Origin of the sequence: Algoriphagus sp. TR-M9, assembly GCF_027594545.1 — a bacterium.
Lineage (GTDB): Bacteria > Bacteroidota > Bacteroidia > Cytophagales > Cyclobacteriaceae > Algoriphagus > Algoriphagus halophytocola.
This window is the reverse complement of the sequence record NZ_CP115160.1, coordinates 3179529-3294871: the sequence shown is the minus strand read 5'-3', so window position 1 is coordinate 3294871 and position 115343 is coordinate 3179529. Positions and strand designations below refer to the sequence as shown.

Genomic DNA, 115343 nt, shown 5'->3' with positions numbered 1-115343 from the left:
TCGATGACATTGATGGTAGTCACATATTCACATCCTACGTTGTCTGAAACGGTCAATTCATACAGGCCGGCTTCGGTAGGTGTATAGGTGGAGTCTGTAGATATTAGAGTACTATCCAGTCTCCATTCATAATTATCATAGACTCCCGGACTGATGGTTTGGGTCACACCTTCTATTGCACAGATGGTGATTTCTTCGGGAACTACAGGTGCTTCTATTGTGGATTTGATCACCACTCCACTGGCCCTGCCAATTTCACAGGTAGCACTGTACAGTCTAACCTGATAAGTGCCCTCTTGGTCTACCTGTATGATTGGCATTCCATCAAAGGCAGGAATTCGAGTCGCAGTAGTGCCTACCACATTAAACCATGCAATTTCATCCACATCAGTCATAGCTGCATCTATGGTGATTGTGGTACTGGTCTGATCCACACAGAAAGGGACCACATCTAGAGCCACTTGGATATTTTGGGAAATGGTGACAGCTGTAAATGCCTTTTTGTCCACCGGACAAAGTCCACCGGCTATAGGCTGTACTTCTAGTGTGTAATCTCCATCACTACTTGGTACAAATGTCTGTCTCCTACCTACTATAATTCCCTGATCATCCTTCCAAAGGAAATTGACCTCAGCAGGACTGATGTTATTCAATATCGCTTCATATACCACGCCGACTTGGCAGTCAATGATAGGAGGTGACACATCAAAATCGATAGAAGTGGTGATGTTGGCATTTAAGCTGATTTCCCGAGGGCAATTTACTCCTGATGGATCTTCCCCAAGTATGGTATATGTTCCGGATTGGGAAATGGTGTAAGCTCCATTTGCATCTGGAGAAACCAGGTTTCCAGCCTGATCGCTGAGCGTGTAAACCAGATTTTCAGGAGAGGCGGGAGTAAAAGTATAGCTTCCACATGCCGTGAAATCAGTAGGGACTGAATAAGTCACTTGATTTTTTTGTTCGATGGTATACAGATCTGGATCAGGAATAGGACAACCTGCCGGATCCAGAATTTCTACCGAGTAGTCACCATGAGGTACCGGAATGACTAGTTGTGTTTCACCCGTGAAGGTGTTCGTGAAAACTGCTCCATCTCCTTGGCGAACTAAGTTGTAACTGCCGTCAACAGGAGGGGTGATGAAATCTATGGTAATAGAACCAGGGGCTACACCTGTTGCGGAGCAAGTTTCATCTGCGGTGCTTACAGTATATTCAAATCCTGCCGGCGGATTGCTGTTTTCTACCGTTACACTTCCAGTATAAAAACAGCCCGTGCTGCTCTCTGCTTCAATGGAATAAACTCCAGGTAGTAAGCCTGTGACAGCAACACTATTTCCAGGCAATACATTGGTAAAAACATCCCCGGTTTCCAATACCATTAAGGTCTCAGCCATGCCTTGCATGGTCACCTCAAAAGAGCCATCCGCGGTGTTACAGTCCGTGGCAGGCGTAGTCTGAGCGGCTGCGAACAGAGGCAGTTCATTGACCAGGAGTTCTGCCGTTTTTTCAATAGTACAGGCAGGTAAGATGGGGTCTTCAGCTAGAAAGTAAATATCATATTCTCCAGGGCCAGGTAGGGTATTGACCCAAAGTTCCAATTCGAAAAACTCGCCCAAGGATACCCGGTTTCCATCTTCATTGAGCTCATAGAACCACTCCCCTGAAATAGGAGTGTCTGGCGCAAAGTTTACAGCGACCTCTTCGTAACATACCTCCTCTGCATCCTGATTCAGTTCAAACTGAAAGGCAGGCCCTACAAAAACCTCTTTGGTGGATGGGCAGGTCTGGTAAAGCAGCGCTTCATCATCAGATAATCCATCCGGAAGTCTATAGCTGACAGTGACTGAATAAATACTCTCTTCATCTACTGTGATTTCATTTGAATTTTCGTCTCCGAAAACCTGCCCGGCAGCATTGATCCATTCAAAGTCATATAAGCCCTCAGCCGGATCGTAGCCCTCTATGGCAGTAAGCGTCACAGGGCTTCCTGCGCAAAGTGTGGCATCGTCCGCTAAAGTCAGAACAGGTGGTTCATCTACTTGGATTTCTGTACTTTCTCTGAAATATTCAGGGTCTCCGCAACGATCCACACGTAATTCGATCAAATAGGTACCTGCTGCATCAAAAGGTTGATCTAAATTCTGAAACTCTTCACCCGGACCTCCATAATCGTTGCGGATTACCGTGCCATCATCCTGATTGGTAATGGTCCAGAAGTAGCTGTCAATATCCGGTTCGCCACCACCTTCGAGCATAGCACCACCGCCTTCCACCGGGTCTAGGCATATTCTTTCAGGAGCTGCCAGGCTAGGTTCTGGGATTGAGCTTCCGGAGTTTTGTACAAAGGAAGGAAGCCCCAAATTGGAGGTGCCCGGCATTGGCTCTACTCCATCTAAAGTAAAGGAGCTTTCAGAATTACAGCCTGATCCCACATTGATTTGACCAATTCTATTGTCGCCCACAACGGCTGCATAAACTTGTCCATTTGGGCCTATTTGTAATGCACCTAGATCCAGTCCCTGGGTGTCGCTGATTTGATTTTGTGTAGAGATAATACAAGCTTCGATTGCGGATCGGTCTGTAGCACCATCAAAGCAAGTAGGGCAGACCGCAGCATCTGGGTCATCGTTGTCATTGGCTTTGATGATGTACTCTTCAATTCCAGTGCCTCCATTGCGGTAGGAGACCATGATTCTTTCTCCATCTTCGGAAAATTCCATTCCATATACTTCACCGTCACAGCCAAGATCTATCCGGGCATATTCGGTCATTTCTCCAGTGTCAGAGTCAAAATCAAATATTTCCAATTTGTTGCAGCCCCCTTCGGAGATGGTGACTGCCAACTGGTCTCCATCAGAATTGAATTTCATCGCACCCACTCCGGAGTTAAACCCGTGGTTGCTGCCTACAGAGCTGAAAACTGGAGCTCCTATCCCTTGCCCTGATACCGGATAGGCACGGAAGGTGTTATTCCCCAGTTCATGATACATCACCCAAGTAGTATCGCCGGCATCTAGCGCAGCGCTATGTTCAGTAGATGGGCTGAATAGGAAATTGTCTTTAGTGACCACATTACCCACCCCTGTTTCGTTTTCAGACTTGATATCTACCAGCGAATATTTGGCTTCATTTTGACCATTAGCCGAGGTTTGGTTGGTGAAGAGGTAAAAGAGCGTTTCCTCTTGGGGTACAGGCACCGCTATGACCCCCTGGCTACTGCCATTTTCGCCACCTATGTCTTCCCCGTTCTGCATCAGGTCTCCGTTCAAGTCCCAGACTGATTGCCCATCGGTAAAGAATAGTACTTCTCCGTCTTGACTGGAAATAGTAGTAGTGCCGGCAGGAATGTCCTGTGGATGTGGGGTTTCTATAGGTCTGGGAGTCGGAGCGTCCGGGTCGTCCGGGTCAGGGTTAAAGTCTAATCCAGCACCATCACCAAAATACCAGATGTTATTGGTCTGGTCTTCTACATCCCACATTTTGACGCGGATTTCTGCATAAGCATAGCAGGAGGATCCGGGCTCACGTACCAGCACCCAATACAATCCGGGCTTACATACTTCATTTTCTTCCTTACCAATCCAGCCTTGATCCCTCTTGTTTGACCAGAAATACTCATATTCCGTGTCCCCACCTTGTCCACCTTGACCTCCACCTTGTCCGCCTTGCCCACCTCCTATACCAGGTGCACCGCCTTCACCATCTCCACCTTGGTTTTGGGCAGTGAGTAAGGGCTCTAGGTCTATGCAGCTTTCGCATAAAGTAGTGTCTCCAGGGGAGAAATTTGCCTCTAGGTTGTTTTCAGTGAGGGTGATATTATGATTTACTGATTGTGTAGTCCCGTCTGCAAAAGTCACATCCAGTGTCACATTTACACTCTGACCAGAAGTAGCATCTGCAGGGATCAAAAAGTGTTCTTGTTCATAATCTGCAGGCAATTCATTTCCTAGGGAATCTGTTAGCGGTGGATCAAAATTCCACGTAAAACTTACCGGTCTGTAGTTTTCAGGTGTGATTTGGCTGGTCAGTTGCACGGGATTGTTGGCGCAGGGCTCTAGGGGGTCCCAAGTGAAATCTACTGTTGGCGCTATATCTGCATTGGGAGCAAAGGTCGGAAAAACAGTCCCGCAAAAATCCGTCCCTGCAAATGGATCCTCTTCTATTTCCAGCAAAGTCAAATCAGCCTCACTTGGATTTTCAACTTTCCCCATAAGCTGTGGACCTCCATCGACTTCTTCATAGAGGTAGTAGAGGCTACCATCTGGACCTATTTTGATGTCATGGATAGCGTGTAGTTCTGTAGGTGGAGTTCCTGGTAAACTAATGGGTACTTCTTCAGGAGTAGCCGCGAGGTCACTGGACGGTACCCGGAAAAGCTCATTTCCCACCGAGTAGTAAATGTAATTTCCGTCTGGGGAAAACTCAGCTCCTCCATAATCTCCTGATCCGGGAATGGTGGTGATAGGAGTAGCATTGGAAAAAGTCCCGGTACTGGTATCGAAATCCATTACCGTAATCAGCTCACTGCTATCTTCTGGCAGTAGTATTAGCTTTCCTTGCTCTTCGTCAAAAATGATGCGCTCCGGCGTAAAAGGTAGGCTTTGCGTAGCGGTAGTGGTGAAATCTCCTTCTGCGTCTTCTAATCTTCTGGAGATTAGATTTCCATTGTCAAAACTGATGAGGTAGGAAGGAGAAGCTGGGGTTTTTACTACTAAGAGTGCTCCTGAGGCATTGCCTATGCTATTATTTTTTGATGTAATTTCTCCAAGAGGCCGTTCGTTTCCTGTAGCCTGTCCGGCGGCATTCATATCCACTACAGCATACTGAAGATCTCCGCCTAGTGAAGTGTAGAAAATGTAAAACAGCTTATTGCCATTGGGGTCATATTCCAAAAATCCAGTAGCCACTTCTTGAGTACCGTCTATATTTCCGTTCAGACCTGGAGCTGAACCTTGTATCTGCTGCTGGCTGAAATCATAAACTAACTCTCCATTGGTAACAAACAAGGTCTGACCTGTAATGGGGTCTATGGCAAGTGCAGTGTTGTTGGAAGAAAAAACAATGGAACCTGGAATGGTCTGGACTGTAGGGTTTTCCCCTTTTCCAAAGGAGAGGTAATTATTGTCTGTGTTGCCTCCGCAATATCCGAAAATCCATTCATTGTCATTGAATCCTTGCGCATAGCTGCTGAGATTAGGTACAAAAATTGTAACTAGGAGGGTAATCGCAAAAATGTAGGGTAACCTTATGGAATTAGGGTTGCTTTTCATAATTTTCGAACTGCTTCTAAAACAACATACGTGTTGTAACGTTGAAGAAGCCTACTGGATATTCAAATTAACGAACAAATACTTGTTACGGTCTCAGGTTTACTTGGTTTTTATTAGTGTGGTTGGATTATTTCTGGGGACTAAAGCTTTCGCCCAAGATCCGCAATATAGCCAATATTATGCGGCACCCCTTTATCTGAATCCTGCTTTTGCCGGCTCTGAACTCACAGGGCGGATTGGGTTCAATTATAGAAACCAATGGCCGAGTATTGATGCACAGTTTACTACATTTTCTGCTTTTTATGATACCTATTTGCCAGATTATAACTCCGGCGTAGGGCTAATGGTTATGCAAGATACCCAGGGTGCTGCAAAATTGAGATCAACTACCATTTCTGGGATCTATTCCTACGAATTGAAAATCAGTGATAAAGCTTTTTTTAGGCCTGGGTTTCAGGCGAGTTATATTCGAAGAGAAATCGGCTTTTACGAAAATCTGATTTTTGCCAATCAAATTAATCCAAACGACCCTTTTGGACCTACTTTGCCAAGCACGGATATCCCGGGGCTGGGTGAACCTGTGAATATGCTTTCGCTCACGCTAGGCGGATTGTTCTTTACAGAGGATTTCTGGGTAGGATTTTCGGCTCATCATGTAAACCAGCCCAATCAGTCCTTCATCGATGGGGACAGTCCTTTGCCCGCCAAATATTCGGTGCATGCGGGCTATAGAATCCCACTTGGTGAAGGTAGCTTGAGAGGTGATTTCACCCATATGCGTAAGCAGCGATATTTTACACCTACTGTCAATTACAAAAGACAGGGGCAGTTTGAGCAGTTGGATGTGGGAGCCTATTTCTATGTGGAACCTATCGTTTTTGGGGTCTGGTACAGGGGCTTGCCTTATAAACCTGTGGAGGAGCAGAGCAACCGGGATGCCGTGGTGATGATGGTGGGATTGAACCTGCTGAATGGCCTGAACGTGGGCTATAGCTTTGATTATACGGTTTCCCAGCTTGGAATTCAATCTGGAGGAGCCCATGAATTGAGTCTTTCCTGGACCTTGCCGAATAATCATCAAGGAGAACCCAGGAGAAGAGATACGCTGCTTCCTTGTCCGAAATTCTAATCTAAAAGAGCATATTTTAATACTTGTTTAGATCCAATCTGTAAGGATAAAAAAAGCTGAAATGATCACTCACTTCAGCTTTTTTGATTTTTAAGAAATATGTATATCCGCCTTTATGCCAGTAAAAAGTCTAAAACTAAATAGCATATGTTAACCTTTAGAATCAAGGCCACTTCGGTTTTCGGTCATTGGTCTTCTGACCAGGTTAGCTAAGGATCGAAGCGGACTGGCATCATGGAGGATAACCATCTTAAGAAATGAGTCTTTATATCGTATAAAACTCTTCCCAACCTCTTCTAGGTGCTTCACCGGTGAGTAGTTGATTGGCTAGCGGATTGTTGGTGATTCGATGGGTTTCCCTGTCAAATTCCAGCTTGGTGTTCAACTGCTGCGCCAAAACGCCTAAGCAGAACACCTGGCTCAGCGGTCCTGCCACATCAAAGCTGGATCTGGTTTTTTCTTCACCCTTGCAGGCTTTCAGGAAGTTGGCGAAGTGATTGGAAGGACTTTCTGGGACATCTGGAAGCTTGCTTGCCATGTCCTTGGCTTTTTCCTCTCCTATGATGGAAAGTGTGCTTCCGTGCGAACCACCTTTGAACGTCAGGTCTTTTCCATAAATGATTTTGCCGGGGTTTAATTTAGCGGGCTGTATTTGCCCGTTGCTGGCGGCAGGGATATCCGCATTCAGTTCGGAAGTGCCATAATCTGCAGGTACAGGCGGGATATTGTCTACTCCGTCATACCATGTCAGGGTCAGGGCAGGCATGTCGCCTCGCTCTGGAAATTTGAAAGCCAGCGTGGAAGACATGGGGAAAAAGAAATTATTATGTCCCTTCAGCATTACCGGATCTACTTCGTAAGGAAGTCCCAGCTCTAGAAACTCATGTGCGGTGTCCATGGTATGTGCTCCCCAGTCTCCTAAGGCTCCCATGCCAAAGTCATACCAGCATCTCCATTGGCCGTTGATGAAATCTTTGTTATAGTCGTGGGCGCTTCTGGTGGTCAGCCATGTGTTCCAGTCCAAGGTAGAAGGGATAGCTTCAGCTTTGGGGAAACTTTGCATATTCACGTCCCAGCCATGCCATCTTCTGGGACTGTTCATGTGTGCAGTGACAGCGGTTACATCTTTGATGATACCGGCCTCTTTCCATGCTTTGAACTGGAAGTAATTTCCCTCGGAATGCCCCTGATTACCCATCTGGGTGACTACATTATGTCTTTTGGCGGAGTCCATCATGAGCGCCACCTCATTGAAGGTTCTAGCCATGGGTTTTTCGGTATAGACATGCTTTCCTTCAGACATGGCCAGCATGGTAATAGGAAAATGCGAGAAGTCCGGGGTACCTACAGTGATGGCTTCGAATCCATTTCCAAATTCGTCAAACATCTTTCTGAAATCCTGAAACCTTTTGGCATTGGGAAATTTATTCATGATGTCTGTAGTGTGGGGTGCTCCCATGTCCACATCACAAAGGGCTACAATATTGCAAAGCCCTGTATTGTGCAGCGCATTGATAATTTGAGCACCACGGTTACCAATGCCACAGCAGGCTAGGTTCACTTTGTCACTTGGGGCTATATGGCCTAGGGGTTTCCCGAAAACAGAGGAAGGCAGAAAGCTAATTCCTGCAGCTCCCAGCGCACTGGTTTTAATAAAATTTCTTCGCTTCTGATTCATATGGGGTTGAGTTTTGGATTTATTGTTGAATTGGAGGCAAAAAGTACTAAAATCTTTGCTTAATATCGTTTAGAATGGATTTTCGGGAGTGGAAAACTAACGGAATGGATTTCGGGCTAAGGATTTCATTTCTCGTTTTTACTCTTGATCGGAATTTTGCTTAACTTCCAGATAACCCACATACTAACCTGATGGATGACCTTTCAGCTTACGCGGCTCCCATTTCGGGGCTTTTTGATCAGCCCAAAACCAAGGAGGATTGGGAAAAGTATAAGCTTACTAATGAGCAAATAGAATTTTTTAATGAAAATGGCTACCTGTCTGGAATCAAGCTTTTGGAAGATGAACAAGTAGAGACTTTGAAGAATGCTCTGAGGGAAGTCGCTGATCCTGATCACCCGAAGCACCATCTTTTTCATGAGTTTCATAGCAATGAATCAGCCGATCCTAATAAAGTGCTTTTTCATTCATTAGGCCATTGGAGAATCCACAAGGCTTTTCATGATGTGATCTGGAACCCTGCTTTTTTGATGGCCGCCAGCCAACTGCTCGGAGATCAATCCGTCCGGTTTTGGCATGACCAGCTTTTCTGCAAGCCAGCAAAACACGGGGGAAATGTGGCATGGCACCAAGATTACTCTTACTGGACCCGAACTGTGAAAATGCAGCACCTGACCTGTTGGTGTGGGCTGGATGATGCCACCGAAGAAAATGGCTGCTTGCATTATATCCCTGGTTCCCATCATTGGGGTTTATTAGATAAACCTGCATTGGCGGGTGAGATGGATGGCTTAAAAACCATGCTGAATGAAGAACAGCTGGCGGCATTTCAGCCGGTAGCAGTTACCCTGAAAGCCGGATATGCCACATTCCATCATCCGTTGTTGGTACATGGCAGCTTTGCGAATTCCTCTGATAAATCCAGAAGAGCTTTTGTCCTGAATGTTTTTGCCGATGGGACAGTTTCGGATAGCAATGAACCGCTATTGGATGGTGTACCTGTGATTCCCAAAGGGGAAAAGATGGGAGGTAGATTTTTCCCTTTGATCTATGAGGCCCATTAAAGGGTATTTTGCTTTACAATTCTTCGCCGCAACCACTAGATATTTCTGCCCTCCAAACGAAATCTAATGCAAACTCCGGGTTAAAAAAATAGATTGGAATAATTGCCTGATAAGCTTGTAAGGCTATCTTAGGGCTTTTGTACAAATCACAATTCTCTTCAGCCATGAAAATCTGTCTTTCTGCCATTATTTTATTCATCAGTTTTGCTACAGGATTTGCTCAGAATGGCAAAACTTTCTTACAGTTTGATGGGAAAGAGGGGCCAGGCAAGGGGAAGCATGTGGTCTTGATCTCCGGTGACGATGAGTATCGTTCTGAGGAATCCATGCCTATGATGGCAAAAATTCTTTCGGAAAAATATGGGTTCAAAACCACCGTACTGTTTCCTATCCATCCAGAAACAGGTGATGTGGTACCAAATTACCAAAACAACATACCGGGATTGGAGCAGCTGGCCGATGCTGATCTCATGATCATGCTGATTCGGTTTAGAGACCTTCCACTGGATCAAATGAAGCATTTAGAGGATTATTTCAAAGCTGGAAAACCTTTCATCGCACTCCGGACATCCACTCATCCATTCGCTGTCAAGGATGAAAATTCGCCTTATTTTAAGTGGAACTGGAATAGTAAAATTGCCGGTTGGGAAGGTGGCTTCGGTCAGCAGATCGTAGGAGAGACCTGGGTAGCCCACCATGGCATTCATAAATCTGAAGGTACCAGAGCACTAGTAGATGGAGTAGATCGGGATGCAGATCATCCTATTCTCAGAGGTGTGGACGATATCTGGGCGCCGACTGATGTGTATTCTATTAAAAATCTTCCTTCCTCGGCAAACGTCCTCCTGTATGGTCAATCTACTGCCGGAATGACCGCTGAAGCGCCGTTAATGTATGATAAGTCCATTATGCCTATTGCCTGGACCAAGGAATACGCTTTAGATGGCGGAAAGACCGGGATGGTTTTTGGCAGTACTTTAGGCTCTTCACTGGATTTTCTATCAGAGGATATGAGAAGACTGGTTTTGAATGCCTCCTTCTGGCTTTTGGATATGCCTGAGGTAATTACCCCAGAGCTTTCCGTGGATATTGTAGGGACTTATGAACCGACAATGTTTGGTTTTGATAGTTTTCGAAAAGGAATGAGAGTGGGAGATTTCAAATAGACCATAGATATTAGACCAATAGATTCGATCAAGCTATGGACCATGGTCTATCGACTAACAACTTGACATATGAACAAAATAGGATTTAACGTGCTGGCCTGGTCAGCAGAAATGTCGGAGAATTTATTGCCGGTTTTGGACCGATTGAAGAGGATCGGTTATGATGGAGCAGAATTTTTTATAGGAGGTTCGCCTGAAGAATCCTTTAAAATGATAGGGAAACACTGTGCAGATATAGGACTAGAAGTGACAGCTGTAACCGTGATGGGCCCGGAGCAAAATCCAATTTCTCCAGATTCGAAAATCCGAAAAGCAGCCTCAGACCAGCTCAAGTGGGTCATTGATCGGTCTCATGATCTGAATGCACAAGTGCTTTGTGGTCCTTTTCATTCAGGCTTCACGGTTTTTGCTTCGCGGGAACCTATAGAAGATGAATACAATTGGTCGGCTGAATATCTGAGCGGTGTGGCCGATTACGCGAAGGGTGCAGGGGTGTTATTGACTCCTGAGGCGCTGAATAGATTTGAATGCTATCTCTGTAATACAATGGAGCAACTTTCCTATTTGCTAAAAAAGGTGGATCACCCGAATGTGCAGGCCATGTTTGATACCCATCATGCAAATATCGAGGAAAAGAAATTGGGGGAAGCCATTCAGTACATCGCACCTCAATTAGGTCATTTCCATATTTCTGAAAATGACCGAGGTACTCCAGGTTCAGGTCATGTAGACTTTGACGAGGTGTTCAAATCTCTAGCCGAAGTGAAGTACAAAGGCTGGCTGACTATAGAAGGGTTTACCAGAAATGATCCCGCTTTCGCAAATTCCATCGGTGTGTGGAGAAACTTTTCCGAACCATGGGAAATGGCAGAAAAAGGATTTGAGCTGATCAAGGGCATGGGAGAGAAGTACGGGCTGTAGTTATACCCGTTCCTATTTACCTAAGAAATTTCAATGCAGCTTGGGCGGCATGATAGCCACACATTCCATGAACTCCGCCACCTGGAGGAGATGAAGAGCTGCAGATAAAAAAGGATGTATTCGGTATTCGATAAGGATCAAAAAGGTTAACTGGCCTGGTAAAGAGTTGACGGATATCTTGAATACCACCATTGATATCTCCTCCTATATAGTTAGGATTATAAGTTTGCATATCCGAGGCATTCATCTTATTTCTGGACAGAATTAAGTCCTTAAAGCCAGGGGCAAACCGCTCAATTTGGTTCTCGATCTGAAGGGTCATATCTCTGGTCGAACCGTTTGGAACATGGCAATAGCACCACACGGTATGTTTACCTTCAGGTGCCCTAGTTTTGTCAAAAAGACTTTGTTGTGTCAAAAGCACAAAAGGCTTTTCGGGGTGCTTGCCTTCAAATACCTGGTTTTCAGCTTCTGCTATTTCTTCAAAAGTCCCACCAATATGAACAGTGGCTGCATTATTACAGTTTTCATCCTTCCATGGGATAGGACCGTCAAGAGCCAGATCAAGCTTAAAAACCCCTGGGCCATATCGGTAATCTTTTAATTTATCAGCATAGGATTTTGGGATTTCGTTTTCGGCAATTGACAAGATTTGTTGAGGAGTAATGTCAAAAAGGATTGTCTTGGCTTCTGATAGCTGGTCAACTGAAGTAATCAATTTGCCAGTTTCTATTTCCCCGCCTAAAAAGGCAAAATGATCAGCTAAAGCATTGGCGAGTGATTGGGATCCGCCTTCAGGCAAAGGCCAGCCTACTGCATGACCTGCTGCACCTAAAACCAATGCAATAGCTGAAGTAGCGACATTGTCTAATGGCTGTATGGAGTGAGCTGCAAGGCCTGCAAAAAGCGCCCGACTCCTATCCCCATCAAATTTTGAGTTGACAAGAGAGGTGGCAGACCGAATGGCATTTAATCCGAATTTCGCAACTTTTATTGGGCTTTTGGGAAAGGGATTAAATGGCCCAAGCAAATCTGGCAGCAGGTCATTAAAATCTCTAACGATTGGATTTAAGAGTTTTAGATAAGCAGCTTTATCTATCCCAAGTTCATTGGCCGTTTTATGGATGTCCAAGTCCATGATGATGGCAGGTTCGTTATCTAAAGGATGTGCCACAGGAAATGGAGGGGTAATCCATTTAAGCCCATATTTTTCTAAAGGAAGACTTGCGAAAAATGGGGATGCCATAGCCATCGGGTGAATAGCAGAACATACGTCATGTTTGTATCCCGGAAGGGTCAAAAACTTAGTTCTAGCCCCGCCGCCCACGGTGTCTCCAGCCTCAATAATTTTAACCTTTTTACCTTTTTGAGCTAGAGCGATACCGGCAGCAAGTCCATTGGGGCCTGATCCAACAATTATTGCATCGTATTGCTTATGTTTATCTACAGCTTTCAAATGTTCTGAAAATCAATTTTTATCCGTTCCTTTTTTACCGTAATTATGCCTTATGATTGCATAAACATACCAGATCAAAATTATGAGCATAATTATCAAACTGGTCATGTATGGATTGAATCCTATATTATTGCTGATATCATATATGGTTAACTGTATGTTATAGAAGTACCATAATACAAAGTATAGGAAAAAGCTACCTATTGAAATAAATAGAAATTTGAAGGAAGTCCATTTTATAGTAGTCTTATTATTGTATTTGAGAGCATAAGGCAGGAATAATAAGTAGATTGGGAAGTTTTCTGTGAACTTGATATTTAGCATCAATAAATTCATGATATGAAATATGATTGCAATGATAATATACCATGAAAATAATCTTTTGTTCCAGAGTAAAAGGATAAAACCTAATTCAAATAAAACACCTAAATAATCGAGGGATTCCCAGATCAATTTAGATTGAATGTTTAAAAAGAAAGGCGCAAGAAGGTCTTGACGGTCCCGCATGAAATAATTACTGATAAAATGATATTTCACGGCTTGAGTATCAAATGATAACCAGTCGCCCATTAATTTTGGTAAGCCAGCGGTGAACATACCAAATGCCAATATACTTGCTAATAAAAAAATGGGCCAGCCAGCTACTGCTGGGGTGCTTTTTCGTATTGATTTGTCAATTGAATATTCGGAGCCCCAGCCAGCTATTCCCATGAGTAGGGGGATCCAGATTGTGATCATCCAGGCATGGTCTATTTTGCCAAATGAAAACTTGATGGTAAACAGAAAAATGTAAGTAATTGTCAATGCGATGGAGCAAAATCTAGTGAACAGTCCGAAGAGCACACAGAAATGAAGGATGATCAGCAAAGATGAAAAGAAAATAATGATATAGCCTGGAGGAAATCCGTTTAAAAACTGACCAAAGCTGAGTAATGGTGGCTGAAAGATCAAATCAGGATATTGCGATAAAAATCTAAAGTCTGGGATTCCTAAAACAAAAATGATAAAAATGCTAAATACAATCCGGTAAGCTCCCATAGCTTTGGGATCCATTCGGTATTCATCGAATATTAAATGATCAAAATAATAAAGTATTTTATTCATTAGATTGTAATTCTATAGTATAATAATTGATCAATGATCTATCATCTCCGTATTCATCAGTACTCAGGTTATAACTGGATTGAACTTCTAGAATGGAAAGCTTTGAGATTTTATTATCAGGGAAATTTTTTCTGAGGTTTTTTGAGAGCCACTCTTCAAACTCTATTTTAAGTGGTGTGCGTTCTTGTGAACTTCGGTAGTTACTGGCTATTAATTCGAGTGTGGGTTTTTTGTAGCTTAAATCTGGTATAAATTGATCTAATGAGTACTGAATACTATCCTGGTTTTGATCAGTGTGAAGATAAATTTCATATTGATTGATATTTTTGATGCCTACTGTTTGTCCGGTATCCCCGAAGCTTGGAAAACGAATTGACGGGTAGGGTTCAGTTTTAAATCGGTGTATGAGCAAGACCTGAAAAAAAAGACCTGCCCAAAAAAGTATTACTATAGTCCGAACTGCTGCTTTTGACATTCTCTTTTGATTAGAGGTTTATATAATGTGCTAGTTTCAAGGTCTTTATTTGTTCCTTTTCAATATTCCACCACTTGGGTAATAAAGAAAAACCAGCTGTATCAGTCATTTTTGATGAAAGGGGTGATTTTACCATTTGAAGTAAAGCACTTAGCTTCTAAAATGAAATATAAATCTAGGGTATAAAAATCTGAAATTCTACTAAATCCTTCAAAGTATGCGACCCAAAACTAAACTGCAACGAAAGGATGTTCATCTGATTTCTTAGGCTCCCATTCGCATCCTAGTTTTTAAGAGCCCAGGCAGGGAGGACTTCCCTTCGCTATCAGCCAGTTTCCAAAGGTAAAAAATGACGACAGGAGATTAGGTCAAAAAATCAATCACTTTTTACCTAGCATCTCGGCCAGTTGTATCGCACAGCCCCAGGCCACGGTATATCCGGCGCCGCCATGGCCGTAATTATGAAAAACGTTGGTGTACAGGTTGTCAAATTCAAATCTAACTTCCTTCCTCCTAGGTCTTAATCCAACGATTTCCTCCAGAATGCTTGGGGTTTCCGAGACTCCCGCTTGTTTCAATCTCTTCAAAATCAACTTAGTGTCTGCAGGGTCTATCTTTTCATTCCAGTCGTTTTCATAATCTGTACCTCCGATAATGCAATCTTCGGTTCGCGTGATCACATAGCCTAATGCTCCTTTATTCAGTGTATTGGCAAAGGAGGTCAATGGTAGTTTTTCGCAACGAAGGATTTGCCCCCTCATGGGGTGTAGTAACTTGTCTTGGCAGAGTTCCTTTGCACCTAAGCCTGTACAGTTGATCACATACTCGTCCAAAAGGGCCATTTCGGCAAGTGAATGGATTTCTTGATGCTGAAGGATGCCTCCATTACCCAAAAATTGCTGACATAAATACGGAAGATATTTTGGAGGTTCGGCTAACGGAACCATAGAAATGAAAGCTCTTTCCATTCCTGTAGGGAGTTCAGAGTGTAATGCTTCACGTACTTTTCCTTCGGGCAAGTGCTGGGTCCATTCTGTATTGATTTCAGAATTATAGGCTGTGATAAATGGGATAAAGGAAACACCATTATTTGCCTGCTGATCAATTTCATATCTTTTATATGATAAACTGGCCCAGGTGTTGGTTTTCTCTTTGGGTAGAATCTCAAAAGGAAACCAAATGGCTCCTACCTTATGGGAAACTGTGTGGTCAAAGTTTTCTTTTGTTATAATTCTAACCTGAAATCCGGCCTCTTGCAATAAAATGGCAGTTGTCAATCCTATAATTCCCGAACCTACGACTGTCACCTTTTTCATGTTCAATGGAGCCAATTTGCAGGTTTACTTTTTGGTAGCGGTGAAGGTTCCGTTAGGTTGAATCAGATGCATTTTCAGACCTTCTTCCTGCTCTTCGAATTTCACTTTGAATCCGGAAAGTCCCTTGATGGCGAATTCATTTTCCCCTGTAGGAATCAGCGTGTATTCAGGTTGGCCAGGTACTAAAAGTCTTACCTGTCCTTCCTCCAAGGAAATTTTCAGTTCCGTACCGGATAGATCGTACAAGCCCACGAGGCTGTTTAGTTTTTCTTCAGATACAGCGATCTCCTCTGGGCTTCTAGTGAAAGAAATAGCATCTAGAGTAGGTTCAAGTTTGATTTTTAAGGCAGAAATATCTCCCATGTCATTGGTCTGAAAATTGAAATTCAAGGCCAAGCCTGACTCCGGGTCCACCTTGCCATCTTTGACCGGATGGGGTTTGAAAATATCGTAGTGCGTATGCGCCAGGTGCATTTTTTCCCTTGGGAATTGAGCCCAAAGAGAGTCGTTTTCTAGCTGTACCTTGAAAGTACCATATCCCGGATGCTGGTATTTTCCCGTGTATTCCGCCAGGCTATGAGAAGGCTGCGTATTGGCAACGGTATTTGCTTTCTCCTCTGCTTCAGATTTTTCGTTTTGCTCCTTGGCTTTTGCCAGTTTCTCTAAATAGTAAGCTTCCCAATCTGTTTTCTCCAACTCCAGTAACTCATCAGAAATGGCGTTTCTAGCCAATGAAGGAAGAGAAGAGCCATCCTGATTGGTCAGTACTACGATGCCAAGGCTGTCTGTAGGGAAAAAGGATACGTTTGCAGAAAACCCATCGATATTTCCGCCATGTTCTAGACGATAATGACCTTTGTAGGAGGATAAGAACCAGGCAAATCCGTAGCTGTTCAGGTGCTGGTCAGGAAATTGTTTGTCTCCAATTCCCCCACCTACAAGCATCAATGGGTTGATGGCTTTTTCTACATAAGCCTCCGGGAGAACTTGTGTATCATTAAACTTGCCTTTGTTCAGCCAAACTTTTACCCAGTTGGCCATTTCTATGGCGCTACTATTGATACTTCCCGCCGGACTGATCGCTGCGATATTGTAATATGGGGTCACTTCATTGGTTTCAAAATTTTCCAACACATAGCCTTTTGAAATATTTTCGTGGGTTTGCATCTCCGCTATGCTGGTGTTGGAAGTAGCCATTTTCAAAGGCAGAAAGAACCTCGTTTTGATGTTGTCTTCCCAGCTTTTACCTGTTAGCTTTTCAGTAATCAGCCCTTGAGCGAGATACATGAAGTTGTTATAGTACCATTGCTCCCGGATACCAGTGAAGGGTTCATGATACTTGACTCTAGCCAGTAAACTGTCCTTGTCCTCCGTGGGGAAAAGATACCAGGAAAGATCGTGCCTAGGCAATCCAGTACGGTGGCTGATCATATCCAGAATTGTGACTTGATTATTCAAATCATCATTGTAAAACTCCAGCTCAGGAAGATATTTCTTTGGGCTATCAGTGAATTTCAAGCCTTTTTCGTCCTCCATGATTCCAAGCAAGGCAACAGTAAAGGCTTTGGAGGAAGAGCCAATAGCAAACAGAGTTTTTTCATCTGCTGGGGTTTCATTCTCAAAATCCCTATACCCAAATCCTTTAGAATAGACTACTTCATTCCCTTGGACTATGGCTACAGAAAATCCAACTGTTTGGGTAGCTTTTTGCAGTGCTCTGAGTCTTTCATCGAGTTGTTTTTCATTTATTTTGACCTGGGAGAAAGCCAAAGTATGGAGCAGCAAGAAAAGTAGGGTGAGTAGTCTTATCTTCATGTTTCGGTGGTTAATTAGTTTGAATATATTAAACTGAGCGATAAATAAATACTTTTGATGCGAATTCTATTAGGTAATACCTGGGGGTGGTTTTGGGTCTGCCGAAATCAATTAGTATAAAGTGCATAGCCTCCGGGAAAAACTATGGGAAGCTGTGTGGATTATAGCTGAATTGCCAAGTAAATGCGAATTAGGAAAGCTCAAATTATTGACTCAGAAGTAATTGCTACCCTGTTGATGCAGGCTACCGGGGATGTGATTTATAAATTTATCGGGGATCAAGATTTTGATAAAGCCAAGCGCTTTTTACTTCATTTTGTGGCCGCAGAATACAATCAATATTCATTTCAGAATTGCTATGTTTTGGTTCAGGGGGCAAGGGTTTTGGCCGCTGCCCTGGTCTATGACGGAGCCTGTTTAAATGAATTGAGAAAACCTGTACTGGATTACATTCACTGTCATTTTGATGCAGAATTGGAGGTGGAGGAAGAAACGCAAGCCGGTGAAATATACTTGGATTCGCTAGCGGTAGATCCAGCGCATCAAGGGAAGGGGCTAGGGTCAGAATTGTTGAGGTTTTTAATCGATGAGTTCGTACATAAGGGTGGAAAAAAATTAGGCTTATTAGTAGATCAAACAAATCCAGATGCAAAGAGGCTTTATCTGAGATTGGGTTTTCGGGTGGTAGAGGAAAAAATGCTTCTTGGAATTACTCTGGATCACCTTCAGCTGGGGTAGGTGTTTTAGGTATTTGTGGTACAACCTGAAATATGCATTCCTAATTCTACGCCACAGCCTTAAGGTTGGCAAAGAGGAATCTCCTGGAAAAATCAGCTATTATATTGCTGTTTTCAACCCTGCCTACCGATCCGGCAGGTTTACCATCACATAGGTATGGGATACCTCAGTTTTCAGACAGCCTGATTTTCTTGCAATTAATGCCTTTGCCGATAAGTCGGGAAAACCCAATGCATAATCATGATTCAACTTTTAAGAAGAGAAGTTTTGTTCTCGAAGTCAGTTATTCAAAGCTCATTTCATACCAAAAAGTCATGAAATTGAGTTCGGGCAAATTTGGCTCAAAATACTTACAAAGCAAGCCCATTATTTGAAGGAAGGAGTTGGCTTTGGCAGAAGAATCAGGTATCAATTGATTCCATTACTAGTAATCACTATTGGGATTTCAGAATAATTTTCTCGGGTAAAATACTTGACTACCTTTTGCTGGGGATTCACCAGAAGTGTGGTCGGCATATTTTTGATATGTAACATGTCAAAGAAATTCCTGCAATTGGCTACCAATTTTTCCTTTTTGGATAGGAGTTTTAACGTTTTGATGATTTCTTGCTCATTATCAAGAGAAAAATGTATAGCTGTATATGCGATTTCGGATGGGATATTTTCCAAGCTTTTCAGGTACATCCCATAATCATTCATGTCCATCATTTTGGTGAAAAAACCAAACCTAATAATGATCCATTGTCCTTTTAGATGCGCTATGCTTACTTCTTCGTCATCGACGCTATTGACTATTAAATCGGGAAAAACCTCTCCCACTTGAGGCTTATTCGCAGCTTGATCTGGGCTGAAGTTTGGGGATTCGGGATGATATAAAAATTTTTCTACTACTCCTCGATTGTTGTAAATCCTTTCCAGTTTGATTTCCGGGTTTTCTGCTATCATTTCACTGAATTCCTCAGAGGAAATAGGGTTACCAGTACTGGCATTATATAGTCTTCCGGTTAATTTTTCCTTATGAACAGCTGCAATTTTATGGGTGACAGTGTCTGCATTACTTTGACAAAATGAGCTCAATGGGACTATCAAAAGAAGCAAAAAACATAGGGTAGCTATGGCTTTTTTCATCTTGGAATATTAGGTGTCTGTAGGCTACTAATGTAAGCTTTTCTACTTTATTTGCTACTGGTAAACCTCAAGTTTCGATCTGTGTTTCAAACTCCGCTGGTCCTTGAGATCGCAATTACTGCTCCTCCTGCTTCATTTCTAATTCCTGATGTTTTCGTATTTATCCAGTGCCTTTGAGAGCGTTTTATAGACTTTCTTTGCTTCTGCGTTTAGCTCATCTGGAGCCAAGGGGCTTTCCTCCATCCAGTCTTCTTTGACGTGGTAAAATTCCCCCGTGGAGTACAGCTTGTACTCCTTGCTTCGAGCAAATTCCTTAAGACTTTCCAAATCTCCATTTCGTGTAAACCAACTGTAGATCCAGTCTCTAGGGCTGCCTTTTTTGCCCATTAACTGGGGGTAGAAACTTACTCCATCTATCGGGGTTTCCTTGGGTATTTTCACTTTCGCCAGATCCATTAGGGTGGGCAGAAAATCACTGAAATCTATCAAATCTTCATTTTCCAGACCTGGGAGGATTTTTCCCTTCCACTGGATGAGTAATGGCACATGGATTCCATTGTCGGTGGTGAATTTTTTCCCTCCGGGGTATGCCCTGCCTCGAAAACTGGAGACAACAGGTTGATCGGTTCCGTTGTCGCCGGTGAATATGATGATGGTCTCCTCGCTTAAACCTAGCTCGTCTACTTTGGCGATGATCTTCCCGATGGTTTTGTCCATATAATTCACCATATCTCCAAAGTACCGGGCATCGCCCTTATAAGTAGGCGATCCCGGGCTGCTAGGATCCCAGTCTTCGGAGTCTGGAGTCGGCACAAAAGGGCAATGGGTGATGATCATGGGATAGTAGGCAAAGAAAGGCTGCTCTTGATTCCTTTCTATAAAATCAATCAAAAAGTCGCTCGTCACATCAGTAGAAAACTGACCTTCGTCAAAATGCCGCGGCACCCCATTGATTTCCAAAATAGGATTGGAGTAGCGGGTGTCATTCCCTTCTTCATCTGTAGCTCCGAGCATGTGCTGCCAAAGACAGGATTCCTCAAACCCAAAGTGCTGGGGAGCATCTTTTTCCTTGCCCAGTTGCCACTTGCCGGCTATTGCGGTTTTGTAGCCAGCCTCCTGCAGTAAATTGGCAAAAGTGGTCTGGCTTCGGTCCAGTTGCCCAAAGACAGTGTAATTTCGCACATTGTACTGCCCGGTCATGATTTGCACTCGGGACGGAGTACAAAGTGGCTGCGCAAAACAGTTTTCGAACTTTGCCCCATCCGCTGCCATAGCATCTAGATACGGGGTCTGGTACGAATCGCTGCCGTATGTACCTATAGTTTCCACACCCAGATCATCAGCCATGATCAAGATGATATTCGGAGGTCTATCCTGAGCCAATAAGGAAGAGGAAAGGAGGAGAACGCCTAAAATGCTTGGGATAAACCGTGATAAAAGCCTGAAACTAGTCATTGTTTATGCTTGGGTTGAGGGTCATACTAGGAAGAATTATGAAGGCTAGGTGTGCTAACCTACCAACTTTATTGTTTTAAAGTAGATGTACTTACGCTTTTCTGCCAGTATTGGGACCAAGGCAATATTGGGTTCGGAGAATTTTTATAGGAGAATCCCCACGGCTTTCACTCCGCATTCTACTTTTCCAAAGGGTGAATTTTCAGCAATTCCGCCGGCTGGTAGAAGCCCTCGTGGTCTTTGATTTCTTCACGTATCTTTTTTACCAGGTCAGGAGAAATGGCCGAGGCCTGATTTCCAAATGAGTTTCTCACATAAGTAAGCACTGCGGCAACTTCGGAGTCATCTAGCATGCCTTCGAATGGAGTCATGGGTACCTGTCCAGGGTAATCTTTTCCAAGCACTGTGATGGGGCCCATCACGCCTTTCAGTACGATTTTGATCAATCGCTCTTCATCTCCGGTAACCCATGGGGTGCCTGCTAAAGGCGGGAATCCAGATGCTGTGAGCCCTTTGCCATTTGGCTGATGGCAGGTTTCACAATAGCCCTCTCTGGCATAGATTTCCTTGCCCAGTACAAATAGCTCACGATCTGAGCCAGTGAGTGATGACTTGATATCTTCTTCCTTTTTTTCTTCTACTGAGAGTCCATTGAGGTGGGCTACAGCTGTTTCATATACTGGAGCTAGCCAAGTATCCATTTCGGTACCTTCTGCTGCTTTCAATACTTGATTGCCTTCTACTTGAGGGAGCCAGGATGCCGCTACTATGGCTTCCATCCGTACTCTTCCGTTTTCGTCCTGAGCAGCGGCTGTGAGTAACTCAGTCTGATTGCTCACCTGGTGTCCGGTGTACCGAAGCACCCGGACTGCCGCCGCTCTGGCACGGTAGTCATCGGCTTTTAGCAATTGCTCCAGCAAGTTTTGATTTACTTTATTGATACCCCAGGTTACCCAAAGTGCTTCCAGCAAATGATGTTCATACGCTGGGTCATTTTTATCCAATGATTCGGCCCATTGGCTGGTAGCGTCATAAACTTCCTGCTGGTCCCGACCCCGGAGTTCCCTACGGGTCCTGTAGCGGGTTCTGTATTCTGGGAGTTTTAGGTTTTCCAAAAGCTGTGGGATGCTGGCCCCATCTATTTTGGCAGGTGTGACCAATGGTCTCGATGGGTAAGTGATCCTGTAAATCCTTCCATGCTGATGGTCCCGAAGTGGGTCACGGGCATTGTGCTGCATGTGCCCGATGAGGATATTGTGCCAGTCGACTAGGTACAACGATCCATCGGGAGCGAATTCCATATCCACCGGGCGGAAATTTCTGTCTGTGGAGGAAACCAGATCCTGTCTCCACTTAGTCGAATATCCCGTTCCCTCATCTATCATTTGATGCTGTTTGGTTCCGAGGAAGCCTATGGTGTTATTGATGATCATATCGCCTTGAACCTCGTCTGGGAAGTGTCTGGATGAGATGAACTCCAGGCCTGAGGTGGGTCTGACCATGTGCGCCTGCTCCAGGATATTTGGACCTTTGAAATTCGCATTACCATATCTAGGCAAGACCGAACCAGGTTCCATCCAGTCCACATTTGGGCCGGAAGTTTCGGCAAAGAAGTTTTGGCCCCACTCATCAAAGGCTATGCCCCATGGGTTTGGGATGCTGACCTGGGAAACCCGCTCCAGCTTATGTCTGCTGGGGGTATACCTGTAAAATCCCCCGTTGGTTGCTCTTACAGGGCCATAAGAGGTTTCCACATTGGTATGTAAGAATACACCCTCACCCATGTAGATAGAGCCGGATTCATCTGTGGTGAAGGCAGAAATGGCATGATGGGTGTCGTGGTCGTCAAATCCACTCAAGAGTATTTCTTGTCTGTCATATTTATCGTCCTTATCATCATCATAAAGGATAACCAAGTTATTTCCTTGGGATACATATACCCCTTCAGCTGCCAGTTCAAATCCAATAGGAAGGTGTAGGTCATCGGCAAAGACTGTTTCTTTATCGGCTTTGCCGTCATTGTCCGTGTCTTCGTATATCAATAATTTATCAGCAGGGCGGGAGTCTCCAGGTTTGTAGTGAGGGTAGCTCGGCATCACTGCCACCCATAGTTTTCCTTTATTGTCAAAAGAAAGCTGTACCGGATTGGCCAGGTTTGGCCAGTCTTCTTCAGAAGCAAAAAGTTCAATGTTATAGCCTGGAGCTACTTTTATTTTAGCCAAAGCGTCTTCACCATAGAGGTATTCCAAACTCCCATTCTTGTCAGGGTTATAATTGGTTTTTACTTCCGGAAGCTTTTTGGTTTTTGCGTCAGCAGCAGCAAGGTCCATTTTTTCACCACGATTGGCCATCCAGATCGCTGTATCGCGAATCGCAGTCATTTCCCGGATTTTTTCCAGTTCGAAGGGATAGTTGTCCGGGCCGAATGGGTCATACCTTCTCCCGAAAACGTGTACTCCATTGGGTATTTTATAGTCATTTCTCCAAAACCAGTTTTTCTCCTGAACGGCTTGATGTATAAGTTCCCGGTTTGCCTCTTCAGCTATATTTTGCGCTCCGAAAATCGCATCGGCAAGGAATGTGGCAAATTTCTGATAGCCTGCCTGGTTCAATTGTGAACCATCTATAGTCAGGTCTTCCTCAGCTTCCAGGTACCATTGCTTGCTGGGGGTAAACGCATCCACAAACATCACCTCGTTTTTTTCGGCGATCTCCTGCATAGCTACGGTATAGAGGTTAAGGTTTTCATTTTCTGTTTTGCCGTCAGGCACATCTATTTTGCCAGAGAGGTCCTCAAAAGCAATTGGGGAGACTATGACCAGCTGAGGAGATATAGTGTCGTGGTAGTTTTGACGTAGTGTATGTTTGATAAATGCATCCAGTTCTGCTTTGAAGTTTTCCAGGCCATCCACTCCCTGGAAGGATTCGCTGTAGCCAAAAAATGAAATAAGAATGTCTATTTGATGCCTTTTCAGCCATTCGTCGGGCTTTTCCAGATGGCCTATGCTATTGGAAGGCGTGGCGTATTCATCCTGGAAATCTGCCGCTCCAGGGAATGCCCAGGGGTCATTGGTTCCGGATCTAGGTCTGAATCCTGGGGTGTCTGCAGGATCTGAAAAGTTTCGGATGTACAAATTTTTTTCTGGGTTTCGTAGGTGCAGTTCTGTCTCGAAGCTGCCGTAGTCCATCATTCGCGAGCCTAAATTGTTGCCTATTAGCCCGATCCTGCTATTGGGTTCCAGTTGGATGGGGTCTTTTTGGGCGCATTGAAAAAATAGCAAGGCCAGGGCTAGGGCTAAGAAAGAGTGAAACTTGAGGTGTTTTAGCATTTCGAGGTTGATTTTGAGAAGCTAATAATAGCGATTAAGCTTGAAATAGTCAATTTGCCCTAGAATGAATATTGTACTAAATGGTGTCGAAAGGTAGGATATTTGTTTAGTTTATATAATTAGGTATATAATCGGTATTTGCATCAAACATCTTAATGGTTATATATAATTAATTGTAGTTATCTATCCTGTGCTGTGCTGTTTATATAAACGTATTATAAATTTATTTAAAACGCTAGGATTCAGGATGGTGCAGGATGGGGGTTGTGTGTAAGAAATGTTAATTGGAAGAGATTTTAAATCAATAACAATAAACCCACCTCTATGCTAAACTATTATGAAAAATTGATAAGAGCCTGTAGAAAAGGCTTCTTATTAGTGATGTTTATGGTGTCTGTGAGTGCTTATTCGCAGACAGTAAGTATGACTGGAACCGTAGTCTCAGAAGGCGACGAAGAACCTGTTCCGGGCGCATTGGTTTCTGTTAAAGGAACCCAAAAGGGAACCGTCACCGATATTGACGGTAAGTTTGCTATCCAGGCTTCAGTAGGAGAAACCTTAGTGGTTAGTTTTATAGGATTTACAACTCAGGAAGTTGTAGTTTCTGCTGACGCTACGGATATTTTGGTCACTCTAGGATATGAAACTTCAGACCTATCCGAAGTAGTAGTGGTAGGATATGGTAGCCAAGTAAAGCGGGAAGTAACTGGAGCCGTACAATCAGTAGATGAAGCAGAGCTAAAAGATATGCCTGTTTCGTCAGTTGCTCAAAAATTACAGGGGCGAATGGCAGGCGTACAGATCAATCAAACTACCGGTAAGCCAGGTCAGGGTATGAATGTGCGGATAAGAGGGCAGCTTTCTGTGTCTGGAGGTAGTCAGCCGCTTTATGTGGTTGATGGTTTTCCAATCACGGGTGACATTAATCAGATCAATCCAGACGAGATTCAGGAAATTTCGGTATTGAAGGATGCTGCCTCCACTTCGCTTTATGGTTCACGTGCTGCCAATGGTGTGGTATTGATCACTACCAAGAAAGGGAAGGTGGGGCAGACCAATGTCAATCTCAACGTATATACCGGTTTTCAAACTGTTCCTGAGAACGGGAGACTGGAAATGATGGATGCGGTGGAGTTTGCAACCTTTAAGAAGGAATATTATGAGGCAGCAGGACAGGAAGTCCCGAGCATTTTTCAGAATCCTTCCCAATATAAAGGGCAGACCAATGACTGGTATGACGCCATGCTTCGAAATGCCCCCATTTCTTCTTACAACCTTACGGTGACATCCAATAAGGAGAAGGTCAATACTGCTATAATTGCAGGTGTTTTCGATCAAGAAGGAGTGGTAGTGGGGTCAGATTATACCCGATATTCCTTGAGGATGAATACCGACTATCAGCTTTCTGATAAGGTAAATATTGGGGTAAATGTAGCTCCTAATTATGTGGTAGATAATACACCGCGTACGGACGGAACCAGGGGTACGGGTATTCTTTTCAATGCGCTACATACCTGGCCAATAATGCCTATTTATGATGAGAATGGGGAGTTGACTTCTTTTAACCAACTTCCTGCAAGTACAGGTAATATCTATGCTTATCCAAACTGGGTGAGGGCCGCTGAAGAAATCACTAATCAAACCAAAGAAATGAATGTGCTTTCTAATGCTTATGTGGAATGGAAGCCCATCCAAGGGTTATCACTCAAATCTACCTTCAATGCAGAGGTCAATAATTCCAAATACTTTTGGTTTAATCCTTCTACGGCTACAGCCAATATAAATGTGACCTTACCTACAGTTGCAGTTTCCATTCGGGATCATTACTCAAGTTTGTCCTGGCTAAATGAAAATATCGCAACTTATGCAACCAGTATTGGTGATCATAATTTTGAGATTTTAGGCGGTTTTTCTAATCAGAAATTCAGAGCCGAAAGTACCAGAATCCAGGCTGATACTTACGCGGATGACCGTATTCCTACCATTCAAGGCGCTATTAATATCAATCGCGGAGGTACTAATTCGGGCGTAGGCGAATGGTCATTGACTTCTCTTTTTTCCAGATTAACTTATAACTACAAAGGAAAATATCTCCTGACCGCTTCTGTGAGAGGCGATGGTTCATCTAGGTTTGGTGAAGACAACCGATGGGGGGTCTTTCCATCCGCATCTGCGGGATGGGTGATGTCTGACGAAGGTTTTTTGAATACCAGCTCAACCATCTCTTTTGCTAAGCTGAGGGGTAGCTTTGGTGTGACGGGTAACAATAACATTGGTAACTATACCTCTTATGCTTTGGTCAATAATACAATCAATGCAGTGTTTGGAGACAATGTGGCTCCAGGGGCAGCAGTGACTTCCTTAAACAATACCAATTTGGGATGGGAAACTACCGCACAGCTAGATCTCGGACTGGAATTGGGATTATGGGATGACAGAGTGTTATTCACTTATGATTATTACACCAAAAATACCACCAACTTACTTTACGCAGTACAAATCCCTCAGGAATCTGGATTTACGAACTACAATGATAATATCGGTGAAATCAAGTTCTGGGGACATGAATTCTCAGTGAACACCGTGAATACTACAGGTTCTTTCAGGTGGACTACCAATGCAAACTTATCAGTCAATAGAAATGAGGTGCTGGAATTGGCCGATGGAATTGATAGAGTTTACGGTAGCTATCATATCACTCAGGTAGGGCAGCCTTTTGGGCAGTTTTATGGACTGAAGAAAATCGGAAACTACATGAATGAGGAGGATCTGGCAAGCTCGCCGATTATACCGGGAAGATCCACTGTAGGTAGCATTAAGGTAGAAGATATTAACGGTGATGGGGTAATCACTTACGGAGGAGATAATGATGATCGGACTATCATCGGTAATCCGTTTCCGGATTTTACCTGGGGATTGATTAACAATTTCAATTATAGAGGCTTTGATGCCAGCATAGTATTGAATGGTTCACAAGGGAACCAACTATACATGCGACACCTGTACTCCACAGCAAATCTGGATGGAGTATTTAATATGGTAGAGAAGGTCTCCCGACGATTCAAGTCTCCGGAAGATCCGGGTGATGGGATTTTTGGTACTTCTACAGGGGGAGGAAATGTGACCGGGGTAGAGCGTGATTGGAATAATAGCAATTTCGTTTGGGACGCTTCTTTCTTGACAGTAAGGAATATCACAATTGGATATACTTTCACTAAGCTTCCTAAAACTATCAAGTCTTTGAGACTATATGCTTCAGGTCAAAACATGTGGATTTTCACAAAGTACTGGGGAGGATCTAATCCCGAAGTAAGTATGCAGAATGATGGTAACGGAGATGGTGGAAACCTGAGTCCCGGAGTGGATCTCGCAGCCTATCCAGTACCACGTACGATTACTTTCGGAGTCAATGTCAACTTTTGATTCAGTATGAAAAGGTTTATCTATTCACATCAAACTGTCTAAAACAATGAAAAAATATATAGTTTTATTATTAACAGCAACCCTGGGATTATCTAGCTGCGAGGACTTCCTCACGGTAGTTCCAGAGACTCAATTAAGTTCAGCAACCTTCTTCAAAACAGAAACGGACTTTGAGCAGGCGGTCAATGCGGCCTATGTCCCGCTTCGTAGTATTGTAAATACTTTTGCCTGGAGATTGTCAGAAATGCATTCAGACAACACTTACTATGGTAGAAATGTGCTTTTTGGAGCAGTGGATCCACAGGAGGATTTGGCAGATTTTGCTGTTCCTACCGCAAATGGCGTCACTGCCAATAATAATGTACTACAGCAATACCGCCTGGACTATCAGATCATAGCCAGAGCCAATCAAGTATTAGCACTGATAGATGAAGCAGAGATCAGTCAAGAGGTAAGAGACAATGTCAAAGGACAGGCTTTGTTTCTAAGAGCTTATGCTTATTTCGAATTGGTGAGGTACTTTGGAAGCGTGCCTTTGCATCTAACTCCTGTGGCTACAAGAGAAGCATCAGCGCTACCACTCAGTTCTGAGGACGAAATCTACACTTCTATCATCAATGACCTAGTGGCTGCGGTGCCCATTTTGCCTCCAAAATCCCAGCAGGAGCCAGGACGAGTTACTTCCGGTGCAGCGCGAACCTTACTGGCCAATGTATATATCAATAGAAAGCAATGGTCGGATGCAGAGGCTATTTTGACTCCTGTGGTAACTAGCGGGGAGTACATGCTGATGCCTACTTACGATATGGCTTTCTCTGAAAATGCCTCCAATAAAAACAATGCGGAATCAGTCTTTGAAGTGCAGTTTCTGGAAGGTGCAGCAGGCTTGAACGGTAATTTTATTTACCTCATGCTGCCTAGGCCCTTGCTTGCTGAGGAGCTGGTGGAAATTACTGGTACGATTAACCCACAACCTATAGATGGGGAAGGGAATAACATCCCTACACCGGATATAATTGCTGCTTATGAAGAAGGAGATGAACGGGAAGAAGCGTCCATCGGGTATGTCTTTTTGTCTAATAGTTTTCGTGATGACAAAACTTATCCTTACATAAAGAAATATGCGAAAAAGCACTCTCAGCACAATAACACTGGGACTAATTTTCCGATTTATAGGTACTCAGAAGTACTTCTATTCATGGCGGAGATTCTGAATGAGCAGGGCAAAGATGGTGAAGCCAGAAACTACATCAATCAAGTAAGAGAACGAGCAGGCCTAGGACCTGTCACCAGTAGTGGAGATGAACTGGCTGATGCGATATTTAGAGAAAGAAGAGTGGAGCTGGCTTTTGAAAATAAGCGCTGGTTTGATATTCAGAGAAAGGACTTGATCGAAGAAATTATCATTCCTTATGGTGAAAGGATTGTCGCCAATCCCTTGGATTACTACTACCCACCATTGGAAGGTGCCGTTCCTAGACCAAATGTATTTACCAACCTGGACAAGTTCTATGGACTTCCGGCGGCCGAGTCTGACCTGAGTCCATACTTCTAGCCGCAAATGCAAAACCCCAACACCGATTTTGGAAATATCATGAGGTGTTGGGGATTGCTATTTGTCAATGCCATGAAATTGTAAAACCTGCATTTGCACTCACAATATTTCATGAACGGTTTTATTATAGTTGAATTATTCCGCAACTTATCATTCTAAAAATTGCAATCTATTTACTAACAATACCCCTATGCGCCTAATACATTCATTACGTAACTTATCCCTCTGCTTGGCAGCGCTGATCCTGACTTTGGCCTGCTCCACAGAGGAGAAAAGTGAATACAAAAGAGAGTTAACCGGAAACCCCAAGCTGGATAAACTCAAATTACCAGATGGCTTTGTGGCCGAGCACATTTACAGCCCGGGAGAACATGAGGATGGTTCCTGGGTAGCCATGACCTTTGACGATAAGGATAGGCTGATCACCGCAGATCAGTATGGATTTTTATACAGACTGGAAGTACCTCCTGTAGGTTCTGAGTCCCTGACCCCCAAAGTGGAGCGATTGATTATTGGGGATGTGGCCGAACCTCAGGTAGGCATGGGGTATGCGCAGGGGCTGCTGTATGCATTCAACAGTATCTATGTCATGGTGAATCACCATGGCAATGAGACTTTCGCTGAAAGCACCGGCCTCTACAGAATTCAAGACAATGATGGAGATGACCAATATGAGTCAGTCACTAAAATTAAGGGTTTTACAGGTCAGCCTGGCGAGCACGGGCCGCATAGCATCAAGCTCTCTCCTGATGGACAGTCACTCTACATCGTAGCTGGAAATCATACCGATGTGCCGGAAATGGATGCTTACAGACTTCCCAAAGTTTGGGATGAAGACAATCTTTTCCCGGAAATCAAAGATCCTAGAGGTCATGCCAATAGCAGAATGGCGCCAGGAGGATGGGTAGCTAAAATAGACCCTGAAGGCACAGAATGGGAACTGATCTCGGCTGGCTATAGAAATCCTTTTGATATTGCCTTCAATGAAGTTGGTGATTTGTTTACCTACGATTCTGATATGGAGTGGGACTTTGGAATGCCTTGGTACCGTCCAACTAGAATCTGTCATGTGACTTCGGGTAGTGAATATGGCTGGAGAACAGGAAACCATAAATGGTCACCTAACTACCCCGATAACCTTCCTGCTATTTTGAATATCGGGCAGGGCTCTCCTACTAATGTCATGTTTGGGACCGGGGCTAACTTCCCCGAGAAATACAGGAAATCCCTGTATGCTTTTGACTGGAGCTTCGGGATCATCTATTCCATGACTTTGACCCCAAATGGAGCTACTTATGATGCTAAAGCGGAAGAGTTTATTTCCGGCTCACCGCTACCCTTGACGGATGGAGTGATAGGCCCAGATGGAGCCATGTATTTCATGACTGGCGGTAGAAGGTTGGAATCTGATGTTTACCGTGTCTATTATGAGGGAGAAGTGGACCTTTCGGATAAGAACGCGCTTCAGCTCGCTGATTTGCCAGCCGAAGCCAAACTTAGAAGAGACCTGGAGGCTTTACATACTGAGGATGCACCAGCTGAAGGACTTGATCTAGCTTGGGAAAACCTAAGTCATACCGATCACTTTGTTCAGTATGCAGCTAGGATTGCTGTAGAGCATCAGCCCATTGATTCTTGGCAATCCAAAGCTTTGACGGAAGCAGATCCTGTAAAGAAGACTCAGGCTATGATAGCACTGGCAAGACATGCAGGAAATGGGCAGGGATCGGCTATGCTTCAGGCTTTAATGGAAATAGATTACAGTGGATTGGATGAGACCGGGAAGCAAAACCTTTTACGGGCATTTGAATTAATCATTGCCAGACAAGGCGAACCAAGTGGTGCACTTAAGAATGATCTGGTAGCCTATTTGGATGAAAACTATCCGGCAAACAACAATAACCTAGATCGTGCATTGGCAGTATTGCTTGTGCATCTGGAGGCTCCGAATGCCGTTGAGAAAACTTTGGCTTTGCTGAAATCTTCCAAAGATGATCCAAACTACCAAAAAACCTTCTCTGCTTCTTCTGATTTGATCATGAGAAATCCGCAGTACGGCTTGGACATTGCCAATATGCTGGCCAATGTGCCACCTGCTCAGCAAACCTATCTGGCTACAGTGCTAGGTGGAGCAGAATCCGGGTGGACACCTGAAATGCATGAGGAATACTTCACCTGGATTCAAAATGCATTCAAATACAAAGGCGGTCGGAGCTATGTAGGCTTTATCGATAGAGCCAGAAAAATGGCACTTGAGCATGTTGCAGAAAGCGATTTTGAAAAATACAACGAACTCTCTGGAGCGGCCATGTTGACTGGAAATGGAAATGACCTGGTAAATACAGATGTGCAGCCAGAAGGTCCTGGGCGAAGGTGGACAATGGAAGAGGCAGAACCTCTAATGACAGATTTAAGCGGAAGGGACTTGGCTAAAGGCAAAGCGATGTTTGCCGCAGTTCAATGCCAGTCTTGTCACACTATCCAAGGTGAAGGAGGAATAATCGGGCCCGACCTCACTCAGCTAGGTACTAGATTTTCTCCAAAGGATATCCTGGAGGCCACTATCAATCCTAGTGATGTGATCTCTGAGCAGTATGTGGCTAGTGTGATTGAACTGAAGGATGGAAGCTCCGTGATGGGAAGAATCATAGATGAGGATGAGAATAGCTATTCGGTATCCCAAAATCCATTCTCTCCGGATGTGCTTCGCAAAGTAGATAAGGACAATGTAGTACTGGTGAAAGATTCCAAGGTATCCGTAATGATGCCTGGACTGATCAACAGACTCAATGAGGAGGAATTGAAAGACCTGATGGCCTATCTGGTGTCTGGTGGAAACCCGAACCATGAGGTGTATCAAACTACAAACCAAGCAGAGGAATGAGAAAGCTATTGAAATCTAAACTGTTCAAAATAGAAGTGTTGGGTATAGCTGCTATGCTGATGGTTGGCTTAGTCAATAGTCAGCAGCGAGCAGATGGTTCTTTGCCTGAATTAGAACCTTTCCAGGGAAATCAAGCTGGTTTTAAAGCTATTTTTGATGGGAAAACCTTAAATGGCTGGGAAGGAGATCCTGTCTATTGGTCTGTGAAAGACGGAGCAATCACAGGTGAAATCACACCTGAGACCTTGCTGAAAGCCAATACTTTCCTGATTTGGCAAGGGGGACAGCCAGGGGACTTTGAGCTGAAAGCTGAGTTTAAGATCTCAGAAAGTGGAAACTCAGGGATTAATTATCGAAGTGAACTGGTAGAGGACGTACCACATGCACTTAAAGGCTACCAAGCTGATATTGACGGGAAGAATAATTATACAGGACAAAACTACGAAGAGCGCAAGCGGGCTACCTTGGCCTATAGGGGTCAGGAAACCAAAATCACGCCTCAGCCAGATGGGGTGGGGGTACGAGAATTTGTTGAGCGAAATGCCTGGAAAGGTCTGAATGTAGAAAAGGAAATCGGTGACCGTGCTGAACTTGGTGCCCTGATCAAACCAGGAGCATGGAACAGTATCCATATCGTAGCCAAAGGGAATGTACTCAAGCATTATGTGAATGGACAACTGATGTCAGAAGTTCACGATGAAGATCCTAAAAACAGAATGGATGCAGGCTACCTGGGGGTGCAAGTACACGTAGGTCCTCCGATGAAAGTGCAGTATAAAAATGTGATGTTGAAGCAGTAGGTAGAATGTAATTTTCTTAAATGGCCCTTGTCGAAAGATTTGGGCTATTTTTTTGTATAACTCCACATCTTTTGTCTCGTCATTGCGAGGAGGCACGACGAAGCAATCCGTCATACAAAACAGATTGCTTCGTTGTTCGTTCCTCACTCCTCGCAATGACGTAGCCTTGCCCTCCAAAAATCTCTTCTCATTTTTTTATTAATGGCATCTTTCTCACCTATAAGTTCCATAACTTATTCACCAGCTTTTAGATCCTACCCATATAGGGCAGGACAGTGTCTGAAGGCCTTTTTTTTAGATTACAATCTAGTCTTACAACCCAAGAATGAACCTATCCGATCCATCCAATTGGAAACATAAATTATCCAATTTCCGCCAACTCGGGGGAATAGAAACTTCCATCCTTGACAACGGCGCAGGTCGTGGCACTCGCATCGCTTGGATTAACACCGGAGCGGGTCTTCGATATAAAGTTGTATTAGACAGAGGGATGGATATTCTGGATGCATTTCACAATGAGCATAGTTTGTCCTGGATAAGCAACGCTGGGCATATTGCCTCCCAACCTTTTTCCAACCAAGGAATAGATTGGTTGCGCACCTTCGGTGGAGGTCTTTTGACTACCTGTGGTATTTCTTCTATGGGGCCTCCCAATGAGGATGAAACTGGAAGTCGAGGTTTGCATGGGAATTACAGCAATACTCCTGCAGAATTGCTTTCCATCAAACAACCTGATATTTATTCCGGAGATCTGAGTTTTGAAATCGTGGGTGTCATTCGTGAGACGACGACTTTCGGACCAAGTTTGGAGCTAAAGAGAACTATTTCTGGCACCATCGGATCTGCTGAAATCAACATCAAAGACGAGGTTGTCAATCGCGGAAATTCCCCTGCGCCTCATATGGTACTTTATCATATCAATTGCGGTTGGCCACTGATCAACCAGGACACCAGAATAGTGTGGCGAGGAGAAGTGCAAAAAAGAGATTCAGATCATTTGCTTTCTGACTTTAATAAGGAACACAACTTCACAAAATGTTCGGCTCCCCTTGATGAGCATGCAGCTTTCGGTGAGGATGTAGCTTTTATTGATCCAGGAACCGATGAAAATGACCAGGTCACTTGTGGTTTTATGAATGATGGGTTGGAGTTAGGGCTTAGTATTTCATTTTCCAAAAAGCAACTGCCCTGGCTGATCAACTGGCAGCATTGGGGGAAAAATGAATATGTGACCGCTCTTGAACCCGCTACTAATCCTCCAATCGGCCAAGCAGCTGCAAGGAAAGATGGTACTTTGATTATGCTGAAACCTGGAGAAAGTACGACCTATGAAATTAAGCTAGAAGTACTAAAAGGAGCTAAAGTGAAGGAATTTAAAATTTAAAATGATAACAATTAAAAATTGATCTGGATTTAAGAGTTTTCTAATACTTCAATCATTCAATTTTCCAATCAATATCAAATCTCAAATTAATAAACCCATGAGTTTAGCCAAAAAAGCCCTGGAACAGGGAGAAGGAATTTTAAGATTAACCCCGACTTGGGTGCCTCGCTCATTCTGTGTGCCGGGACGAAGAATCAAATTGCATCCAGACGATTACTATAGTTTAGGCGGTAATCGAGGTGGAATCGACGAGCGCTGGTTTTCTTCCACCACTCCTGCGGAGAACGGCCCGCTGACCAGTAAGAATGAAGGTCTAAGCCATGTCGCTTTTGAAAGTGGCGGCAAGACCGAGTTGTTCCTTTTGAAGGATGCAATTGATGAATTGGGAGGAGAGATCATCGGTGGCCGACTTTGGGACAAATACAAGTCCTGGCCTATGTATTCCAAGTTTTTTGATAACATGGGACCCTTGCCGCATCACATCCACCCTAGTGATGAATTTGGTAAATTGACAGGTCAAAACGGAAAGCCTGAGGCCTATTATTTTCCTCCTCAAGTCAATAATCATGGAGGTGATTTTCCATACACTTTCTTTGGAATCGCACCAGGAACATCCAAAGAAACTATTTTGGAATGTCTGAAGAATTTCAATAAAGGGGACAATAAAATCACCAATTATTCTCAGGCATTTAAGCTTCAGCCCGGTACGGGTTGGAATGTGCCTCCGGGTATGCTTCATGCTCCGGGCAGTTTGTGTACCTATGAGCCACAAAAGGCTTCGGATATTTTTGCCATGTACCAGTCACTGGTGAACGAGGCGATTATTCCGGATGAGCTGCTTTGGAATGCTACGCCAAAAGACCGCTGGGGCGACTATGACTTGCTGGTAGAAATGATTGATTGGGAGCTGAACGTAAATCCAAACATTATGGACAACCATTACATGGAGCCAATTCCAGTAGAAAATAGAACAGAAATGAATGCCAAAGGTTATGACGACAAATGGATTTGCTATCGTTCCCATGACTACAGTGCCAAAGAGTTGACAATTTTCCCTGGTCAAACGGTAACTATCACTGATGCTGCGGCATACGGCATGATCATGATGCAGGGCTATGGCAAAATGAATGATTGGGACATAGAAACACCTGCTTTGATCCGTTTTGGACAGCTGACACATGATGAGTATTTTGTCTCTGAGAAAGCTGCGCAAGCAGGTGTGAAAATCACCAATCACTCCAAAACTGATCCTATCGTAATGCTGAAACACTTTGGACCGGATAATCCGGATTTGGAAGTGAAGGAATGAATTCGGATTTACGATTTACGATCTTCAATCTAGTGTTAACTTTCAAGATAAAATGTAAGTGCTTGGCGGTTTCAATCAAAGAAAATAATGTAGAATGATGAATTTTGAATAATGAAGTTAGATCACCTGTACTTCAATCTTTTAACTAACTAAAAACCCACTTAACAATGAGTCAAAATAATTTCCCAAAACTACATAATGCTACCTGGCCGGGGATCGTCGGGAAAGGGGCAGATTCTGAACCTGTAATTCCATTTGATTCCCTGCTGGCAATGACCGCAGCGGCGGAAGTTGATGGGGTGAAATTTGATGGAGTAGATCTAGGCTTGCTGGAGCCGCATTTCAAACTAGATGATCCAGACGAAACGAAAATACTAGCAGAGAAACTTCAAAAACATAACCTGGTAGCCGGTTCCTTAGTAGCGCCGATATGGGCGGGATCTGCGATGGGAACAGCCGATCAGCGCAAGACTTTTGTTGAAATGGTGCGCAAAGCCTGTGAATTTGGTAAAGAGCTTAGAAACCATGGCGTACGCCCTTACGGTGTGATCAGGATAGATTCGGCAGCTGGAGTAGAAGACTGGGCAAAAGACCCAAAAGGAAACACCAAAATCATTGCAGAAACTTTTCGTGAGGCATGTGATGTGGCGGCAGGGTATGGAGAAAAGTTAGCAACAGAAGGAGAGATTTGCTGGGGAGCGATGCACAGCTGGAAATACATGGTGGAGCTTCTGGAAATGGTGGATAAGCCAAATATTGGTTTCCAGGCGGACATGTCTCATACCTTCCTGTACACCATGGGATACAATGCACCGGAGCATAGAATTCTGGCGCCAGATGCAGACCTAAAAGACAGAGAAGCCGTGAAAGCAGCCTTGAAAACAGTGACCGATGCACTTCGACCATGGACGATTGACTTTCACGTCGCACAAAATGATGGTTCGGTTTTCGGTTCAGGATCTCACGATAAGACCGGAAGACACTGCCAGGCTACTGATCCAAATGGCGTGTTGGATATCGCACATGATGCCGGATACTGGCTGCGCGATGAGAATGGTGAGTTGACCAAAGCTTTCCAGCACATTTGCTGGGATGGATGCATGTTCCCAAATTCAGTCATGAATGACCAGCAAACCTGGAATGACATTCTTGCAGCGCTGGTGAAGGTGAGGAATGCACATGGATGGATGGGATGATCGTCACTGCGAGCGTAGGAACGAGCGAAGCAGTCTGTTAGTTGAGATTGCTTCGCCCTTTTTGGGCTCGCAATGACGCCAGTAATCAATCTTTCAATTTTAAAATTTCCAATTATGAGTAATAAAAAGCAAATAAGAATAGGTCTCATCGGTACCGGACTGATGGGCCGAATCCATACTAACGGTTATAAAAGACTGTCAGACTTTTTTCCAGAATACGAATACGTTCCAGTGCTTCAAGCTTGCTGCTCCAGGCGAAAGGAAAAAGCGCAGGCTTTTGCGGATCAATGGGGGTACAAATCTGTCGAAACTGACTGGAGAGAGCTCCTGAAGCGGGATGATATCGATGCAGTAGATATCTGTACGCCAAATGATACGCATGCGGAAATTGCAATCGCAGCCGCTGAAGCCGGAAAAATGATTCTCTGCGAAAAGCCATTGGCAAGAACGGTGGAAGAAGCCAAAGGAATGGTGGAAGCGGTAGAAAAGGCAGGAGTAAAAAATACGGTTTGGTACAATTACCGTAGGGTGCCTGCGGTGACTTTGGCCAAGAAAATCGTAGCCTCAGGTAAGCTGGGTAAGATTTTCCATTACCGCGCTAATTTCCTTCAGGACTGGACGATCAGCCCTGATTTGCCTCAGGGAGGAGATGCCCTTTGGAGATTGGATGCTGATGCTGCGGGATCTGGGGTGACTGGTGATTTGCTGGCGCACTGTGTAGATACGGCCATGTGGATCAACGGTGGCATCAAGGATGTCTCTGCCATGACGGAGACTTTCATCAAAGAGCGGGTGCATCAGGGCACAGGTGAAAAGAAGGAAGTGACTATAGATGATGCCTGTGTGTTCCATTGCCATTTTGATAACGGTTCTCTGGGCTTATTCGAGGCGACTCGCTATGCCAGAGGACACAAGGCACTTTATACATTTGAGATCAATGGTGAGCATGCCTCCATCCGTTGGGATCTGCATGATTTGACCAGGCTGGAATATTTTGACCATGATGATGAAGGTGAGGTGCGTGGCTGGAGATCTATCCATGTGACAGATGGAGACCATCCTTATATGGACCGCTGGTGGATTCCCGGGACTTCCATTGGTTACGAACATTCATTCATACACCAAGTGGCAGATTTCTTCCATAGCTTAGAAACCGGAGAAGCTTGTCATCCAACCTTCCGCGATGCATTTGAGACGCAGAAAGTTTGTGAAGCAGTTCTGGATTCTGCCAAGTCCAGAGCCTGGAAGGATACGGGAGTGGATTGGATAGAGAAAGTCTGAAAAGCTGAAGTGTAAAATCATAAGTATAAAAGAATCCAGGTCGCAAGGCTTGGATTTTTTTCTGAAAGCCTTTTTTGTGAACCACAATGGACACAGAGTGTGACACAGAGGGCACTGACTTTTTTTTAATAAGTCAGGTTTTACATTAAAACAATTGGTCGGCAGTTAGGAGATTTTTCTACCACAAAGTAACCAAGGTAGCAAAGTGGAAAGTCTTCATGTTTCCTCAACCTAACTTAATCCTCATGCAGTAACTTTGTGGACTTTTGTTCCTTTATGGTAAAAATGTGTGGAGACACTCATTTGGGCGAGAAAAAGTTTGAAAGGCTGAAGTATAGAATCAGAAGTCTAAAAAACCCAAGTCGAGAGGCTTGGATTTTTTGATTAACTCTGGGCTAAGAAATATTTGTCTCTAAAAGGGATGGATACCGACCATCTTCTTGGTTGAATCTATGGTTTCTTTCTGGTAGATTAACAACTCATAAAACACATCCTTCATGAAAATCCTAGGGTTTCTAATTCCTTTGGCAGCAATTTTCTTTTTCTCCTGTCAACCATCTAATCAAACTGAATCAGCCGAATCAACATCAACGCTAGATGCAATTGAGGAAGGTGTCAAAATGATACCTGTCAAAACTCCGAGCGGAGAATTTCAGGTTTTTACACAGCGAGTAGGAGACAATCCTTCCATCAAAGTTTTGCTCCTACATGGCGGTCCAGGGATGACCCATCAGCAATATGCCAACTTCAAGGATTACCTTCCTCAGGAAGGAATTGAGTTTATCTGGTATGATCAGTTGGGATCAGCTCATTCGGATCAGCCTAGCGATTCTACGCTCTGGACGATTGAGCGTTTTGTCAGTGAGGTGGAGCAAGTGCGAGTTGCTCTGGGTCTGAATAAGGATAATTTTTACCTCTACGGACAGTCATGGGGAGGAATGCTAGGAATTGAATATGCGCTGGCTCATCAGGAAAATCTCAAAGGATTGATTATTTCCAATATGATGGCAAGCCTGGATGACTATGAAAAATACGCCAAGGAAGTGCTAGGTCCGCAAATGCCAAGCGAGGTTTTTGAGGAATTGATGGAAATCGAGAAGAATAATGACTTCGAAAATCCACGGTACATGGAATTGCTTGGTGAGCATCATTATCCCTATCATGTACTCAGGAAGCCTGCTGATGAATGGCCAGCTGAAATAAACAAAATGATGGGAGAAGTGAATCCAGAGGTTTATGTTTATATGCAGGGCTATAGTGAATTCGGGATCACCCCAGGTGCCTCACTTGCAGGTTGGGATAGAAAGTCGGATTTACAAAAAATCACGGTTCCCACTTTAGTCATTGCGGGCACACATGATACCATGGATCCTGCACATTTGGAGTGGATGTCCGAGCAGTTACCAAATGGTCAATTTTTACTTTGTCCCAATGGGAGTCACCTCAGCCAATACGATGACCCTGAGCATTTCTTTCCTGGTTTGATTTCTTTTTTGAAGGAAGTGGATAAAAAGTAGCAAACATTTCCCCGAAACCGGAACGGTTTTTTACCACAGAGTTTCAAAATTATCATTTAGGAATAGTATGGCTTTGGTAAAATACTGCCTAAACTATAATTGAGGTGGTTTTTTGGTAGTCGTCTGTATTTAGTGCTATCTACAGGCTGATCGGCAATGCCTTTGTACTAAACTAGGAGAGCCTAGCCATAGGTGATCATTTGAACTACTAAACCAACTATACCATGAACTCAATTAACGAAAACCAAGAAGAACACAATCGCGAAGATCTGATGGGGTCAGAAGCTGTGGAGAAAATCAGGGGACTGATCGATAAATCCGGTTCTTGTTTCTTTGTGACTTCTACCAGCCTAAATAACTCCCATAAATCCAGGCCTATGTCTGTTCAGAAAACAGATGATGCCGGAAATATTTGGTTTCTGAGTGCCAAGGACAGCATGAAAAACATGGAGATCGCTGCTGATACGGATGTTACCCTCTATTTTCAAGGCTCATCTTACTCCGACTTTTTGGAGCTTAATGGACATGCGGTGATCAGCGATGACCGAGCCAAAATCGAAGAACTTTGGGACCCTACCGTCAAGGCTTGGTTTACTGAAGGAAAAGATGATCCTAGAATCTCGGTAATTCAATTTATTCCTGACAGTGGGTATTACTGGGACAATAAGCATGGAAATGCAGTGGCTGGGATCAAGGTATTGATCAGCGCTATTTCAGGAAAAACCATGGATGATTCCATTGAAGGAACTTTGAAAGTGTAGTTGGGGCACTTTGAAGTTCTGAGGTGATCCGGATTATGGATCACCTTTTTTTTAATTTTTCCTATTGAAATAGTAGTTGACTCCCAAGCCTAGCTCCCCAAGGCTGGCTTTAAATTGATCAGAGTCGTAATATGGGTTTTGCTGAGAATTTTTCTCGTAGGATATTTGACCAAAACCTCCTTCAATTCCCCAGTTTTTATGAGGGATAAAAGTTAATGCAGGACTTATACTTATGATAAGTTGACTTGTTTTCGTGTCTGAATCCTCATTCTTGATTCTGCTTCCAGCACCTGCTTTACCGTTTAAGCTAAGCAGGAATTTATCAGAAAGTGGAAAATATTTACGTACAAGTAAGCCATAAATCTGAGAAACAGATTTTTCTGTTTCAAAAAGATTGGTAATTACATTGATCGTTGGATTCTTTTGAGAATAGACTTGTCCCAATACATTTACCGAAACTGTAGGAGAAACAAATACCCCAATAGTGGGACTTAAGGACAGGTAGCTGGAAGCGGGGTAGTCTCCGTCAGTAATATTTTGAGTTTGTGAGGAATATGACATGCTCCCGCCTACTACTACAGTTCCTTTGGAGAATTGGGCCGAAGCGGTGTAAGGTATCAGGAAGAGGATTAAGCCTAAATATTTCATTGGATGAGTAAGGTAGTTGAATTGCGCGCAAATATAGGGATTTATTTGGCTCATCCACACCAAGTCCCCCTAGCGATTTTTATTGTCCACTTTTACCTCCTGAGTGAACTATCAGATCTTAAAGAAGACCTTCTTTTTATAAAGGAAATAGCATAAATACCACATCGCAGTCCAAGTCAGTAGGGCAGTAATGATCTGAATGAAATGCGCTCCAATGCCAATAGGGCTGAGCACCCCAGCACTGAAAATCTCCACAAAACCGAAGAGCCAGCGATGTCCGAGAATTTCTGCAAAGAGATAGATGAAAATGGAATTCATCCCGACGACGATTATCGGAAAAACCCAGGACTGACTTTTGCGCACATCCACTAACCAATAGAAAAACGCAAGCGCTAAAATCGCCCAGCCACCGGATGCAAAGGTGAATGAGCTAGTGGCAATGCGCTTGACGATCGGGGTGATTCCCGACAGATCTAAACCATATCCAATAGCTAAAGCAAGTATTCCGGCTAGGATTAAGGTTTTGATTTTGGCAGAATCAGCTTTGGTAGAAAGCAGCAAATTTCCGCAAATGGCTCCCCAAATGGTGTGCGCAGCCGTTGGGATACAATTAATCGCTACCCAGCCTCCATTATTGATCTGACCCATCAGGATCTGATCCATGTAATTCCCGAAGTTCGTTCCATGCTCATAAGGTACCTCCGGATTATAAAGTCTGTAGATGATTTCAGTCAAGGCAAGTAAACCTAGCGAGACGCCTAACTGTACCTTCCAGGATTGTCTGATCAAAAGGAAAGTCACCAGAATGGTAAAGGAAAGTTGGGTTAAAACATTCCACAGTTCAAAGACTAACTTTCCGGAGTACACACAGTGAAGGCCCGTTCCAAACAGGAATAGTAGCAGACATCGCTTTAAGATATGTTGTGTTACCTTCTTTCGATCTCCCGAGTTTGCCATTCTTTTGTTCAGGGAGAATGGCATAGCCACACCCACTATGAACATGAAAAAGGGTTGGATCAAATCCCAAAACCTCAAGCCATGCCAGGGGTGGTGGGTAAATTGGGTGAAAAAAGCATGCGCTGCACTGCCTTCTCCGCTGGCTTCTAAAAATGCTTCATAAATCCAGGCTGCTTCGGCCACCAAAAGACACATGGTCAGTCCCCGGTACACATCCAGGGAAACTAGTCGGTTTGGTATGGGATTCGGGTTTGTCATTTTATTCCTCCAAATGCCCCGAAGCACATGTTTTTATGTAGAATTTCTACCTTGCTGAAGCCGACTTTTTTCATCAAGTCCAATTGATAATTCATCGATCTAGGGGAGTCCTCCTTTGCTACGTAAGCCAGAACTTTCTCACGATATTCTTTTCCTCCAATCCCTTCCAGGTAATCTCCATAACGCTCCCAGGTATAGGCATTGAGCAAATCGGTGTCCTGCGTGATCAGGTCAGATATCATCAGACATCCTCCCGGTTTCAGTAGGGAATAGAGCTTCGCAAAAGTGCTTTCCCAGTCCTCATCATCTCTCAAATGATGCAAAACCGCCCCTGCCAAAATAATATCAAAAGACGCTGTAGGAAGTAACACTTCCCGAATGTCACTTTGAAAAATGGAAACATTTCCGCTAGTCTCGGCAGAAACACGTTCCATTGCTTTTTCCAGCATTTTGCCGCTGAGATCTACTAAAGCGCAGTCCAGATTCGGGACTTTGCGCAGCATCATCAGGGAATAGTTTCCGGCTCCGCAACCTATATCTAGAATGGACTTCGCATGGGGTACAATTCTTTTAGCTGCTTCTGTGATCAGCTCCAAGGAGATTTTGGCATCTATGGTGGCCACCTGTCCGGTGTCTAGATTTGAAAAACGCTCCACGTCTTTGTCAAACCGTTCCCGGATTTCTGCTGTACTCGATTTGTTCATTAGGTTTGGGTTATTGTAAAAATGGGCAAAAATTACCTGTGCTGATCTACTAAGATCATGTTTCCGTCAGGGTCTTTTAGCATAAAACTAGCTGGCCCTTCTGAGTCTTTATCAGCCGGGTTTATGATTTCTAAGTTTTGGGATTGCAGGTGTTGCTGGATTTTTCGGATGTCATCGAACTGTGGGGTCTCTTGGGCGTTCTCGTCCCATCCAGGGTTAAAGGTCAGGATATTTCCCTCAAACATTCCCTGGAATAGCCCGATCAATGAATTCTCATTTTTCATAATTAGATACTTGCTTTCCATCGCTCCACCAAATACTTCAAAGCCCAATGCCTCATAGAAAGCTTTTGATTCTTCCAGGTTTTGGACGTTTAGACTGACTGAAAATGCTCCAAGTTTCATGTTTTCTACTGGTTTAAGTTCTAGTTGAGATGTATCCTCGGGGATAAAAAAAGAATGTACAAAAAAGCCCAGACTAAAGGAAGCTGAAAGGGCAATGGCGAGGAAGTAAAGCCTGTTCATATGGAAAATATTATTTGATAAACTTCAACAGACTGACCATGGTGCCCAGATGCAGTGCTTCATGATAGTTGTTAAAAGTGATGGCCTCTGCCGCACTGGAGAGATGGAATCCCTTGGAAGTCGTATAGGGGGTGTAATGGTCCAGTTTTCCAGATCCAAAGTCGGCTTTAGTTTCTGCTATGGTTTTGATCAATAGTTCTTTGAAAAGCTCCACAGTTTCTTCAGGTTCCGGGATTTCTGGTTTGGTTCCGGGCTTGTATTTTTGAAAGAGATCATCTGAAATCTTCAAAGGAACATGTGCCAATCCATATACCAAGCGCTGTTGGACTGCGATGACATGTCCTATGTTCCAGAGTAGGTTGTTGTTGAAGCCTTTGGGAACTTTGTTGAGCTCCTCCAGTGAGTTGTGAATGAGAAATTTCAGGTAAATGTTGCGGTTATTTTCCCAGATGTGAAAGTCGTTATTCATGGTTTTATCAGCTTTTTAGGGTGATTAAGGGCGAGTTGAGGAGTATTTTCTTAATATACTGAGATTACGAAAGATTGCCTGAGGAATCCCTGAAAAACACGCTTGTGCTTTTTTGAAAGCTTTCCTTTGATGCAGTTTTAGAACGGATACCCGATGGCAAAATTGAAAATCAGATTGTCTCGACGCCAGGTTTTGCTGCCTATATCAAAGTTGTTTGCCCAGCGCTCACCTTCCTCCAAATAGGGATACCTGAGCGGTGTGGCAAAGTCAAAGCGGATTACAAAGAATTGTATGTCCACCCGCAGTCCTATACCGGTCCCTATGGCGAGCTCCTTGTACCAGTTTTTGGTGAATTTTCCTCCTGGCAATGCCTCGTTTTCATTCATCAGCCAGATGTTTCCCGCATCCATAAATAATGCGCCTTTCAGAAATGAAACAATGGGAAATCTGTATTCGATATTCCCTTCAAACCTGATGTCACCTGATTGGTCAAAGAATGAACTGTTATCGAACCCTTCTGGTCTGTAGGTACCCGGTCCTATGGAGCGGATCCGGAATGCCCGCACGCTATTGGGACCACCGGAAAAATACTGCTTTACATAAGGGAGTGACACTGAATTGCCAAATGGAAAACCGGCGCCCATGTAGAGCCGGGTGGCTATGGTGTGCTGCTCATTGGGCCGAAAATAATACCTGAAATCCAAGTCTGCCTTGGCGTACTGCGCGTACTCCAGCCCGAGAAATTCCCCATTGTCTGACCCGGAAATCGAATTGATCAAGTTAAGGGTGTTTCCTGCCAGGTCTATGGTGGTACCGGCGAATATCGCGTGCTTTCTGTATTTGTCCTGGAGCTTATTGTAGTGAAAGGTGTAGTTAATTCCCGCTATGAAATTTTGCTCAAAGCTTCGTCTCAGAAAGGGATTGGCGTCCAGAATCTCTTCAAATTCAGGAGAGGTTCGAGTCAGGTTCACCACATTCAGGCTGATCGGATTTATCTCATGATAGACGAAGGGATTGGGGTTCCAGAAGTAACCATAGTTTGCCGAAAATGAATTGAGCCTGTATAGTCCACCTCTGCTGAGGTATTCCAGGCCGAGTCCTATTTTGGTTTTAGGCACTGCGTAGCTGAATTTTTCCCGGATTGGAACAAAGAAAATCACTCTAGGGAAAATCAAATCCCCATTCAGACCTACCTCGAAAGACTCCAGACCGGAACGATCACCTCCGGCTACTTGAAACTCATAACCAAACCTAGTGGTAAGGTTGAAGGTTTCCCCTCCTTGAAAAAGATTCCTGTTTCTATAGGTCAAATTCAATGCAGGCCCGGCAAAGTTATTTGATTTGGAAACCCCTAGAAGCTCTGCCCGCACTGATCGCTTAGTCATAGGGGATAGGTAAATATCGGTTTTCAAATGCCCCTGAGTCCCGCTGCTATCCTGCTCTTCATAGCGAACGTTCACAAACTTGTAAGTCCCAATGGAACTGAGGCGATTGCTGGTCAGTCGAGACTTCTGCGGACTGTAGAGTTGGTCTTTCTCTAAAAGAATATATTCATTCAGTAGGGTAGGGCGGAATACCTCATTTCCCTGAATGAAATTCTTTTCGGCGATTACTGTAGTATCTAGTTTTTCTCCATCTTCATTGATGGAGTAATTGGGATAAACATTGATTTCATCGATTTGATAGGGGATGATTCCATTTGCAGGTACATTTTGTTTCAGTCTCAGGTAGAGGTTGAATTTCCGCAGGGAATCAGATAGGTTGGTGTCTGCTTCGAAAATCAAGAAGTCATTGTTGAAATTGAAATATCCTTTTTCCTTCAGCGCGGAATCGAGTCTATTCCGCTCTTGGTTAAGTGTATTCAAATCAAACCTACTGTTTTCTTTAATCAGTGTCTCTTCTAGCAAGCCGGCGATTTCATGCTCGATCTGCAATGAATCTCTTTCTAGTTTAAACTCAGATAGGGTATAGGGTTCACCAAATTCTGCCACATATTGGACTTTGGCGGACTGGTCACTGCGAATCACCTCGGAGCTGGATGTGCTGTAGAAAAAGCCTCTGTTCTCCAGTCTGTTGATGAGCAATTCTTCGGTTCTGCCCGGGTCGACTTGACTGAAATAGACAGGTTCCTGCCCGATTTTCTTGTTCAAAAAACGATTGATAAAGCCCGGGTTTTCTTGGGTGCCTTTATAATGAGCCCAAAGGCCTAGATACATGCCGAGAATCTTGCTGTTTGGCGCAGGTCTGAGCAGTCCTTCCAGTTCTTCTTCTATTGCTTCTAGATCCTCCACCTCAGCCTCAGTTTTCAATTCCAGGTCTGCTCCGGTATAGAGAAATTCATCTTCAGGAATGTACTTCTTAACGCTGCAGCTTACAGCAACAGAAAGCACAAAAGCTATAAAAATGGTATGTAGCTTAATCTTCATTTTCTTCCTGATTTTTAGTTGCCTTTGCTTTTCTTCTCTCTTCTTTTTCCTGTTTCTTCTGCTCTTTTTTACTTTCCTTACTTTCTTTTAGCTCATCTATGGGGTTGCTTTGATCTGAGGTGTCTGCTGGCTTCCACAGGTTTCTGAAGTAATTGAATTCCCGATTGAAGATTAATCCTCCGCCAGTGACAATCAGTTGACCGTCGATGATACTTTCGAACTGGTTTTTACGGAAGGCACGAATTCTCCACCTTCCGTCCTCGGTGAGCATGTATTCAAAACTGATGTTTGCCAAGATGGAGTTTGCGGTATTCTGCTCACTTGCCGGGGCGCCCTCCAGGTCCACTTGACTACCGACCTGCACCACCAGTCTGTCATTGAAGAGTCGCTGCTGGGCGTTGATGTTCAGTTCGGTTCTGTTTTGAGGGCCGTCTCCCTGGTAGCCCTGATAGCTGTCCACATCAAATCCCACAGATAGCCCGGTATCACCGAAAAGTTTACTGGAAAGTGCGTTTAATTGATCGGAAAGAATCTGGCTCACACTGTTTCTAGCTATGGCTTCAGCACCTCCGGATGCACCGTCACTTCCTGTGGATGGGAAAAAACGATTTAGGACCAACAGGGAGAAAACCTGCTTGTTGAGTTCGTCCTGTTGTTCATTGATCTGCATCACTCTAGAGTACACATTGCCCCCAAAGGCTCCTCTTTCATTTTCCGGCATGTCCAGGGTAAATGAGATTTCAGGGCGAAGTAGCTCCCCATCTACATTGAGATAGACGATGAAATCAAGTTTTTGATTGTATTGGGCTCTTGATTCATCGCTGGTGCCTGAGAGCTGTGAAGACATCAACTCCGCCGGAGAAGCATCTACTCGATAGACTGCCTGAAGATCCATAGTGGCATCCATGGGGTCACCGTTCCAGGTGATTCTGCCTCCATTTGCGAGCTCAAATCTCCTGCTTACGAGATTGTAAAGTGACATTTCGTAATGCCCATCATTTACCTCATAGGAACCACTCAGCGTGATCCTACCATTAGGGTCTATATCTAAGGAAAGATTAGAATCACCGGAAATGGCCAAATTGTCTCCAGAGGCTTCATCTATTACAATCGTAAATACCGCTCCGGGATCTGTGCTCAGAATAGCTGAAATGTCATATCCAGAAAAAACGTCCGTAGTTTCCTCTAATTGTCGGGTCAATATATCGTCCGGATTAGCTTTATTAACAAAGACCACCACCCCTTGTCGCTCTACCAAGTCAGCCTGAGATTCCGGGATGATCACAGTGAGGTCAGTATTTTCTTTGACGTTGAGTTTGGCATTTACTATAGGAAGGGTAAGGTCTCCCTGGATACTGACATCTGCATCTATGGTGCCTCTGCCGTAAAACAAATCGGCATCCTCATCGGTGGAATTGATCACCATGAAGTTATCCGCAGTCATTTGCAGGTCAAAAGAAGGATTGATATAGCTTTCCGTGAAAACAGTACCATCTACTATAAATGTATTTCCTTCTTCGTCCCGTACCGTGAAATCGTCCAGGTATATACCGGCGTTATCCAAGGCTATCTCTTCGCTGGAAAGTAGGTATTTGGTGCTGAGCTGAGCTGGGATAAAGGATGCTTCCTGGAACTTGAGCGTGCCTTTGTATTGCGGGTCATTTGTGGTTCCTTTGGCATTGATCGTCCCAGATAGATAACCGCTGGCATCCCGGATTTGATCCCCGGATAAAGCTCCGATTTTATCCATTTCGAATCGGTTTAGCTCTATTTGCAGGTCGAATTCGCCGCCAGTATCCTTGGCTACATAACTGCCATCCAGATCCAGTTCCACTCCGTCATCTCTTAGCTGTAGCTTTAGAATATAATCCCCTAGGTTTTTTGCGGTAGCTTCCAAACTCAAATTACCCAGCGGTACTGCCAAGACTTTCAGGCTGTCCACTTTCAGATCACCCATAATACCTGTGGCGCCGAATGGGTTCTCGACCACTAGCCTTCCGTCCATTCTACCTCCGGCTACCACCTCCTCAGGGTTGAGTAAACTGGTAAAAGTAGAAAGCCGAAAGTTTTCGAAAAGCATGGCAATGTTTTCATCGGTGAAGCCTTCTACATTATTTGCAAATGAAATTTCCTGATTGCCATTGCCAAAGGTGAAATCTTTGAATTCCAGACTTTCTCCAGAATATTTCACGAAGTTATTTTCTGGAATGGTCCACTGCTGTCCTTTTAAAATCAGGTCTATGGAAGAGACATGATAGCTGAGTGTATCTCCATCCAGACCTATGTCAGAGGACAGGTGGTAGTTTCTCTCTGCTCCTTCGTAAGAATGAAAATCAAAGTAAAGTCTTGAATCTGCCAGTTGCCCGGTCAAGAAAGTCTCGTCCATATTCACTGGCCCTGATGTCAATTGCGCAAATCCAAAATAGAGTCTAAAAATGTTCTCATTGGAGCGGATCCTTAATCCCAGACTATCCACTTCTGTACCGGCATAGTTCACATAAGGAAATTCTATAGTAGCCGTGAGCGAATCGATCTCCTGGAAATAGTCTGCTTGAATTTTGGCACTGTCAAACTGTTCAAGACCTTGGAGCAAAACCTCGCTGAGCAAAGGATCGCTGGATACCTTTAGGTCCATATTCATGACAATATCTCCATCTCCGATTTGTGATGCAGAATCCAGTTTATCCAGGTAATGACTGAAATGAGCAGTCAACGCTGCTGTGAGATCGCTTGGATTGGTATTGGTCCGGACAAATCCATTGATCACCTTGCTGGCAATGTCCAGACTGGTAGAATCCTCACGTACACTGGCCTCAGCAGTGATATTTCCCAATGGGTAATTTTTGCCATCATACAGGATGGTCCCTTCATGAAGTAAAGTCTTAAGATCAAATTCTGTGAAGTTGCCCTCAAAATCTGCATCCAATTTTAACCTGGCGCGAGAGCTGTTTGCCGTGAGGCCGAGGGCATAAAAATCCGCTCCTTCCAAATCAAGATTGAGATTGATGATAGAGTTGATTGAATCCAGGTCTAGTTGGGCCAGCATTTTGAAATCCAGAAATTCAGAGTCCAAACCTGCCTCTAAATCTCCCGCTCCATCTACCAGTTTACCTTTCAGCTTCAAACCTGAATAATCAGATCCATACAGGCGAAGTCGCTCAAAAGTGGAGGAGAGTTCTGCGTTCAGGTTATTCAGATCCGAGCCAGAACCTTTAGCGATGATTTCAAAAGTTAAAGTATCGAGTTCAGGTTGCTTGAGAAGGTTGCCAAGCTGAAGTTGGTTGACTTTTAGATCTGCGTCGAAGGCTAGTTGTCCATCGTTTTGGTAGGTGCCAGCTAACAGGATATTACCCATATCGGTCTGTAAATCCAGGTCAGCGAGGAGTTCATCCAGCATTCCACTAGCATTTGCTTGCAGGTCTATTTGTTCAGGAAACTTTACCCCGTAATCCTCTTCTTTTGCGAATTTCAGTAGGGTTTCTCGATTAGTGAGCAAGTTGATTTCCGGAAAGTTAAAAGAAAGTAGGTCAACGTCCATCGGGTTTTTTACCATTCCATTTGCAGAGAAATCACTTTCACCCCAATGGAGGTTTAAACTTGGAATATCAATGTCTTTCAAATCTCCGCGGGCAATCAGATCCAGCAAAATAGGATCCTTGGCCAGTTCTCTGATCAACGTGTCCTGTGCTAATGTGGGATCGAAGAAGTAGCTGTCACGCACATCTAATTTGGATTCATGGACTTCCAAGTCAAACTTCAGGCTTTCGTAATCATCTATCAGTGCTTGAATAGAAGGGTATTCTAATTGGATTTCGGCAACCAGCGTACTTCTGTTAGTGGCGAGTAGTAAGTTGTCCAACTCAGCGGAGTCATTGCCTGCTTCCAGCTCAAATTGAAATTCTTTCAACGCAAATCCGCTGCCTTCCTGGAAATTGAATTCCTGCAGACTTGCTCCCACTTCTTCATCTTTCAGAAACAAATCTTCAGCATCAAATCTCAGGTTGGAGATAACAAATGCTTCAGGATTAAAGCTGCCTTTTTGCACAGCTACATCTGCTGATTTGTATTCGATGTTTGTGGAGTCTATATCAATTTTCTCAGCTTCAACGATCCAATCTGGCCAGGCGAATGGAGCTGATTCGGATGTGCTTTCTGAACTTTCAACTGGAGTATCTGTGGAAAAGTCATGGAAAAGAATCGAAGATTTATTCAAGGCAATAGTGGTAAGCTCAATGCTCTGTGTCCGCAGGTCTGCTTTTCGAAGTTCAACCAATAAATTCCCAATCTGAACCTCCGCTTTCTGTTGATCAGGTTCACTGACATAGTCCGCAGATACATTGCTGAGCGTAAGTTCATCCACGTTCACGATGGGCATTGGAGTCTCTTCTGTAGATTCTTCAGCAGGAGGAAAGGGCTTGGTTTGATGGTATTTGATTTTAGTGTTCTTCAGAGCTACCTCTTTGATGTCAAATTCATATTCCTCCAAATCCAATCCCGGAATAGTGAGGTCCAATTCACCCAGTAAAATGGACGCGTCTATCCCCATGACTTCATCCAAATAAGTGATGTCAAAATCGCGAAGTGAGATGGGAGAAAGTTTGATTGTCATAGGATCGGAAGCGGTAGTATCTGCTGCTACAGTTTGTGTAGAATCCGCAGCTTGGGAAGCGAATGCCTCAATCAAAAAGTCAAAGTTGAATTGCTCAGTTTCTGCGCTTCTGCTCACGCGGGCTACCAAGCCTTCCCAATCTAGCTTGGTGACAGAGATATTTCCAGTGGTCAGTAGTGGGCCAAAAGCCACTCCCGCTTCCAGGTTTTTTGAGTAAACCAAGGTGTCTCCTTTGGTGTCTTCCAGGTATAATTCTTCCAGATAAATATTTCCCGAAAAAGTGATGAAAAGGCGCTCTATGGATACTTCAGTGCCTGTTTTGTCAGAAACGTAGGAGGTCGCTTTGTCCACAATTATCCCCTGACCCCAAGGGCTGCGGATAAATAGAATCAAGGCACCTACGATTACCAAAATTACGGCTATCGTAATACCCAGAATCTTCAAAAATTTACCGAAAAAGCGTTTAATGGGATTGAGCGTTTAAATAATATAAGTAAATGTACTTTTCACTAAGGTAATTATGTGGCAATAAATAAGCCAGATTACCTATTTCTACATTTACTTTCAATCCAATTAAACTATACTTTGTTGAGTTTCCAGAGGCCTTGAACGCTTATCAATTGCCATTTTTGTAGGTACGCATGTATTCAGCCATTTCTTCAGGAGTCATTTTCCTTTCCGAACCTGGAGTGAGTTCGATTGCCTCCTGGATAGCTTTATCAGCGCGATCTATGAATTCCTTTGGCTTTCCTTCTTCTTTTATCAAGTCAAATGCATCGTATAAATCACCTGTGGCGGTGTAGGCACCATAGCGAAGCTGGTTGCCTTCGATAGAAATAATTTGGTACAACTGGGTGTTGGAGGCCGCGCGATCCATCCACTTGTCAAAAGTCAGGTTGTACATTTTAGGCCCACTGACGGAAACCACATATACTGGGCCCTGTGCCTCAGGGTCTTGATTAGCTACCCCAGAAGGAAGGTTTCTTCCTCGGCCATAGGAATGGTCGTGGCCCTGAAGTACGAGGTCAACTTTGTACTTATCAAAAATCGGTTTGAATGCCTCACGGAACTCCTTGTTGTCACGGCCTGTGCCTGAGGAATAAATCGGATGGTGAAACGTGATGATGGTCCATTTCTGTGTGTTTTCAGCAAGGACTTTTTCCAGCCAGACTTTTTGAGTTTCCATGGAAACCTCATTTTGTACGATTTCCTGAGAGTTCAGAGAGATCACTCTCAAATCCGAATAGTCTAGGTAATAAACGGACTCTGAAAACTCACTAGGGCCATTTTCTGGCAGTGTGAATTGCTTTTTCCAATGATAATCCAAAACCAAGGTGCCGTCTTCTTCACTGTCATATTCATGGTTGCCTGGGGTGCTGATACTTGGGATCATGCCGTTGATAAAAGAACCGGCATGGTTCCATTCGCCCCACTCAGAGTCCGATTGCGTTCTGTTGATCAGGTCTCCTGCATGAAGCATGAAAGCTGCTTTTGGCAAATTTGAATAGGCCTGACGGATGATTCTAGACCATTGGGATTTTAGGTTGTTTTGCGCATCTCCGAAGTAAACAAAGGAGAAAGGAGTGCCTTTTTCCGGTGCGGTGGTGAATTGAAACCATTCCGACCAAGTACCTTCATTACCAACTCTATAGGCATAAGTGGTCGCGGGTTCTAAATTTCGAAATGTCACTGAGTGGTAATTTGCCTGCACGCTGTCCACATCCAGCCACTCAGTATCCGCGTCAAAAGTCTCCACGCTATCCAAATAAATAGGTGTGTTCGGTGCCAGGATAAATTGGGCTTTCGAGCTTTTTACCTCAGCAGCTGTTCTCCAGGTCACGGATTGAGTGGTCATGGGGTCATCAGACCAGGTCAAAATAATCCTGTCAGGGAATTCTGTAGGGAGAAATTTCTGGGCGAAAAGAGGAAAGGATGAGACTACTAAAAATAGAAATGTAAATATGAACTTAGGTGCAGTATTCATTAAGCCAGGGTTTTAATAAAATAAGATTGTAAAGAAGGGAATAAATGTGAGGTTCTAGCGATTAGATGCATTAAGTAATTTTTAAATCTGATTTAATTGTAAGTCACCATTTATATCCCTCTCAGACAAAAGACACCTTCAATAAGCAAGTATTGAGGTGTCTCTTAAATCTGTAGGTTTAAGATGGACTAGTTGGTATAAGTCATGTTTTCCCGGATGACAAAGGAGTTATTGTCAGGATCTCTGAAGAAAAAAAAGCGATCTACATATCCTTGATCTGAAGTATTGGATACTATAATTTGACCATCCTGTGAATCAATTTTGATTTTTTCCTTCTGGAAAATCTTAAGGGCAGTCTCAATATCCTCCACGATAAAACTTGGTACTGTGCCATTTTGAGGAGCCGGGTCAAAAGGCTGGCTAATGTCCTTATAAAGCCCAAGTGTCACTATATTTTGACCTCCTTTTGATAGATTTAGTTGCACATAGGATTCGTTGCCGAAATTCCCTCCAGCATTGATTCTGTACCTTTCATCTTCAGTGAATCCCAGAAGGTTTACATAGAAATCCTTGGATTTTTCCATGTTGCTTACCGAAATCTTTGTCACTAGGGAGTTTGCTTTGAAAAACGCCTTTTCCATAAAAGGATTTCCTTCTTTAGGAACTTCCTCATTGGCTACGAACTCAAAGCTGGGGCCGGCTACATACCCTGGGCAATTTGGATATGGGGATGCTAGTAATTTGCCTGCATAAAGTCTGAGCGAAAACATCAGGCCCATTGCATCATCCATTTTTTCAGGTTGACCATTGAAGGCTAAATGCAAACAGTTCAATAAACTGGTGTAAGTAAAGTTGAACAATTTGCTGTATTGATAGGCGAGGGAATTGACAGGGAAATCAGCCATTTTGGGATTGGCTTTCATATTTGGAACAGACGTAGGATCAAATGCCACTGGAGATCCAGAGTAGGAGTATCCTCCTGAGCTATCACGGACCAGGGATTTTCCTTTGACTATTTCCTGAAACCGATAGTAATGCGCTGGCTCTTCAACAGCGGAGTCGTCTGGATTTACAAAAGGATCTGTGCCTGTGCCTTCGCCTTGATCCACTATGATGGTTATGGAGTTCAGCGCATCATCCAATCCTTTGATCGGATATAGTAGCTTTTCAGGGAAAAACTTCGGGTAAATAAGTTGTTTGTCTGGGGCACCAGTAAAGATGGTTTGACCTGATTTCTCGGCTTCTTTTTCAAAAAAGATGAGTTTCTCACTTATTTTATGATAAAACTGCCCAATGGTCATTGAGCCTTCTGCTCCGCTCAATGCATTGATATGAATAGGTTTTTCAGGTTCTTCTATGGACATGAAGACATTGCTGACCAACTCAACGGAGAATTTTTCCAAAGGAACAATTAGACCTGTATCTACACCTCCGGGAAGTGGACCAGGATACTTAGGGATGAATTCCGGTTGATTTAGAATTGGACTTCCTCCTATCGCGTTGAGCAGGTTGCAGGCAATAGATAAATGAAGCATTTCCTCACCGACTACCGAGCTGATCACATTTGAAATAGCATCGTTGCCAGTGTTGCTCAGAGTGAAATTTGCGGTTAGATATGGAGGAATAGTAGAGTGTTCTAGCTCAATAGCTGTCTGTATAGCAGCACGTAGTTCTTCTATGGTATTGATGGAAAATTGCTTAAGAAAAATCATGATTTGGGGGTTATAATTTTTTAAAAGTGACTGAGTCGTTTGGGGCAGCTTGATTCAAGACTGAGTTCAGGTAGTTTAGAATCATAGCAGACTTATCGCGTGAAAGATCTCTGGTAGCTGGCATGTAATTGGGATCAGTTTTATCCTTGCTAAAGACGAACTTTAAAATCTCGGCATTGGCATCTACAACTTCTTTATCAGCCAGATTAAATATTCCCTTCGACATCAGAGGGTAAAGGTTGGCATACTGTTGCATTATAGGCTGAATGTCATCCCAGGTAGGGTTGGCTATCTTATCTTCGGGTACTTTGTCAAATACCAGGATACTGATGAAATTTGAGGGATTGCAGTTTGAAAAAAGATCTGTGGAGAGATTATAAGCGATACCATAAACCTGACCATCAATATATCCACGTGGATTGCCAGGATCGCTAGCAGTGATGGTCACTTTTGCTTTTCCAGCGTCATCCAGCGTTACTCTTTCAGGGAAAGACAGCGCTGATTCAGGCCATCCAACCTGAGGAGGAGTGGGGCCAAACTGGCTAGCATTGAGTTGCAGTTCTATGGTTCTGTTGCCTAGCGGTTTTCCTAGCGAAGTGGCATAGAACTCTACTTCACAGGATTCGCCTGGGTTGAGGTAAAACACAAACTTATCTGCGCATACATATTCTACACTCTCCTCCAAGAGCACGTTATTATTTTGATCTAAGATGATCAAGGGGTTGTTCTCTACAAGCTCCAGTTTATCGGCTAAAGGGAAACTCATAATTCCTGATTTCACAGAATACCAGCCTGGATCTTGGAAATCAATTACGCCGATTTCAATTGTCTTATTGTTGTCAGAACTGTCAAGTACCGCCAGGGATAAATTGGAATTGTTCAATAAGTTCCCATCGGGGTTTACAGGAAAAGAATTAGCAAGGTCCAATACAATTGCACTTTGTTCCAGATCTACGATGGCATTTGCGTAATTTACCTTGCTGGTTTGCGGGAAAAGTGGCCTTCCAATGGTGAAAAAGCTGGGTTCACTATATTGAGGTGCTATTGATCCCGTAATTCTGCCAATGGTAAACTGTGGAGAAGTATGATCCATGTCATAGAGATCCACAGTAAACTGGATAGAAAGTTGATACCTTCCTAGTAGATAAAGTTCTTTGAGAAAGCGTGAATCTGAATTGTCAATATCCCAATGAATGTTTTTTAGGACAGATTGATAGATGGCTGCTGCTGTGGTGTCACCACTGAGAGCCGGAGCTCTACTCATCCAGATATTGGTGAATGAAGCCACCTCATAATCCGCCTTTAGGATTTCTTTTTCGCCAGAAACCAGACGTACGACTAATCCCCACAGTGCGGAGACCATTTGTTGCTGAGTATCCAGATCGACGATTTTACCTGCCACTTTTGTGCCTGAATCCATGATGGACATGCTCAAAACAGGATCATCGGCTTCATTGGTGGTGGATGTACCATCACGATAGGTTACACTTTTTACCTCACAATTCAGAAATCGCCAGTTGCCAGTTCCTTCTGGGTTCCACCAGCCGTTGGCATTTTTGCCTTCTTGCATTTTTTGAAAACTCGGCTTGAAGGTTTCATTGTTGAAATGGGTAGGATCATTGTTGACTGTGGATGGGTCTGCCTGAAACAGTCCCGAAAAAGTCAAGCGGGGAGAATTTAAATAAGACATGAAATAAATGGTTAAAAGTATTCACTAAAAAGAAAGCTATAAGGTATCGGTTTTATGCTGGAATAGCTAATTGAAATACCTGTTTGATGTAATTAAATAGCTATTTATTAACTACTTACGTTTTTATGAGTAGAAAAAGTAAATTGGTGGGTTTCAAAGTTTTTTAGAATAAATTTAACAGGCAAAGAATTTATTTTTGATCTAAAATCGAATGCATTCTATTCACCTTGAAGCTTAGACCGGAAAGTAACAATCCCATCAAAACCACTCCGCAGGCTGCTGGCCAATTCCAATAAGAAACCTGTATGGCGAAAAACTGCAATGCAAGTCCAGCAAGCCATACCAAATGCCCATTTCTAGTCCTGATTTTTCTGGGTTTTATATCAAATCTACTTTTACCCTCATCGATTAGTGGCCTGAAAAAATCCCGGTATTGCCAAAGTAGGATCAAATCAAGTAAAAGCAGGAAGCCAAGCACAAATGGAGTTCCTTTCCATTGCAATGAGATGGTCACCATCAGGATATTGCCAATTAGCGGAAGCATCATGATGCTGCCAAGAAGCTTATAGCGTGTGGTGACCAGCATGTAGCCAATGGTGATCTGACTGAGCGCAATGAATTTTCCATAAAGTCCAAGTCCGTAAGGTTCGAGTTCTTCGATCAACCAAACTGGCCCTATCCATCCAAAAAACTGATGCTCGTAGAAGAGCTTTGCCATGCCGGAGCCCCAGAAGGTGAAGCCCAAAAAAATCGAGATGGCTTGGATGCTTAAGTAGGGAATGCGTTTCATCAGCAAAGAAGTTGTTTAGCTAAAATACCCAAATCTCCTGTAAATCGGGTTGCCAGAGATGCAAAAAGTAAAGGATCAAATCTGTCCAAGGTTTTGATGATAGTCGTGTGGGAAAGGGTATAGATATTCAATCAACATTTTTATTAGATTAATTCTAAATAATGCTTGTTTAGAATTGATCTAAGTAATAGGTTTGCGCTATATTTGAAAATCAAACCAACATGAATCGTAGATTTCTACTCCTCACCAGCCTATTTTTCCTTTGTGTTTTTGGCGCTTTCGGCCAGTCTGCCAGCATCAAAGGATTTGTAACTACTTCGGATGATCAGCCGATGGAATTTGTAAATGTCGGGATCAAAGGCCTTGCAAAAGGGCAGGCGACCGATAGAAATGGTTTTTTTGAAATCAAGAACATTGCGCCAGGTACTTATACCGTGTTTGCTTCTTTTGTTGGAATTGAAACACAGGAGAAAAACATTCAGCTCAACGCAGGAGAAGCCCTTTCCCTTAATTTCATTTTATCGGAAAGCTCCACAGACTTGGCAGAAGTGATAGTCACTGATCTTTCTTCCAATAGATTCTATGCAGACAGCAACTTTACAGTCGGGAAGCTGCCACTTACAGATCTGCAGAATCCTCAGGTTTACAATTCAATTTCCCAAAAACTACTAAAAGATCAAGTAGTAACCAACATGAATGATGCCTTGAAGAACGCCACAGGTATCACCAGACTTTGGGAATCTACAGGACGTGGAGGCGATGGAGCGGAATACTATTCCATGCGTGGCTTTGCAGTGCAGCCAACTATGGTGAACGGAATGCCAAGCTTGAACAACGGTGGTCTGGATCCGGCAAATGTGGAAACTGTGGATGTGATCAAAGGCCCATCCGGGACACTTTTTGGTAGCGCGGTGATTTCTTACGGAGGACTGATCAATATCACGACCAAGCGCCCAACTGATACTTTCAAAGGTGAAGTTGGTTTTATCACAGGAAGCTATGGCCTGAACAGAATCACTGGCGATGTCAATGTGCCGCTGAACGAAAACGCTTCCATGCGTGTGAATACAGCCTATCAGTCCAATAATACTTTCCAGGATGCCGGGGGAAGAAACTCATTTTTCATTGCTCCTTCCTTCAAATTCGAAGCGAGCGAAAGACTGACTTTCCTGATCAATACCGAATTTTTGAATTCCAATTCTGTGAATGCTCCGATGATTTTCCTCAACAGAAATAATCCGCTGACTTTTGACTCCATCGATCCTTTTGAGCGGAACTATGAGAAATCCTTCACAGGAAATGAGCTCAGCATCAATAACTCCTCCTACGCACTTCAGGCGCAGGCTTTTTACAAGCTTTCTAACAATTGGACTTCCCAGACGGTAGTTTCCAGAAGCTCCACCAAAACTGACGGATATTATCATTACCTATTTGATGCAAGTGATGGAGATTCATTTACCAGATTTATCTCTGACCGAAATGCGCAAACCGTCACTACAGATATTCAGCAGAACTTTATCGGTGATTTCAACTTGGGTTCCATGAGAAATAAGATGATCGTTGGTTTGGATTATTACGACGCTGACTTGATCAATAGCAGCACAGGATGGGTAGGAAATGGCGTAGTGACGCTGTCTGATGGAGCGGATACGGGTGTATTGACTCAAGCTGGCGTGGATGATTTGTTGAAGGGGTCTTTCGAAGGGAATTCCACCGGAAATACCCGCATCATGAGTGCCTATGTATCTGACGTGATTGAGTTGCTTCCTCAGCTTTCCGCCATGGCAAGTGTGCGAATTGACAATTTCAAGAATGAAGCTTGGGGAACCGATGCTGAAGAAAATACCCAGACAGCTGTATCTCCAAAATTTGGAATAGTTTATCAGCCAGTGAAGGACAAGGTTTCCATTTTTGGTAACTATATGAATGGCTTCGTGAATATTGCCCCAGTAAATGTAAGCGATGCGGACGGGACCAATAACAGGCTAAGAACTTTTGATCCTGAGAAAGCCAATCAATTGGAATTCGGGGTGAAAACCAATCTTTACAAAGATAAAATTTCAGCCACCGCCAGCTATTACAACATCACCGTTTCCAATCGTGTGATGACTGACCCGACTAATATCAACAACTCCATACAGGGTGGGGAAGTAGTCAGCAAGGGTTTTGAGTTCAGCGTGATCGCCACTCCGGTGGTAGGTTTGAACTTGGTAGCTGGATTCAGTACAAATGACGCTGAAGTGACTAAGGATTATGCGGAAAGTGGCTATTTGGGACTTCGTCCTGAGGAAGCTGGTCCAGAGAATCTGTTCAACTTCTGGGCGAGCTATTCCTTCTCTGCTGGAGCACTGAAAGGCTTCGGAGTAGGATTTGGGGGGAATGCTGCCAGCGAATACCTCACTATGAATAGAGCAAATATCGGGAGCTTTGCGCTTCCTGCTTACCAGGTTTACAATGCTTCGCTTTCCTATACAGGTTCCAGATATTTCCTGGCTTTGAAAGTGAACAATTTGACAGATCAGAAATACTATTCTGGATGGTCAACCGTGACTCCGCAGAACTTGCGTAATGCATCCATCAGCCTTAATTATAGATTTTGATGAATTTTAAAAAGACCATAAATAAACTACACCTCTGGCTCGGACTTTCATCCGGGCTTGTGGTGTTTATAGTGGCAGTGACCGGTTGCATCTACGCTTTTCAGGCAGAGATCAAGGATTTGACCTATTCCTTTTTGCATGTGGAGCCACAGGACAAAGCTGTTTTGCCTCCCAGCGAAATCTCAAAAATTGCAGAAGCGGCCTATCCCGAAGGTCATTTGCATGCGGTGTTGTATCCTACCAAAGAAAAATCCGTTCAGGCAATATTTTTCAGTTATGGAGAGGGAAATGATCATTACCAGATCGCCTACATCAATCCCTATTCTGGAGAGGTGCTGAAGCTCAAGGACGAGTACGCAGACTTTTTCCGAATCGTTTTGGATGGGCACTTTTACCTTTGGCTACCGCCTGAAATTGGTCAGCCTGTAGTAGCGAGTTTCACCCTGATTTTCCTTTTTATGGTCATCTCTGGTCTGATCCTTTGGTGGCCAAAGAAAAAGAAGAACCTCAAGCAAAGTCTGAAGATCAAGTGGTCAGCAAGATGGAGAAGGAAGAATTACGATTTGCATCAGGTGCTGGGCTTTTATGTGATGACTTTTGCCTTGGTTTTCGCGATTACCGGTTTGGTTTGGGGTTTTATTTGGTTTAGAGACGGACTTTACTTTGTGGCTTCCGGTGGAGACCAATTTGTAGAGTATTACAACCCTTTATCCGATTCTACCCAAACCTATCAAGGGGAAATTCCCGCCTTGGATGCGGTGTGGATGAAAATGAATGCGGAATATCCCGATGCTGAATATATAGAAGTTCATCCGCCTGAATTTGAGGGATCTGCTCTTGCTGCTAATGCCAATCCGGATGCATCGACTTATTGGAAATCTGATTATAGATATTTTGATCAGAATACGCTGGAAGAACTTCCAGTAGAGCATTTTTACAACCGATTCGAAGAGGCGACAATCGCCCAGAAAATCATGCGAATGAATTACGATGTGCACGTGGGAGCCATAGCAGGATTGCCGGGTAAGATTTTGGCTTTTTTCCTAAGCGCGATTATCGCCTCACTTCCGGTAACAGGATTTTTGATATGGTGGGGGAGAAGGAATAAAGCGAAAAAAGAACCAGCTGCTCAGAGAAAATCGAATATGGTACTAACGGAAGTTTGATTTGCTTTTTCAAAGCTTGAAATGAAGGAAGGTTGTAAGGGATTGCAGCCTTTTCTTTTTATTTGAAACTTTGGGTATTCCCGGACTATCGACAGTTTAGGTTTTCGCAAAATTGCCTATTTTGGTCTCCTAAATCTTTTTTGAAAATATGGCAGCAGCAAGTGAATTAGCACCGGGAAGCAAACTTTCCCACCCAAAATTCGGCACAGGGATGATCCTTTCTGTGGACGACACTTATTACAAAATCTATTTTTATAACACGGAGGAAGTAAAAACCCTCGCAAGAGATTACGAGGGTTTTACTGTAGAGGAAGCAAAGGTTCCTGATTTTCCGATGCTGACGATGAAGGACGTGGAAAAAGCCATCCGTGAAGCCTTGATTCAGACATCTGAGCGAGCACCCATCGTACCACTCGGTGGAAAATGGATGGGTGGCAACGTGGTTTTCGAGCCCAATGACGAAAGCCTGCAATCCAAGGAAATTCCTATGGCAACTTTCTTTCACAAGATTGTGATGGTGCGGGAAAAGCTGCGGGTTTTGGAGCAAAATATCAACAACCACCCGAAACTGGATGATGAGGATCGCGTGCATCTCCAGCAGTACATCACCAGATGCTACGGTTCCCTGACTACCTTTAATGTGCTTTTTGCCTATAAGGAGGATCAGTTTAAGGGAAGTGGGTCTTGATGTTCTGCTTGGAAAGGGACTTAACTAACAACTCAAAAGCTTTCGTCGATCAAATCTTTGTTGCAGGCGGCTCCTGCCATACTTCCTGAAGAAACGGCAAAGGCTACCGATCGGAACATGTTGATATTGTCGCCGCAGGCAAAAACTCCGGGAACGCTGGTTCGCTGTAGCTGATCCACCTCCAGGTATCCATTTTCCTTTAGTGCACATCCCAATTCAGAAAGGATGGGAGTACTTTGCTCAAAATCCGGTTTTGCGTAGAGTGCAGTTATATTTTCCCGGGATCCGTCCTGAAAAACCAGGGTTTTGATCTTTCCATCCTGATGGATGATTTGACTGATTTTCTTCTCAGAAATAGGAACGTTTTTGGATATCAGTTTCTCTGTTTGTTCAGGTGTTAAAGTGGATTTTCCATTGGTGTATAGCGTCAGCTCTTTGGTCCAGTTGGTGATCATTTTTCCAAATTCAAAAGCGAAATCCCCATTGGCCAAAATCCCGGTTTTTTCGTTTCTGACTTCATAGCCGTGGCAATAGGGGCAATGGATTACCGAAATCCCCCAGCACTCTTGGAGTCCAGGAATGTCTGGAAGTATATCCCGGATGCCCGTGGCAAAGATTAATTTTAGACTTTCAAATGTGTCTCCTTCCTGGGATTTAATTTGGAATCCCTGCTCTGACTTCTTTGCAGAAAGCACATAGTCGGAAAGAAAAGACACTGTTTCATAAGCTTCCACTTGCTGTTTTGCTAGGGATGAAATCTCTAAAGGTGTTTTGCCATCTTGGGTCAAAAAATTGTGTGAATGTGGGGTTTGCCGATTACAGGGTTTGCCGGCGTCAATGACCAGGACTTTCCGCAAAGATCTGCCCAATGCCATGGCTGCTGCTAGTCCTGCATAACTTCCGCCGATGATGATTACTTCGTATTGATTGCTTTCCATAGTTTGAAGGTTTATTAATAGTTAAGCAACCAACACAAATGCAATTAAGTTGCATTAATTAGAATGATTTTCCGGATTTTAAGCATTTATACATAATCATCATTGTATCAATGACAGACTTGTGGGTAATCAGATACCTTTATTGAAACATCGCTATGGTATAATCCAACAAATCTGTACCTCCAATTTCCCCATGACCCGGGATTACAATTTCAGCGTCTGAAAATGCGGATTTAACCTTTTGAACCGTAGTAGGCCATTCCCCTACATTGGCGTCTTCTAGGTTACCACTTCCGGCATCTAGTGCCTTGATCATACAGCCTCCGAAAATGACTTTATCAGAGGGCGCATAGGCCACGAAGTTGTCCTTGGTATGCCCTTCACCAAAGAATTGATTGATGACTTTTAATTGACCTGCTTTGAGGATTATTTTCTTTTTGAATCCGTTTTCAGGAGTTGGATATCCTGCTGATTTCGCTAGTGCTATTGTTTCATCAGAAGCGAAAGAAGGTATTCCCTTGGCATGAAACTCATTTAATCCACCCACACAATCCCAGTGAAAGTGTGTAGCTACGACACCCTTTACCTTTACATTTTGATCTTGCTCCAGCCAGTTTATTAATTCTATACTAGCCTCATTATTTGCAGGTGTGTCAAAAACCAGTGCCTCGCCCTGATTGATAACGATCATGCCATTGCAGGCTACTTTTCCGAAATCATCTGTATTTAGATAGCTAATATGCAGAAATGTATTGGGACTGATTTGCTCGATTTGAAGAGCCTCTGATTGATAAGAATTTCCTTTTTGCTGCCCTTCAGCAATGAAAATAAAGCAGGTGATTAAATATAAAAAACTAGTACTAAAGCAGGTTTTCATGGAAAGCTGGATTGAGATTGAAAGTAAGTTACCAAGTTTCATAAAAATACGTAATGATGCCAGTGCTCATAATTCTTTGCTCAGCTGCTCCATAGACCGAAGTAGCCTTAATGCTAGTGTTGAGCAAAGCTTTAAAGCTTTTGACTCCTTACTGGTATAAAAGCGTATACTCATGATACGTTTTCAACTAAACAAAATCCCAGCCTATTTTCATAAGCTGGGATTAATTTTTCGATACTAGAAATTTTATTTCCTCAATGTCTCCAAATAACTGACCAAATCCACCACCTCAGATTCCGAAAGTGGGAATTTTGGCATGAGTGATTCGTCCTGTTGGGTAACGCTTTCCACATCAGCCAACTTGTAGATTTTCTGCTCGCTACTTCCCACTAGTTTTACCACCAGATCATTCTCTGTTTTGGAATTGACAATGCAGGTAAACTCAGTGCCGTCTTTGAGTTTTACCAGCTGGGTCTCATAGCCAAATCCCATCCCTTCAGAGGGATTGATGATGGCATTGATCAAACCTTCCTTAGAGAGTTTATTGCCGATTTCAGTTAATCCAGGGCCAAAGTCTATGCCCTGATCAGCGATTTGGTGACAAGCCAGGCAATAGGTGTCCGCTAGTGTTTTTCCATTTTCAACCGATCCACTGGCTGCGAGCATTTTCGTTAAGTCATACGCTTGCTTGGCAGAGTCGCCAAAGAAATCATTTGCCTCAGCGCGGATATTTCCATTCCAGGAAGAGAGCAGGATTTTTTGTGCGATAGGAAGTACGTCTGCCGGGATTTTATTGGCTTTGGCAAGTTCCCAAAGGAAAGGCTCCGAATTGTAGCCCTTGGCAGCCTCAGCAGCGGCAGTTCGTATTTCAGTGGACTTGGTTTGGTCTAGGTAAATTTTAGATAGGGCTTCGGCCATCTGTTCATTGTCTATGGTGCCGAATTTTTGGATAGCAAGTATAGCTTGCTCCTGATCTGCAGCATTGAAGTAAGCCTCAATCACAGGCATTCCATACAGGGAAGCAAATATATTTGCCGCCATCTGTGAATGCTGGTTGCTTTCATTTTGGTAAACCAACATCTCAAGTCTGTCTTTTTGCTCGCTGATGCGGTACTTGCTTACGATATCTAAAAAATCCCTGTCATCCGGAATGCTACTGGCGGTTTTTCTGGCGAGGCTTAAAATCTGATTATCCGGATTATTCGGATCAAAGTTGATTTGTCTCAAAATGATCAGTTGGTCTTCCTCGGGGGCATTTGCTAGGAGTGCTTTTAAAGTTTTGTTTTTGGCATCCGATGACTGAAAATCCAGCGCTCGATAAAAGGGTTCATTATTTCTTCCTGGTTGAGAAAGTATGATTTTGCCCAGCAACTCAGCCGTATTGCTGGCTCGGGATCTCCAGACTATATCCTTTGCGGCTTGACTTTCCATCCATCCGCTGCCTACAGTTTCCAGGTATTTCGGCAAGTATTCATCCCAAAAGCCTTCGGCAGCAATGCCCAAAGCTTCCAAATACCAGCGGTCTCCCGGCTCGTAAGCAGCGGCCAGTTTCAGCCAGACTTCATGATTGGAGTGATATCTGAGTGCAAATGCCACCTCTCTTCTAACGGCCGCAGATTCGTCGGAAGCCATATTCATCAGAAATTCTGAATCGTCCATTTTATTGATTCTATAGGCTCGGAGGGCTGCTACGCGGATATTCTCATCTGAATCAGATGCAGCGGTTTTGACGTAATCATTTCCATTGGGAAGTTTGGTCAGTACCCAGAAAGCCCTAGCTCTCATTCTGCTTTCACCTTCGGTATAAAGCTCTTCCAGTGCATCCTTTGCTTCAGCACCTTTATCTACCAAAGCCATAAAGGCTTTGAAATGCGTCGCTCGGTTTGGGTTTTGTAGCAATTTAATCAAAGAGGAAATGGAGGTGTAATCCGGCTTAGCTACCTGATAGCCTGTTTCTTTCGGTGCAACTCTGTAAATTCTCCCTTTATCCAGATCTCCCATCGCATGTCCACCTACACCGGGATCGTACCAGTCTGACACAAATAAGGAACCATCAGGAGCCACGGTCACATCAGAAGGGCGGAACCAATTGTCACGGGAATTTCCATCCAAAATATTGATGATTTCAGCATCGAATCCTGCCCCGTTGGGACTGGTAGGATAGGCTCTTACAATATTAGGTCCTGCGTCTGAATGGATCATTTGTCCCTGATATTCTTCCGGTAAAAGGTCTCCCTCATAGATCAAAATACCCGTAGGAGAGCCGGCGTAGGTTTGTAGTAAATTTGGAACAACTCCAGGGTCATTCAAATGCCAATGTTGCTGGAAAACAGAATCCTCCATATTGATTCTACGCGCTCTCCAATCCTGCCCGGTCATTTCATCTTTGAAGCCATAGTTGCCAAAGTCCATAACATAATTGATGCGCGTACTTCGGTTGCCATCATCGTCATTGTCTGATTGCCACATTCTACCATAGCTGTCTGTGGCTACTTCGAAATTGTTTCGGAAGTTCCATGCCAACACTTCAGTATCCGATCCGTCCGGGTTCATTCGGAAAATCATCCCTTCTCTATAAGGCTGTGTTTGACTATTTACTGGTCGACCTAGTGGGTCAAGTATAGGTGATCCATCGGCATGATGGATTCCTTTACCCTCATTGCCGTAGTTGAAATAGAGCTTGCCGTCGGGGCCAAAAGTAAAAGCATGCATTCCATGGTCATGCTGTACTCCCTGTATTCCCTCAAATAGTATTTCTTTCTTTTCCGGTACATCATCTCCGTCTGCGTCTGTGAAGACGTATACGTATGGACTTACCGATACATATACTTTGTCTCCAAAAACCGCAATGCCCAGGGCAGCATTGATGTCATTTCCCTGATAGAAAACCTTAGACTCATCCGCCACACCATCTCCATCGGTATCTTCCATGATCAGGATCCTGTCACCTTCAGCCCGGGTAGGATTGCGGGGATTGAGGGCTGTTCTGTAATTATAAGCTTCCGCTATCCATACTCTACCTCTGTCGTCAATGTCCATATTGGTGGGATTTGACATCATGGGTTCAGAAGCAAAGAGGGTGAGTTCGAGGCGGTCATCTGCTACTTCTATCCCGTCAACAGCATGTTTGGGCGATCTTTTTTGCTCCTCGGAAAGTTTTGCATATTCCTCGTCCGTCAGTTCAGCGGTTTTCTTTTCACAGGATATGAACAAGAATCCCAGTACACTGAACCATGCAAAATACTTTATCATAGGTTAAAAGGTTTATTGGGGTTTGAAAACTGATTTTCAAATTAAGTAAAAGTCCATAGAATGTATTGACTATGTTGAAAAAAGGCAGAGGTTGTGCTATGGAATTACACTTTTGGGATTTGATCAGGTCGAGCTTCAGTCTATCTCCTTCATTATTTATGTGGAAGCAATACTGCTTAGTGGAAATCACAGAAATAGTCGGAGTGCAATAATCCGCATGTAATTAGAAATGGAGTTTGGTTGGACTTAATTGTAGGTAATTAGGTCGGGGGCTTTTACGAAAACATCTGTTTTTCGGAAGCGTAGGTTTTTGCGGAAGCTCAATGCAAATTTAGCTTCTCCTTCATCATCAGTTGGGATGAATGTTCCTTTTACTTCCATAGTACCAAATATTAGGTTCTCATTTCTGATCCGCATCCCTAGGCTAATTCCAGTATAATTCTGGTAATTGTTTGCACAGGTAGGACATTTTAATTTTGCCCAATAGAAAGAGGAAAAGGGCGCAATTCGGAACCCGATCAAGGACCAGGGCGTGAGTACGCTTGATTCAAAACCCATAGAGATTCTTTGTGTGGCATCTACCTCTTCCACCCGTAAGCCTGGGATGATAGCTCCACGAATCGTGAGCCAATCGTTAGTCAACCATTTATAAAGTCTGGTGTAAGAGAAAGTAGCGGAGTTTCTGACTTTATATTTACCAAAGGAAAAAGCCTTGGAGTAATAGGTGCCACCGGACTGAAAAACCAGATCCTCAGGTCCCCCACGGAAATAGCTGGAGGCATTCAGCATCACTTCATAAAAACTCCCGTTTTTGCCAGCTCCTTTGTAATTCAGATTGATACTACCATAAGGACGCTGGTAGCCCATGGTTTTGGTGAGGCCTAGCGTGGTAGATAGCAGGTATCCAAAAGGAATGTCCTCGGTCCGCCCAAAGCCATAGACATATTGGGTTTTGAAAAAGTCTTGCTCGTACACCGTAAATTCGGCCAGAGCACCTTGACTGTTTCTGTACTGACTTTTGTCAGTGGCGTGTTCCTGGTCTGGTTCCTTGATGAAGTATCCGTCAAATACGCGTAAAGCCAGGAACTTTCGCTGACGGTCTTGAAGGGTTTTTTCCGAACCGAAATTATACCCGCCCCAAAGATTCAAAACATTATATCTGTAATCAAGAAAAGTAGAGTCTGGCCGGGAATATACGTTTTTTGACCAGTTTTGGCTCCAGCCTGCACCACCTGCAAACTTCGAATAGGGAGAGATGAGCGGTCTTTCCAGACTGAAACCAGTGGCAAACTCCTCTTCTTCCCCAGCACTGATGCCGGAGTTTAATTGAGTGTAGTATGCCAAAAAATCAGCAAAACTCCCCAGTAAACTACTTTTGGAATAGGCAAGGGCTATTCCCGTCTTCGGAGTTCGGTCCACATCAAAAAGTATATCAAACTCAAAGCCTTGGGCTCTTCCGTCCACATTGGCATCATAAACCTTAAATAAAGGGGCAGTGGGAAAGCTTCCGCCTACAGATCCTCCTATACTGAAAATATCCCGAGTGACGACCGTCAGATCTACCGAATCTGTGTCTTGAACGGGGGATACTATGATTCTGCTTTCCAAAATGAAATTCTGGTCCCTCAGGTACCGCTCATTGTCACCCAGCTTGTATGGGTTGACCTGCTGATGAGGTTTGATAAATAGATGTTGGCGGATTGTTTTTTCTCTGGTATTGGTGTGCAGCCTGTTGGCTAGGCGAGCTACCTTCTGTACTATGGGTTTTTCTTCTCCATAGATAGAAAATTCAAAGCCCACGGTCTCTACATAGATATTCCGGATGATCTTGCCTTCAAACTCCATAAACTTTTCCTCAGCTTTCTCCACCAAAACTGTATCTCGGTTTGACCTGGTGATCAAATCTATCCCTTTTTCAATGGCTTTTTTTGTGATAGAGTTATTCGTGGAATCTCGCTCAGACTGGGCAAAAATTTCCCTGCTCACACCGCATAAGGTAAGCAGTATAAAAAGAGCTCTCAATGATCTGTATGGCACTAGCGGTAGTAAAAGTGAATATATTGTACCTGGTCTTTAGGAAGCTGTTAAGCCAGGGTTAAATCAACTGCATTTTTATTGCCAAAAATTTGAGTCTAGCCTGATTTTTAGAAAAATAGCTCTTGTAGGTTTCAAGTTGTTGTGCATTAAGTGACTAGTGGGTAAGAAGTTTGTATGTTTTTATTGTTAATTAATTGAGATAAAAATAAGCTATTTATTAATGGTAGTGTCACTTTTAGTTTGTTTTTGTAGGTTTATGTTAATGCTGATTTATGATTTCTTTTATGCGGTTTTAATAGACTGGTTTTAATTATGTTAATTCATTGATAATCAAGATTATAACAGTTTGTTATAGATGTTAAAATATTGTTATTTTAAAAGGTTTTTTCTAATAACTTAAATCTAAAATTTGCTTAACATTACTCTCTTTTTTTAAATCTAATTTTGTGGACGAATTAAAGGATAAGACTGCATGTAGATGCTGTTTTATTTATTTATCTGTTTGAATCACTCTTTATTTTATCCAATACTTAAATTTTATGAATTCAAATTTACGATTATCTAAAATTCTCGTTGCATCAGCCTGTTTTGCGATGTGGTCTGGGATAGGAGGACCGGCTGTGCTGGCCGCCAATTCCCTTAAGACGGAAGTGCATCTAAGGACTAGTTTGCAAGCGGAGATCTCTGTGTCAGGTATTGTAACTGACGAGACTGGAATGGCCCTGCCAGGAGCTACAGTACGGGTGAAAGGTACCACCATCGGAACCGTAACAGATATTGACGGGAAGTTCACTTTAGATGTGGAGGAGTCTTCCATTCTTCAGGTTTCGTATGTAGGTTATATTTTACAGGAAATCCCAGTGGGAGGACAGTCAACTTTCGAAGTACAATTACTTCCTGATGCCACCCAATTGGATGAGTTGGTAGTAATCGGTTATGGAACCCAAAAGCGCTCTGATGTGACCGGTGCGATTGGTTCGGTTAAAACTGAAGACTTTAACAAAGGGGTGATTTCAAACCCTGTGGACCTTTTGCAAGGCAAGGTAGCCGGGGTCAATATCACTTCCACCAGTGGTGAGCCAGGAGCAAACCAAAATGTGATCATCAGGGGTATCGGTAGTCTAAGGTCAGGGACTCAGCCATTATATGTACTAGATGGATTTTTACTGGACAACTCGAGTACCGGGATCGCCTCAAATCCCTTGAATTTTCTTAATCCGAACGATATCGAGAGCATAGATGTGCTGAAAGATGCCAGTGCAACTGCATTGTATGGTTCCAGAGCATCCAATGGTGTGATTGTAATCACCACTAAAAAAGGAAAATCCGGGACTACTCAAATTAACTTCTCAGCTTCTACGGCATGGTCATCCATGGCAAAGAAAATCGATGTGTTTAGCGCAGATGAGTTTCGCGAGCAAGTAGTGGCTGCGGGTGGAGCGCTGGAGGATTTCGGAGGCAACACGGATTGGCAGGATGAACTGACTCAGGTAGGTTTTTCTCAGGACTATAGCTTGTCCATGAGTGGAGCCAAAACGGGTGACTTTTCCTATTTTGCTTCTATAGGTTATCAGGATCAGGAAGGTATCCTGAAAAACTCTGAGTTGAAGCGCTATTCTGGCAAATTGAATATGAATCAGAAGGCTTTCAACGGGAGGTTGACCATAGATTATAACTTGACGGCCTCGCATACACAGAATTTGCGCCCGAGCATCACTTCTACTATCAGTGATATGCTTAGCCTTAATCCTACAGTTCCTGCCTATACAGACGGTGAGCCTACTTTGCTCAATACCAATGCACTGAATCCTATCAAAAGATATGAGTTGTACAGTGATGATGCAGCCAATAACCGGATTTTAGCTACGATCTCCCCGTCTTTTGAAATTTTCGACGGGCTGACCTATAAGTTAAATCTAGGTGTAGATTACTCTTCCACCAATAGATATCAGCAGTACAAGCCTTATTCTGGTGTAATCAACGAATCCAATATTTCTGATGGGACTTTGGATGAAGGCATAAGCTCTAACACCAATCAGCTGGTAGAAAATACCCTGACCTATAACTGGAACAATTACTTGCACAATTTCACTGTTTTGGCCGGGCATTCTTACCAGACCTTTTTGGATGAGTATAGGGGGATATCTTACAGAGGATTTGCGGATAACAATATAGATCCTATCTATCAGGACCATAACAGTACCAGTGAATTTCCTACTACAGTGAGTTCCTCGGCGATCAGAAATGAACTTCAGTCCTTCTTTGGAAGGGTGAACTACACCTACGCTGATAAGTACTTGTTTACCGCGACCTTTCGTGCGGATGGTTCTTCCAAGTTTGGACAAAACAATAAGTACGGCTACTTTCCTTCTTTTGCCCTAGGCTGGAATGTGACCAAGGAAGACTTTATGTCAAACTCCTTCTTCAATAATCTAAAAGTTCGTGCCAGCTGGGGACAAACCGGTAATCAGGAAATCCCATCCAAGATTACCAAAGCGAGTTATTCAGAGGATAGATTGTCCAATGGTGGAGGTAGTTTGAATACTTATCCTATCGACACGGACGGAACTACTTTGGATAGTTATCCATACGGCATTGTCTTTACCCGTCTAGCCAATCCGGATTTGCAATGGGAGGTGTCTACTCAGGTAGATTTCGGGGTGGATTTTGCCCTTTTGGACTATAGATTAACAGGTACTTTGGACTATTTCAATAAGGTGTCTTCCAATATCCTACTGGAGGTGGTTCCTGCAGATCCGGTACAGCCGACTTCCACTTATTGGGACAATATTGAGAACATGAAAATCCACAACAGTGGAATTGAACTTGGCTTGGATTACAACAGCAGAGAAGGACAGGCATTCTCCTATAACATTGGCGGTAATGTCACCTTTATCCAGAATGAAGTGAAGGATTCCCCGTATTCTGTGTTGACCACAGGAGCAGCGCAGGGTGCAGGACAAACTGGAGCTACCATCAACGGATACATCAATAATCAACCGATCGGTGCTTTCTACATGCTGGAATTTGATGGCATTACTGAAGACGGTGTCAATAGATTTAAGGACATCAATGGAGATGGTGAAGTGCTGGACAATGACCGAAGCGTGGTTGGAAGTGCCATTCCTAAGGTGATCTATGGCTTCCATACCAATTTCAATTACAAGGGTTTTGACCTAGGCTTGAATTTTAATGGCACTGCGGGTAGCAAAATCTATAACCATACTGCAATGTCCTTATTCACCAAAGCACAACTGTCCAGATCTAATAATACTACAGATTTTGCGGTGCAATACCCTGAAGAGTCATTCAATAACTCCAACACTGTTTCTACCCGATTCCTGGAGAGCGGATCATTTTTCAGGTTGAACAATGCTACCCTAGGTTATAATCTGAATACAGACGCCATGGGCTGGGGAGAGGCATTTCAGAACATCCGACTATCTGTAACTGGCCAAAACCTATTCGTGATCAGCGATTACACAGGCTTTGACCCAGAGGTAAATACAGGATCCACTTCTGGCGGAATTCAGACTTTCGGTATAGACCGGTTTACTTATCCTAGAGCTAGAACCTTCTCGATCAACTTGAATTTAACTTTCTAAAAAGTAAATGATCTGTCAATCATTCAGAAAAAAATATCATCATGAAAAATATCAAATTATATAAAATACTCCCTATCGCTGCATTTATGTTTGCTTTTCTAGGCTGTACTGATCTGGATGAAGAAATCCTAGATGAGTCACTTACGGGAACTGGCGAAGCTGAAGTAGTGAGTGGCTCCATCGCTCCAGTATACGGAATGCTCCGTCAGGTATGGATGCACACAGTCAATTTTGGACTTCAGGAAGTGGCTTCAGACGAGGGGATTTTGCCTTACCGTGGCGGTACCGACTGGTTCGACGGTGGTAAATTCATCGCAGTTCACCAGCACCTGATGACACCTACCAATGGTTTGGTGAGCGATGCGTGGACATACATCACCCTGACTTTGTCAAGAGCAGTATTGGCTGAGGAAAGATTGAGACTGGAAGTTGAAAATGGGAATTCTAACGCACAGGATGCCTTGTACGAAATGGTGGCTATGAAAGCTTACCTGAATATGCTTGCTTTGGACAACTGGGGACTGGTATTCAAGAAAGACGGTTCAGATCAGCTTTCGGAAATCCTTAGAGGTCAGGAGGCCATCAGCTATATCGAGACTGAGTTGCTTTCAGTTGTGGATGGGATTAACAGCAACAAAGGCCCTGGAAGGATGAACAAGCATGCAGTAGAGGCTTTATTGGCAAGGTTATACCTTAATGCAGCGGTATATAGAGATCCTTATGGTACTCCTGAGTTCAGAGATTCAGACCTGGATAAGGTGATCCAATACACCACTAATATTATCAACGGTCCTTATGCTCTGTCTCCGGAATATTTCGATTTGTTCAACGACGATAACAATACAAACCCTGAGTTGATCTTTGCCTTGGATCAGCGAGGCGTACTTCAGACTGAGCATAGTAGATGGCAATATTGGTCTATTTCAGGAGATCAGGTGCCAAGACCTGAGTCACCGAGCACAAGGGGAACAGATGCCGTGGCTATGACTCCTAGCTTCTATCAGACTTGGGTGAATGCTTATGGAGATGTGGATCCCGCTGATGCAGATGCCAGATTTTTCAAGGAAAATACTATGGTTCCTGAGGAGTTGAGAGACCTGACAGGGGTGAATCCTACCAATGATGCCAATCATTTTTATACGGTAGAAGCAACTGAGTTTGAGATGGACAGAGGAATACTAAGAAACATCATTTGGGGGCCTAGAAAGGATGAGAATGGTAACATTATTACTGACGAAAATGGGAAAGTGAAAATCTATCCGGTGATCAACCGAAGAAGTAGCGGAGCGGACATTAGATATGTTGACCATACCTTGAAAGTGGATTTCACTACTGAAGGAAGCCTTCACAATGCCGGATTTAGATTCTCTAAATATCAGTTTAGCCGCACCGCACCTAACTGCTGTAGCAATAGCAGCGTGGATATTGTATTGATCCGATTGGGTGAGATTTATCTGATGCGTGCTGAAGCCAAATTGAGAAAAGGCGACAATGCAGGAGCTTTGGCTGATGTAAATACGCTAAGAACCTCTAGAAATGCCCGTCCAGCCCAGACACCTGCTCCTTTGAGTGCTATAGATTTGGATATCCTATTCCGTGAGTCAGGGTTTGAATTGTACTGGGAAGGTCTTCGCAGAGTGTACCAAATCCGTTTCGGGAAATATGAGGATAGTTGGACGGAGAAAACGGATTCGGACGTGAACAAAAGACTGTTCCCGATTCCTCAAAAAGCAATGGATGGAGCTTCCAGTGAAGCAGGATTCTTGGTTCAAAATCCGGGTTACTAAAACTTATTAAACTTTTGATCTTAAAATGCCGATGGGATTTTGTCCCATCGGCTTTTGTGTTTTCTGACAACTGGAGGGGATGAGAAAGGAAGCTTATCACTCATCGTGCCTTTGGCACTCTTGTGTTCTTTTTTGCTGTATGTTCCCGAATTTCGCTTCGCTGTATTCGGGGTTGCTACGTTGAATGTCGTTGGCATTCTTGGTTTTATGACAGGCAGGTTGGGAATAGATTAAAAATCCCAATAGGATGATGCTATGAGCCTATTCTTGCCAAAGGCAAGACCAGTAAATGCCCAGAATGAAATTCTGGGTTAGTGGTTAATTGCGAGGACCTGAAGGCCAAAGGCAGGACTGGTATTGAAATGAAAAAAGTGGCGTATGGATACTGATCGTGCCTTTGGCACTCTTGTGTTTTCTGTTGCTGTATGTCCCCGAATTTCGCTTCGCTGTATTCGGGGTTGCTACGTTGAATGCCGTTGGCATTCTTGGTTTTATGACAGGCAGATTGGGAATAGATTAAAAATCCCAATAGTAGGATGCTATGAGCCTATTCTTGCCAAAGGCAAGACCAGTACATGCCCAGAATGTAATTCTGGGCCATGTAGGATTTAGAATTCGCAAGAGTGCCAAGGGCACGATTGGTATTGAAATTTTATGGATATCCGCTACTATCCAGCCACATTCTTTAACTACTGGCATCATTGCGGATAATCAGAAAAATTTTACAAGTAAAAGTCTTAGCCACCATCAATCCTCTATTTTCTTGATCGTATTTTTCTTCAGATCGATGGCAAAATGATCTGAAGGATTGGAATGATAAAGCTTTTCGAAAATCCCGAAAAACTGGATCAATTCACTGTTCAAACTCTTCTCTTTGCTAGCTGTCTTTTGGCTAAGGGAAGATATCAACTCCTCATAAAAACTAATTCTCTTCTCGGGAATCAGCTTTTTTCCAAGTTCATCCCCGTTTTTCAAAAGGTAAAAATCATCGATGATGGCATGATCAGGTTGTGTTCTTTTGGAACTCACTTTTAGCTTTCTCATTTTCTCCTGTAGGAAACTTTCACTTTCGGTTTCCTCCATTTTACTCCATTTTAATAGCTCCTCAGGCGAGAGGTTCTGAAGGAGAATGGCAAGATTCTCCGGCCAATCGGAAGGAATAAACCTGGATTTGGTCAATTCCCGCAAATGGTTTCTGGTGTACTCCAGATAGTCTTTTGACGCTAAAATGCTGCTATCCCAGATCCCCGGATCCTGCTTTTCCAACAACCAGCGATGCTCCATTCGGTAGAGATCAAAGAACTCATTCATGTGATCTACCTCGGCTAGGGAAATCGTTTCAATTTCCACTGTGGAGGACTTGGATGTTGTCAGCTTTTTGTAGGCCGGTGGGTAGGCCGCTAGAGAAGGTACTTGAATATTATACATGGTATGGGTGGTTGTTTGGTCTTGATAAATTCCAGTATCATTAATATGCATGTGTCCCGCAAAGTGGATTTTAATTCCCGCCTTCGCGTAGAGACTTGTGGTTTCTGTGCTAGGAACTCTCGCCAACTGAAACTTCTGGGCTCCGAAAAGCGCACTCATTTCATCGGAGGCTCCGTCGTGAAATTCCGCCAGTGGGTAATGGCTAAAGGAAATCAGTGTTTTTCCTCTTTTTTCAGCTTCGGAAGCTACTTTTTTGATCCAGTCTAGTTGGTGTTTTTTGTGGAGAGCAGCTTGGTTAAAGCCTACGGATGATCCTCTCCACTCAGTTCCTGTATAAGTATAAACATTTCCATCCAAAGCTAAAAGCCAAATTCCATCGACGGGCTCAACTACATAGCTGGCGTCGGGTAGCGTTAGTCCTGAATCCCCAGCTTTATAGACCCGATCTTCCAAAGATGAACTGGCTATTGCCTGTTGAAAATCGTAATTATCCACATCCAATTCCTGAAAGGGATGCGCCCAAAAAAGATCTTTTTCACTGGGAAAAAACCCAAAATCACCCAAGGCATTGGTGATTTCAGGATAGCCCCAGTAATTGATTTGATCTGAAATAGCGACCTGCTCGGTAGAAAAGACATCTTTTGAACCGGCAATGGCTTGCTCCGAACCATCAGCTCCAAGGAAATCCCGCTTTCCGGCTTTACCTCCAAAGGGTTTTACAGGATCATGGTTTCCAGTGGTGAGGAAAAAACGCATCCCGGATTCTACCGAATATTGATCCAGAATTTTCTTCAGTGCCAACACATTCATAGGTTGCCCGTCATCGGTAAAATCCCCTGGAAGCATCACGAGTTGGATTCCTCTGTGCTTTAGATCCTCTAGGGCTGCGATAAAGGCAAAGTAGTTTTCGTTGAAAAGCCGGGTAGAGTTGATCTGGCTTTTCATGGTGCGAATGGTGGCGAATTTGCCGGTTCTCGGGTTTAGCACACCCTTGAAATCCTCTGAATTCAGCTCCGCATAGACATCCTGCAAATGAATATCGGAAAGAAAGGCAATTTGATTGGTGTCCCCTTGTGCCAGGATACCATGGGAGCTAGCCAGCTGTATCGCCGTCCCGAGTATCCCTGCCAATAAATGTTTTTTGTTCAAAATCAATCCAAGTCAATTAGTTATTATTCAAAACCGGGTTGGGTCTTTCGTACCTGTTTCCTTCGAAATTAACCTTGTAATTCGATTTGAAGAAGGTGGATGGCTGATAATAATCTGTGGAAATGACCTGCGCTCCCGATGCTTTGGCCTTTTCGAAAGTGGAATAATCTTCCGCCCTGGCTTCTTTGGTGTCAGAATCTGCGCGGGTGCGGATCATGTACCCCTTTTGCACCAAGTCTTTGATATAGTCCTCATCTCTCACAGCGTTATTGATGATTCTAAATCCTGCGGTGGAGTTTCCTTCTTTTTTGTTGACAAAAAGCACCGCGTTTTTCAGGTCGGGCTTAGCACTTAAATAGCGGTCGATTTTCTCCTCACTTTCATCCAGTACAAAAAGAAATTTACCTCTCACCTCATCTAGCTTTGGCCAGTTTCCGGCTAAAACTGCAGATTCCAGATCAGCATAATCCCCTCTGACCTGGTCAGGTGTAATCAGATTTTCCATTCCCAAATGCGTTCGGATCTCTAAATCTATGCTGTCCAGTGCAGTTGCGGTAAAGGGCAAAACAGGTCGGGTGCCGGGGATATTTCCATCCTTAGCATTGATCAAAATAAAGATAGGCGTATGATCGGGGTTGTTTTCACTCCAGGCTTTCAATGCTTTCAAGGCATCTGCGAAAAGCAGGTAATGTGACTGGAAATCCAGATCCTGCACGTGAAATAGTTTCAGCCCCGGTTTGGAAAGTGCGTCATTCGGATCATAGTCGGGAATTTCTCCACCGGCGCTTTTGATGATTTCCAAACCTTTGGGATTGGAATATCTTCCGCCTTCAGGGTCGTGAAAAACATCCAGTTCCAGATTTCTCAGTCCCAAATCCAATTGTTCTTCCAATGGAATATGTGCATATCCGAGACTTTGCGAAGCGGAAGGATTCACCTTGGATAAATACTCCAAAAGCTCAGGTGCCATTTGGCTTTTGTAACTGTTATGACTTCCGATGACCTGGATTTCATTGAGTTTTTGGGCAGAAAGCTGCGAGGAAAAGAATAGGCAAAAAGCGCTAAAAGCGTAAGAAAATAGGGTTTTCATAGAATTGATTTTAAACGGCAATTTCCTGATTTTTTGCCTGGTAATCCCGTAATGTCTTTCATCGTTTTGTTATGATTTTGCGAAGCTACTTGCGCATGGAATGGGAATTAAGTTATTAAAAAATGATGATTTAGAGAGAATTAGGTTTTGCTGGTGATTTGAAAAGTTGCAAGCTATTTTACCTATGTGTTAAGCCTCTGCTAATTCACGGATTTACATGATTATTTTCTGTTGAATGGGCTATTTTTGGCCATGCTTAAAATCTTTTCACTTTCTCTTTGCCTGCTGCTCAGCATTTTCCAACTGGCAGCCCAGGATTCCAAAACCTTCCAACTTCATTCTCATAACGATTACCTGCAGACTGTGCCTTTTTGGACGGCTTATTCTGCGGGAGCCACTTCGATTGAAGTGGATGTGATTTTGCAGGATGGGAAACTCATGGCTGCACATGAGGTAGAAAGTATCAATCCGAAACGCACGATTGAGAGTTTGTACCTGGACCCCATCGCTGAAGGCTTGAAAAGCGGCGTGATTTCGAAGATTGATTTTCACCTCCTGGTAGATCTGAAAACTTCAGCTTACCCAACTTTGGAAGTTTTGCTGGAAAGCATGAAAGACTATTCAGACATTTTGTTCAGCCAGGAAAATCCTGAAGGACTGAAATTGATTATTTCCGGAAATAGACCAAAGCCGGAGGATTATGAAAAGTATCCGGCTTGGATGTTTTTTGATTACCAAAGTAAGGTGTTAAGTGAGGATTTGCCGTGGGAGAAAATAGGGATGGTGAGTTTGAGTTTTCGCCAGTTTTCTATCTGGAATGGCAAGGGAAGAATGGTGGAGGATCAGCGAAAAGCCGTGCAGGATTTCATTGATTTAGTGCACAGTTTCGACAAGCCAGTTCGCTTCTGGGGTTCGCCGGACAGCAAGTCAGCCTGGAAGGCATTTTATAACATGGGCGAGGATTACATCAATACCGACCATCCCATCGCCGCTGCTGAATACCTGAGTAAGTTGAACGAAAACGTCTATCAAAATCCAGCACTTCAGGATGTTTATCAACCCAAATTTGAGGTGGACGGGGCGAAAACTCCGGTTGAGAATGTGATTTTGCTGATCGGTGACGGAAATGGTTTGGCGCAGATTTCTTCAGCCTTATTTTCCAATGGCAATCAGCTGAATCTTACTCAACTGAAAAATATGGGATTGGTAAAAACTCAGGCTGCGGATGATTTTACCACAGATTCTGCTGCCGGAGCCACGGCTTACGCTACTGGGGAGAAAACGAACAATAGAGCCTTGGGTGTGGATCCAGCAGGAAAAGCGCTGAAAAATCTGCCAGATGTTTTGGATGGCTACGGTTTTTCCAGCGGCATTATTACCACGGATCAGTTGACAGGCGCTACACCGGCATCCTTTTATGCGCATCATCCTGAGCGCGATGATTCGGATCAGATTGCTGCGTATTTACCTAAGAGTAAACTGGATTTGTTCATCGGTGGTGGAGGAGCTAAATTTTCCTCAGAGTCGGAAAATCTCCAAGATGCTGGATTCACCATGGTGGAGAATCTGGGCGAAACATCGGCGGAAAGATTAGGGTATTTTGTTGCAAATGATGCTTTGCCTAAAAAGCTGGAAGGAAGAGGAGACTATTTGCTAGAAAGCACCGCCTTTGCTCTTGATTTTTTCGGCCAGAAAAAAACTCCTTTTTTCCTCATGGTAGAAGCTGCAAATATTGATTCCGGCGGGCATGAGAATAGCAGTTCAATGATTGTATCGGAGATGCTGGATTTTGATCAGGTGATCGGCGAAGTGATCCGTTATGCAGATGCGCATCCCGGCACTTTGGTGATCATCACAGCAGATCATGAGACGGGCGGAGTTTCCATACCGCAGGGGGATATTGCATCTTCTACCGTAGAGTTAGCTTATCACTCCGATGATCACACGGGCATTATGGTCCCGATTTTCGCTTATGGCGCTCATGCGGATGAATTTAGAGGGGTGTATGAAAATACAGAGGTGTTTCATAAAATCATGAAGTTGGTTCAGCAATTTCACGCCAAGTAAGCTGCTTTCTATCGCCTGCCTACCAGAGTAAATGGCAGCATAAAGATATTTCGGACCAGGTCAAAGGAAAGATCAACAGCAAACCCCAAAAGTCTAAAAGGAAGTAATAACAGCCATACAATAGGGTAAAGGAAAAGTGCGATAATGGCTAAAGGCCAGCAAAGGATAAATAGGATGCACCAAAGAAGAAAGCTTAGCATGTAGTTGGATGTATTTTGAGGAGCAAATCGCAAAATATGTTCCAGCTTATAAAAATGCCTTCTCCATCTCGGAAAAGGCATTTTTATATTTTATATGTTCATTTTTTGAACAGTACGTCCTAATGAAATCGGGCATTTATAGCTTTTCTTAATCCTGCCTTTCTACCCCTTCAAAATACCTCTTTAAGGTATATTCCGGCTGCCAGCGATCTGGCTTTCTAGTAAGAGTAGCAGGATCATATTCCAGAGGCTTGATCACTTTGGCAGTCAAAGCAGCAGTATCGCCTGAGCTCTTTTGCCAACCTTTCAGCATAGTCATCAATTCATTTTTGGTCTGAGATAATTGCTGATTTTCCGCCAGGTTATTCAATTCCAAGGGGTCATTTGTAAGGTTGAACAATTGCGTGTAATCTCGCTCTGGGTATCTGATCAACTTCCATTCCGGTGTTCTGACTGCTCGCACGGTATGTCGGTAAGCAGTAAATAAACTGTTCCTTACTTCAGCGCTTTTTCCAGCAAGAATAGGAGCCAAGCTCTTTCCATCGACCGACGTTGGTTTTGGTAATCCTGCCAAATCTGAAAGTGTAGGATATAAATCATACAAGTAAACCATCGCATCGAATGTCTCATTTTGAGGAACGCCAGGGCCTTTGATGATCATCGGCACTTTTGTGCTATGCTCATAGAGGCTTTGTTTCCCAAGTAGGCCATGACTTCCTGCTGCCAAACCATTATCAGCAGCGTAAACGATGATGGTATTGTCATAAAGCCCATTGTCTTTCAAAGTCTGTATGATTTTGCCTATTTGCGTATCCAAATGTGTGACTAAAGCATAATAATCAGAAAGTATCATTTGGATCACCTCTGGCTTTCTAGGCCAGTCAGTAAGCAACTCGTCCCGAACCATCAAGTTGTCAAACTCAAAAGGATGATATGGCTTGAAATTACCTGGAAGAGGTAAAGTACCATCTGGATAATGCTTGATGTAGTTTGCTTCAGGAGAATATGGGTCGTGCGGGGCTGTAAAGGCTACATAGGCGAAAAAAGGCTGCTCGCTTCCAGAGGCTACATGATTTTCTATAAAATCTATAGTCCCCTGGGCAAAGATATCCGTCGAATAGCCTTTATAGCTCCCTTCTCCTAACTTGCCCTCCTGATCATAGTCCCGCAATAAAATAGTGTAATGATCGGCCATTCCGCCCAGATAGACATTTTGCGCCTGCTGGAAACTCGCTTCGAAAGCTTCTTTTTCATTATGCCACTTGCCTGTTCCGAAGGTGGTATACCCAGCTTGCGCAAAGTCCATTGGGAAGGTACGCTCGTCCTTTAGCTTATCATAGACATGGAAGAGACTTTTGCCACTGAGTAGCATCGCACGGCTAGCGGCACAGACTGCTCCATGATTGCCGCCCATTACATAGGCATTTGCGAAGCGGCTTCCTTCGCTGGCTAGCTGATCTAGATTTGGTGTTTGGATATAGGGATTGCCTGCTGCCCCTAGTGCATCTGCTCGCTGATCATCGGCGAATAGGAAAAGTACATTTGGTTTAGGCTTGTTTTGCAGCGCAAAAGTGGGAAGACAGCAAGTGAATAAAGCAAAAAGAAGGGATGTATTCAGGGATAAACTTCTGAAGTACCTGATTAATTTCATGTGTTTATAATTTTTTTTAAGGTCACAGGGAATCTTCGCATGAATTATAATCATCCCTCTGTGTGTCGCTTCGGGTCATGCTTGATTTCATCTGTTTATAATTTGTTTTTAAATGGTCACAACCTGTCCCATGACATAGGAAACGGGATGGAATCTTTGCATGCATTATAATCATCCCTCTGTGTGTCGCTACGGGGCATGCCTGTCTGCCTCAGGCAGGCTCGATTTCATACCGGTTTTATAGTTGGGTAAATCCATGTTTTTCTATCACTCTCTGGTATTCATCCTTGGCAGATTCAGTCAGGTAAGGAGTGAGGATGGTCCAGATGGTTTTGACCATTTCACCTTTTTCGGTGAAATGATAGAAGGGGAGGACTTCACGTTGAGAAAGCCAGAAAGAAATGGTCATACGAATGATATGCTGGACTCTGTCTGCAACTCCACCGTATTCTTCGGTGAGGTAACCTTCCTGCTTAAATTTTTCAAAAAGCTCTTCCGTCTGTGCCTTTCTGATTTCCAAGGTTTCTCGGATCAGCTTGCTCACTTTAGGGAAAGAGCGGGTGATCTCCAGTACATCCAGGTTGAAAAACCTAAATTTATATTGGAACTCTTCAAACTGAATGAGCAGCAGATGTAAATTTTCAACTGCGGAACAGTCTTCTTGCTGATTATCATAGAGAGCAGTCATTTCTTCCCGCATTTTACCATGTATAGCCACAAGTAGGTCTTCCTTGGTCTTGTAGTGATAATCCAGGTTACCGTGGCTGATCCCAATTCCGCCAGCGATATGGCGGCTGGTAATCCCCTGGACACCGTGTTCATTGTATTGGGCTATTGCCTCTAAGATGATCTTGTCTTTGGTTTTGAGTTTGGTGGGTTTTTCCATTGCTAATACGGTGGTTAAAAAAAGAATATTCCATGAAGTTAAGGTTGATTTAAAAAAAAAGGGGATAAACTATCCCCTTTTTTTTAATAATAAACCAATCTACTTCTAACTATTTAAGATTTTATTCCCAACCTGGATTTTGTTTAAGGTTAGGGTTTAGTACAATTTCATCTGAAGGAATAGAGGTCAAGTAGTCCTGATCAGGTCTGAACCCATAACCATTCGGTAGTTGAGTTTGGAAGTAATCAGTCTGACCATTTTCGTCAAGTAGCGGGGTGAAGCCCGGGAATTCATCTTGTGCAAATGGATAGCCTTTTGGTCTTTTGCCTACTACCAAGCTGTGTGCAGCCCATCTTCTGAAGTCATCTGGACGCTGTCCTTCTAGCGCTAGCTCTACTCTTCTTTCATTTCTGATGGCATATAATGCATCGTCCACAGGATAGCCATAATCGATCAGGTTATCACCATACTCAGACTGAGGAATAGCTTCGAAAGCTGGCATACCCACGCGATCTCTAAGCATGTTCAGTGCCTCATAGGCGATGGTTCCATCTAGTTCGTATTTGGCCTCTGCATAGTTTAGCAATACTTCGCCATATCGGAAATAGATTCTACCCGTCTGGCTGAGTCCTCCAAAGTCAGCTCCTGCTGCAGTAGAGAAAGGGTTTGAGAATTTTTTCACCTGAAAACCAGTAGCGCAAAGTTCCTCAGATCCACCCGTCAAGAATGGCTTGTCAAAGACTTGTGCTGAGCTTGCTACTCTCAAATCGCCAGGAATCCATACAGTAGCATGAAGTCTTGGGTCGGCAGCTTCAGCTATTTGAGTAAGGAATTCGTTTCCTTTAGCAGTTTCTGCAAGTCCATCGTAATCAATAGGATTTCCGTCTTTACCTAGGTAGGAATTAATCAATGACCAAGTCAAAGACATATCTCGGGTACGTCTGGTCGTATAAAACTGTAGCTCGTGTCCCAGCTGCTCCGAAGTACTGGCAATGCGGTAAAACAATACCTCATTGATATCGGACATATTGTCCAGCCCAAACAAGTTGTAATAGTCAGACTCGGGGTTTCCTGTGCTGTATAAATCTACCGCATACTCACCGCTCATAAGCTTTTCAGCTGCTACTACAGCTTCTTGGAAGTATTTGCTAGGGTCTGCTCCATCGGTACCGAAGACGGTTCCTGCATGGTACTTTTGCCAAGATCCTTCATACAGGGCCACTTGGGTCTTGAAAGCCAAAGCAGTCTCTTTGTTGAGCCTGGCGTTTCCTACTTCTGATTTGGTGCCCAGGTGCTGAAATGCCAAATCAAGTTCTGAAAGGATAAAATCTGCAACTGCGGTTCTTGGATCCTGACCTTTGTATAGCCCCTCATCACCTGGTAGCAACTGACTGGTATAAATAGGTACATCTCCGTAGGCCTGCAGCTTTTCGTAATAAAACCAAGCTCTGAAGAAATGTGCTTCTCCTAGAAACTGTGCATAGGAGCTTAAGTCATCCTGAACATTCCCAATGTTGTCAAAAAGAATATTGATGCTGCGAATGTCTGACCACTCATTAGTCCATTGGCCATTTCTAGGAGCTCTTGAACCTTGGATCACTGAATTTGGTACCGCTACGATCAGATTGTCGGAGCTGGTTTCAGATAATGGAAGGTTTGCAGAGCCATGCGTAGGGAGGCCTGCATAGTATTTCTTTACGTAGTTCTCTACATCATTGCTGGTTTTGAAGTAATCGTCAACCGCAATTTGATCTTCCGGAGCATTGTCAATAAAGGATTCGCATCCTATAGCGCCGACCAGAAGAATCAATAGTCCGAATATATTTATTGATTTTTTCATTGTCTTAGTCATGATTAATAGGAAACTTGAATACCAGCAGAAATCATTCTATCCGCGCCGTAGGTCTTTCCTGCTCCCCATGAGCTGCCTGTAGCTACTGGATCTATACCAACTGGAAGTTTGGTGAATGTCAGCAGGTTTTCCCCTGACATATATATTCTGAAGTTACTCAGGCTCATTTTGTCCAACACATGATCAGGTAGGGTATAGCCTACTTGCAGATTCTGCAGTCTCAGGTAAGACCCGTTCTGTAGGTATCTGGTGCTGGTCAGTCTGTTCTTATTGTTTTGACCATTGTTAATGTATGGTCTTGGGAAATAGGAGTCTAAGTTGATATTAGCTTCCCCTTCATATAAGCCTGTGTACATGTCTCCAGGAGTGTCTCTGAAGTAATCCAGATGCTCAGGGAATAGGGTGGATTGGTTACCCGTTCTGAAACCCCAGAAGATATTGTCATTGGAGCCAAATGCTACATCACGCTTGCCCACGCCTCTCCAGATCATAGATAGGTCAAAACCTTTGTATGATGCATTAAGGTTAATGCCATACTGCCATCTCGGCGTGCTGTTACCGATGATGCTCAAATCACCAGGATTGTCCAGGGTGTTGTCGCCATTGTCTACTCTGCCATCTCCATTGATGTCCATGTACTTCACATCACCAGGGTTCCAGGCTAGTCCTGTAATGTCTGATAAGTCAACCTGTGAAGTGTAAGCATCGATTTCTTCTTGGTTTTGATAAAGAGAGTTTGCCGTGTAACCCCAGATCTCTCCTTGCTCTCTACCAGCGTACCAGCTGGAAAGAACTCCGTTTGGATTGAGGTATTCTGTGACAAATGTTCTGCTGTCAAAGATGTTGAATCCAACATTGAAGGTCAGGCCGTTAGAAAGGGTCTGCCCATAATTGATGGTAGATTCCCAACCTCTTGTTCTTAGCGTTGCGTTGTTGGATTGAGGTACGGTAGATCCTAGTACTCCTGGAGCAGGATCTACAGGGCCGATCATGTCGAATGTAGTTCGCTCAAACCAATCAAATGTAAAGCTCAGACGGTTTTCCAAAAAGCTCATGTCTGCGCCTATGTCTATGGATCTGGCTGTTTCCCAAGTCAGGTCTGGGCTGATCAAAGAAGGTGTCCCTGCAAAACCAATTGGTCTTGTTCCCCCTTGGGAGAAGATCCAGTTGACTGCATTTCCGGAAAGTGGAATAAGCTGCAAATCCTGATAAGGAGTTACATTTTGGTTACCAAGTTCACCCCATGAGCCACGAAGTTTGAAAGTGTTCACAGTTTGGCTGATAGGCTCCCAGAAGGATTCCTTGTCCACATTCCATCCTGCAGAGAATGAAGGGAAAAAGCCCCATCTGTTGCCTTCTCTAAATCTAGATGTACCGTCATATCTTGCATTCAATTCTAACAGGTACTTCTCATTGTAATTGTAATTGAACCTACCGAAATAACCTTGAGTGCTTACCGTAAGCAGGTTTTCAGTCATTTGAATCTCACCGTCTGCTGTATTCAAAGAAGGTACATCTGGTACCAAAAGGTTGGTTCTAAATCCGGAAAGGTTTCTGTTTTGAGTCTTTTCGAACTGTGTACCCACCATAGCTTTGAAGTTGTGTACCTCATTTAGCTGCAGCTCGTAGGAGGTGTAAACGTTGGATGTCCAGTACAGATTGCTGTAGTGTGTTCTTCTGGTGTTACTTGGTACCGTGTTTCCACTTGGGATCACGGAGCCATCTACCAAATTGTCATAGACAGTCAGCTCATTGCTTCTGAAAAAGATATCTGTATTTCTCATGGCAAAGTCGCCGTGGATAGTCCAGCCTTCAGCAGGTCTCAAATCGGTAGCGAAAGTGTGCCAGTTTTCTGTGGTCTCTGTGATATCTGTACCTGCGTCATTCACCCAAGGAATCTTAGATTGGATCATGACATTGCCAAAGCCATCATACATGGCGTTGGTAGGCATCGTTCTGGCGATCTGATGGAAAATCAAATCGTAACTACCTTGCCTGTCCATATTAGGGATTTCTCTGATCTGCTTGGAGAATCTTGGCTGGTAAGTGAAATCCCAGTTCTTCGTGATGGAAGTGGTGATTTTACCCATGATGTTATATCGATCAAAGGTATCCGTACCGTAGTTCAAAACGCCAGACTGCCCATAAAGCCCCGCTGAGAAATAATAGGAAGTTTTATCGCTTCCTCCAGATAGGCTCAGGTCATGCTTTTGGATCATTCCTTTTCCAAAATACTCGTCAAACCAATCTCTGTTTGCGTTACCAAATTGGTTGAAACCCCACTGATTTACATTGTTGGGGTTTGGTGTGGTTTCAAAGAAAGTTGCGTCAGCAGGGAAGTTGGCATTTGATCTTAGAAAGTCAAAGTCACCTCTCTGGAAAGCAAGGATGTTATCAATAGTTCTGTCTGGGAAGAATCTTCCACCGGCTCCGAAAACACCCGCTTCATTGATTGCTTTGGCATGATCGTAGGAATTGATCATGGAAGGCAAATTGGTAGGAGAAGCTACGCCCACGCTACCATTATAGCTTGCTTTCAGCTTGCCTCTACCGGACTTAGTAGTAATTACAATTACCCCGTATGGAGCTCTTGCTCCGAAAATAGCCGAGGCAGCAGCATCCTTCAATACTGAGATTGATTCGATGTCATTTGGGTTCAATCTATCCATGTCACCCGGGATACCATCGATCACCACATAAGGAGAGCCTCCATTAAGTGACCCTAAGCCTCTAATCTGTATGTTCATTTCAGCACCAGGCTGAAAACCGAAATTACCTGTGCTGAAAGTTAAGCCTGGAGAGGTTCCCTGAAGTAATTGGGATACAGAAGGTGAGGGGCGGTCTGCCAAAGTCTTACCTTCTACCACATCCACTGCACCGGTTAGGTTGGTCACTTTCTGCGTGCCATATCCTACTACCACTACTTCATTCAGAGATGAAATATCCTCTTCCATAGTGACATTGATCACCGTCCGGCTTCCTACAGTAATCTCCTGTGCCTGGTACCCTATGTAGCTAAAAGCCAACACTGCATCAGATCCGGGCACTTGGATGGAATAATTCCCGTCTCCATCAGTGACAGTACCAGAAGTCGTCCCTTTAACTAAAATAGTCAATCCTGGCAATGGAAGCCCATCAGGATCAATCACAGTACCTGTTACGGTCACCTGTGATGATTGCTGAGCCATACCTACCTCTGGGGCTCCCAGAAATAGTAACAGAAAGCAACAAAAAGTCACAATGCCAGCAGTAGACTGGGGATTGCGAATTTCGCAGATTCTGTGTAGAAAATTTGTAATACTTTTTTTCATACACGTTAAGTTTTAAGAAAATGGTAATTATGGGTAGTTTTTTTTCTGAAATTCGCCATACTTAATCGACTTATTTCAAGAAACTTGTGTAAGTTAAAACAAAATAGTGCATAAGTCCTAATAAACCTATGAAAAAATAGGTCTAATGGACTAATTAATATGAAATCTCAGTTTAAGGTTTGGGAAATACTACTTAATTCCGCATTAGCGGGCGCTTCACATAAAAATCAAAAATTAATCCTTTGGTTTATTGAGGATTACCTTGGCTCCTTAGCTGTTGAAAAAAGTGATTGACCATGATTTCCGGTAAACTGAAAAGTTTTCACCAACCATTTGGGTTTACTCATCCCTTAACGGGTGGAAGATGACAAAGGAATCATCTCCTTGTTTGGCTGATACACCTAGGGTCAGAAGATTTCCCTTTTCTTCATACACAAATGGACGCTCCAGGCGATCTGGCCTGAGTATAGTGCCATCCTGCATCTTAATTTCCTTTGGCATAACTCTGTACTCAGAAGCCTTCAGCCATTTCAATCCATCTACTGAGCTTACTAGCCCAATGAAACCCTCAGGAGCATGAAAAATTCCGTAATAAAGCTCCCGCTGTTGGTCATACCAGAGCGACATGTCTTCTGTGTCCAGGTAATCGATCACTGGATCAGGTTGAATCTCATAGGGGCCATCAGGATGTTGACTGATAGCAATAGCCTGATTTCTGATAAATCTGGTTTCCCCGGGTTTGTCTCCTTTGACAATCATATAATAAAGCCCATCCTTTCCCTGGGTTACTGCTGGATTTACTGTCAAGGTGGTGATGGGTCCCGAAGGCTGGATAAGTGGTTGGGACTGTCTTTGCCAAGGACCGTTCAGGGAGTTGCTCACAGCTACACCTGTTCGTTGATTTGATCGGAGTGCAAATCTCAGGGGGTCTTGGAGAGTGGCGCTGCTTGCAGCATCAAGCTCTTCTGCTGTATAGTCTTGGGTTGTACCCAGGTTAGTAGAAATGTAATACAGGTAATACTTTCCTTCAAAAAATTTGATTTTTGGATTATGAGCGGTTATAGCGTCCCAGTGTCCTTTTCCATTTCCCTGTAATACAGTTTCCCGAAATGTCCATGGCCCAGTGGGCTTTTCCGACGTGGCATGGGCAATTTCAGAATATACCAACCATCCCTTAAAACCTACGGACTTAGGCCATCTGGAATAAAAAAGGTGATACATACCATCAGTTCCTTTGACAATCGACCCTCCCCAATTATAATAGCCCTCGGTTCGAAAAATATGCTCCTGATTGACTGGCTCCATGAATTTGGAGATTTGCAGGTCATCCTGTGCCAAAGTAGAATTCTGCAATGCCAGCACCACCAGTAAAACTAGTACATACTTTTTTCTAATTGCTTTGGTGAAAAGATCGCTCATTTCATTGACTAATTTGGGATTCTCAGGACGTCCGTAGGACATGGAATTATCTCAATTATTCCACAGTACGTTTAAGCGGTCTGACCATATTGAAAATATTTCCTTCAGGATTCCTCGCAGCAAAATATACGTGAGTTGGCTGGCCATTCTGCACCAGAACTTGCGGCCGTTCCAGTTTTGGAAAGACCTGCGTTTCCCCATTTGATAAAGTCAAAGTTCTTCCATATGCAGCTGGCTCCTCAGCCGTGTACCATACCAGTCCATCTTCAGACCTAGCTAAAAAGCCTGCGCCACTTTCGCCGGTAATTTCCTTATTCATGCATTTGGCTAGCATATTATACTGATTGCCGTCATACCAGATGTAGGGGTCTTCTACGTCTGAGCTGATCGGTAATAGCTCGATTTGGTTATCTTCTCCGGCTCTTTCATAAGGTCCCCAGTAATGCTTGGCTTTGGCTACTCCAAAGGTCATTTTTCTATTTTGATTTCTGGCAGGATAGGGGACAGGCGCACTTTTATAAACCAGCAATACACTTCCGTCTTCATGAACTACCGGAGCTGGATTGCTGATGATGGCTCCATCCCATTTGCCTGGACGTGGTTGAAGGATAGGCTGATCCATTCTTTTCCAGGGGCCTGTAGGAGAATCTGCAACAGCTACCCCAATTCGTTTATGATTCCATGCTGCCTCATAAAGTTCACGGCTTGGACTTACATCTACAGGTTTTTCGAAATCATAATTGATCCCTATGTAAAACAGTACATATTTTCCGTCATGATACTGGATCGTAGGATTGTGGGTCATCATCCCATCCCAATATGCTTTGCCTCTAGCTTGCAAAACTACCTGTTTGAATTTGAAAGGGCCTTCTGGCCGATCGGACACGGCCAGCACGATTTCACTATTTGTCACCCAGGCACTCATTCCCAGGTGCTTCGGCCATCTACTGGCAAACATATAATATAGGTCATCCTCGCCTTGGATTACCGAACCACCCCAGACTATGTAATTCTCCATTTGAAAAGCTCCTTCTACAGGGGAATCTTCCCAATTATTTTGAAAGGGATTACTTTGAGAATAAGCTGCGCCAAAGCTGATAAATAAGCTAAAGCAAAGTAGGTATAGTAATTTCATTTTAGACTAGGTCAAAGTGGAGGTTTTAATTGAATGTGTGTAGCCGCTTTACTTCCAGTAAGGATGCAAAAGCAATTTAGGATATGTTAACCTTAAGAATTGTGGCCACTTCGGTCATTGGTCATCGTTCTCCCGATAGCTATCGGGACGACCAGATAAGCAAAGAAATAATGGTTACTGGCATCATTGCGGAGAATCATGTTCCTTTAAAAGGAATATTCGTGTTTCAAAAGATCTGCACTCATGCCCGGCTCCATTGGAGTGAGGTATTTTCCGTCTTTTACCAAAGCGGGAGATTGGAAATGCTCTTTTAAGTGAGGAATGTATTCCAGTAGCAAAGCAGGATGTCCTAAGCTAATATGATTGAACAGGACCAAATGCTGATGAATCTGCCCCATGTCCCCTACATGTGGGACAACCGGTATTTTGAATTTCCTGGAGAGTAAGCTGATCAAAATAAACTCTGAAACACCGCCTACACGCACTGCATCTACCTGGTTGAAGGACATGCAGCCGGACTGAATGAAATTTTTGAAAATCACTTTATTCGGCACATGCTCGCCCAGAGCTATAGGTATATCTACTGTTTTGGCCAGTTGCATGTGTGCAAAAACATCATCCGGGTGGGTGGGTTCCTCTACCCAAAATGGATTCAGGTTTTTGAGTTCCTTGCAGATGTCTATAGCCTGTGGAAGGTTCCACTGTTGATTGGCGTCGAACATAATGGTGGCCTGATCTCCGGCTATTTTTCTGACCAATTCAGCTCTACGGATGTCATGACTGGGGTTTTTTGCACCTACTTTCAGCTTCATGGCGGTGAAGCCATTTGCTAGGGCCAGTTCCACATTTTTTATGATTTTTTCATCTGAATAGTTAAACCAGCCTACAGAGGTGTCATAACCTGGATATCCGTCCGAGAGTATGCTTTCGCGCTCCTTTCTTCCGGTTTTCTGCTCGTTGATCAAATCAACAGCCTGTTGTTTGGTGAGCACATCTTCGTAATACGAAAAGTCTAGCGTGTTGACCAGTTGCTCTGCGGGTAGATCAATCAGGAGTTTCCACAAAGGAACCCCTTCCGCTTTTGCCCAAAGATCATAGCAAGCGTTAACTACTGCCGCAAGGGCAAGTTGCACCACGCCTTTGTGCGGACCTAGCCAGCGCAAACTCGGGTCATCTGCCATTTGCTTATAAGTGGTCCCAAAGTCTGCCATCAACTCATAGATCTCCTTGCCAACTATGTGTTTGGACAGGTATTCTATCGCTTGGCACACCATTTTATTTCCCGCTCCCAGGGTAAAAGCCAAACCGACTCCTTCATGCTTGGAATCTGTTTCCAACTTGCACACTGCGTAGGCATACACAGGGTTTACATGGATCGCATCAGATCCGGCTCCGTCCTGGAGTTCAAAACGCATGTCATCGGCTTGACATCTTTTTATTACGATAGGTTTCTTCATAGGTATTTTGAAAAGAAGGTTGATTGAATGGTTGATGAAAGAGTAGAAGTAATTGGATATTTAATGGTCTGGATTTATGCCCAGCGGAATTTGAAGGTTAAAAGAACTGCCGTCATTTTTTTGGTTCACAGGATCTACAGCTGCTACTTGGCTTGATCCAAATAGCAACATGCAAAAAACTGCGATTGGTAATAGGATAGGTTTCATTGAGCTCTGTTATAATTCTTGTTTAAATCATTCTCGCGAACTTCCGCCAGCTTCTTCGCTAGCTTAGCTTGCATCTCCTTGAGCGGCTTTGCGTATGCTGGATCCTCTGCGAGATTATTGAATTGCTTAGGATCATTTTCCATGTCGAATAGCTCCATTCCCGCAGATGCATCCTCATTGTATTGGATGTATGCCCACTTTTCAGTTCGGATCAAAAATGATTTTCCGCCCTGACTTACCGAGAAGGCCATATCTCTCACCTTCTTTTTCGGATTGTCTAAAAGTGGTTTCAAGCTCTTGCCCTGAATGGCTGTTGGATAATCCAATCCAGCCAAATCGGCCAAAGTAGGGTAGAGGTCAATCAGTTCGGTAAAGGAATCGACTACTGCGGGTTCCTTGCCTGGGACTTTAATCATCATAGGCACTTGGACAGATTCCTCGTGGAGGCTGACTTTCATCCAGAATTCATGTTCACCGAGGTGAAAACCATGATCTGAAGTGAAGATCACAATGGTATTGTCTTCCAAACCTTCTTCTTTTAAGGTATTCAGTACTTTGCCGACCTGAGCATCCATGTAAGAAACCGAAGCATAATAGGCAGCAATTGCCTTTTGCTTTTGCTCCTGGTTCATCTCGGCATTTACACTGGTGACGTAGTTGATCCCACGCTCAGGAATGTCATTCCAGTCATTCGGTGCTTGCTCGGGAGTTTTGATCTTGGCAAAAGGAAAGGGATCAAAATAGCCTGCCGGAGCCACAAATGGCACATGTGGTCTCACAAATCCAACTGCCAAAAAGAATGGTTTGTCTTTATGTTGACGGATCAATTCGGATGCTTTTTTTGCAGTTTTTCCGTCCGAATGGACCAGGTCATCTCCGTCGGCCTGCACGATGGTCATCACATTTCCGCCTTTTCGCTCTATACTTCCATCCGGATTATTTTGTACCAATTCAGCCTTGCCTTCAGCAGTCCACTCCGGGCCCTGGGAGTTAAATTTTTCGGTCCAGGAAGCAGGGTCGTCTTTCCCGTCTGAGCCTTTCTCTATATCACCGGGAACGCCCATGTGGTAGATTTTGCTGACCCGCGCGGTATAATAACCGTTTTGCTTAAATAGCTCTGTCATAGAAGGGCGATCTGGCCCCACATTTTCTCTGCCGCTGACATACCCGTAAGTCTCAGTGGCATTCGGGTAATACCCAAACATCATGGATGCCCGAGAAGGACCGCACACAGGATATTGGGAATAGGCATGGGTGAAAAGGGTGCTTTCCTTCGCCAACTGATCGATGACTGGGGTTTTTGGAACCGGATTTCCGTATGCTCCGAGGGCTGTCGTAGTCAGATCATCAGAGATGATAAACAACACATTTGGCTTGTTCTTTTCTTGGGAAAAAGCTGTAAGTGATAGAAGACAACAGGTGATGTAAAGTAGTTTTTTCATGAGGATCAACTTATTTTACCGAAAGGTGTACCACCTGATTCGGATGCTTTGTAAACTGTTTCGACGAGTTTCATGGTCTGAAGAGCGTCTGCTGTACTGTTTGATAAATGAGTTCCAGGATTTTCGCAGGTTACCTGCAAGGCCGCCATGGAACCTATGAATGCTTGGGGAAACCAGCCACCTTTCAGCGGAATTTCCTGCCAGCCTTTTGGATTGTCCAAAAGACAGTACTCCATCTTTGGAGCTTGGCCTTTTGGGTAGTCCAGGGAAAGCCCTATGGTGATTTTTATAGCACCTTTGGTCCCTTCGATTTTGAAATAGGATTCTTGGTTTTTAGATCCGAAATCATGTCCATGATTGGTGAGAATTCTAGCTTGTGTGACTTCATCATAATCCAATATGATGCTGCTTCTGGCATCTGCCAGATCAGGAGATTTGGGGCTTTTCAGGACACTTGCATGGATTCGGGTAGGATTTCCCATAAATGAGCGAATCAAGTCCAAGTAGTGAACACTATGGTAGAGCACTTCCATACGAGGCTTTTCTTTCAGAAATCCCCAAAGATGCCAGGGCGTATAGACGCAGACCTTCAGTTCCAGATCATAGATTTTCCCCAGCAGCCCTTTTTGGATCATATCTTTCGAGGCAAGCATGTAAGGAGCAAACTTGAGCTGGAAATTCACTGCTGATAGCAGGTTTTTGAGTTCACAAAGCTCCAGGATGACTTCTGCTTCAGCGCTAGTTTCACCCATGGGTTTCTGGATCAAAACTGCTGATCCGTCTGGTAATTGCTTAAGAATCGGGATAATCTGATCTGCTGGGACGGCTAGGTCAAAAACAGCATTTTGATCAGCCGCAGCTTTAATTAATTCGGATAAGTCGGAATATGTCCGAGAAACAATGGAGAACTTGTTTTTCGCAACTTCAGCTTTGGCAAAATCCAAATCATAAATCCCCATCACTTGCCAACCTGCCAGTGTGTAGGCAGGCAAATGGGCATCCGTGACGATCCCGCCTGCTCCTATGATGGCTATCGGTCTAGGTGTTTTTGGAAGCATGGGAAATTGATTGACTTGCATTTTAGTTGATTCAAAAGAAAATTAAATATAAGCAGAGCATAATAGCCACCAGTGCAGCGCTGAGTAGCTTGACTAGGGTGCTGGACTTTTCTACATTGAGGTAAAACGCAGTGGAAATATTGGATTTTTCCTTATCTAACCAACTTACACTCCAGTATATCAAACTGGAAATGAGGAAGAAATAGATGGTTTGTCTCAGCCAATTGATGGCAAGGCCATTTTCACTGGAAATGAAGTTTTCAATACCAGCAATGGGAATGTATTTCTCTACTATAAAGACTATTCCTGCGAATAAACTACCTAGCAGTAAAGTAAGAAAGGAAGCTTTTGCAGTGCCTTTCGGAGATAGAATACCAAACAGGAAAACTGCAACTATAGAAGGAGCAAAGATGGAAAACATCTGATTGATCAACTCAAAAATAGCTCCTAAATCACCTAGAAAGGGTGACCAGATCACCGCCGAAATCAGCACTACCACTGCAGATATTCTGCCGATTCTGATCATTGCCACTTCGCTCAGGTCAGGTTTGATTCTTTTAAACACATCAAACACCAAGAGCGTGGAGCAGCTGTTCAATGCCGCCGCTACCGAACTCATCACCGCTGCGAGCAGTGCTGCCACCATGAGTCCTTTCAGCCCAACAGGCATCAGGTTCATGATCATGACCGGAAGTACCGACTTGGTGTCTTCGCCGATTTCATCGCGGAATAAGGCAAAGGCCAAAATTCCCGGAACCACCATGATAAAAACCGGCAATATCTTCAGAAATCCTGCGAAAATAGCTCCCAACTTGGCCTCATTTTCTGATTTCGCTCCCAATACACGCTGTACTATAGTCTGATCTGTGCACCAATACCAAATGCCCAAAATTAGGTGGCTAAAGAGCATATCAGGAAATGTGAACCCTTTATCAGCTGTATTAAATGCCACCGCGCGAAATCGGTCTTCACTCACTACTGCTTTTAATTCATCCATAGAATGAATTCCTACCTCAGACAGCGACAGAATCGCCAAAACGGTGATGGTCAATGATCCTAGAATCAGGATAACCGTCTGCACGGTTTCCGTGACTACTACTGAGGTAAGGCCCCCTATGATCGTATAAAGTCCCGTGGCCGCAGCTATGATCAGAATGGATAAAACTATATCCAGTCCGAAAACTTTTTCGAAGACTACCGCTCCGGCATAGAAGCTCACGCCTATATGCATAAATAGGGCAGCCAGGATGCTAAATATGGCTAAAATCACCCGAGAGCGATGGTCGTATCGCTTTTCCAGAAATTCGGGAAGTGTGGTGATTTTGGTGCGCAGGTAGAATGGGATAAAAAGAAATGCCAATACCAATAGCTCAAAGGAAGAAAACCATTCGAAATTCCCCCAGACTATGCCGTCGATAAAACCGGACTCTGCCAGCCCTACCAGGTGCACGGTGGAGATATTGGATGCAAAAAGAGAGGCACCTATTACCGACCAGGTAAGCGTTTTTCCGGCCAGGAAGTATCCTTCACTGCTTTGTCTTTTCTTGCGGGAATACCACAATCCTATGACAATTATCCCGATCAGATAAAGGGCAATGACAGAAATGTCGATGGCGCTGAGGCTGTACATGGGTTGGTACCGGGTAGTTTATTTTGGGAAAGTAAAACCCTAAAATAGTCTAATTAGGGCATTGGCACTAATTATTTAGCATAATTTTTTTTATTCCCTTAAAAATAGTGTCTATGGGTTGAATCTAACCGCTTAGAACAAGCCTGTTGTTTGCCCTGCTGAAGTTGGTTAATTTTGGAAAACATTTTCTATTATTGGGCTAATGCACTAATTTGCCTCGTAGTTACATTTAATATTATACCGAAATGGATAAATATACTCCTTTAGTAGTGGTGATGCTTCTGGCACTGGGCTTTACAAGCTGTGGTCAAAGTGGGGAAGCGCAAAAGAGCTCCGAGCGGCCCAATATCGTCTTCATCATGTCTGATGATCATGCCTACCAGGCGATTTCAGCATACGATAACACACTCATAGAGACCCCAAATATTGACAGAATCGCAGAAATGGGGATGTTGTTTACCAATGCTTCTGTGACTAACTCCATATGTGCTCCTAGCCGAGCGACTATTTTGACCGGTAAGCATTCACATATCAACGGCAAGGTGGACAATCATTTTCCTTTTGATACCACCAATGTTACCTTCCCTCAGATCCTTCAAGATGCGGGGTATCAGACAGCCATGTTCGGGAAATTACATTTCGGAAACAATCCAAAGGGCTTTGATCAATTTAAGATTTTACCTGGGCAAGGAGCCTATTATAACCCGGATTTTATCACAAAAAATGAGGGCAAAATTCAGGTAGAAGGATATGTGACCGACATCGTGACCGATATGACACTGGATTGGCTTCAGAATGAAAGAAAAGCAGATCAGCCATTTATGTTGATGTATTTGCATAAGGCTCCGCACAGAGAGTGGCTGCCGGCTGAGCGCCATGTGGATGAGTTTACGCAAAGGACATTCAAGGAACCGGCGACCTTATTTGATGACTATTCGGGGAGAGGAAGGGCAGCGAGAGAAGCAGAAATGAATCTGTTGACAGATATGCACTGGGCTGGAGACTCCAAGATATATCCAGAAGTAATGGATGAGTTGGGGATAGAGGGCACCTCAAATTGGGACAAAGGAGCTTTTGAACGTGAAGTGGGGAGATTGAATGAATCACAGCGCGCCAACTGGGACAAGGCTTACATGAAAGTGAACGAGGACTTCAAAAAAGCTTACCCTACTATGACCGAGGAGGATAAGATGAGATGGAGATATCAGCGTTATATGCAGGATTATTTGGGAACTATTAAAGCCGTGGATGAAAACGTAGGAAGAGTTCTGGATTACCTGGAGGAAAATGGACTGATGGAAAATACCATTATCGTTTACACCTCTGATCAAGGCTTTTACCTAGGCGAGCACGGTTGGTTTGATAAGCGATTTGTTTACAATGAATCCTTCAAAACACCCTTGTTGATGGCTTGGCCGGGCAGAGTGAAGGCAGGGACACAATCCACAGAGATGGTTCAAAACCTGGATTTTGCCCAGACATTTTTGGAAGCGGCGGGAGTAGAAGCTCCTTCTGATATGCAGGGAGAAAGCCTTTTACCACTCTTGACAGGAGAAGGTGAATGGACCAGAGAGTCAGTTTATTACCATTATTACGAATATCCATCGGTGCATATGGTGAAGCGTCACTATAGTATTGTGACGCAGGATTACAAGTTGACTCATTACTATTTCGATACCGACGAGTGGGAATTGATCGATAGAAAAAATGATCCCATGGAACTGAAAAATGTGTACGATGATCCTGCCTATGCTGAGATTCAGGCGGAATTGCACGAGCAACTCGATGGTCTACGAGAGCAATACGGGGATAATTCTCAGATCAGTCAGGAATACCTAGATGAGTATTTGGATTACCTTCAGCAAAACCAAGCTTATGCAGGAGCTAAAAACAAGGAGCTTTTGGATAAAATATTTGAAGGGAGAGAATTGACAAATAAAGAATAACATACGATTAGGGAATGATGCCAGGAAGCAAAAAGCCCTTGCTTACCTGGTCAGAAAACCTATGCTTCGGCTTCGCTCAGCACGAGTGACGCTTTACCCAATCGGCCTGACTACTAGCGTTAAGTAAATCCTATAGTGCTTTTGGCTCCTTATTGGTATAAAAGCGGTGATACATAAATCAAAAAGAATAATTAAAGTAACCAAACACGGATTTATCCATATCCAACTTATGAAATCAAGCATGACCCGAAGCGACACACAGAGGGATGATTATAATTCATGCGAAGATTCCATGTGACCTTAAAAAAATTTATAAACACATGAAATATACCCAATCGGCATTTTTGCTATTATTTGGAACCTGGCTTTTTTCGGCTTGCCAGCAAACTACAGAAGAGAACAAACCGGAGCGCCCGAATATCATTTTCATCATGTCTGATGATCATGCTTACCAGGCGATTTCGGCCTATGACAATAGTCTGATCGAAACCCCAAACATAGATCGAATCGCTGACATGGGGATTCTATTTACGGAGGCTTCTGTGACCAACTCCATTTGTGCTCCCTCGAGAGCTACCATTCTCACCGGTTTGCACTCGCACCTGAATGGCAAAGTGGACAATCACTATCCTTTTGACACGACCAATGTGACTTTCCCCCAGCTTTTGCAAAATGCAGGGTATCAAACAGCCATGTTTGGAAAACTTCACTTTGGCAATAACCCTAAGGGATTTGATGAATTTAAAATCCTTCCCGGACAAGGAGATTACTACAATCCTGCTTTTATCACCAAGAATGAAGGCCGAATCCAAACTGAAGGCTATGTCACGGATGTCATTACAGACATGACTTTAGATTGGCTGGAAAAGGACAGAAAAAAGGAAGATCCATTTTTGCTGATGTACCTGCATAAGGCCCCACATCGTGCCTGGTATATGGCGGAGCGTCACATGGAGGAGTTTACCCAAAAGTCCTTTCCTGAGCCAGAGACATTATTTGATGATTACTCGGGAAGAACCAGCGCAGCTGCCGAGGCTGAAATGAATATTCTTGATCACATGGGTTGGTCGGGCGACAACAAGGTGTTTCCTGAGGTCATGGATAAATTGGGGATTTCCGAGATTGGCCCGGACAAGGTTCGATTCGAAAATGAAATGAAGCGAATGACCGATTCCCAGCGGGCAAACTTCATGAAATATTACACTCCCATCAACGAGGAGTTTGAAAAAGCCTATCCAGCTATGAGTGAGGAGGATAAAATGAAGTGGAAATATCAGCGATACATGCAGGATTACCTGGGCACTATCAAAGCTGTGGATGAGAATGTAGGACGACTTTTGGATTATTTGGAAGCCAATGATTTGATGGAGAATACCATCATAGTCTATACTTCAGATCAAGGGTTTTACCTGGGAGAACATGGCTGGTATGACAAGAGATTTGTTTACGATGAGTCCTTTAAAACTCCATTGCTAGTAGCCTGGCCGGGCAAAACTAAACCGGGCACCCAGTCTGATGAATTGGTGCAAAACCTGGACTTTGCGCAGACATTCCTAGATGCGGCAGGAGTAGAAGCACCGGCTAAAATGCAGGGGGAAAGTATGATTCCTTTGCTCACCGGAAATGAGGATAAATGGACTCGTGATGCAGTTTACTACCACTATTATGAATATCCGGCAGAGCATATGGTCAATAGACACTATGCGCTGGTGACCAAAGATTACAAGTTGATCCATTACTATTTTGTGGAAGATGAGTGGGAGCTGATAGACCGGAAAAAGGATCCTAAGGAGCTGAAAAACGTGTACGATGATCCTGCCTACGCAGCTATACGGGCAGACCTTCATGGCAGACTGGAAAAACTCCGCGAGCAATATCAAGATAGCACAGCCCTGAGTCAGCAGTACATTGATAGGCTGGTGGATGATTATGAAAACGGCAAAGCCTATGGAGTAGGACGCGAGCGTGTGGGCAAAGTTCTGGAAAGATGGGAGAAGTAATCCTGGAAAGGGCTGCGACTTGATTCTTTCTAATGCTAGTAGAGTAAAATTTTAGCCTATTAGAATCAGGAATCCATTCTCAACCTAGAATAAATTTAAGATTTCACCAGTAAGCAAAGAGCCAACCGATTTCCGGTTGGCTCTTTATTGTTCATGGACAAAGGATGTTACTCTCTGACAAAGCCTTTAACTTCCTTCATGGCAAACTCCAATTCGGTATAGCCAAGTACATAGGGGCCGATTTCATAAGGGATATAGCTGAGGATAAATTTGCCTTTTCTATAACCTATGGCATTCGGCAGGAAAAAGCCGGTTTCGGGAATAAAAAATCTTCCATCCTCTTCCAATGTGATGCTGTCTTCCACCTGATGGAATTTGCGAAACTCCATCTGCGCGAGCATAAGCATTTTATCCCGATCAAATATGACCTGATCTCTGCTAAGTAGTTCACCGGTAGTTTTATCAAAATTCAGAAAATATTGACTGGAATTGGGGTGGGCTCCTCCGGAAAAGTTGAATTCATCTATTTGAATGCTGAGGGTGTTTTCTGATTCATAGCTTACCTGCGCTTCAATTTCCTCAGTCCAAGCGCCCGGGGCATCTGGGAATTCTGCTTTGAACTCCTGGTATGAGTTCAGGTACCTTGTCGCATTTTGCTCCAGATCTCCACCCACAGAATCTGCCGTAAAATACCTCAATATTTGTTTCTCAATTTCCGAGTTAATATTTTCTGAAGCTGTACTTCCACTCGCCCAAGGGTACGAAACGGACACTTTGCTGCAATCCTCCTCTACACAAACTTCCTTTTCATAAGTTTTGGTGGAAAATTCCAGGGCTTTTTCCTCTACGGTTTTAGGCTGGGTACAAGCGCCAAGTGCCAGAATACCAATCAGGATATATCTCATAGTGAGTTTTTTAGAAATAATTCAGTCGCTTTCTTTGCCAGGCTCATCGGGCTTGCTTCCCCGGATTTTACTTTTTCTTTGCCTTCTTCTAGCAAGCTGCTTACCTCAGGATGACTGAAAAATGCTCGCTCAAGTAAGTTCTGGATATTTTCGTGCAGCCAATTTAAGCGTTGATTTGCTCTGTTTTGTTCAAAAAAACCATTGGCTATCATTTTTTCTTGAAATGCGAGTATCAGCTCCCAGACTTCAGGCAATCCCTCATGTGTAATTGAAGACCCGGTGAGCACCTTGGGAGACCAGCCGTTTTCGCCCGGTGGGAATAAATGCAAAGCCTGGGTATAAGTGGTTTTTGCTTTTTTGGCCTGAGAAAGATTCTCTTCATCAGCTTTATGAATCAGCAATCCATCTGCCATTTCCATAATACCTTTTTTGATTCCTTGCAGCTCGTCGCCTGCTCCTGCCAGCATCAGCAAGAGAAAAAAATCCACCATTCCTTTTACGGCGGTTTCCGATTGCCCCACACCCACTGTTTCCACCAGTATTACATCAAATCCTGCCGCTTCGCAAAGCAACATGACTTCTCTGGATTTTGCGCTTACCCCGCCTAGCGTATTGCCGGTAGGGCTGGGGCGGATAAATGCATTCGGATTACCGGCGAGTTGTTCCATGCGGGTTTTGTCTCCCAGGATACTGCCCTTACTTTTCTGACTGGAAGGGTCTACTGCAAGTACCGCTACTCGTTTTCCTTGGCTGATGAGATGCCTGCCAAATGCTTCTATGAAGGTGCTTTTTCCCACTCCAGGAACTCCTGTGATTCCTACACGGATCGAATTTCCGGTACTTGGCAGGATCTCTTGTACGAGTTGGGAGGCTAAAGTCAAGTCACTTTCAAGCGAGCTCTCCACCAGGGTGATGGCCTGGCTCAACTTTGTCCTATCACCCGACAAAACGCCTGATTTATACGATTGAAGTGTAAGTCGTTTTCTCATTTCGGATTAGCTTCTGCGAAACTTACGTCACCCATAGGTTTTTTATAATAAGTCGCTATGAGAAAAGGTGTAAATTCTTGGGGGAAATGTGGCTCATTTGCTTGCAGTGCTATATCCTGATTGATCTCCTCAGAAAAAAAGTAAACGATGGTTTTCCCGTATTTGGTGTGAGGTAGTGCATCACCATATTCCCGCATCCATTGGGTATCCTTGTCCAGGGCTTTTACTGCGTAAAGCCGCAGTATAGGTCCTGTATTGTTTTCGTTTCTGTAACTGCCCAGTTCTTCGTATTTGCCATCGAATCGCTCCATTCCCGGCTGAAAAAAGGATTCCTTTGCGATCATCATCACCAAAGCGGCCACTACTACGACGATTATATAGAAAATGAACTTTGAGCTTTTCAAAATTTAAGTGGGGTTGTCAAGTTTAGGCCTTAATTTAGCCGAAAATTCCGAGAATGACTTTCGAGTACCTCAAAGCACTTCATATCATTTTTGTAGTCACCTGGTTTGCAGGGCTATTCTATATCGTCCGGCTATTTATCTATCAGACTGAGGCTATGGAGCGCCCCGAAGCTGAGCGCAAAATCCTGAAACCCCAGTTGGATCTGATGGCTTCCCGACTTTGGTATATCATCACCTGGCCTTCTGCTGTGCTTACCCTGATCTTCGGTACCTGGGTTCTGAGTGAGCGCATGGAGTTTTTACAGCTAGGCTTTATGCACGCCAAATTAGGTTTCGTCTTTCTCTTGTACTGTTATCATGCTTGGTGTCACAAGCTTTTCAAAGAACTTCAAGTTGGGCGAACTCGCTGGACATCCACGCAGTTGAGGATTTGGAATGAGGCCTCTACGCTGCTACTATTTGCCATCGTGTTTTTGATTGTATTGAAAAGCACCCTCAGTATGGTATGGGGTCTGGCAGGTTTGATTACGCTTGGGGTTACCCTGATGATCGCAATCAGGATTTATAAAAAATTTAGAAATAAATAATATGGTTATCCGCAATGATGCAGGCATCCTTTTTTTCGTTGATTTGGCAGACGGGAGACCTAAGACGGGTTACCGAAGTAGCCTCATCGCCAGGAATTGCCAGAAACTTACTGCTTTTATCACCCTATTGGTAAAACAGCTTAATTACTTAATAAATTGTATTTAATATGAAAACGAGGTTTTCTATTCTTTCTTTACTCCTGATTCCAATTCTATTTTCTCAATGCAAACCTGCTGGAGAAAGTAATACGCCTCTTCCAAAACTTGGAAATTGGCATGTGGATGAAAAAACTGTCGATGGAGAGGCAGTTCAAGACACTGTGTATCATACCATAGCCGATTTTTCCTTTACCAACCAAAAGGGGCAGACCATCACCAATGAGTCTGTAAAAGGAAAGGTGTACGTGGCGGATTTCTTTTTCACCACTTGCCCTACGATCTGCCCGATCATGAAAAAAGAAATGATTCGGGTCTATGAGAAATATAGTGCTAATCCGAATTTCAAAATCCTGAGCCATACCATAGATCCTGAATATGATACCCGGGAGGTGCTGGAGGATTATGCCGAAAAACTGGGTGTGATGGATGCAAAAACCTGGAATTTCCTTACTGGAGACGCAGAGAAAATATATGAAATAGGCCAAACCAGCTACCTAACCACTGCTCAGGAAGACCAAGCAGCAGCGGGAGGGTTTTTGCATTCCGGGGCTTTTATTCTGGTGGATCAGGAAGGCCATATCCGTGGCGTGTACGATGGCACCAAAACTGATCAGGTGGATCAGTTGATTGCAGACATCCCCAAGATTTTAGAGGAATGAAGAGGTTTTTGACGCTATTGCTTCTTGCGGCTGCTTGTGCCCCAAAATCAAGCAGTGAGGACAATACCCTGGCGCAAATCAGTGATTCTGAGGTGATGAAATATGCCGTGGAAGGCAAGCATATCTACGAAAATCAATGTGGCAACTGCCACCAAAATGATGGGACTGGGCTTGGGCAACTGATTCCACCGCTGAAGGATGCTGATTATTTCCAAGAGAGCGTACACCGTAGTATTTGGATAATGAAGTATGGTCAGCAGGGGGAAATCACTGTCAACGGGCAAGTTTACGATCATCCCATGCCTGCCAATCCTCAACTCACCCCACTGGAAATCTCTCAGATCAGTACCTATTTGTTCAATATCTGGGGAATGAACGAAGGGAAAATCACGGCTAGCGATGTGGAAAAATACCTGAGGGAAAAGCCTGAAATGTAATTACTGAAGTTTCTCTTTTGCCTCATCCAGCACGCCGTTGATCTGATCCCGGACTTCCTTAACTGTAATCATTTGCTCGTCTAAAAAAGTCATGGTCTCCTCCTCCGTCATTTCTTGATCTGTACCTTCTGTGTAGGTACGCATCCAGGCAAACATTTGATCATAAGCTTGATCCAGGTCATAGGCCAGAGCTTTTAACTCTTCTATCTTAGCCTCATCGGGGTTTTCTGAAGTTTCCAGGCTTTCGGCCTTATGAAGTGCTTCCTTTTCAAACGACTTCAGCTGGCCCATTTTCGGCATCACTTCGTCATGTATGGCAATGACCTGCTCGCGGAGCGTAGCTTCTTCGGACTTTCCGCCTGAACCACAAGAACTTAAAAGTGTAAATATGGCAAAAGTCAAAAATAGAATGGTTCTTTTCATGATATAAGGGTTTACTGTGGCAAAGGTACTATTTTATCTTAATTTAATCTTAAAAATTAAGCTAGTATTCCAGTGCAATTTATTCAAAATCAGCTATTACTTTTATGATGCTTAAAAACCTCGCCTATGAAACCATTTTGCTTTGCAGACGGACAGATCATCTCCACAGAAAAAGCCAGTATCCACCCTATGGACGTAGGGTTGATTAGAGGATACGGGATTTTTGATTTTCTGAGAACGGTTAATTTCCAGCCTTTATTTCTTGAACACTACCTGGATAGGTTTATCGCCTCTGCGGAAAAAACCTTTATTCCATTGGAATACTCAAGGGCTGAGCTCAAAGCAATTATTCAGGAGTTGATAGAAAAAAACCACCTGAAGGAAGGCGGTATCCGCATGGTATTAAGTGGGGGAGTGTCTAAAAACCACTTTTCTCCCGCTAAAGGAAAGCTATTCATCTTTGCGGAGACACTGCTTTTCCCCCCTATGGAAAAATATGAAAAGGGCATCAAACTCCTGACTCTTGAGTATGTCAGACCCATCGCCGAAATCAAAACTACCAATTATGCCTTGCCGGTTTGGGACAGCATGAGGTGGAAAGATGCCGAGGCAGAAGATGTACTCTATCACCTCAATGGTATGGTGAGTGAGAGCTCAAGGAGTAATTTTTTCATCGTCAAAGATGGTCAAATCAGTACTCCAGACTCGCACATATTGATGGGGATTACGCGTAAACACATCATGAAACTTGCCTGCAAGGTACTAATCCGGCCCATAAGTCTGGCCGAAACGCTCAATGCAGACGAGGCTTTCATCACCAGTACCACTAAGAAACTGCTGCCAGTCACTCAGATTGATGATCGTGAAATCGGAAATGGAAAGCCGGGCCCGGTTGCCTTGGATTTGTTGGAAAAGTTCAAGCTTCTGGAGAAAGAGCTCTGCTTTTAAGCCCAGGTCAGGCCTATTCCACTAATGTTCCATTGGTCAGGATATACATCAGCTTATCCGGGTCCTTTTTGTTCAAGGTCAAGGTGCCGCGGACTCTCACCCGCTTGGAGGTGTATTTGATAGGACTGGCCATATCCACTTCCATCACTGTCTCCGGGCCTCCGGATCCGCAAAAGAAACATTCCGCCAATGGTAAGCTGGAGAGGATGATGTGGTCTGGTTTGAACATGCCGTCGAAAGGGATAATGTATCCGTCTGCCTCTACGACCTTCCCTTCCATTTTGGTGATGTTTTCAGAAAATACCGGTACATAAAGCTCTCCATATTCATCTTCAGAGATGGTATAAGTGACCTCAGAGAGGTTTTTCCAAACGTTTTGATCCTGCGCAAAAAGAGCAAAATTCACCAAAATCATCATCCCACACAGCAATATGCCTTTCTTCAATAGCTTCATTTTAATAGTCCTGTTTAAATTTTTCGCTAGTTAAGCCTTTGTCAATTGCTTTGCAATACTTGTTTGATAAGCTGCGAAAGCCGGTATTACAGAGGCTAGAATTCCCACTGCTAACGCGTAAGCCACTACCCAAAGTTCTTCTTTCAAGAAAATCCAAGGCTGTAGGCTGCCAACCACCCCTTGCTCGTTCAAGGAAATAATGACCGAGAGAAAACTGTGTCCTAGGAAAATGCCGATGATTGCACCTAAAAAGGTGAGCATTATTCCTTCCAGAAAAATCAAAAACAGCAATTGTAAGCGAGAAGCGCCTATGGCACGTAAAATCGCCAAATCATACTTTCTTTCCTTCAGGGAATTGTACAAAGCGATGAAAATACCCAGCCCCGAAATCCCTATGATTACTATCGCCAAACCCTGAAGCAGGGAAATGCCTACTCCTAGCAATTCGAAGAGCCTATTCATTTCAAAGGAAGGGGAAGCAGCCTGCATGGATGTCCCGGAATTAATCATACGCGGAAGCTGAATGGCTGCCATGGGATTTCTATATTGGACCAAAAGAGTGGTGATCTCCTTGGCCTCATCCGTTTTTGGAAAACCTTTGAGAGCTACCTCCCTGGTCAAATCAGCTGCATGATGCTGATGCGCTACTGTGGCGCTGGAGTCTGACTCTGTCTCCTCCTCATGCGTCAGCCAAACGGACTCAATGCTCGTCAAAATCAACCTGTCCAGCACATTGCTTTGCAGATCCAGTACCCCAACGACTTTGAATTCATTGGCATCATGATCATGACTTCCTGCACTGATTCCATGACTTCCCACGAAGGTATCGCCCACTTGGTAACCTGTCTTGGCGGCTACCTCAGCTCCTAAGACCACCTCAAAAGGCAGGGTCCAAAGTTCGCCCTGAGCTAATTTTCCTTCATAGAGTGAGGGGTAATCATGGTTGGTCCCTACGATCCTAAATCCTTGGTAATTGTCTCCCATGGCCAGGGGAATGGTGTTCTTAACCAATCGGTTTCTGGAGAGTTTCTGAGCTTCTGCCAGCGGGATATTTCCCGTAGGAAAGTCCACATGGTACACGCCAGCGAGGATCAGCTGTAGGGGGCTGCCTTTGGCGCCTACCACTAGGTCAATTCCGGCAGCATCCTTGGTCATCTTTTTTTCAAACTGATCTTGGATCAAAAGCAGAACCGTGATAATCGCCAGCCCCAGGGCAAGCAGCAATACGTTCAGTCCGGTAGAGAGCGGTCTGAAGGTGAGGTATTTCCAGCTTAGTTTTAATAGATTCATAGTACAGGAACTTCTACAAAATTCTCCACATGCTTTTTCACTCGCTGGTCATGTGTCACTATGATCAGCACAGCTCCTATTTTCAAGGCTTGATTTTTTAATAACTGAATGACTGCTTCTGCATTTTCGTCATCCAAACTGGCCGTAGGTTCATCTGCCAAAATTAATTTGGGATGATTGGCCAGGGCTCTGGCTATAGAAACCCGCTGGGCTTCACCCTCGCTGAGGGTACTCACTGCAGCAGAAATTTTGGCACCCAGGCCTAATTCCCCCAGAAGGGAGGAGATGTCCTGTGTTTTTTTCACTGAGAAATATTGGGCCATTTGCAGGTTTTCTTTCACATTCAAAGCAGCTAGCAGATGTGGCTTCTGGAAGACTATCCCGATTTCTTCACCTCTATACTTATCCAGCTGCTGGGCAGAGAGGCTGCCGTAAGTTTTTTCTCCCAGCTGAATGCTGCCTGTAGCAGGGCTGAGCAGACCTGCCAGAAGATTGAGGAAGGTAGTTTTTCCACTACCGCTTTTCCCTAATACCAGCAGGGCTTCACCTCCATCCAGCGCTAGATCAGGGAATTTCATGGTAGCTTGCCCGGGGTGGGCAAAACTTATATTTTCGGATTGAAAAAGCATATCATTTAACCGGAATAGTGACGGTGAAGGTTGTCCCTTTTTTAGGTTTACTTACAAATTTGATTTCCCCCTTGAGCACGTCAATACACTTTTTTACTATGCTCAGTCCAAGTCCAGAACCTTCGACTATACCCACGTTTTTGGCACGGAAAAACCGGTCAAATAGCTGGCTCTGTTCTTCTTCTGGGATGCCGATGCCATAGTCCTTTACCGTCCCTATCAGGTGGTTGTTTTCATATTTCAGACTGAATTCCACTTGCTGACCGTCCTTGGAATATTTCACGCCATTGGAGAGTAGGTTTTCGAAAATCTGGTAAAGCAACTCACTATCGGAGGTGATTACCTTGGGTAAATTTTCCAGCTCTACATTGATGGTCACACCATTCTCCACGCCAGCCCGCACGGTGTCTAGTAGTTCTTTTACAAAAGCACCGGTAAACATTTTCTTCGGGTGAAAATCAATCTTGTCCGCATCAGCTTTTCCAAAAAACAATACGCTGGTCAGCAGATTGTTCAGCGCTCTTACGGAGTTCTCGATTTTAAAGGAGTGTTTGGCGATTTTTGCTTTAAAGGGATGCTCTTTTTGAGCATAGATCTGTAGGAGCTGGGCCGAACTCAGAATGGAGGTGAGTGGGGTTTTAAATCCATGAGACACATTCAGGACTATTCTGGATTTCAGTTCATTGATCTCTCGTTCCTTTTCTAGGGCTTTGGTGAGTTCCTTGTTGGCATTGTAGAGCTCTTCGGTCCGCTGCTTGACCTTTTCCTCCAGCTCATTGTTCAGCTTTTGGAGTTCCTTTTCCTTTCTGTCCTTGAATATGGCCAGTTCGATCACCATGTTCAGTTCCCGGATATTGAAGGGTTTGATCACGTAAGCACTAGGGTTGGTGCCTACTACCTTGTTCATGGTCTCCGCATCCGAGCTTGCACTGAGGTACACTACAGGGATGTCAAACTTCTCGTTGATAATCTCTGTGGTGGTGATGCCATCTAGTTCTCCAGCTAGATTGATATCCATCATGACGATGTCTGCCTGGTGCACTTCTAAAAGTTCCAGCGCCTTTTCCCCTGAATCGGCGACGCCCAGGATTTCATGCCGGTTTTTTTCTAATGCTCTTTGCAGCAAAAGAGCCGATACCGCATCATCTTCGACGATGAGGATTTTCAAACTAAACATAGGTCATGGCTAAGTGTAAAGGATTAATTCAACTCCGAAAATATAAAAATTATTCAAGCTCAGGAATTAAAAATCCATTCTGCATGCATCAGGGGATGGATTGGAAGAAGAGATGTTTTTTCCTAGGATATTAATCGGGTTTTCTTTTGTCAGCGTGCTGATTCTTTTATTTTTGTGCCAAACTTTAGAAATCGCATCATGAGTGTACTAGTAAATAAAAATTCCAAGGTGATCGTACAAGGGTTCACCGGGTCAGAGGGTTCTTTTCACGCACAGCAAATGATCGAGTACGGAACTAACGTAGTCGGTGGTGTTACGCCAGGAAAAGGAGGCTCAACTCATTTGGAAAAACCTGTTTTCAACTCTGTAGAAGAAGCCGTTCAAAAGACTGGTGCAGATACTTCTATTATTTTCGTACCGCCGGCTTTCGCAGCTGATGCGATCATGGAAGCTGCAGATGCAGGTATCAAAGTGATCATCGCTATTACAGAAGGGATTCCTGTGGCAGATATGATGAAGGCTAAGCCTTACATTACTGAGAGAGACGCAACCTTGATCGGTCCAAACTGCCCGGGTGTAATCACTCCAGGTGAAGCAAAAGTAGGCATCATGCCAGGTTTTGTTTTTAAATCCGGCAGAATCGGTATAGTATCCAAGTCAGGAACTTTGACTTACGAAGCTGCAGATCAGGTAGCCAAAACTGGCTTAGGCGTGTCTACTGCCATCGGTATCGGTGGTGATCCTATCATTGGAACTTCTACCAAGCAAGCTGTACAATTGCTAATGGATGATCCTGAGACTGACGCGATCGTGATGATCGGTGAGATCGGAGGAAACTACGAAGCAGAGGCTGCCAAGTGGATCAAAGAAACCGGAAATAAAAAGCCAGTAGTAGGTTTCATCGCGGGACAAACTGCTCCAGCTGGACGTAGAATGGGCCATGCAGGTGCGATCATAGGTGGAGCTGACGATACTGCTGCTGCCAAAATGAGAATCATGAGAGAAAATGGAATTCACGTAGTAGATTCTCCGGCTGAGATCGGAGCTACCATGGCTAAGGCCTTGGGCGTAAAAGCATAAATGATTGTCGGGTGTTTGGTGACGGATACCCGATGATAAAAAACCGCTTCGATTAAGTTCGGGGCGGTTTTTTCTTTTTTAGTAGCTAGATGTAAGACCTGAGTATCAAGACTGGAGCACTTGAGATCAAGTTAAAAATTCAATCGGATGTTTTCTGAAAGTAACTTCTACTTCTTGCAATTTGGCCATCTGGAAAAATAAATCTCATCGATAATTCATCATTAGATTTTTTCTCAATCACAAAGGGATAAGGTTCTATTTTCCCTGTCTTAAAAACATAAAGGGTGTCTCCCTTTAGTAGCCAACGTCCTTTAAGGTGAACTACCTTTTCTTCTCTCTGATTCACATCTGACCAAAAAACAGAATCTTTAGTAAATTTATAATATGCGCTATCCAAGACAATTTGATTAAGCCGATGTATCTTTTCTTGCCCCTCCTTATCCAAATTTTTATATCCACTAGACAAAACTAGATTCTCTAAACTTTGAGATTTAGTAATTTTCCAAGAACCCAGCAGGTATTCTGGATCAATGTTGAGTAAACTGAAAAGTATAACTATAGGATAGATGAGTTTCAGCATAAAAATGAAGTAATGAGATTTTAAATCACTAGTTAATCTATGAAATTAAAGTTGAATTGACAATTGCCTAATCTCAAATTTTCAATTAAAAATTTCAAATCCTAAACCTTACCTTTGCCGCTTCAATTCCCATACTTATGATTTCAGTAGATAATGTAGCCGTCATTCATAGCGGTTCCACCCTTTTTAGCAATGTTTCCTTTGCCATCAACGAAACCGACAAGATCGCCTTGATGGGGAAAAACGGTGCCGGGAAATCCACACTTTTAAAGATCATTGCTGGTCAGACTGTCCCTAGCTCCGGTGCTGTGTCTGCACCCAAAGACTTTGTGGTAGCTTACCTTCCGCAGCATTTGCTCACTTCAGATGATTGCACAGTGATGGAGGAGACCTCCAAAGCTTTCGCAAGCTACCTGAGTATGAAAACTGAAATCGATCGAATCAATGAGGAATTGACTGCCAGAACGGATTACGAATCGGAGGAATATTACAAGCTGATCGAGCAGGTTTCGGAATTAAGTGAGAAATTCTATGCCATAGAGGAAGTGAATTACGAGGCTGAAGTTGAGAAAGTCCTGCTTGGATTAGGGTTCGAGAGAGCTGATTTGACAAGAGCTACCTCAGAGTTTTCCGGAGGATGGAGAATGCGGATTGAGTTGGCAAAAATCCTTTTGCAAAAGCCTGATTTGATCCTACTGGATGAGCCTACCAACCATTTGGATATTGAATCCATTCAGTGGCTGGAGGATTTTCTTTTGAATAAAGCCAAAGCAGTGGTGGTAATTTCCCACGATAGGGCTTTTGTGGACAATATTACCACCCGGACCATAGAGGTGGCCATGGGGCGCATTTACGATTACAAAGCAAAATACAGCCATTACCTAGAGCTTCGCAAGGAAAGACGCGAGCAGCAGCAGAAGCAGTATGAAGAGCAGCAAGCAACGATTGCAGACATTCAGGGATTTATCGATCGCTTTAAAGGGACTTATTCCAAAACACTCCAAGTGCAGTCCCGGGTGAAAATGCTTGAGAAGATGGAGATCATAGAAGTGGATGAAGTCGATACCTCTGCATTGAAACTGCGTTTTCCGCCATCTCCTAGATCAGGAAATTATCCGGTAATCGTGGAAGATATGAGCAAAAGTTATGATGATCATGTGGTATTCAAAAATGCCTCCATGACTATAGAACGAGGTCAGAAGGTTTCTTTTGTGGGGAAAAATGGAGAAGGTAAATCCACCATGATCAAGGCCATCATGGGAGAGATAGACTTTCAGGGGAAATGCGAACTGGGTCACAATGCCATGGTGGGGTATTTTGCGCAAAACCAAGCTTCCTTGCTGGATGAAAGCCTGACCATATTTGAAACCATAGATCACATTGCCGTAGGTGAAATGCGTACCAAGGTGAAGGACATTTTGGGAGCATTTATGTTCAAAGGGGATGATATCAACAAGAAGGTAAAAGTACTATCAGGTGGAGAAAAAACCCGTCTGGCCATGATCAAACTCCTACTGGAACCGGTCAATCTGCTGATTCTCGATGAACCTACCAACCATTTGGACATGAAGACCAAGGATATTATCAAAGACGCACTCAAGGCCTTTGACGGGACGTTGATAGTGGTTTCTCATGATAGGGATTTCCTGGATGGTCTGGTGACCAAAGTTTTTGAATTTGGAAATAAGCGCGTGAAAGAGCACTTCGAGGATATCAATGGTTTCTTGAGAAATAAGAAAATCGAAAACCTGAAAGAAGTAGAGCGCTAGAGAAATTACATTCCCGCAATTACCTAAAGCTCACTGCCCCTAATCCGTCTTTACTTTCCCGCCAGGGTAAAGGGAAGCATAAATAAATTCCTGATTAAGGAAAAGGAAAGGTCTACTGCAAAACCCAGCAACCTGAAGGGCAGCAGTAACAGCCATACGATAGGGTATAGGACAAGGGCAATAATGGCCAATGGCCAGCAAAGGACGAAAAGTATGCACCAAATAAGGAAGCTAAGCATAGTTGATTGTGTTTTGAAGATAAAAATCAATTCCTGAGCCAAACCTGAAAATCGCTCCTGAGGGCATGTTTGAAGGATTTTTATGCTAACCCTTGTATTGATTTCGGACAGTGAAGGCGCTTGTACCGCACAGGTTTTGGGGAATTAGGGTGTTGTTTTATGGGTGACAGTACAGGATAGCTGAGTTTTTTCATTCTACTATTTTATGGGTTTGGTTTTACTTGGCAATTCATATGACGAAACAAACTTACCATTACAATCAAATCTACATTTGGCTGATCAGCCTCACAGCGGCATTGGGAGGGTTTCTGTTTGGGTACGATTGGGTGGTGATTGGCGGAGCCAAACCATTTTATGAACCATTTTTTAATGTGAGGTCTGCTTCTGATCAGGGCTGGGGAACTAGTTCAGCTTTGGTAGGCTGTATGATAGGAGCGGGGATTTGCATCTTGATTTCGGATAAGTTAGGAAGAAAAAGATTACTCATTGCTGCCGGTTTATTGTTTTCCGTATCTGCGATTGGAACTGCTCTGGCAGGGACTTTCTGGGAATTCAACTGCTATAGAATTATCGGTGGCGTGGCGATGGGAGTGGCTTTAAACCTCTCGCCCCTTTATATTGCCGAACTTTCACCTCCCGAGAAACGCGGCAAAATGGTAACCATCAATCAGCTGCTGATCATGATCGGAGTTTTACTGGCTCAGTTGATCAACTGGCAGATTTCCCTTGCGGATACTCAATTGGCGGATGATGCCACTTTCGAGCTGATTGCAGCGAGTTGGTCTGGGCAAAATGGCTGGAGATGGATGTTTGCTGCCGAGGCTTTTCCGGCACTTTTATTCTTTGTGTTGATGTTTTTTGTGCCTGAGTCCGTGCCTTGGTTGATCAAGAATAAGGAGGAAGATCGGGCGCGTACCATTCTCCAAAAGATCGGAGGGAATGCCTATGCCGAGGACTCTATTGCTGAGGTAAAAACAACCTTGAAGGAAGGTGATTTTGGGCAGGTGAATCTGAAGGAATTGTTTCAAAAGCGAATTATGAAGCTATTGGGAATAGGTATTTTTCTAGCTTTTCTACAGCAGTGGAGCGGAATCAATGTGGTGATCTATTACGCTGCGGATATTTTTCAGGCAGCTGGTTATAATCTCAAGCAGATGATGCTGAATATAGTGGTGATTGGTGGGGTGATGGTTCTGTCGGTGTTTATCACCATTTTTACAGTGGATAGATTTGGGAGAAAGAAACTTCTGCTGATCGGTACTTCTGCGATGGCAATTTTGTATGGTCTGATTGGCTACTTTTTCTTTATAGATCTCGGCGGAAATGCAGTTGTATTTGCTGTATTGGCCAATGTGGTGTTTTATTCCTTCACCTTGGCACCCCTGCTTTGGGTGGTGCTTTCGGAGATTTTTCCTACTCGAATCCGGGGAGCAGCGATTTCCATAGGAGCGCTTGCGCACTGGGTTGGGAACTTCACCCTGACCTATTTCTTTCCCGCTATCCGTGAGAATCTAGGATGGGCAAATAACTTCTGGCTCTATGGAGGTATCTGTGCTTTTGGGTTTCTGGTGATTTACTTTGTGCTGCCTGAGACGAAGGGCAAGTCCTTGGAAGAGATAGAAAAGGAATTGGTGGGGTAATCTCAAACCGAATACCTAGACCTCACCGAAACCAAAAAAGGAATCAAACAAAGCGCAGAAATAGCCAGCGGAGGTAACCCGAATATCACGAGCAGAAATAGGAAGAAAAAGACCAAATACCCCAGTTTTAAAGCTTTCTCCTGCACGTTTCTCCATTTGACCAAACCGTAAATTCCCATGTTCAGTGAGATTAAAAGAATGAGTAGAAAGAAGAGATCCGGGAGATTTTCGAATGATCCAAACCTATAGATGATTAAGGCGATTTCGGGGAAAAGAATACCTAGAATTGGTACCGAATGTTGCCACAGCTTTCTGGAGAAGCTTATCGGCATATTATGGAAATAACTCAATTGCTCTGCTTCAAAAGCTGCTTTCTCCATCCAAATAGGAAAGTGACAATAGGCGGCACAGAGCAAGCCAAATTCCAGCCATCTCAGATCATAACCCCCACCGGAATAGAAATAGAAGAAGCCATTCAGCAAGAAGATGCTGATGATTTTTACAGCCAGAATCAAAAGGGTTCTATTTTCCCTCAAATGCATCAAAAACCAAAATTCGAATTTCAGCTTCTTGAAAATAGCAGATCTAACTCGTGTGCTTTCGGGAAATGGTTTCTTGAGTTTGAAATAAAGGAGAGTGATATCGGCTAAGAATAACCCAATGAGAAAAAGCCAGAGAATTAACAGCTTACCTCCAGAGCGAATCCCAATTCCTACATAAGTCAGCAGAATCGAATAGGCTAAAATCAGGGAATGGTTTGCCAGCCAAACGGGTAGGAAGTTTCGGCCAAGTTGGGACCATGTGAAAAAGCCGAGTTGATGAAACATTCTGAAATGCTTGTGATTCAGAAGTCGAAACTGAAATCGTTTTTGAGCGAAAGCATAACCTAGGAAAATAAGAAGAATAGCATGAAAACCTGTAGAATTCTGAAGCAGTCGCTCGGCAATCAGGAGGTGTTGCTTCATTTCCATAAAGACCCCAAAAACCAAGATGAGCAAAATGAAAAAGCCCAGAAAAGCCCGGTAGAAAGTGACTACAAAAGTCTTGAAAAACAGCTTATTCATGACTTTGGACCAGGTTGCCATCGGCGATAGTCAGCACAGAATCGTAGGCGAAAAACTCTTCAAAGTCTGCGATATGGGAGGTGAGTAGAAAACTAACTCCCTGT

General features: G+C 43.7%; 79 protein-coding genes (2 of these 79 cut by a window edge). 30 read left to right on the top strand and 49 right to left on the bottom strand.

What is annotated here, in order from left to right; genetic code table 11:
- Positions 1-5273 carry the 5' portion of a gliding motility-associated C-terminal domain-containing protein gene (locus PBT90_RS13730; protein WP_270129738.1) on the bottom strand. The gene continues 304 nt to the left of window position 1, outside the view, so the window shows 5273 of its 5577 coding nt (coding positions 1-5273); the start codon lies at positions 5271-5273; its stop codon lies off the left edge, out of view.
- Positions 5274-5355: 82 nt separating this feature from the next.
- Between PBT90_RS13730 and PBT90_RS13725 the strand changes: the two genes are divergently transcribed.
- Positions 5356-6402: a PorP/SprF family type IX secretion system membrane protein gene (locus tag PBT90_RS13725; RefSeq protein ID WP_264811160.1), complete on the top strand. Its 1047-nt coding sequence runs from the start codon at positions 5356-5358 to the stop codon at positions 6400-6402.
- Between the two features lie 265 nt (positions 6403-6667).
- Here PBT90_RS13725 and PBT90_RS13720 read toward each other — a convergent pair whose 3' ends face one another.
- Positions 6668-8080, bottom strand: coding sequence for a Gfo/Idh/MocA family oxidoreductase (locus PBT90_RS13720; protein ID WP_270129737.1), 1413 nt, complete (start codon positions 8078-8080; stop codon positions 6668-6670).
- 191 nt (positions 8081-8271) lie between these two features.
- On the opposite strand from PBT90_RS13720, the gene PBT90_RS13715 reads away from it, so the two are divergent.
- The gene (locus PBT90_RS13715; protein WP_264811158.1) at positions 8272-9144 is read left to right on the top strand and encodes a phytanoyl-CoA dioxygenase family protein; all 873 of its coding nucleotides are present in this window, start codon (positions 8272-8274) and stop codon (positions 9142-9144) included.
- Between the two features lie 13 nt (positions 9145-9157).
- Here the strand turns inward: PBT90_RS13715 and PBT90_RS13710 are convergent, their stop codons facing one another.
- The gene (locus PBT90_RS13710; protein WP_264811157.1) at positions 9158-9310 is read right to left on the bottom strand and encodes a hypothetical protein; all 153 of its coding nucleotides are present in this window, start codon (positions 9308-9310) and stop codon (positions 9158-9160) included.
- Between PBT90_RS13710 and PBT90_RS13705 the strand changes: the two genes are divergently transcribed.
- The gene (locus PBT90_RS13705; RefSeq protein WP_264811156.1) at positions 9309-10310 is read left to right on the top strand and encodes a ThuA domain-containing protein; all 1002 of its coding nucleotides are present in this window, start codon (positions 9309-9311) and stop codon (positions 10308-10310) included. The two genes, PBT90_RS13710 and PBT90_RS13705, sit on opposite strands and share 2 nt — an antisense overlap.
- A 69-nt stretch (positions 10311-10379) precedes the next feature.
- Positions 10380-11231 carry a sugar phosphate isomerase/epimerase family protein gene (locus PBT90_RS13700; RefSeq protein WP_264811155.1) on the top strand — a complete coding sequence of 284 codons (852 nt, stop codon included), beginning with the start codon at positions 10380-10382 and terminating at the stop codon, positions 11229-11231.
- A gap of 16 nt (positions 11232-11247) precedes the next feature.
- Here the strand turns inward: PBT90_RS13700 and PBT90_RS13695 are convergent, their stop codons facing one another.
- The 5 genes from PBT90_RS13695 to PBT90_RS13675 all read right to left on the bottom strand — a co-directional run bounded on the left by PBT90_RS13695 (position 11248) and on the right by PBT90_RS13675 (position 17397).
- Positions 11248-12687, bottom strand: coding sequence for a phytoene desaturase family protein (locus tag PBT90_RS13695; protein ID WP_264811154.1), 1440 nt, complete (start codon positions 12685-12687; stop codon positions 11248-11250).
- A gap of 12 nt (positions 12688-12699) precedes the next feature.
- Entirely contained in the window at positions 12700-13791 is a 1092-nt protein-coding gene (locus PBT90_RS13690) for an HTTM domain-containing protein (protein WP_264811153.1), read from the bottom strand.
- Positions 13784-14266: a hypothetical protein gene (locus PBT90_RS13685; protein WP_264811152.1), complete on the bottom strand. Its 483-nt coding sequence runs from the start codon at positions 14264-14266 to the stop codon at positions 13784-13786. The genes PBT90_RS13690 and PBT90_RS13685 overlap by 8 nt, the downstream gene beginning before the upstream one ends.
- Positions 14267-14646: 380 nt before the next feature.
- The gene (locus PBT90_RS13680) at positions 14647-15582 is read right to left on the bottom strand and encodes an FAD-dependent oxidoreductase (RefSeq protein WP_264811151.1); all 936 of its coding nucleotides are present in this window, start codon (positions 15580-15582) and stop codon (positions 14647-14649) included.
- A gap of 24 nt (positions 15583-15606) precedes the next feature.
- Entirely contained in the window at positions 15607-17397 is a 1791-nt protein-coding gene (locus PBT90_RS13675) for a serine hydrolase (protein ID WP_264811150.1), read from the bottom strand.
- Positions 17398-17580: 183 nt separating this feature from the next.
- Here PBT90_RS13675 and PBT90_RS13670 point away from each other — a divergent pair, with 183 nt between their 5' ends.
- The gene (locus tag PBT90_RS13670; RefSeq protein WP_270129736.1) at positions 17581-18135 is read left to right on the top strand and encodes a GNAT family N-acetyltransferase; all 555 of its coding nucleotides are present in this window, start codon (positions 17581-17583) and stop codon (positions 18133-18135) included.
- Positions 18136-18543: 408 nt separating this feature from the next.
- Here the strand turns inward: PBT90_RS13670 and PBT90_RS13665 are convergent, their stop codons facing one another.
- The 3 genes from PBT90_RS13665 to PBT90_RS13655 form a co-directional block, all read right to left on the bottom strand.
- On the bottom strand, positions 18544-19263 hold the full coding sequence (locus PBT90_RS13665; protein WP_270129735.1) for a hypothetical protein: 720 nt from the start codon (positions 19261-19263) through the stop codon (positions 18544-18546).
- Between the two features lie 138 nt (positions 19264-19401).
- Entirely contained in the window at positions 19402-20718 is a 1317-nt protein-coding gene (locus PBT90_RS13660; protein WP_270129734.1) for a sulfatase-like hydrolase/transferase, read from the bottom strand.
- 179 nt (positions 20719-20897) lie between these two features.
- Positions 20898-24047, bottom strand: coding sequence for a PVC-type heme-binding CxxCH protein (locus tag PBT90_RS13655; protein ID WP_270129733.1), 3150 nt, complete (start codon positions 24045-24047; stop codon positions 20898-20900).
- A 381-nt stretch (positions 24048-24428) separates the two neighbouring features.
- Here PBT90_RS13655 and PBT90_RS13650 point away from each other — a divergent pair, with 381 nt between their 5' ends.
- The 10 genes from PBT90_RS13650 (at position 24429) to PBT90_RS13605 (ending at position 40157) form a co-directional block, all read left to right on the top strand.
- On the top strand, positions 24429-27470 hold the full coding sequence (locus PBT90_RS13650) for a SusC/RagA family TonB-linked outer membrane protein (RefSeq protein ID WP_270133173.1): 3042 nt from the start codon (positions 24429-24431) through the stop codon (positions 27468-27470).
- A gap of 46 nt (positions 27471-27516) precedes the next feature.
- On the top strand, positions 27517-29025 hold the full coding sequence (locus PBT90_RS13645) for a RagB/SusD family nutrient uptake outer membrane protein (protein ID WP_264811145.1): 1509 nt from the start codon (positions 27517-27519) through the stop codon (positions 29023-29025).
- Positions 29026-29215: 190 nt separating this feature from the next.
- Entirely contained in the window at positions 29216-31909 is a 2694-nt protein-coding gene (locus tag PBT90_RS13640; protein WP_270129732.1) for a c-type cytochrome, read from the top strand.
- The gene (locus PBT90_RS13635; protein WP_264811143.1) at positions 31906-32709 is read left to right on the top strand and encodes a 3-keto-disaccharide hydrolase; all 804 of its coding nucleotides are present in this window, start codon (positions 31906-31908) and stop codon (positions 32707-32709) included. Before PBT90_RS13640 ends, PBT90_RS13635 begins: the two co-directional genes overlap by 4 nt.
- Before the next feature lie 325 nt (positions 32710-33034).
- Entirely contained in the window at positions 33035-34093 is a 1059-nt protein-coding gene (locus PBT90_RS13630) for an aldose 1-epimerase family protein (protein WP_264811142.1), read from the top strand.
- A 97-nt stretch (positions 34094-34190) separates the two neighbouring features.
- Positions 34191-35402 (top strand): cupin domain-containing protein, encoded by a 1212-nt coding sequence (locus tag PBT90_RS13625; RefSeq protein WP_264811141.1) that lies wholly within the window; start codon positions 34191-34193, stop codon positions 35400-35402.
- A gap of 167 nt (positions 35403-35569) precedes the next feature.
- Positions 35570-36598: a sugar phosphate isomerase/epimerase family protein gene (locus PBT90_RS13620; RefSeq protein ID WP_264811140.1), complete on the top strand. Its 1029-nt coding sequence runs from the start codon at positions 35570-35572 to the stop codon at positions 36596-36598.
- Between the two features lie 114 nt (positions 36599-36712).
- Complete coding sequence (locus tag PBT90_RS13615) at positions 36713-37879, top strand: Gfo/Idh/MocA family protein (RefSeq protein ID WP_264811139.1); 1167 nt, start codon at positions 36713-36715, stop codon at positions 37877-37879.
- Positions 37880-38376: 497 nt separating this feature from the next.
- Complete coding sequence (locus tag PBT90_RS13610; RefSeq protein WP_264811138.1) at positions 38377-39396, top strand: proline iminopeptidase-family hydrolase; 1020 nt, start codon at positions 38377-38379, stop codon at positions 39394-39396.
- Positions 39397-39620: 224 nt separating this feature from the next.
- Positions 39621-40157 carry a pyridoxamine 5'-phosphate oxidase family protein gene (locus PBT90_RS13605; protein WP_264811137.1) on the top strand — a complete coding sequence of 179 codons (537 nt, stop codon included), beginning with the start codon at positions 39621-39623 and terminating at the stop codon, positions 40155-40157.
- Between the two features lie 51 nt (positions 40158-40208).
- Here PBT90_RS13605 and PBT90_RS13600 read toward each other — a convergent pair whose 3' ends face one another.
- The 11 genes from PBT90_RS13600 to PBT90_RS13550 form a co-directional block, all read right to left on the bottom strand.
- Positions 40209-40805 (bottom strand): outer membrane beta-barrel protein, encoded by a 597-nt coding sequence (locus PBT90_RS13600; RefSeq protein WP_264811136.1) that lies wholly within the window; start codon positions 40803-40805, stop codon positions 40209-40211.
- Positions 40806-40916: 111 nt separating this feature from the next.
- Positions 40917-42020, bottom strand: coding sequence for an acyltransferase family protein (locus PBT90_RS13595; RefSeq protein ID WP_264811135.1), 1104 nt, complete (start codon positions 42018-42020; stop codon positions 40917-40919).
- Positions 42017-42724: a class I SAM-dependent methyltransferase gene (locus tag PBT90_RS13590; protein WP_264811134.1), complete on the bottom strand. Its 708-nt coding sequence runs from the start codon at positions 42722-42724 to the stop codon at positions 42017-42019. The genes PBT90_RS13595 and PBT90_RS13590 overlap by 4 nt, the downstream gene beginning before the upstream one ends.
- 32 nt (positions 42725-42756) lie before the next feature.
- Complete coding sequence (locus PBT90_RS13585) at positions 42757-43248, bottom strand: VOC family protein (RefSeq protein ID WP_320055355.1); 492 nt, start codon at positions 43246-43248, stop codon at positions 42757-42759.
- A gap of 10 nt (positions 43249-43258) precedes the next feature.
- Positions 43259-43717 (bottom strand): DinB family protein, encoded by a 459-nt coding sequence (locus tag PBT90_RS13580; protein ID WP_264811133.1) that lies wholly within the window; start codon positions 43715-43717, stop codon positions 43259-43261.
- Between the two features lie 137 nt (positions 43718-43854).
- Complete coding sequence (gene tamL, locus PBT90_RS13575; protein ID WP_264811132.1) at positions 43855-46143, bottom strand: translocation and assembly module lipoprotein TamL; 2289 nt, start codon at positions 46141-46143, stop codon at positions 43855-43857.
- Positions 46133-51196: a translocation/assembly module TamB domain-containing protein gene (locus PBT90_RS13570; protein ID WP_270129731.1), complete on the bottom strand. Its 5064-nt coding sequence runs from the start codon at positions 51194-51196 to the stop codon at positions 46133-46135. The genes tamL and PBT90_RS13570 overlap by 11 nt, the downstream gene beginning before the upstream one ends.
- 172 nt (positions 51197-51368) lie before the next feature.
- On the bottom strand, positions 51369-52736 hold the full coding sequence (locus PBT90_RS13565; RefSeq protein WP_264811130.1) for a purple acid phosphatase family protein: 1368 nt from the start codon (positions 52734-52736) through the stop codon (positions 51369-51371).
- 188 nt (positions 52737-52924) lie between these two features.
- Positions 52925-54448 carry a ferritin-like domain-containing protein gene (locus PBT90_RS13560; RefSeq protein ID WP_264811129.1) on the bottom strand — a complete coding sequence of 508 codons (1524 nt, stop codon included), beginning with the start codon at positions 54446-54448 and terminating at the stop codon, positions 52925-52927.
- 10 nt (positions 54449-54458) lie between these two features.
- Complete coding sequence (locus tag PBT90_RS13555) at positions 54459-56138, bottom strand: hypothetical protein (RefSeq protein ID WP_270129730.1); 1680 nt, start codon at positions 56136-56138, stop codon at positions 54459-54461.
- A 190-nt stretch (positions 56139-56328) separates the two neighbouring features.
- Positions 56329-56928 carry a hypothetical protein gene (locus PBT90_RS13550; protein ID WP_264811127.1) on the bottom strand — a complete coding sequence of 200 codons (600 nt, stop codon included), beginning with the start codon at positions 56926-56928 and terminating at the stop codon, positions 56329-56331.
- 221 nt (positions 56929-57149) lie between these two features.
- Here PBT90_RS13550 and PBT90_RS13545 point away from each other — a divergent pair, with 221 nt between their 5' ends.
- The 3 genes from PBT90_RS13545 to PBT90_RS13535 all read left to right on the top strand — a co-directional run bounded on the left by PBT90_RS13545 (position 57150) and on the right by PBT90_RS13535 (position 61382).
- On the top strand, positions 57150-59528 hold the full coding sequence (locus PBT90_RS13545; protein WP_270129729.1) for a TonB-dependent receptor: 2379 nt from the start codon (positions 57150-57152) through the stop codon (positions 59526-59528).
- Positions 59528-60694, top strand: coding sequence for a PepSY-associated TM helix domain-containing protein (locus PBT90_RS13540; RefSeq protein ID WP_270129728.1), 1167 nt, complete (start codon positions 59528-59530; stop codon positions 60692-60694). Before PBT90_RS13545 ends, PBT90_RS13540 begins: the two co-directional genes overlap by 1 nt.
- A 148-nt stretch (positions 60695-60842) precedes the next feature.
- Positions 60843-61382, top strand: a complete 540-nt coding sequence (locus PBT90_RS13535) for a hypothetical protein (protein ID WP_091692085.1) — start codon at positions 60843-60845, stop codon at positions 61380-61382.
- Positions 61383-61414: 32 nt separating this feature from the next.
- Here PBT90_RS13535 and PBT90_RS13530 read toward each other — a convergent pair whose 3' ends face one another.
- From PBT90_RS13530 to PBT90_RS13515, 4 genes are all read right to left on the bottom strand, one after another.
- A complete protein-coding gene (locus PBT90_RS13530) occupies positions 61415-62320 on the bottom strand; it encodes an NAD(P)/FAD-dependent oxidoreductase (protein WP_270129727.1) in 906 nt (301 codons plus the stop codon).
- Positions 62321-62459: 139 nt separating this feature from the next.
- Positions 62460-63197 (bottom strand): subclass B1 metallo-beta-lactamase, encoded by a 738-nt coding sequence (bla, locus tag PBT90_RS13525; protein WP_270129726.1) that lies wholly within the window; start codon positions 63195-63197, stop codon positions 62460-62462.
- Positions 63198-63443: 246 nt separating this feature from the next.
- A complete protein-coding gene (locus tag PBT90_RS13520; protein ID WP_270129725.1) occupies positions 63444-66449 on the bottom strand; it encodes a PVC-type heme-binding CxxCH protein in 3006 nt (1001 codons plus the stop codon).
- Between the two features lie 246 nt (positions 66450-66695).
- Positions 66696-68435 (bottom strand): BamA/TamA family outer membrane protein, encoded by a 1740-nt coding sequence (locus PBT90_RS13515; protein WP_270129724.1) that lies wholly within the window; start codon positions 68433-68435, stop codon positions 66696-66698.
- 590 nt (positions 68436-69025) lie between these two features.
- Here PBT90_RS13515 and PBT90_RS13510 point away from each other — a divergent pair.
- Together PBT90_RS13510 and PBT90_RS13505 are read left to right on the top strand one after the other, a co-directional pair.
- Positions 69026-72091 (top strand): SusC/RagA family TonB-linked outer membrane protein, encoded by a 3066-nt coding sequence (locus PBT90_RS13510; RefSeq protein WP_270129723.1) that lies wholly within the window; start codon positions 69026-69028, stop codon positions 72089-72091.
- A 41-nt stretch (positions 72092-72132) separates the two neighbouring features.
- Positions 72133-73878, top strand: a complete 1746-nt coding sequence (locus PBT90_RS13505; RefSeq protein ID WP_270129722.1) for a RagB/SusD family nutrient uptake outer membrane protein — start codon at positions 72133-72135, stop codon at positions 73876-73878.
- 747 nt (positions 73879-74625) lie between these two features.
- On the opposite strand, the gene PBT90_RS13500 is transcribed toward PBT90_RS13505, so the two are convergent.
- Together PBT90_RS13500 and PBT90_RS13495 are read right to left on the bottom strand one after the other, a co-directional pair.
- Complete coding sequence (locus PBT90_RS13500; protein WP_270129721.1) at positions 74626-76455, bottom strand: metallophosphoesterase family protein; 1830 nt, start codon at positions 76453-76455, stop codon at positions 74626-74628.
- 16 nt (positions 76456-76471) lie between these two features.
- The gene (locus tag PBT90_RS13495; RefSeq protein ID WP_270129720.1) at positions 76472-77545 is read right to left on the bottom strand and encodes a phosphatidylinositol-specific phospholipase C1-like protein; all 1074 of its coding nucleotides are present in this window, start codon (positions 77543-77545) and stop codon (positions 76472-76474) included.
- Between the two features lie 252 nt (positions 77546-77797).
- Here PBT90_RS13495 and PBT90_RS13490 point away from each other — a divergent pair, with 252 nt between their 5' ends.
- Entirely contained in the window at positions 77798-79612 is a 1815-nt protein-coding gene (locus PBT90_RS13490) for an alkaline phosphatase (protein ID WP_270129719.1), read from the top strand.
- Between the two features lie 348 nt (positions 79613-79960).
- Here PBT90_RS13490 and PBT90_RS13485 read toward each other — a convergent pair whose 3' ends face one another.
- The 10 genes from PBT90_RS13485 to PBT90_RS13440 form a co-directional block, all read right to left on the bottom strand.
- Positions 79961-81463 (bottom strand): sulfatase-like hydrolase/transferase, encoded by a 1503-nt coding sequence (locus PBT90_RS13485; RefSeq protein ID WP_270129718.1) that lies wholly within the window; start codon positions 81461-81463, stop codon positions 79961-79963.
- 238 nt (positions 81464-81701) lie between these two features.
- On the bottom strand, positions 81702-82349 hold the full coding sequence (locus PBT90_RS13480) for a TetR/AcrR family transcriptional regulator (RefSeq protein WP_270129717.1): 648 nt from the start codon (positions 82347-82349) through the stop codon (positions 81702-81704).
- A gap of 121 nt (positions 82350-82470) precedes the next feature.
- Entirely contained in the window at positions 82471-84189 is a 1719-nt protein-coding gene (locus tag PBT90_RS13475) for a RagB/SusD family nutrient uptake outer membrane protein (RefSeq protein ID WP_264811110.1), read from the bottom strand.
- Between the two features lie 14 nt (positions 84190-84203).
- Entirely contained in the window at positions 84204-87512 is a 3309-nt protein-coding gene (locus PBT90_RS13470) for a SusC/RagA family TonB-linked outer membrane protein (RefSeq protein ID WP_270129716.1), read from the bottom strand.
- Positions 87513-87851: 339 nt separating this feature from the next.
- Positions 87852-88931, bottom strand: a complete 1080-nt coding sequence (locus PBT90_RS13465; protein ID WP_270129715.1) for a glycoside hydrolase family protein — start codon at positions 88929-88931, stop codon at positions 87852-87854.
- Between the two features lie 55 nt (positions 88932-88986).
- Positions 88987-90066 carry a glycoside hydrolase family protein gene (locus PBT90_RS13460; protein ID WP_270129714.1) on the bottom strand — a complete coding sequence of 360 codons (1080 nt, stop codon included), beginning with the start codon at positions 90064-90066 and terminating at the stop codon, positions 88987-88989.
- A gap of 206 nt (positions 90067-90272) precedes the next feature.
- Positions 90273-91523, bottom strand: coding sequence for an enolase C-terminal domain-like protein (locus tag PBT90_RS13455; RefSeq protein ID WP_270129713.1), 1251 nt, complete (start codon positions 91521-91523; stop codon positions 90273-90275).
- A 203-nt stretch (positions 91524-91726) separates the two neighbouring features.
- Complete coding sequence (locus PBT90_RS13450) at positions 91727-93172, bottom strand: sulfatase (protein WP_270129711.1); 1446 nt, start codon at positions 93170-93172, stop codon at positions 91727-91729.
- 5 nt (positions 93173-93177) lie between these two features.
- Positions 93178-94230, bottom strand: coding sequence for a Gfo/Idh/MocA family protein (locus PBT90_RS13445; protein WP_270129709.1), 1053 nt, complete (start codon positions 94228-94230; stop codon positions 93178-93180).
- Between the two features lie 31 nt (positions 94231-94261).
- Positions 94262-95860: a sodium:solute symporter family transporter gene (locus PBT90_RS13440; protein ID WP_270129708.1), complete on the bottom strand. Its 1599-nt coding sequence runs from the start codon at positions 95858-95860 to the stop codon at positions 94262-94264.
- Between the two features lie 275 nt (positions 95861-96135).
- On the opposite strand from PBT90_RS13440, the gene PBT90_RS13435 reads away from it, so the two are divergent.
- On the top strand, positions 96136-97806 hold the full coding sequence (locus tag PBT90_RS13435; protein WP_396127669.1) for a sulfatase: 1671 nt from the start codon (positions 96136-96138) through the stop codon (positions 97804-97806).
- A 320-nt stretch (positions 97807-98126) separates the two neighbouring features.
- Complete coding sequence (locus tag PBT90_RS13430) at positions 98127-99806, top strand: sulfatase family protein (RefSeq protein WP_270129705.1); 1680 nt, start codon at positions 98127-98129, stop codon at positions 99804-99806.
- Between the two features lie 167 nt (positions 99807-99973).
- On the opposite strand, the gene PBT90_RS13425 is transcribed toward PBT90_RS13430, so the two are convergent.
- The 3 genes from PBT90_RS13425 to PBT90_RS13415 are packed head-to-tail and all read right to left on the bottom strand — an operon-like array spanning position 99974 to position 102104.
- A complete protein-coding gene (locus PBT90_RS13425) occupies positions 99974-100711 on the bottom strand; it encodes a DUF4163 domain-containing protein (RefSeq protein WP_270129703.1) in 738 nt (245 codons plus the stop codon).
- A complete protein-coding gene (gene meaB, locus PBT90_RS13420; RefSeq protein ID WP_270129702.1) occupies positions 100708-101700 on the bottom strand; it encodes a methylmalonyl Co-A mutase-associated GTPase MeaB in 993 nt (330 codons plus the stop codon). The genes PBT90_RS13425 and meaB overlap by 4 nt, the downstream gene beginning before the upstream one ends.
- Positions 101697-102104 carry a hypothetical protein gene (locus tag PBT90_RS13415; protein WP_264811097.1) on the bottom strand — a complete coding sequence of 136 codons (408 nt, stop codon included), beginning with the start codon at positions 102102-102104 and terminating at the stop codon, positions 101697-101699. The genes meaB and PBT90_RS13415 overlap by 4 nt, the downstream gene beginning before the upstream one ends.
- A 53-nt stretch (positions 102105-102157) precedes the next feature.
- Here PBT90_RS13415 and PBT90_RS13410 point away from each other — a divergent pair, with 53 nt between their 5' ends.
- From PBT90_RS13410 to PBT90_RS13400, 3 genes are all read left to right on the top strand, one after another.
- On the top strand, positions 102158-102691 hold the full coding sequence (locus PBT90_RS13410; RefSeq protein WP_264811096.1) for a CopD family protein: 534 nt from the start codon (positions 102158-102160) through the stop codon (positions 102689-102691).
- A gap of 167 nt (positions 102692-102858) precedes the next feature.
- On the top strand, positions 102859-103509 hold the full coding sequence (locus tag PBT90_RS13405) for an SCO family protein (RefSeq protein ID WP_264811095.1): 651 nt from the start codon (positions 102859-102861) through the stop codon (positions 103507-103509).
- Positions 103506-103946 (top strand): c-type cytochrome, encoded by a 441-nt coding sequence (locus PBT90_RS13400; protein ID WP_264811094.1) that lies wholly within the window; start codon positions 103506-103508, stop codon positions 103944-103946. Before PBT90_RS13405 ends, PBT90_RS13400 begins: the two co-directional genes overlap by 4 nt.
- Here the strand turns inward: PBT90_RS13400 and PBT90_RS13395 are convergent, their stop codons facing one another.
- Positions 103947-104369 (bottom strand): hypothetical protein, encoded by a 423-nt coding sequence (locus tag PBT90_RS13395; protein ID WP_264811093.1) that lies wholly within the window; start codon positions 104367-104369, stop codon positions 103947-103949.
- A gap of 126 nt (positions 104370-104495) precedes the next feature.
- On the opposite strand from PBT90_RS13395, the gene PBT90_RS13390 reads away from it, so the two are divergent.
- Positions 104496-105317, top strand: a complete 822-nt coding sequence (locus PBT90_RS13390; protein ID WP_270129701.1) for an aminotransferase class IV — start codon at positions 104496-104498, stop codon at positions 105315-105317.
- A 13-nt stretch (positions 105318-105330) separates the two neighbouring features.
- Here PBT90_RS13390 and PBT90_RS13385 read toward each other — a convergent pair whose 3' ends face one another.
- From PBT90_RS13385 to PBT90_RS13370, 4 genes are read right to left on the bottom strand one after another with little or no spacing between them, the layout of a single operon-like run.
- Positions 105331-105771, bottom strand: a complete 441-nt coding sequence (locus PBT90_RS13385) for a hypothetical protein (RefSeq protein ID WP_264811091.1) — start codon at positions 105769-105771, stop codon at positions 105331-105333.
- Between the two features lie 30 nt (positions 105772-105801).
- On the bottom strand, positions 105802-107061 hold the full coding sequence (locus tag PBT90_RS13380) for an ABC transporter permease (protein ID WP_264811090.1): 1260 nt from the start codon (positions 107059-107061) through the stop codon (positions 105802-105804).
- On the bottom strand, positions 107058-107639 hold the full coding sequence (locus PBT90_RS13375) for an ABC transporter ATP-binding protein (RefSeq protein WP_270129700.1): 582 nt from the start codon (positions 107637-107639) through the stop codon (positions 107058-107060). The genes PBT90_RS13380 and PBT90_RS13375 overlap by 4 nt, the downstream gene beginning before the upstream one ends.
- A 52-nt stretch (positions 107640-107691) precedes the next feature.
- A complete protein-coding gene (locus PBT90_RS13370; protein WP_264811088.1) occupies positions 107692-108867 on the bottom strand; it encodes a hybrid sensor histidine kinase/response regulator in 1176 nt (391 codons plus the stop codon).
- Positions 108868-109065: 198 nt separating this feature from the next.
- Here PBT90_RS13370 and sucD point away from each other — a divergent pair, with 198 nt between their 5' ends.
- Positions 109066-109947: a succinate--CoA ligase subunit alpha gene (gene sucD, locus PBT90_RS13365; protein ID WP_270129699.1), complete on the top strand. Its 882-nt coding sequence runs from the start codon at positions 109066-109068 to the stop codon at positions 109945-109947.
- Between the two features lie 139 nt (positions 109948-110086).
- Here the strand turns inward: sucD and PBT90_RS13360 are convergent, their stop codons facing one another.
- Positions 110087-110527, bottom strand: a complete 441-nt coding sequence (locus PBT90_RS13360) for a hypothetical protein (protein ID WP_270129698.1) — start codon at positions 110525-110527, stop codon at positions 110087-110089.
- 137 nt (positions 110528-110664) lie between these two features.
- On the opposite strand from PBT90_RS13360, the gene PBT90_RS13355 reads away from it, so the two are divergent.
- Both PBT90_RS13355 and PBT90_RS13350 read left to right on the top strand, forming a co-directional pair.
- Entirely contained in the window at positions 110665-112296 is a 1632-nt protein-coding gene (locus tag PBT90_RS13355; protein ID WP_270129697.1) for an ABC-F family ATP-binding cassette domain-containing protein, read from the top strand.
- A gap of 472 nt (positions 112297-112768) precedes the next feature.
- A complete protein-coding gene (locus PBT90_RS13350) occupies positions 112769-114175 on the top strand; it encodes a sugar porter family MFS transporter (RefSeq protein WP_270129696.1) in 1407 nt (468 codons plus the stop codon).
- 2 nt (positions 114176-114177) lie between these two features.
- Here the strand turns inward: PBT90_RS13350 and PBT90_RS13345 are convergent, their stop codons facing one another.
- A complete protein-coding gene (locus PBT90_RS13345; RefSeq protein WP_270129695.1) occupies positions 114178-115239 on the bottom strand; it encodes a hypothetical protein in 1062 nt (353 codons plus the stop codon).
- Positions 115232-115343, bottom strand: partial view of an ABC transporter ATP-binding protein gene (locus PBT90_RS13340; RefSeq protein ID WP_270129694.1) — the final stretch only. It continues 521 nt past the right edge of the window; 112 of the gene's 633 nt are visible here — the last part of the coding sequence; its start codon lies off the right edge, out of view — the gene reads right to left on this strand; it ends in the stop codon at positions 115232-115234. The genes PBT90_RS13345 and PBT90_RS13340 overlap by 8 nt, the downstream gene beginning before the upstream one ends.

Bases quoted from the DNA above. Each gene is read 5' to 3' on its own strand.
- PBT90_RS13480 (WP_270129717.1), bottom strand. From the start codon at position 82,349: ATGGAAAAACCCACCAAACTCAAAACCAAAGACAAGATCATCTTAGAG.
- PBT90_RS13655 (WP_270129733.1), bottom strand. From the start codon at position 24,047: ATGCTAAAACACCTCAAGTTTCACTCTTTCTTAGCCCTAGCCCTGGCC.
- meaB (WP_270129702.1), bottom strand. From the start codon at position 101,700: ATGAGAAAACGACTTACACTTCAATCGTATAAATCAGGCGTTTTGTCG.
- PBT90_RS13490 (WP_270129719.1), top strand. From the start codon at position 77,798: ATGCTTAAAATCTTTTCACTTTCTCTTTGCCTGCTGCTCAGCATTTTC.
- PBT90_RS13620 (WP_264811140.1), top strand. From the start codon at position 35,570: ATGAGTCAAAATAATTTCCCAAAACTACATAATGCTACCTGGCCGGGG.
- PBT90_RS13585 (WP_320055355.1), bottom strand. From the start codon at position 43,248: ATGAACAGGCTTTACTTCCTCGCCATTGCCCTTTCAGCTTCCTTTAGT.
- PBT90_RS13720 (WP_270129737.1), bottom strand. From the start codon at position 8,080: ATGAATCAGAAGCGAAGAAATTTTATTAAAACCAGTGCGCTGGGAGCT.
- PBT90_RS13685 (WP_264811152.1), bottom strand. From the start codon at position 14,266: ATGTCAAAAGCAGCAGTTCGGACTATAGTAATACTTTTTTGGGCAGGT.
- PBT90_RS13645 (WP_264811145.1), top strand. From the start codon at position 27,517: ATGAAAAAATATATAGTTTTATTATTAACAGCAACCCTGGGATTATCT.
- PBT90_RS13550 (WP_264811127.1), bottom strand. From the start codon at position 56,928: ATGAAACGCATTCCCTACTTAAGCATCCAAGCCATCTCGATTTTTTTG.
- PBT90_RS13455 (WP_270129713.1), bottom strand. From the start codon at position 91,523: ATGAAGAAACCTATCGTAATAAAAAGATGTCAAGCCGATGACATGCGT.
- PBT90_RS13660 (WP_270129734.1), bottom strand. From the start codon at position 20,718: ATGACTAGTTTCAGGCTTTTATCACGGTTTATCCCAAGCATTTTAGGC.
- PBT90_RS13380 (WP_264811090.1), bottom strand. From the start codon at position 107,061: ATGAATCTATTAAAACTAAGCTGGAAATACCTCACCTTCAGACCGCTC.
- PBT90_RS13680 (WP_264811151.1), bottom strand. From the start codon at position 15,582: ATGAAAAAGGTGACAGTCGTAGGTTCGGGAATTATAGGATTGACAACT.
- PBT90_RS13360 (WP_270129698.1), bottom strand. From the start codon at position 110,527: ATGCTGAAACTCATCTATCCTATAGTTATACTTTTCAGTTTACTCAAC.
- PBT90_RS13440 (WP_270129708.1), bottom strand. From the start codon at position 95,860: ATGTACAGCCTCAGCGCCATCGACATTTCTGTCATTGCCCTTTATCTG.
- PBT90_RS13610 (WP_264811138.1), top strand. From the start codon at position 38,377: ATGAAAATCCTAGGGTTTCTAATTCCTTTGGCAGCAATTTTCTTTTTC.
- PBT90_RS13700 (WP_264811155.1), top strand. From the start codon at position 10,380: ATGAACAAAATAGGATTTAACGTGCTGGCCTGGTCAGCAGAAATGTCG.
- PBT90_RS13485 (WP_270129718.1), bottom strand. From the start codon at position 81,463: ATGAAATTAATCAGGTACTTCAGAAGTTTATCCCTGAATACATCCCTT.
- PBT90_RS13410 (WP_264811096.1), top strand. From the start codon at position 102,158: ATGACTTTCGAGTACCTCAAAGCACTTCATATCATTTTTGTAGTCACC.
- PBT90_RS13690 (WP_264811153.1), bottom strand. From the start codon at position 13,791: ATGAATAAAATACTTTATTATTTTGATCATTTAATATTCGATGAATAC.
- PBT90_RS13460 (WP_270129714.1), bottom strand. From the start codon at position 90,066: ATGAAATTACTATACCTACTTTGCTTTAGCTTATTTATCAGCTTTGGC.
- PBT90_RS13520 (WP_270129725.1), bottom strand. From the start codon at position 66,449: ATGATAAAGTATTTTGCATGGTTCAGTGTACTGGGATTCTTGTTCATA.
- PBT90_RS13385 (WP_264811091.1), bottom strand. From the start codon at position 105,771: ATGAAGCTATTGAAGAAAGGCATATTGCTGTGTGGGATGATGATTTTG.
- PBT90_RS13630 (WP_264811142.1), top strand. From the start codon at position 33,035: ATGAACCTATCCGATCCATCCAATTGGAAACATAAATTATCCAATTTC.
- PBT90_RS13495 (WP_270129720.1), bottom strand. From the start codon at position 77,545: ATGAAAACCCTATTTTCTTACGCTTTTAGCGCTTTTTGCCTATTCTTT.
- PBT90_RS13705 (WP_264811156.1), top strand. From the start codon at position 9,309: ATGAAAATCTGTCTTTCTGCCATTATTTTATTCATCAGTTTTGCTACA.
- PBT90_RS13475 (WP_264811110.1), bottom strand. From the start codon at position 84,189: ATGAAAAAATCAATAAATATATTCGGACTATTGATTCTTCTGGTCGGC.
- PBT90_RS13635 (WP_264811143.1), top strand. From the start codon at position 31,906: ATGAGAAAGCTATTGAAATCTAAACTGTTCAAAATAGAAGTGTTGGGT.
- PBT90_RS13545 (WP_270129729.1), top strand. From the start codon at position 57,150: ATGAATCGTAGATTTCTACTCCTCACCAGCCTATTTTTCCTTTGTGTT.
- PBT90_RS13605 (WP_264811137.1), top strand. From the start codon at position 39,621: ATGAACTCAATTAACGAAAACCAAGAAGAACACAATCGCGAAGATCTG.
- PBT90_RS13565 (WP_264811130.1), bottom strand. From the start codon at position 52,736: ATGAATACTGCACCTAAGTTCATATTTACATTTCTATTTTTAGTAGTC.
- PBT90_RS13615 (WP_264811139.1), top strand. From the start codon at position 36,713: ATGAGTAATAAAAAGCAAATAAGAATAGGTCTCATCGGTACCGGACTG.
- PBT90_RS13675 (WP_264811150.1), bottom strand. From the start codon at position 17,397: ATGAAGATAAGACTACTCACCCTACTTTTCTTGCTGCTCCATACTTTG.
- PBT90_RS13345 (WP_270129695.1), bottom strand. From the start codon at position 115,239: ATGAATAAGCTGTTTTTCAAGACTTTTGTAGTCACTTTCTACCGGGCT.
- PBT90_RS13595 (WP_264811135.1), bottom strand. From the start codon at position 42,020: ATGACAAACCCGAATCCCATACCAAACCGACTAGTTTCCCTGGATGTG.
- PBT90_RS13435 (WP_396127669.1), top strand. From the start codon at position 96,136: ATGCTTCTGGCACTGGGCTTTACAAGCTGTGGTCAAAGTGGGGAAGCG.
- PBT90_RS13425 (WP_270129703.1), bottom strand. From the start codon at position 100,711: ATGAGATATATCCTGATTGGTATTCTGGCACTTGGCGCTTGTACCCAG.
- PBT90_RS13505 (WP_270129722.1), top strand. From the start codon at position 72,133: ATGAAAAATATCAAATTATATAAAATACTCCCTATCGCTGCATTTATG.
- PBT90_RS13355 (WP_270129697.1), top strand. From the start codon at position 110,665: ATGATTTCAGTAGATAATGTAGCCGTCATTCATAGCGGTTCCACCCTT.
- PBT90_RS13450 (WP_270129711.1), bottom strand. From the start codon at position 93,172: ATGAAAAAACTACTTTACATCACCTGTTGTCTTCTATCACTTACAGCT.
- PBT90_RS13395 (WP_264811093.1), bottom strand. From the start codon at position 104,369: ATGAAAAGAACCATTCTATTTTTGACTTTTGCCATATTTACACTTTTA.
- PBT90_RS13580 (WP_264811133.1), bottom strand. From the start codon at position 43,717: ATGAATAACGACTTTCACATCTGGGAAAATAACCGCAACATTTACCTG.
- PBT90_RS13390 (WP_270129701.1), top strand. From the start codon at position 104,496: ATGAAACCATTTTGCTTTGCAGACGGACAGATCATCTCCACAGAAAAA.
- PBT90_RS13445 (WP_270129709.1), bottom strand. From the start codon at position 94,230: ATGCTTCCAAAAACACCTAGACCGATAGCCATCATAGGAGCAGGCGGG.
- PBT90_RS13470 (WP_270129716.1), bottom strand. From the start codon at position 87,512: ATGAAAAAAAGTATTACAAATTTTCTACACAGAATCTGCGAAATTCGC.
- PBT90_RS13625 (WP_264811141.1), top strand. From the start codon at position 34,191: ATGAGTTTAGCCAAAAAAGCCCTGGAACAGGGAGAAGGAATTTTAAGA.
- PBT90_RS13405 (WP_264811095.1), top strand. From the start codon at position 102,859: ATGAAAACGAGGTTTTCTATTCTTTCTTTACTCCTGATTCCAATTCTA.
- PBT90_RS13710 (WP_264811157.1), bottom strand. From the start codon at position 9,310: ATGGCTGAAGAGAATTGTGATTTGTACAAAAGCCCTAAGATAGCCTTA.
- PBT90_RS13665 (WP_270129735.1), bottom strand. From the start codon at position 19,263: ATGAAAAAAGCCATAGCTACCCTATGTTTTTTGCTTCTTTTGATAGTC.
- PBT90_RS13510 (WP_270129723.1), top strand. From the start codon at position 69,026: ATGAATTCAAATTTACGATTATCTAAAATTCTCGTTGCATCAGCCTGT.
- PBT90_RS13375 (WP_270129700.1), bottom strand. From the start codon at position 107,639: ATGAAATTCCCTGATCTAGCGCTGGATGGAGGTGAAGCCCTGCTGGTA.
- PBT90_RS13370 (WP_264811088.1), bottom strand. From the start codon at position 108,867: ATGTTTAGTTTGAAAATCCTCATCGTCGAAGATGATGCGGTATCGGCT.
- PBT90_RS13555 (WP_270129730.1), bottom strand. From the start codon at position 56,138: ATGTCTTATTTAAATTCTCCCCGCTTGACTTTTTCGGGACTGTTTCAG.
- PBT90_RS13465 (WP_270129715.1), bottom strand. From the start codon at position 88,931: ATGAGCGATCTTTTCACCAAAGCAATTAGAAAAAAGTATGTACTAGTT.
- PBT90_RS13430 (WP_270129705.1), top strand. From the start codon at position 98,127: ATGAAATATACCCAATCGGCATTTTTGCTATTATTTGGAACCTGGCTT.
- PBT90_RS13350 (WP_270129696.1), top strand. From the start codon at position 112,769: ATGACGAAACAAACTTACCATTACAATCAAATCTACATTTGGCTGATC.
- PBT90_RS13560 (WP_264811129.1), bottom strand. From the start codon at position 54,448: ATGATTTTTCTTAAGCAATTTTCCATCAATACCATAGAAGAACTACGT.
- bla (WP_270129726.1), bottom strand. From the start codon at position 63,197: ATGAAAACCTGCTTTAGTACTAGTTTTTTATATTTAATCACCTGCTTT.
- PBT90_RS13590 (WP_264811134.1), bottom strand. From the start codon at position 42,724: ATGAACAAATCGAGTACAGCAGAAATCCGGGAACGGTTTGACAAAGAC.
- PBT90_RS13535 (WP_091692085.1), top strand. From the start codon at position 60,843: ATGGCAGCAGCAAGTGAATTAGCACCGGGAAGCAAACTTTCCCACCCA.
- PBT90_RS13600 (WP_264811136.1), bottom strand. From the start codon at position 40,805: ATGAAATATTTAGGCTTAATCCTCTTCCTGATACCTTACACCGCTTCG.
- sucD (WP_270129699.1), top strand. From the start codon at position 109,066: ATGAGTGTACTAGTAAATAAAAATTCCAAGGTGATCGTACAAGGGTTC.
- PBT90_RS13640 (WP_270129732.1), top strand. From the start codon at position 29,216: ATGCGCCTAATACATTCATTACGTAACTTATCCCTCTGCTTGGCAGCG.
- tamL (WP_264811132.1), bottom strand. From the start codon at position 46,143: ATGAAGATTAAGCTACATACCATTTTTATAGCTTTTGTGCTTTCTGTT.
- PBT90_RS13540 (WP_270129728.1), top strand. From the start codon at position 59,528: ATGAATTTTAAAAAGACCATAAATAAACTACACCTCTGGCTCGGACTT.
- PBT90_RS13650 (WP_270133173.1), top strand. From the start codon at position 24,429: ATGTTTATGGTGTCTGTGAGTGCTTATTCGCAGACAGTAAGTATGACT.
- PBT90_RS13400 (WP_264811094.1), top strand. From the start codon at position 103,506: ATGAAGAGGTTTTTGACGCTATTGCTTCTTGCGGCTGCTTGTGCCCCA.
- PBT90_RS13670 (WP_270129736.1), top strand. From the start codon at position 17,581: ATGCGAATTAGGAAAGCTCAAATTATTGACTCAGAAGTAATTGCTACC.
- PBT90_RS13530 (WP_270129727.1), bottom strand. From the start codon at position 62,320: ATGGAAAGCAATCAATACGAAGTAATCATCATCGGCGGAAGTTATGCA.
- PBT90_RS13715 (WP_264811158.1), top strand. From the start codon at position 8,272: ATGGATGACCTTTCAGCTTACGCGGCTCCCATTTCGGGGCTTTTTGAT.